Source organism: Paraburkholderia phenazinium, from assembly GCF_900141745.1.
GTDB lineage: Bacteria > Pseudomonadota > Gammaproteobacteria > Burkholderiales > Burkholderiaceae > Paraburkholderia > Paraburkholderia phenazinium_B.
The window spans coordinates 1,203,994-1,316,155 of sequence record NZ_FSRM01000001.1; the positions used below are offsets into that span (position 1 = coordinate 1,203,994).

Annotated in this window: 101 protein-coding genes, 1 tRNA gene, 2 pseudogenes and 1 riboswitch; of the genes and pseudogenes, 52 read left to right on the top strand and 52 right to left on the bottom strand. The window is 62.7% G+C overall.

Annotated features, from left to right (window positions below):
- The first annotated feature begins 28 nt into the window (after positions 1-28).
- Genes BUS06_RS05655 through rsmA form a run of 4 tightly spaced genes read left to right on the top strand, consistent with a single transcriptional unit; the run spans position 29 to position 5,770 of the window.
- Entirely contained in the window at positions 29-2,395 is a 2,367-nt protein-coding gene (locus tag BUS06_RS05655; protein ID WP_074263385.1) for an LPS-assembly protein LptD, read from the top strand.
- Positions 2,396-2,417: 22 nt separating this feature from the next.
- A complete protein-coding gene (locus BUS06_RS05660; RefSeq protein ID WP_143787575.1) occupies positions 2,418-3,860 on the top strand; it encodes a peptidylprolyl isomerase in 1,443 nt (480 codons plus the stop codon).
- A 5-nt stretch (positions 3,861-3,865) separates the two neighbouring features.
- Complete coding sequence (gene pdxA / locus BUS06_RS05665; protein WP_074263386.1) at positions 3,866-4,900, top strand: 4-hydroxythreonine-4-phosphate dehydrogenase PdxA; 1,035 nt, start codon at positions 3,866-3,868, stop codon at positions 4,898-4,900.
- A 33-nt stretch (positions 4,901-4,933) separates the two neighbouring features.
- Positions 4,934-5,770 (top strand): 16S rRNA (adenine(1518)-N(6)/adenine(1519)-N(6))-dimethyltransferase RsmA, encoded by an 837-nt coding sequence (rsmA, locus tag BUS06_RS05670; RefSeq protein ID WP_074263387.1) that lies wholly within the window; start codon positions 4,934-4,936, stop codon positions 5,768-5,770.
- A gap of 72 nt (positions 5,771-5,842) precedes the next feature.
- Here rsmA and BUS06_RS05675 read toward each other — a convergent pair whose 3' ends face one another.
- Both BUS06_RS05675 and BUS06_RS05680 read right to left on the bottom strand, forming a co-directional pair.
- Entirely contained in the window at positions 5,843-8,824 is a 2,982-nt protein-coding gene (locus tag BUS06_RS05675) for an autotransporter family protein (protein ID WP_074263388.1), read from the bottom strand.
- Between the two features lie 213 nt (positions 8,825-9,037).
- Positions 9,038-10,351 carry an MFS transporter gene (locus BUS06_RS05680; RefSeq protein WP_083611349.1) on the bottom strand — a complete coding sequence of 438 codons (1,314 nt, stop codon included), beginning with the start codon at positions 10,349-10,351 and terminating at the stop codon, positions 9,038-9,040.
- Positions 10,352-10,580: 229 nt separating this feature from the next.
- Between BUS06_RS05680 and BUS06_RS05685 the strand changes: the two genes are divergently transcribed.
- The 6 genes from BUS06_RS05685 to BUS06_RS05710 all read left to right on the top strand — a co-directional run bounded on the left by BUS06_RS05685 (position 10,581) and on the right by BUS06_RS05710 (position 16,992).
- Positions 10,581-11,555 (top strand): LysR family transcriptional regulator, encoded by a 975-nt coding sequence (locus BUS06_RS05685; protein ID WP_254368763.1) that lies wholly within the window; start codon positions 10,581-10,583, stop codon positions 11,553-11,555.
- A 143-nt stretch (positions 11,556-11,698) separates the two neighbouring features.
- Positions 11,699-12,379 carry a TetR/AcrR family transcriptional regulator gene (locus BUS06_RS05690; protein ID WP_083611350.1) on the top strand — a complete coding sequence of 227 codons (681 nt, stop codon included), beginning with the start codon at positions 11,699-11,701 and terminating at the stop codon, positions 12,377-12,379.
- A gap of 95 nt (positions 12,380-12,474) precedes the next feature.
- Positions 12,475-14,295 carry an alkyl sulfatase dimerization domain-containing protein gene (locus BUS06_RS05695; protein WP_083611351.1) on the top strand — a complete coding sequence of 607 codons (1,821 nt, stop codon included), beginning with the start codon at positions 12,475-12,477 and terminating at the stop codon, positions 14,293-14,295.
- 41 nt (positions 14,296-14,336) lie between these two features.
- A complete protein-coding gene (locus BUS06_RS05700; protein ID WP_074263390.1) occupies positions 14,337-16,019 on the top strand; it encodes a long-chain-fatty-acid--CoA ligase in 1,683 nt (560 codons plus the stop codon).
- A 122-nt stretch (positions 16,020-16,141) separates the two neighbouring features.
- On the top strand, positions 16,142-16,528 hold the full coding sequence (gene gloA / locus BUS06_RS05705) for a lactoylglutathione lyase (protein WP_074263391.1): 387 nt from the start codon (positions 16,142-16,144) through the stop codon (positions 16,526-16,528).
- A gap of 65 nt (positions 16,529-16,593) precedes the next feature.
- Positions 16,594-16,992, top strand: coding sequence for a hypothetical protein (locus BUS06_RS05710; RefSeq protein ID WP_074263392.1), 399 nt, complete (start codon positions 16,594-16,596; stop codon positions 16,990-16,992).
- A 35-nt stretch (positions 16,993-17,027) separates the two neighbouring features.
- On the opposite strand, the gene BUS06_RS05715 is transcribed toward BUS06_RS05710, so the two are convergent.
- From BUS06_RS05715 to BUS06_RS05780, 14 genes and pseudogenes are all read right to left on the bottom strand, one after another.
- Positions 17,028-17,891 (bottom strand): M48 family metallopeptidase, encoded by an 864-nt coding sequence (locus BUS06_RS05715; RefSeq protein ID WP_074263393.1) that lies wholly within the window; start codon positions 17,889-17,891, stop codon positions 17,028-17,030.
- A gap of 59 nt (positions 17,892-17,950) precedes the next feature.
- The gene (locus BUS06_RS05720) at positions 17,951-18,709 is read right to left on the bottom strand and encodes a lysophospholipid acyltransferase family protein (protein ID WP_074263394.1); all 759 of its coding nucleotides are present in this window, start codon (positions 18,707-18,709) and stop codon (positions 17,951-17,953) included.
- Between the two features lie 39 nt (positions 18,710-18,748).
- The gene (gene gmhB / locus BUS06_RS05725) at positions 18,749-19,309 is read right to left on the bottom strand and encodes a D-glycero-beta-D-manno-heptose 1,7-bisphosphate 7-phosphatase (RefSeq protein ID WP_074263395.1); all 561 of its coding nucleotides are present in this window, start codon (positions 19,307-19,309) and stop codon (positions 18,749-18,751) included.
- A gap of 57 nt (positions 19,310-19,366) precedes the next feature.
- Positions 19,367-21,472 (bottom strand): glycine--tRNA ligase subunit beta, encoded by a 2,106-nt coding sequence (gene glyS / locus BUS06_RS05730; protein ID WP_074263396.1) that lies wholly within the window; start codon positions 21,470-21,472, stop codon positions 19,367-19,369.
- A 15-nt stretch (positions 21,473-21,487) separates the two neighbouring features.
- Positions 21,488-22,495 (bottom strand): glycine--tRNA ligase subunit alpha, encoded by a 1,008-nt coding sequence (gene glyQ / locus BUS06_RS05735; RefSeq protein WP_074263397.1) that lies wholly within the window; start codon positions 22,493-22,495, stop codon positions 21,488-21,490.
- 207 nt (positions 22,496-22,702) lie between these two features.
- Positions 22,703-23,024 (bottom strand): annotated as a pseudogene (locus tag BUS06_RS05740) (helix-turn-helix domain-containing protein).
- A pseudogene (locus BUS06_RS05745) lies at positions 23,017-23,262 on the bottom strand (type II toxin-antitoxin system RelE/ParE family toxin); the annotation flags it as partial. The pseudogenes BUS06_RS05745 and BUS06_RS05740, both read right to left, overlap by 8 nt.
- Before the next feature lie 103 nt (positions 23,263-23,365).
- Positions 23,366-25,036, bottom strand: a complete 1,671-nt coding sequence (lnt, locus tag BUS06_RS05750) for an apolipoprotein N-acyltransferase (protein ID WP_074263398.1) — start codon at positions 25,034-25,036, stop codon at positions 23,366-23,368.
- 31 nt (positions 25,037-25,067) lie between these two features.
- Entirely contained in the window at positions 25,068-25,964 is an 897-nt protein-coding gene (locus BUS06_RS05755; protein WP_074263399.1) for an HlyC/CorC family transporter, read from the bottom strand.
- A gap of 294 nt (positions 25,965-26,258) precedes the next feature.
- Positions 26,259-26,930: a gamma-glutamylcyclotransferase gene (locus BUS06_RS05760; RefSeq protein WP_074263400.1), complete on the bottom strand. Its 672-nt coding sequence runs from the start codon at positions 26,928-26,930 to the stop codon at positions 26,259-26,261.
- Positions 26,931-26,964: 34 nt separating this feature from the next.
- On the bottom strand, positions 26,965-27,426 hold the full coding sequence (gene ybeY / locus BUS06_RS05765; protein WP_074263401.1) for an rRNA maturation RNase YbeY: 462 nt from the start codon (positions 27,424-27,426) through the stop codon (positions 26,965-26,967).
- 66 nt (positions 27,427-27,492) lie between these two features.
- Positions 27,493-28,563, bottom strand: a complete 1,071-nt coding sequence (locus tag BUS06_RS05770; RefSeq protein ID WP_074263402.1) for a PhoH family protein — start codon at positions 28,561-28,563, stop codon at positions 27,493-27,495.
- 34 nt (positions 28,564-28,597) lie between these two features.
- Positions 28,598-29,971, bottom strand: coding sequence for a tRNA (N6-isopentenyl adenosine(37)-C2)-methylthiotransferase MiaB (miaB, locus tag BUS06_RS05775; protein ID WP_074263403.1), 1,374 nt, complete (start codon positions 29,969-29,971; stop codon positions 28,598-28,600).
- A gap of 310 nt (positions 29,972-30,281) precedes the next feature.
- Positions 30,282-30,482: a hypothetical protein gene (locus tag BUS06_RS05780; protein ID WP_074263404.1), complete on the bottom strand. Its 201-nt coding sequence runs from the start codon at positions 30,480-30,482 to the stop codon at positions 30,282-30,284.
- Between the two features lie 37 nt (positions 30,483-30,519).
- Between BUS06_RS05780 and BUS06_RS05785 the strand changes: the two genes are divergently transcribed.
- From BUS06_RS05785 to ribB, 3 genes are all read left to right on the top strand, one after another.
- A complete protein-coding gene (locus BUS06_RS05785) occupies positions 30,520-31,695 on the top strand; it encodes an MFS transporter (protein ID WP_074265929.1) in 1,176 nt (391 codons plus the stop codon).
- Between the two features lie 146 nt (positions 31,696-31,841).
- Positions 31,842-32,525: a helix-turn-helix domain-containing protein gene (locus BUS06_RS05790; protein WP_074263405.1), complete on the top strand. Its 684-nt coding sequence runs from the start codon at positions 31,842-31,844 to the stop codon at positions 32,523-32,525.
- Between the two features lie 100 nt (positions 32,526-32,625).
- Positions 32,626-32,807, top strand: a riboswitch (FMN riboswitch).
- A gap of 143 nt (positions 32,808-32,950) precedes the next feature.
- A complete protein-coding gene (ribB, locus tag BUS06_RS05795) occupies positions 32,951-33,670 on the top strand; it encodes a 3,4-dihydroxy-2-butanone-4-phosphate synthase (protein WP_074263406.1) in 720 nt (239 codons plus the stop codon).
- A gap of 107 nt (positions 33,671-33,777) precedes the next feature.
- Here the strand turns inward: ribB and BUS06_RS05800 are convergent, their stop codons facing one another.
- The 4 genes from BUS06_RS05800 to glpD all read right to left on the bottom strand — a co-directional run bounded on the left by BUS06_RS05800 (position 33,778) and on the right by glpD (position 38,675).
- On the bottom strand, positions 33,778-34,464 hold the full coding sequence (locus tag BUS06_RS05800; protein ID WP_074263407.1) for an HAD family hydrolase: 687 nt from the start codon (positions 34,462-34,464) through the stop codon (positions 33,778-33,780).
- Between the two features lie 117 nt (positions 34,465-34,581).
- The gene (locus tag BUS06_RS05805) at positions 34,582-35,289 is read right to left on the bottom strand and encodes an MIP/aquaporin family protein (protein ID WP_074263408.1); all 708 of its coding nucleotides are present in this window, start codon (positions 35,287-35,289) and stop codon (positions 34,582-34,584) included.
- Between the two features lie 70 nt (positions 35,290-35,359).
- Entirely contained in the window at positions 35,360-36,859 is a 1,500-nt protein-coding gene (gene glpK, locus BUS06_RS05810; protein WP_074263409.1) for a glycerol kinase GlpK, read from the bottom strand.
- Between the two features lie 250 nt (positions 36,860-37,109).
- Entirely contained in the window at positions 37,110-38,675 is a 1,566-nt protein-coding gene (glpD, locus tag BUS06_RS05815; protein ID WP_074265930.1) for a glycerol-3-phosphate dehydrogenase, read from the bottom strand.
- A gap of 183 nt (positions 38,676-38,858) precedes the next feature.
- On the opposite strand from glpD, the gene BUS06_RS05820 reads away from it, so the two are divergent.
- Positions 38,859-39,233, top strand: a complete 375-nt coding sequence (locus BUS06_RS05820; protein WP_074263410.1) for a hypothetical protein — start codon at positions 38,859-38,861, stop codon at positions 39,231-39,233.
- Between the two features lie 231 nt (positions 39,234-39,464).
- Here the strand turns inward: BUS06_RS05820 and BUS06_RS05825 are convergent, their stop codons facing one another.
- Entirely contained in the window at positions 39,465-39,662 is a 198-nt protein-coding gene (locus BUS06_RS05825) for a hypothetical protein (protein ID WP_074263411.1), read from the bottom strand.
- Positions 39,663-40,019: 357 nt separating this feature from the next.
- Complete coding sequence (locus BUS06_RS05835) at positions 40,020-40,799, bottom strand: DeoR/GlpR family DNA-binding transcription regulator (protein ID WP_074263413.1); 780 nt, start codon at positions 40,797-40,799, stop codon at positions 40,020-40,022.
- A gap of 293 nt (positions 40,800-41,092) precedes the next feature.
- Here BUS06_RS05835 and BUS06_RS05840 point away from each other — a divergent pair, with 293 nt between their 5' ends.
- The 4 genes from BUS06_RS05840 to BUS06_RS05855 all read left to right on the top strand — a co-directional run bounded on the left by BUS06_RS05840 (position 41,093) and on the right by BUS06_RS05855 (position 46,041).
- Positions 41,093-42,730, top strand: coding sequence for a gamma-glutamyltransferase family protein (locus BUS06_RS05840; RefSeq protein WP_074263414.1), 1,638 nt, complete (start codon positions 41,093-41,095; stop codon positions 42,728-42,730).
- Positions 42,731-42,826: 96 nt separating this feature from the next.
- A complete protein-coding gene (locus BUS06_RS05845; protein ID WP_074263415.1) occupies positions 42,827-44,191 on the top strand; it encodes an MFS transporter in 1,365 nt (454 codons plus the stop codon).
- Between the two features lie 340 nt (positions 44,192-44,531).
- Positions 44,532-45,359 (top strand): ferritin-like domain-containing protein, encoded by an 828-nt coding sequence (locus BUS06_RS05850; RefSeq protein ID WP_074263416.1) that lies wholly within the window; start codon positions 44,532-44,534, stop codon positions 45,357-45,359.
- A gap of 160 nt (positions 45,360-45,519) precedes the next feature.
- The gene (locus BUS06_RS05855) at positions 45,520-46,041 is read left to right on the top strand and encodes a hypothetical protein (RefSeq protein WP_074263417.1); all 522 of its coding nucleotides are present in this window, start codon (positions 45,520-45,522) and stop codon (positions 46,039-46,041) included.
- 16 nt (positions 46,042-46,057) lie between these two features.
- On the opposite strand, the gene BUS06_RS05860 is transcribed toward BUS06_RS05855, so the two are convergent.
- The 4 genes from BUS06_RS05860 to BUS06_RS05875 form a co-directional block, all read right to left on the bottom strand.
- Positions 46,058-47,668 (bottom strand): DEAD/DEAH box helicase, encoded by a 1,611-nt coding sequence (locus BUS06_RS05860; protein ID WP_074263418.1) that lies wholly within the window; start codon positions 47,666-47,668, stop codon positions 46,058-46,060.
- Positions 47,669-47,850: 182 nt separating this feature from the next.
- A complete protein-coding gene (trhA, locus tag BUS06_RS05865; RefSeq protein WP_074263419.1) occupies positions 47,851-48,471 on the bottom strand; it encodes a PAQR family membrane homeostasis protein TrhA in 621 nt (206 codons plus the stop codon).
- A 122-nt stretch (positions 48,472-48,593) separates the two neighbouring features.
- Entirely contained in the window at positions 48,594-49,892 is a 1,299-nt protein-coding gene (locus BUS06_RS05870) for a c-type cytochrome (RefSeq protein ID WP_074263420.1), read from the bottom strand.
- 21 nt (positions 49,893-49,913) lie between these two features.
- Positions 49,914-50,645, bottom strand: coding sequence for a c-type cytochrome (locus tag BUS06_RS05875; protein WP_074263421.1), 732 nt, complete (start codon positions 50,643-50,645; stop codon positions 49,914-49,916).
- 427 nt (positions 50,646-51,072) lie between these two features.
- Between BUS06_RS05875 and BUS06_RS05880 the strand changes: the two genes are divergently transcribed.
- Entirely contained in the window at positions 51,073-52,002 is a 930-nt protein-coding gene (locus BUS06_RS05880; protein ID WP_074263422.1) for a CopD family protein, read from the top strand.
- Between the two features lie 129 nt (positions 52,003-52,131).
- Here BUS06_RS05880 and BUS06_RS05885 read toward each other — a convergent pair whose 3' ends face one another.
- From BUS06_RS05885 to dgoD, 4 genes are all read right to left on the bottom strand, one after another.
- Complete coding sequence (locus BUS06_RS05885; protein ID WP_074265931.1) at positions 52,132-52,344, bottom strand: YodC family protein; 213 nt, start codon at positions 52,342-52,344, stop codon at positions 52,132-52,134.
- A 111-nt stretch (positions 52,345-52,455) separates the two neighbouring features.
- Complete coding sequence (locus tag BUS06_RS05890) at positions 52,456-52,758, bottom strand: hypothetical protein (protein ID WP_074263423.1); 303 nt, start codon at positions 52,756-52,758, stop codon at positions 52,456-52,458.
- A 233-nt stretch (positions 52,759-52,991) separates the two neighbouring features.
- The gene (locus tag BUS06_RS05895) at positions 52,992-54,224 is read right to left on the bottom strand and encodes an MFS transporter (protein WP_083611495.1); all 1,233 of its coding nucleotides are present in this window, start codon (positions 54,222-54,224) and stop codon (positions 52,992-52,994) included.
- A 156-nt stretch (positions 54,225-54,380) separates the two neighbouring features.
- Entirely contained in the window at positions 54,381-55,529 is a 1,149-nt protein-coding gene (gene dgoD / locus BUS06_RS05900) for a galactonate dehydratase (protein ID WP_074263425.1), read from the bottom strand.
- A 221-nt stretch (positions 55,530-55,750) separates the two neighbouring features.
- Here dgoD and BUS06_RS05905 point away from each other — a divergent pair, with 221 nt between their 5' ends.
- On the top strand, positions 55,751-56,491 hold the full coding sequence (locus BUS06_RS05905) for a FadR/GntR family transcriptional regulator (RefSeq protein WP_083611352.1): 741 nt from the start codon (positions 55,751-55,753) through the stop codon (positions 56,489-56,491).
- A gap of 45 nt (positions 56,492-56,536) precedes the next feature.
- On the opposite strand, the gene BUS06_RS05910 is transcribed toward BUS06_RS05905, so the two are convergent.
- Positions 56,537-58,024 (bottom strand): DHA2 family efflux MFS transporter permease subunit, encoded by a 1,488-nt coding sequence (locus BUS06_RS05910; RefSeq protein WP_438803535.1) that lies wholly within the window; start codon positions 58,022-58,024, stop codon positions 56,537-56,539.
- A gap of 213 nt (positions 58,025-58,237) precedes the next feature.
- Here BUS06_RS05910 and BUS06_RS05915 point away from each other — a divergent pair, with 213 nt between their 5' ends.
- Positions 58,238-58,684 (top strand): MarR family winged helix-turn-helix transcriptional regulator, encoded by a 447-nt coding sequence (locus tag BUS06_RS05915; RefSeq protein WP_074263427.1) that lies wholly within the window; start codon positions 58,238-58,240, stop codon positions 58,682-58,684.
- Positions 58,685-58,752: 68 nt separating this feature from the next.
- Here the strand turns inward: BUS06_RS05915 and BUS06_RS05920 are convergent, their stop codons facing one another.
- The 4 genes from BUS06_RS05920 to BUS06_RS05935 form a co-directional block, all read right to left on the bottom strand.
- Entirely contained in the window at positions 58,753-59,190 is a 438-nt protein-coding gene (locus tag BUS06_RS05920) for a response regulator (RefSeq protein ID WP_074263428.1), read from the bottom strand.
- A 60-nt stretch (positions 59,191-59,250) separates the two neighbouring features.
- The gene (locus BUS06_RS05925; RefSeq protein WP_074263429.1) at positions 59,251-59,637 is read right to left on the bottom strand and encodes a response regulator; all 387 of its coding nucleotides are present in this window, start codon (positions 59,635-59,637) and stop codon (positions 59,251-59,253) included.
- Between the two features lie 29 nt (positions 59,638-59,666).
- Entirely contained in the window at positions 59,667-60,023 is a 357-nt protein-coding gene (locus BUS06_RS05930) for a response regulator (RefSeq protein WP_429439272.1), read from the bottom strand.
- Between the two features lie 126 nt (positions 60,024-60,149).
- Complete coding sequence (locus tag BUS06_RS05935; RefSeq protein ID WP_074265933.1) at positions 60,150-60,512, bottom strand: response regulator; 363 nt, start codon at positions 60,510-60,512, stop codon at positions 60,150-60,152.
- Positions 60,513-60,789: 277 nt separating this feature from the next.
- Between BUS06_RS05935 and BUS06_RS05940 the strand changes: the two genes are divergently transcribed.
- The 4 genes from BUS06_RS05940 to BUS06_RS05955 all read left to right on the top strand — a co-directional run bounded on the left by BUS06_RS05940 (position 60,790) and on the right by BUS06_RS05955 (position 63,455).
- Positions 60,790-62,007 carry a sensor histidine kinase gene (locus tag BUS06_RS05940; protein ID WP_074263431.1) on the top strand — a complete coding sequence of 406 codons (1,218 nt, stop codon included), beginning with the start codon at positions 60,790-60,792 and terminating at the stop codon, positions 62,005-62,007.
- A 189-nt stretch (positions 62,008-62,196) separates the two neighbouring features.
- Positions 62,197-62,376 carry a hypothetical protein gene (locus BUS06_RS05945; protein ID WP_074263432.1) on the top strand — a complete coding sequence of 60 codons (180 nt, stop codon included), beginning with the start codon at positions 62,197-62,199 and terminating at the stop codon, positions 62,374-62,376.
- Between the two features lie 349 nt (positions 62,377-62,725).
- Positions 62,726-63,115: a DUF2917 domain-containing protein gene (locus tag BUS06_RS05950; RefSeq protein WP_074263433.1), complete on the top strand. Its 390-nt coding sequence runs from the start codon at positions 62,726-62,728 to the stop codon at positions 63,113-63,115.
- Positions 63,116-63,170: 55 nt separating this feature from the next.
- Positions 63,171-63,455, top strand: coding sequence for a hypothetical protein (locus BUS06_RS05955; RefSeq protein ID WP_074263434.1), 285 nt, complete (start codon positions 63,171-63,173; stop codon positions 63,453-63,455).
- 187 nt (positions 63,456-63,642) lie between these two features.
- Here BUS06_RS05955 and BUS06_RS05960 read toward each other — a convergent pair.
- The 4 genes from BUS06_RS05960 to BUS06_RS05975 all read right to left on the bottom strand — a co-directional run bounded on the left by BUS06_RS05960 (position 63,643) and on the right by BUS06_RS05975 (position 68,043).
- Positions 63,643-63,719 (bottom strand) — tRNA-Met (locus tag BUS06_RS05960).
- A gap of 128 nt (positions 63,720-63,847) precedes the next feature.
- Positions 63,848-65,506: an MFS transporter gene (locus BUS06_RS05965; RefSeq protein ID WP_074263435.1), complete on the bottom strand. Its 1,659-nt coding sequence runs from the start codon at positions 65,504-65,506 to the stop codon at positions 63,848-63,850.
- A gap of 230 nt (positions 65,507-65,736) precedes the next feature.
- Positions 65,737-67,278 carry a sensor histidine kinase gene (locus BUS06_RS05970; RefSeq protein WP_074263436.1) on the bottom strand — a complete coding sequence of 514 codons (1,542 nt, stop codon included), beginning with the start codon at positions 67,276-67,278 and terminating at the stop codon, positions 65,737-65,739.
- 9 nt (positions 67,279-67,287) lie between these two features.
- The gene (locus BUS06_RS05975) at positions 67,288-68,043 is read right to left on the bottom strand and encodes a response regulator transcription factor (protein ID WP_074263437.1); all 756 of its coding nucleotides are present in this window, start codon (positions 68,041-68,043) and stop codon (positions 67,288-67,290) included.
- 230 nt (positions 68,044-68,273) lie between these two features.
- On the opposite strand from BUS06_RS05975, the gene recA reads away from it, so the two are divergent.
- The 8 genes from recA to BUS06_RS06015 all read left to right on the top strand — a co-directional run bounded on the left by recA (position 68,274) and on the right by BUS06_RS06015 (position 76,773).
- The gene (gene recA, locus BUS06_RS05980; RefSeq protein WP_074263438.1) at positions 68,274-69,350 is read left to right on the top strand and encodes a recombinase RecA; all 1,077 of its coding nucleotides are present in this window, start codon (positions 68,274-68,276) and stop codon (positions 69,348-69,350) included.
- On the top strand, positions 69,304-70,140 hold the full coding sequence (gene recX / locus BUS06_RS05985) for a recombination regulator RecX (protein WP_143787463.1): 837 nt from the start codon (positions 69,304-69,306) through the stop codon (positions 70,138-70,140). Before recA ends, recX begins: the two co-directional genes overlap by 47 nt.
- A 97-nt stretch (positions 70,141-70,237) precedes the next feature.
- Positions 70,238-70,975, top strand: a complete 738-nt coding sequence (locus BUS06_RS05990) for a DUF2889 domain-containing protein (RefSeq protein ID WP_074263439.1) — start codon at positions 70,238-70,240, stop codon at positions 70,973-70,975.
- Positions 70,972-72,141 (top strand): ADP-forming succinate--CoA ligase subunit beta, encoded by a 1,170-nt coding sequence (gene sucC / locus BUS06_RS05995; protein ID WP_074263440.1) that lies wholly within the window; start codon positions 70,972-70,974, stop codon positions 72,139-72,141. Before BUS06_RS05990 ends, sucC begins: the two co-directional genes overlap by 4 nt.
- Before the next feature lie 122 nt (positions 72,142-72,263).
- Positions 72,264-73,145 (top strand): succinate--CoA ligase subunit alpha, encoded by an 882-nt coding sequence (gene sucD, locus BUS06_RS06000; protein ID WP_074263441.1) that lies wholly within the window; start codon positions 72,264-72,266, stop codon positions 73,143-73,145.
- 205 nt (positions 73,146-73,350) lie between these two features.
- Positions 73,351-74,088 carry a TerC family protein gene (locus BUS06_RS06005; protein ID WP_074263442.1) on the top strand — a complete coding sequence of 246 codons (738 nt, stop codon included), beginning with the start codon at positions 73,351-73,353 and terminating at the stop codon, positions 74,086-74,088.
- Positions 74,089-74,238: 150 nt separating this feature from the next.
- Positions 74,239-74,877 carry a pilin gene (locus BUS06_RS06010; protein ID WP_074263443.1) on the top strand — a complete coding sequence of 213 codons (639 nt, stop codon included), beginning with the start codon at positions 74,239-74,241 and terminating at the stop codon, positions 74,875-74,877.
- 111 nt (positions 74,878-74,988) lie between these two features.
- A complete protein-coding gene (locus tag BUS06_RS06015; RefSeq protein WP_074263444.1) occupies positions 74,989-76,773 on the top strand; it encodes a PglL family O-oligosaccharyltransferase in 1,785 nt (594 codons plus the stop codon).
- Between the two features lie 77 nt (positions 76,774-76,850).
- Here BUS06_RS06015 and moaC read toward each other — a convergent pair whose 3' ends face one another.
- From moaC to BUS06_RS06050, 7 genes are all read right to left on the bottom strand, one after another.
- The gene (moaC, locus tag BUS06_RS06020) at positions 76,851-77,333 is read right to left on the bottom strand and encodes a cyclic pyranopterin monophosphate synthase MoaC (RefSeq protein WP_074263445.1); all 483 of its coding nucleotides are present in this window, start codon (positions 77,331-77,333) and stop codon (positions 76,851-76,853) included.
- A gap of 69 nt (positions 77,334-77,402) precedes the next feature.
- Positions 77,403-78,008, bottom strand: a complete 606-nt coding sequence (locus BUS06_RS06025; protein ID WP_074263446.1) for a DUF2946 family protein — start codon at positions 78,006-78,008, stop codon at positions 77,403-77,405.
- Positions 78,001-79,071, bottom strand: coding sequence for a hydrolase (locus BUS06_RS06030; RefSeq protein WP_074265935.1), 1,071 nt, complete (start codon positions 79,069-79,071; stop codon positions 78,001-78,003). Before BUS06_RS06030 ends, BUS06_RS06025 begins: the two co-directional genes overlap by 8 nt.
- A gap of 34 nt (positions 79,072-79,105) precedes the next feature.
- Complete coding sequence (locus tag BUS06_RS06035) at positions 79,106-79,552, bottom strand: nuclear transport factor 2 family protein (RefSeq protein WP_074263447.1); 447 nt, start codon at positions 79,550-79,552, stop codon at positions 79,106-79,108.
- 164 nt (positions 79,553-79,716) lie between these two features.
- On the bottom strand, positions 79,717-80,742 hold the full coding sequence (gene waaF, locus BUS06_RS06040) for a lipopolysaccharide heptosyltransferase II (protein ID WP_074263448.1): 1,026 nt from the start codon (positions 80,740-80,742) through the stop codon (positions 79,717-79,719).
- Positions 80,743-80,908: 166 nt separating this feature from the next.
- Positions 80,909-81,103 (bottom strand): zinc-finger domain-containing protein, encoded by a 195-nt coding sequence (locus BUS06_RS06045; protein ID WP_074263449.1) that lies wholly within the window; start codon positions 81,101-81,103, stop codon positions 80,909-80,911.
- A gap of 69 nt (positions 81,104-81,172) precedes the next feature.
- Positions 81,173-82,093, bottom strand: a complete 921-nt coding sequence (locus BUS06_RS06050; RefSeq protein WP_074263450.1) for a branched-chain amino acid transaminase — start codon at positions 82,091-82,093, stop codon at positions 81,173-81,175.
- A 233-nt stretch (positions 82,094-82,326) separates the two neighbouring features.
- Here BUS06_RS06050 and BUS06_RS06055 point away from each other — a divergent pair, with 233 nt between their 5' ends.
- The 3 genes from BUS06_RS06055 (at position 82,327) to BUS06_RS06065 (ending at position 84,843) form a co-directional block, all read left to right on the top strand.
- A complete protein-coding gene (locus BUS06_RS06055; RefSeq protein ID WP_074263451.1) occupies positions 82,327-83,085 on the top strand; it encodes an AzlC family ABC transporter permease in 759 nt (252 codons plus the stop codon).
- On the top strand, positions 83,082-83,408 hold the full coding sequence (locus BUS06_RS06060; protein ID WP_074263452.1) for an AzlD domain-containing protein: 327 nt from the start codon (positions 83,082-83,084) through the stop codon (positions 83,406-83,408). Before BUS06_RS06055 ends, BUS06_RS06060 begins: the two co-directional genes overlap by 4 nt.
- Positions 83,409-83,649: 241 nt before the next feature.
- The gene (locus tag BUS06_RS06065; RefSeq protein ID WP_074263453.1) at positions 83,650-84,843 is read left to right on the top strand and encodes a phosphoglycerate kinase; all 1,194 of its coding nucleotides are present in this window, start codon (positions 83,650-83,652) and stop codon (positions 84,841-84,843) included.
- A gap of 223 nt (positions 84,844-85,066) precedes the next feature.
- On the opposite strand, the gene BUS06_RS37335 is transcribed toward BUS06_RS06065, so the two are convergent.
- Positions 85,067-85,258, bottom strand: coding sequence for a hypothetical protein (locus BUS06_RS37335; protein ID WP_143787464.1), 192 nt, complete (start codon positions 85,256-85,258; stop codon positions 85,067-85,069).
- Here BUS06_RS37335 and pyk point away from each other — a divergent pair.
- The 7 genes from pyk to BUS06_RS06100 all read left to right on the top strand — a co-directional run bounded on the left by pyk (position 85,257) and on the right by BUS06_RS06100 (position 92,788).
- The gene (gene pyk / locus BUS06_RS06070; protein WP_074263454.1) at positions 85,257-86,693 is read left to right on the top strand and encodes a pyruvate kinase; all 1,437 of its coding nucleotides are present in this window, start codon (positions 85,257-85,259) and stop codon (positions 86,691-86,693) included. The two genes, BUS06_RS37335 and pyk, sit on opposite strands and share 2 nt — an antisense overlap.
- Positions 86,694-86,888: 195 nt before the next feature.
- Entirely contained in the window at positions 86,889-87,953 is a 1,065-nt protein-coding gene (gene fba, locus BUS06_RS06075) for a class II fructose-bisphosphate aldolase (protein ID WP_074263455.1), read from the top strand.
- Positions 87,954-88,085: 132 nt separating this feature from the next.
- Positions 88,086-88,976, top strand: a complete 891-nt coding sequence (locus BUS06_RS06080; RefSeq protein ID WP_074263456.1) for a phosphoribosylaminoimidazolesuccinocarboxamide synthase — start codon at positions 88,086-88,088, stop codon at positions 88,974-88,976.
- A gap of 40 nt (positions 88,977-89,016) precedes the next feature.
- Complete coding sequence (gene purE, locus BUS06_RS06085) at positions 89,017-89,553, top strand: 5-(carboxyamino)imidazole ribonucleotide mutase (RefSeq protein ID WP_074263457.1); 537 nt, start codon at positions 89,017-89,019, stop codon at positions 89,551-89,553.
- Between the two features lie 159 nt (positions 89,554-89,712).
- Positions 89,713-90,909, top strand: a complete 1,197-nt coding sequence (locus BUS06_RS06090) for a 5-(carboxyamino)imidazole ribonucleotide synthase (RefSeq protein WP_074263458.1) — start codon at positions 89,713-89,715, stop codon at positions 90,907-90,909.
- Between the two features lie 12 nt (positions 90,910-90,921).
- Positions 90,922-92,079: an L-threonylcarbamoyladenylate synthase gene (locus tag BUS06_RS06095; protein ID WP_254368768.1), complete on the top strand. Its 1,158-nt coding sequence runs from the start codon at positions 90,922-90,924 to the stop codon at positions 92,077-92,079.
- A 127-nt stretch (positions 92,080-92,206) separates the two neighbouring features.
- On the top strand, positions 92,207-92,788 hold the full coding sequence (locus BUS06_RS06100; protein ID WP_074263459.1) for a nucleotidyltransferase domain-containing protein: 582 nt from the start codon (positions 92,207-92,209) through the stop codon (positions 92,786-92,788).
- Between the two features lie 172 nt (positions 92,789-92,960).
- Here BUS06_RS06100 and BUS06_RS06105 read toward each other — a convergent pair whose 3' ends face one another.
- The 3 genes from BUS06_RS06105 to dacB form a co-directional block, all read right to left on the bottom strand.
- A complete protein-coding gene (locus BUS06_RS06105) occupies positions 92,961-94,199 on the bottom strand; it encodes an SGNH/GDSL hydrolase family protein (RefSeq protein ID WP_074263460.1) in 1,239 nt (412 codons plus the stop codon).
- Between the two features lie 85 nt (positions 94,200-94,284).
- Positions 94,285-95,241 carry a sterol desaturase family protein gene (locus tag BUS06_RS06110; RefSeq protein WP_074263461.1) on the bottom strand — a complete coding sequence of 319 codons (957 nt, stop codon included), beginning with the start codon at positions 95,239-95,241 and terminating at the stop codon, positions 94,285-94,287.
- A 197-nt stretch (positions 95,242-95,438) separates the two neighbouring features.
- On the bottom strand, positions 95,439-97,145 hold the full coding sequence (dacB, locus tag BUS06_RS06115; RefSeq protein WP_074265937.1) for a D-alanyl-D-alanine carboxypeptidase/D-alanyl-D-alanine endopeptidase: 1,707 nt from the start codon (positions 97,143-97,145) through the stop codon (positions 95,439-95,441).
- A 324-nt stretch (positions 97,146-97,469) separates the two neighbouring features.
- Here dacB and BUS06_RS06120 point away from each other — a divergent pair, with 324 nt between their 5' ends.
- The 6 genes from BUS06_RS06120 to BUS06_RS06145 all read left to right on the top strand — a co-directional run bounded on the left by BUS06_RS06120 (position 97,470) and on the right by BUS06_RS06145 (position 103,235).
- Positions 97,470-98,132, top strand: coding sequence for a response regulator (locus BUS06_RS06120; protein WP_074263462.1), 663 nt, complete (start codon positions 97,470-97,472; stop codon positions 98,130-98,132).
- Positions 98,133-98,136: 4 nt separating this feature from the next.
- Positions 98,137-99,444, top strand: a complete 1,308-nt coding sequence (locus BUS06_RS06125; protein WP_074263463.1) for an ATP-binding protein — start codon at positions 98,137-98,139, stop codon at positions 99,442-99,444.
- A gap of 129 nt (positions 99,445-99,573) precedes the next feature.
- Entirely contained in the window at positions 99,574-101,100 is a 1,527-nt protein-coding gene (locus tag BUS06_RS06130; RefSeq protein WP_074263464.1) for a DegQ family serine endoprotease, read from the top strand.
- Between the two features lie 209 nt (positions 101,101-101,309).
- Positions 101,310-101,807: a hypothetical protein gene (locus BUS06_RS06135; protein ID WP_074263465.1), complete on the top strand. Its 498-nt coding sequence runs from the start codon at positions 101,310-101,312 to the stop codon at positions 101,805-101,807.
- A gap of 217 nt (positions 101,808-102,024) precedes the next feature.
- Positions 102,025-102,447, top strand: coding sequence for a DUF427 domain-containing protein (locus BUS06_RS06140; RefSeq protein WP_074263466.1), 423 nt, complete (start codon positions 102,025-102,027; stop codon positions 102,445-102,447).
- Positions 102,448-102,482: 35 nt separating this feature from the next.
- The gene (locus BUS06_RS06145) at positions 102,483-103,235 is read left to right on the top strand and encodes an SRPBCC family protein (RefSeq protein WP_074263467.1); all 753 of its coding nucleotides are present in this window, start codon (positions 102,483-102,485) and stop codon (positions 103,233-103,235) included.
- A 7-nt stretch (positions 103,236-103,242) separates the two neighbouring features.
- On the opposite strand, the gene BUS06_RS06150 is transcribed toward BUS06_RS06145, so the two are convergent.
- Positions 103,243-103,902, bottom strand: coding sequence for a TetR family transcriptional regulator (locus tag BUS06_RS06150; RefSeq protein WP_074263468.1), 660 nt, complete (start codon positions 103,900-103,902; stop codon positions 103,243-103,245).
- Between the two features lie 422 nt (positions 103,903-104,324).
- On the opposite strand from BUS06_RS06150, the gene BUS06_RS06155 reads away from it, so the two are divergent.
- From BUS06_RS06155 to BUS06_RS06165, 3 genes are read left to right on the top strand one after another with little or no spacing between them, the layout of a single operon-like run.
- Positions 104,325-105,551 (top strand): efflux RND transporter periplasmic adaptor subunit, encoded by a 1,227-nt coding sequence (locus BUS06_RS06155; RefSeq protein ID WP_074263469.1) that lies wholly within the window; start codon positions 104,325-104,327, stop codon positions 105,549-105,551.
- Between the two features lie 15 nt (positions 105,552-105,566).
- A complete protein-coding gene (locus BUS06_RS06160; protein ID WP_074263470.1) occupies positions 105,567-108,776 on the top strand; it encodes an efflux RND transporter permease subunit in 3,210 nt (1,069 codons plus the stop codon).
- Position 108,777: 1 nt separating this feature from the next.
- The gene (locus BUS06_RS06165; protein WP_074263471.1) at positions 108,778-110,301 is read left to right on the top strand and encodes an efflux transporter outer membrane subunit; all 1,524 of its coding nucleotides are present in this window, start codon (positions 108,778-108,780) and stop codon (positions 110,299-110,301) included.
- Positions 110,302-110,535: 234 nt separating this feature from the next.
- Here BUS06_RS06165 and BUS06_RS06170 read toward each other — a convergent pair whose 3' ends face one another.
- Complete coding sequence (locus tag BUS06_RS06170) at positions 110,536-111,951, bottom strand: nucleobase:cation symporter-2 family protein (protein WP_074263472.1); 1,416 nt, start codon at positions 111,949-111,951, stop codon at positions 110,536-110,538.
- Positions 111,952-112,162 lie beyond the last annotated feature (211 nt).

A 112,162-nucleotide genomic window follows, 5' to 3' on the forward strand; every position in this document is an offset into this window, starting at 1 on the left:
GCGGTCGGGCCAATTCGCCAAACGATACATGCCGCCAAGACAGCTTTCCCAAACGACCCCCTCTCGTGGCGGCGTGCCCCGCAGAAGGCGGCTCGTCGCGGCGTTGATTGCCGTGCCGGGCCTGATGCCCGCGCTCTCGCACGCCCAGTTGTCGGGCGACGCCGCGCAGCCGCAGCCTATCGACGCGCCCTGGGGCATGAGGCTAGCCCCCCAGCTCGAAGAGCATCCGTTGAAGCCGGACCAGAGAGCGGCCACCTTCGTGCTCGGCGACTACACGAGCGGCACGACGGATCAGGACCTGGCGGCCAAGGGTTCCGCCGAAGTGCGCCGTCCCACCTTCACGATCAAGGGCGACGCGCTGCACTACGATCAGGACACCGACATGGCCGACGGCTATGGCAAGGTGGTCGTGATCAACAACGGCGCCACCTTCGTGGGGCCGGAAGCGCATATGCAGGTTGATTCGAGCGAAGGCTACATGCCCTCGCCGAAGTATCACTTCAACATGACGGGCGGCTCGGGCAGCGCGGCGCGTGTCGACATGCTCGACAACGAGCGTTCGGTGTTCACCCAGGGCACCTACACGGCGTGTCAGTGCGAGAGCAATCCGGCCTGGTACATCCGCGGCAGCGAGTTCGACTTCGACACCGGCGCCGACGAAGGCGTGGCGCACAACGGCGTGCTGTTCTTCCAGGGCATTCCGATCTTCGGCTCGCCGTGGCTGTCGTTCCCGCTCTCGGGCGACCGGCGCAGCGGCCTGTTGCCGCCCACTTTTTCGCTCAGTTCGAGTAACGGCTTCGAGCTGAACATACCGTATTACTTCAATATCGCGCCGAACCGCGATCTGCTGATTTCGCCGAACTACATCTCGAAGCGCGGTCTGGAGCAGAATGCGACCTTCCGCTATCTTTCGCCGGATTACTCGGGCTCGATCACCGGCACGTATCTGCCCGACGACAACATCACGAGGACGAACCGTTGGGCGCTGTTCCTCCAGCATAACCAGAACTTCGGTAACGGCTTCGGCGGCTACGTTTATTACAACAAGGTTTCGGATAATTCCTTTCCGGAAGACCTTGGCTCGACCTCCAGCAATATTCTCAACGGCACGCAGCTGCTCTACCAGCAGGAAGCGGGGCTGACGTACAACAACGGCCCGTGGTCGGTGCTGGCGCGCGAGCAAAACTGGCAGACGATCACGCCTTCGGTGGCGCCATACGGACGTGAGCCGGAACTGAACGTCAAGTACAACCAGTACAACGTCGGCGGTTTCGATTACGGCGCGACCGGCGATTTCTCGCGGTTTCGCATCACCACGGCGGATTCGACCGAAGGCGACCGGGTCACCTTCGATCCGTACATGTCGTACTCGGTCGTGGGCCCAGGCTACTTCGTTACACCGAAGGTGCAGTACCACTTCGCGTCGTACAACCTGAGCAACATCGGATCGGGATCGCCGGTCGGACAACCGAAGGATTTCACCGAGTCGGTTCCGACCTTCTCGTTCGACACCGGGCTGATTTTCGAGCGTTCGGTGCGGCTGTTCGGCCAGGACTATATCCAGACCCTCGAGCCGCGCCTGTACTACGTGTACACGCCGTATCACAATCAGACCTTCGCGCCGCTGTTCGACACGGCCGACGCGGATTTCGGGCTCGCGGAAATCTTCACGCCGAATACGTTCGTCGGCGACGACCGGATCGCCGACGCGAACCGGCTGACCGCAGCCCTTACCACGCGTTTCATCGACGCGGCGACGGGTGACGAGCGTGCGCGCTTCGTGCTCGCACAACAGTATTATTTCCAGGACCAGCGCGTCACGCTGCTGCCTACGCAGACACCGGCAGAGGCAACCCATTCGGACCTGATTGCCGGCATGTCATTGAAGGTAGGGGGCGGTTTCGCGTCGGAAACCGCGGTCCAATATAATGCCGACAATAACCAGCTGACGCAGGCCAGTGTCGGCTTCGGATTCAGTCCGGAATCGGGCAAGGTGCTTAACGTCGCCTATCGTTACACGCGTGCCGATACGACGCTGGATTTCACGCCGGTCAGCCAGATCACCATTTCGGCACAGTGGCCGCTCACGCACCACGTGTATAGTGTGGCGCGCCTGAACTACGATCTGCAGGGACGGGCGATCGTGGATAGCCTGGTTGGCCTGCAGTACGATGCGGACTGCTGGGTGCTAGGCGTCGGGATTCAGCGTTATGCAGACGGGGTCAACACCCTTGGGCTACCGGAGCAAGGAACGCGTTTCCTTGCGCAAATCACGTTCAAGGGTCTGTCGAGTGTGGACAACGGCTTGATTGCCGCGTTCCGCGGGGCCGTGCCGGGCTATACGCCGCTGCCGCCGCCTCCGGCGCCGGAGGCGCGTTTTACCAACTACGACTGACGGTCGTTTGATCGTCTATAAAATGCGCAAAGACGGGCGGGGCGCGCCCGACATCATTGGAGTATCTGTGGGAATCATGAAAAAGCTTCGCTTGCCATCGCTTGCGGCCAGTCTGGCCCTTGTGGCCTCTTTCCTGTCGGTTGCGCCAGCACAGGCGCAGGATCTACCCAACGCCGGCGGGCAGCCGACGCAGGCGGCCTCCAGCAATGGCCAAACGGTCGATACGATCGCCGCGGTGGTCAATGACGGCGTCATCACGCAGCGCGAGCTCGATGAGCGCCTTGGCCTGATCGCACGGCGCCTGCAGCAGCAAAACGCGCCGGTTCCGCCGATCGACCAGTTGCGCCAGCAGGTGTTGAACCAGATGGTGCTGGAGCGTATCCAGTTGCAGCGCGCCAAGGAAGACGGCATCACCGTCGACGACGCAGCGGTGCAGAAGACGCTCGAACGGCTCGCGGCGGCCAACAATCTGCCGCTCGACGTGTACCGCTCGAAGATCGAGGCGCAAGGCGTGCCCTGGGCCACCTTCACGAACGACGCCCGCACGGAACTGACCCTGTCGCGTCTGCGCGAAAAGGAAGTGGACAGCAAGGTGACGGTGTCGGACGCCGAAGTGGCGAACTACATTGCCAGCCAGCGTGGACCGAACGTCGGGCTGACGAGCGATCTGCACCTCGAACATATTCTGATCAAGGTGCCGGCCAATGCGACGGAGGCCGACATCGTTGCCGCCGAGCAGAAGGCCCAGGGGATCCTGCAGCAGGCGACCAGCGGCGACTCGAAGTTCGAGAGGCTCGCCAAGTCGAATTCGCAGGCAGCGGATGCTTCGAAGGGCGGTGACATGGGCTTCCAGTCCACCTCGCAACTGCCGCCTGAGTTCGTGAAGGCGGCGGCGACGCTGCGTCCGGGCCAGGTGAACCCCGATCTGATCCGCACCGCGGATGGTTTCGAGGTGATGCGCCTCGTTGAGCGCCGCGCAAGCCAGGGTGCGGCGAGCGCCGATTCGACCCACCTCACGCAGACGCATGTGCGCCACATCCTGCTGCGCGTCGGCGACGGCATGTCGGAGCCGCAGGCCCGTCAAAAGCTGCTCGAAATCAAGCGTGAGATCTCGGAAGGCGGCGACTTCGCCAAGTTTGCCCGCACCTATTCGCAGGACGGTTCGGCAGCGCAAGGCGGCGACCTCGGCTGGATCAGTCCGGGCGAAACCGTGCCGGAATTCGAGCGTGCCATGAACAGCTTGCAGGACGGCCAGGTCAGCGATCCGGTGCGCAGCGAATACGGCTATCACCTGATTCAGGTGATGGGCCGCCGCGACGCCGAAGGCTCGGTTGCTCAGCAGATGGATCTGGCGCGCCAGGCCATCGGTCAGCGCAAGGCGGAGCAAGCCTATGCGGACTGGCTGCGTGAATTGCGCGATACGGCGTATGTCGATGTGAAGATCGGCAAGCCGAACCTGCAGTAAGCATCATGACGAGCGCTGCCCAACCGTCTCACGTCCCGCTGCAGATCGCGATCACAACCGGCGAACCCGCCGGCGTTGGTCCCGAGCTGACTGCGCAGGCGCTGGCGGGGGCGGCAGCCCATTGGCCCGATGCACAGTTCACCGTGCTTGGAGACGCGGATCTGCTCGCGGCGCGCGCCAAGGCAGTTGGCGTGGATTGGGCAGCGTTATTGGGACCCAGTCATGGGCAGGGTCACGCTGGTCACCATCGGGTCCGCGTGCAGCATCAGCCGCTCGGCGTGCCGTCGCAGGCGGGCAAGCTTAACGCCGCGAATGGCCGTTACGTGCTGAACCTGCTGGATAGTGCGATCGACGGCGCGGTGAGCGGCCAGTTCGACGCGATCGTCACCGCACCGCTTCAAAAGAGCACCATCAACGACGCCTGTGTGCCGTTCACCGGCCACACCGAATATCTGGCCGAGCGCACCCACACGCCGCATGTGGTGATGATGCTGGCCGGCACCGGCCCGCGGCCGCTGCGCGTTGCGCTGGCTACGACTCATCTGCCGCTGAAAGATGTCTCGGCGGCACTGACGGTCGACAGTATCCTTGGCACGCTGCGGATCATCGACCACGACCTGCGTCACCATTTCGGCCTGCCGGCGCCACGTATTCTCGTGACCGGCCTGAACCCGCATGCGGGCGAAAACGGTTATCTGGGGCACGAGGAAATCGATCTAATCGCGCCGGCCCTGAAGCTGGCGAACGACGAAGGCATCGATGCCCGCGGCCCCTATCCGGCCGATACGCTATTCCAGCCGCGTTATCTGACCGAAGCCGATTGCGTGCTCGCGATGTTCCACGATCAGGGTCTGCCAGTTCTGAAATACGCGACCTTCGGCGAAGGCATCAATGTCACGCTCGGGCTGCCGATCATCCGTACGTCCGTCGATCACGGCACGGCGCTCGACCTCGCAGGCACCGGCCGCGCGGATGCGGGCAGTCTGATTGCCGCCATCGACACTGCAGTCTCGATGGCGCGCCACCGTCGCGCCGCCTGATTTTTTTCCCGTACCTTTTTGTAGCGTCATTCGATGTCCACCAGCAGACAGCACCAGGGCCATTTCGCGCGCAAGCGTTTCGGACAGAACTTTCTGGTCGACACGGGTGTGATCGATTCGATCGTCGACGTGATCCGGCCGCAACGCGGCGAGCGCATGGTCGAAATCGGACCGGGTCTGGGCGCGCTCACCGAGCCGCTGATCGAACGCCTCGCCACGCCGGAGGCGCCGTTGCATGCGGTCGAACTCGATCGCGATCTGATCGTGCGGCTAAAGAAGAAGTTTGGCGATCTGCTCGAACTGCACTCGGGCGATGCGCTCGACTTCGACTTCGGTTCGCTGGCGTTGCCCGTGGGGCCGGGCGTGCCCGAGAGCAAACCGACGCTGCGCATCGTCGGCAACCTGCCGTACAACATTTCGAGCCCGCTGCTGTTCCACCTGACTTCGTTCGCGCATTGCGTGATCGATCAGCACTTCATGTTGCAGAACGAAGTGGTCGAGCGGATGGTGGCGGAGCCGGGTAACAAGGCATTCAGCCGCCTCTCGGTGATGCTGCAGTACCGCTACGTGATCGACAAACAGCTCGATGTGCCACCCGAAGCTTTCCAGCCGCCGCCCAAGGTCGATTCGGCGATCGTGCGGATGATTCCGTTCGAGCCGCATGAATTGCCGAAGGTCGACGAACGCGTGCTCGGCGAGGTCGTAACCGCCGCGTTCTCGCAGCGTCGCAAGATGCTGCGCAATACGCTGGGCGCGTATCGCGACACGGTGGATTTCGAGGCGCTCGGCTTCGATCTGCAGCGGCGTGCCGAAGACGTGTCGGTCGCCGAGTATGTGCAGGTTGCGCAGATCGTGGCGGCGTCCCGTTGACGCTTTGACGAGCGCGATGCCTGCGAGAACCAGCAGCGTTGCGATATCCGGGCGCAATAGTCCTATCAAGCTTCACCAGCTCCAGCGCACCCCCACATTGCCCTCCACGATGCTCCGATGCGCACCGTTCACGTTCGTCGTATAGCCTGCCGCGGCATACGCGCTGCCACGCGCGCTCAAATGCGCGGCGATGCCGAGGCCGAACTCGGCTGCGGTCGCCGGCACGCTGGTCGGGATCACGGTGCTGCCCGCGAAGCTCACCTCGTCGGTGCCGTTGAAGTAGCGCCACAGATTGGCGCGCAAGTACGGCTCCCAGATTGCCCCACCGCCTTCAAACTTGCCTTCGAGCCGAAGCCCCAGCCGGCCGATCAGACCGTTCGCGGAATGAAACGATACGCTCGAGATGCCGTCGTTGAGATCGTCTATTGAGGTGTGCTGCCAGATCAGCTGGGCTTGTGGCTCGATGCTCAGATGGGCTGGCAGCGGAATCGGCAGTCCGGCCTCGAACGATGCGTCCTCGGCATAGCCATGCGTGGTGGCGCCGATATTGTCGTAGGACATAGGGCTGATGGTTAGCGAACTGCCCATCAGGACCGCGTCGGTGTACCAGCCGCCAGGGCCGATGTGGGTCCAGTAGCCGCCGGCGCTGTAGGCGTCGATCGACAGGCGTCCCGCAGCCAGATTCGGAAAGCCGAGGGCGAGGCCGCTCACGTCGCCTTCTGCGCGTGCAAAACCGAGGATCAGGCCATAGTGGTCGCGCTGACCGCCGGGCGTCGCGCTGGCGTAGAGATCCTGGCCGACCTGGATGCCGCCTATCGTGCCGCTGAATTCCGGATTGACCGCGCCGCCGTTGCTCAGCGTGGCATGTTCGCCCCAGACGCGTATCCATGAGGCGGGCACGGCGCCGGTTTCGGTCAACAGCGATTGCGCGCCCTCGCGGTCGTGGAACGTGCCGACCTGATCGATGCCGAGTTCGCGCGCAAGTTCGGGGACCTCTGCGTAGACCGGCACCTCCATCCGGTAGAGCGGTGTGGCCGCTGAGCCCGCTGGTGGAGGAGCGGGTAGGGAAGGCGTGCCGGAGGCCGCCTGGGGACCCTGTAGGGTCTGCGATGGGGTGGGCGTAGGTGTCGGTGTGGGCGTTGGTGTAGGGGTGGGCGTAGGCGTCGGAGCCGCCGCGAGACTCGAACGCAGATACCAGTTGTCGGCTGTCCCGGCGCTTACCCCGCCTTTGAACAGGTAATAGGTATAAGCGCCAGCCAGCAGCGGCTTTGGCAAGGTGAATGCGCCTGCTGCGGTCGTCGCGCCGTTCGTCGCCTGCACGACCAGAATGCCATTCGTGAGCGTCGCCGCGCCGACACCGCCGACGTTCGTAATCCCCAGCGTCGTCTTTCCCGACCCGGTGCCTTGCACGATCACCAGCTTGTCGCTGGGAGAGCCGTCGCCGTTGAGCACGCTCTGCAACAGAAGCTTGCCGTTGAGCCCCGCGTAGTTGCCGTTGACCACCAGCGCATCGCTCGTGCTGGTGCCGCCGTTTGTGAGGTCGATCGTGCCAGCGTTGTTGACGGTGACGAGCTGCCCGCTCACCGCAGGCGTAATCGCAGGGTCTCCCAGCCCGCCCGCGAACAGGGTGCTGGTCGAATCGATGGCGAGCGTGCCTGTCTGCGTGCCGCTGTTGCCGAGCGTCAGTCCGTTGTTGTCGAGCGTGAGCTGGCTGCCGTTCGTCGCGTTGATGGTCGACCAGTTCGTGAAGCGGCTCAATCCGCTCGCCTGAGTGTCGTCGAAGTTGAGAACACTCGAGACGTTGCCGCCTGCAAGCAGTGGCACACCGTTGAGATTGGTGTCGGTCAGGCCCGTGAGCGTCGCGGTATCGTGACCCGTGCCGAGCCGGATAAATCCTGTGATCGTGCCCGCGCTCCAGTTGAGCGTGTCGTTGCCGGTATCGGTGTAGATCGCGCGGCCGTTGCCGCCCGCGATGGTGCCGGTATTGTTGATCGTCATGTCGATCGCGCCAGTGGCCGCGATGACCTCGGTAGTGGCGGAATCGAGCGTGCCGGTGTTGTTGATGGTCGCGCCCGCGCCGACAAACGAGAGCGTGACGAACTGCGCGGAGATGGTGCCAGCGTTGTTGAACGTGCCGCCGCCATTCGCATCGATGCCGTTGCCCTGCTTGCTGACGATGCTTGCGTTGGCTTCATTATTGAACGTGACGCTGCCTGAGATGAAGGCGCCGAGGCTGTTTGAGCCGCTTACGGTTATCGAACCCTTGTTGGTGATGACGCCCGGCGAACTGTCGTTCGAGACGATGCCGTCCGAGTCCACACCCGATGCGCTGATCGTGCCGGCGTTCGTGATGATGTTGTTGCCTGGCCCGCTGACCGCGTTGCCGTTGGTGTACATGCCAGGCGCGCCGTCCCCTGTTGTCGTGATCGTGCCGTTGTTGACGAGTGTGTCGTTGTTCGTTTCCGCGGCCATACCAGCGGAGCCGCTCCCGCTGGTGGAAAGCTGGCCGTTATTGGTCAGGGTGCCGCCGCCGGGGCTGGCGTAATCGTGCATCGCGTCCGCGTCGCCGCCGCTCGTCTGGATGACCCCGCCCGTGTCGTTGAGCATCGTCACGGCGGCTACGCTGTTGAACATGCCTTCCGATTCGGTGCCGGTTGTCACGATCAAGCCGCGGTTGGTCAGCACGTTTTGACCGGCGCCCGTACCTTGTGCCGAGATGCCGTCGAAGGTATCGCCTGTCACCCGGATAGTGCCGAGGTTCGTGACCGTGCTGTGGCTGTACACAAGGATGCCGTTGTCCCCGCTTACGTCGAGTTCCGCGCCCGCTGCGACGTTGACTGTTACGTCCGTGCTACCGCTTGTCGCCGCGACCGGCGTGGTGGTGGGATTGGGCGAGGTCGTACCGCTGCACGTGACGGTTTGCCCGGTTGCTGGCGTGGAGTTGTCGCAGGCCGCGAGCGCTGGCTGCAGCCTTAGCAGGACCAGCACCCCCAGCGCTGAAGAGATTGCCTCAAAAGTCCGGCTCGGCACCAACGGCGGATACGCTCGACGCATAGATCCTCCTCCCAGGGCGGACAGCGTCGATGCCCATGGGGATTGCTTCGTCGCTCGATCACCTCGTTGGGCGCCGAGCTTTCGATAGGATTCCGCACGTTGTGTGTCACAGAATAGTCAACGCGCCGCTGCGACGCAATGTGCGAGTGCGGCGAATGGTGTGGCCTGAAGGTAAGGTGAAAGGCAGGCGTGAGCGCCACCCGCCGTACGCCATCAGGACTGGATCTGCAGGCGGCGACGCGAACGCTGCGGATCGAGCAGCGCGAAGCCGGCTGCGCCAACGGCCAGCAACAGCGCACCGTTGATGACGAAACCGATCTCATAGCCATGCGCATCGCCGGCTGCGCCCAGCAGTCTGCCCATTGCGACCGGGCCGATCAGCCCGGCGGTAGTGGTGATCGAGGTGGTGATCGCGAGCAAGCCACCACGCTGAGCGCCTGGAGCGACCTCGGCGATCAGCATCGGGCCGAACGTGAAATTCTGGATAGCGAGCGCACTGGCCAGCCCCATCACTGCAACCTTGACGAACGGCGGCACGTCCAGGAAGAGTACGCCGTACGCGATACCGCTTATCACGCAGGCTGAGCTGATCAGCGTGCCACGTGCACGCCGCGTTGGCACGCCGCGCCTGAGCAGGCGATGCGAGTAAATCGCCAGCGCGATCCCGACCGGAATCTGCACCGCCACTTGCGCTGCGAACAGCCATCCCGCCTGGGTGGCCGGGAAGCCCAACCCGAGGCGCAGATACGCCGGCACCCACGTGAAGCCGATCGCGACCACCGCGTAGGCAACGAAGCATTGCAGCATCACGCCAATCACCGTGTGATCTGAAAGCAGCGTCCGCCAAGGGACGCGCGTCTGCACATTCTTTGCCGTTGCGATGGGCCGCGCGCGGCGCGAATGCTGATTGCCCGTCTTGCCGACACAAAGCCAAAGCACAGTCCACGCGGCACCTACTATCCCGAGCGTGAGAAACGTGGCGTGCCAGTGCCAGCGTTGCGAGATATAGGTGAGAAGCGGTCCCGCAACAATCACGCCGGCCGTTGCACCTTGTTGAACAATCGTGGTGGGCAGGCTGCGTTCGCGATCGTCGAACCACGTATAGACGACGTGCAGCGCGAGCGGCGATGCCGGGCCTTCACCCGCGCCCAGCAGGACACGGCACAGCAGCAGGACTGCGAAACTACTTGGCCAGGCAAGCGGCAACTGCGCGCAAGCCCACGTCAGTGCGAGCGCAGCCAGCAGCCATTTCATGCTGACACGATCGGCGATGAGGCCAATCGCGATGCCTGAGAGCGAAAACAGCAAAAAGAACGCGCTGCCGACGAGGCCGAACTGCTCGTGCGACAGTCCCATGTCGTGCATCATCGGGATCGCCACCAGACCGAGCACAGCCTTGTCGGCGAAGTTGATCAGCATGAACAGGAACAGCGACCCGACGATGACCCAGCGCCGGCCCGTGGCGCGATCAACCGGTGCCGCGACCGCAGGCGCGTCGGTCAAGGTGGAACTATGTGCTTCGAGCATTCAATACTCCTGAGGGTGTGCCGTCGACCGGCCGCCGCTGACGGACAACGCGGGGCGCGGCGAGATGGGCAAACCCTGTCTCCAATGATGTTTTGTACGACGTGTATGACCTGAGCGGTCCTATTGCCGTCCGGATGACCAGTCTGCTGGCAGCCGCGGAATTTTGCCCATTTGAGGTGGTATAAGAGAATTATTCAAGTGCAATCTGCTTATCGGAAACTTGCAAAACATGCATGAGATTAACTCCCGCCGGCTGACTCACCTGATCGCACTCGCCGAAGAAGGCAGTTTCGCGCGCGCGGCGGAGCGCGTGCATCTGAGCCAGCCCGCATTGAGCCGCAGCATTCAGGCGCTCGAAGATGAGCTGGGCATGAAACTGTTCGACCGGGCCGCACGCGGTGTCGCGATGACGGCGGCTGGACGGTTGCTCGTCGAGCGTGCGCGCCGCGTGCTGTTCGAGACGCGCTGTCTCTTTCGCGACGTCGAGTTACTCAAGGCTCATGAACTGGGCGAGGTGCATATCGGTCTCGGCCCTTACGCAGCTGTCGTGCTGCTGCCCGATCTGCTGGTCGAATTCTCGCGGCGCTTTCCGAAGATCAAGGTTTCGATTGAATTGGGCGATGGTGACGGCGAAGCGCTGCTCGCCAAACTGCGCGCCGAGCAGGTCGACTTTCTCGTCATGGATCGCCGCGTGCTGCCCGCGACGCCGGACATCGCCCTGCATCGCTTGCCGCGTCACGAAGGTGGCTGGTTTGTGCGGCCAGGACATCCGCTGCTGCAAGGCGGACCCGTACCGATGGTTGCGTTGCGCGAGTTTCCACTGGTGTCGGTGACCGTGCCCGCGTTTATGAAGGACGCGCTGCACCGGCTGCTGAAGTATCGGGCGCATGAGCATATTCCTCTGCAGGTGGAATGCAACGACGTTGCCGTGCTCAAGAACGTCGTCGCGCAGACGGATGCGGTGTTGTTCGCCACTGGGGCGGCGGTGCGACGCGATCTCGAAGCAGGGCGGCTCGCGCGCATCGCGCTGACTAGCCCACCGCGCCTGAGTCTCGAGTTCGCGCTTGTTTCCCTTGCGGAACGCACGCCGTCGCCTGCTGCAAGCTCGGCGCTGGTGCTGACCGAACAGATCATGGTCGAGGCCAATCGAGCCGCGCATGAGCTGCTGCATCCTGCACAGCCGCTGGCTCAGGATTTACCCTGAGGCTGGTTGACAAAGCCTGGTCCATCCACCACGATTCGGAATCCGGATTCCGGTTTATCGAGCCGGTCGGTTTGCCGGCGTCTTTCTGACGCCGCTTGCCGGGCATCTCGCGTTCCACGCCTCAATACGAAGTTGAAAGCCGCATGACAAGCACGCCTGCGCACAAGCGCAAATCTTCCTCCGCTATCGCGGCGCCGCGCCAGAGCCGCAGCCAGCTCGGCCTCGTGAAAATGCTGCAAGCCGGGCGCGAGTTGATCGAGGCGAGCGGCAACCTCGACAATCTGTCCATCAACGATATCGTCGATCGTGCAGGTACGTCGATCGGCGCGTTCTATCGCCGTTTCGACAACAAGGATGCCTTCTTCGAAGTGGTGCAGGACCAGGTGATGGCCGAAGGTCTCGCCTACGTGCGCGACATGCTCGAGCGCGAGCCCGTATGGCGCTCCAGCGACGCGAGCGCGATTGCCGATGCCGTGGTGGCGTTTTACGTCATGGTGTTCCGACGCAATCGTGGCCTGTACCACGCTTCGCTGTTGCGCTCCTCGCAGCTCAAGCCCAGTTGGGATGCGGCCAAGGAGGCCAATCGCGAAGTGCTGGCGTTGCTCGTGCCGCACCTCGTCGATGCGCTGCTCGCGGCACGCGGCGCGCCGGTGGCCGATGCGGCCGAGCTCGACTTCGAGGTGCGCGCGTCGCTGCAGATGATCAATGGTCTGCTGGTCAACAGCATCCTGAACGATCCAGGACCGCTCTCGCTCGCGAGCCGGCGGCTGCGTCCGTATCTGCAGACGGCGTTTCGCCGCTGTCTCACGCTGCCGGACAGCTGATTTTTTTACCCTAAAAACGGAACAAGAATTCCGGTTCTGATTGATGAGGCTGGCAATTGCCTCGCGTAGCCAGCTTTTATCCAAGGAGACACTGTATGACCCAATGTTGCCCCGAGATGGTTCGCAATCCTGCCTTTGATGCGCCGCATGTCGGCGATCCGCTCGACGTTGCTTTCGATGCGGGCGTCAACCTGGCCTTCGCAATTGCAGCGCCCACCGTACCGCCCCGCCTCACCGAACACTCGCGCCGCATGGCCCAGCGTATTTATCGGGTGGCCGAACGGGTGTATTGCGCGGTCGGTTACGCGATTGCCAATATCATCTTCGTGGTCGGCGACGATGGGATCGTAGTGGTCGATGCAACCGAAGCGGTATCGGCGGCGAAGCGCATCTACGAAGACTTTTGCGCAATCGATCCGCGGCACGCTACGCTGCCCGTGAAGGCCGTTGTCTACACCCACAACCACACGGACCATACCGGCGGCGTTCGCGCGTTTGTCGACGAAGCGGCACTCGAAGCGGGGCAAGTGGAAATCATCGCGCATCGCACGCTGATGGACACGGTGATCAACAACGCGAATCTGGTGGCGCCGATTCTCGCCACGCGTTCAGCCTACAGCTTTGGCACGCTGCTGCCCGCTGGCGCGACCGGCAAGGTCAACGCGGGGATCGGTCCGGTGCTGATCGCCGAACCGGCAAGCTTCTTCGCACCGACGCGCGTCTTCGACGAGCGGCTCGACATCGTGCTGGCCGGTGTGCGTTTCGAGTTCCGCTATGCGCCGTCGGAAGCGGACGATGAAATCGTGATGTGGCTGCCCGACCTCGGCGTGCTGCTCTCGGCGGAAGTGATCCAGGGCGAGTGTCTGGCAAACGTGCATACGTTGCGCGGCACGCGCTACCGTGACCCCGTGCGCTGGTATCAGACCATCGACATGATGCGCAGCTTCGGCGCTGCGCACATGGTGCCGGCGCATGGTCGTCCGGTTTCGGGCACGGCAGCCGTCGCCGATGTATTGACCGTGTATCGCGACGCGATCCAGTTCATCCACGATCAGACGATTCGTCACATGAACTTCGGCATGACGCCGGATGAACTTGCCGAAGCGATTCCTGCGTTGCCACCGCATCTTGCGCGGCATGCATGGCTCGGCGAGTACTACGGCACGGTCAAACATTCGGTGCGCCAGGTTTACTCGGGGCAACTAGGCTGGTTCGACGGCGATCCGGCGTCCCTCGACCCGTTGCCGCGCAGCGAGCGCACGCGCCGCATGATCGCCATGATGGGCGGTGCAGAGCAGGTGCGCGCCGCCGCGCGAATCGCGCTCGGCGACAGAGACTGGCGCTGGGCCGCGGAACTGGCGACGCTGCTGGTCCGGCTCGATGTCGAAGACGCCGACGCCCGCAGCATCAAGGCTACGGCGTTGCGTGAACTGGGCTACCTCACGGTGAACACCAACTGGCGCAACTGGTATCTGAGCGCAGCGCGTGAACTCGAGCGTGCGTATGAGGCGTTGCCATTTGCCGGCAGCGCGAGCCTCGCCTCGAGCGACGTGTTGCGGGCGCAACCGCTACGCAATGTATTCCAGCGTTTGAGTGTCTGCATCGATCCCGCCCGCTGTGCCGACCTGCACGTCACGCTCGTATTCCGAATGACCGATCGCAAGGAGAGCTACGCGCTGGAGTTGCGGCGCGGCATCTTGCAGGTGCATGAGCAGGCACCTGCAGCGGTCCAGTTGCAGCTCGCGCTCGATACGAAGACCTTGTATGACCTGCTTCGCGATATCGCCACACGCTTGCCGGCTGGACTGGAAAGCGGAACGGTTGCGCTCGAGCATGGCACGCGCGAGCAATTGAGCGCATTCTTCAATAGCTTCGATCAGCCGGCGCGGCGTATGCCGGCGCTCGCCGGCCGCTAGCCGCCAGCGCCGCGAAGCGGGCACAAGGAGGAATCTGGGAGATGGAAAAGATCTGGCTGAAGTCATATCCGCCTGGCGTGCCGGCGGAGATCGACGCCACACAATACGGTTCCGTGGCGGATCTGCTCGAACGCAGCTTTCGCGAGTATGCGGATGCCTGCGCGTTTATCTGCATGGGCCGCAAGCTGACCTACGCGGAACTGGACCGGCAATCGCGCCACCTTGCCGCCTGGTTTCAGGCGCAGGGGCTTGCGCGAGGCACACGGATTGCCGTGATGTTGCCGAACCTGTTGCAGTATCCCGTGACGATGGCGGCGATCTTGCGCGCCGGCTGTGTCGTTGTTAACGTGAATCCGCTTTATACGGCGCGTGAACTCGAATATCAGTTGAACGATAGTGGTGCGGAAGCGATCGTGATTCTCGATACGTTCGCCGCCACGTTGCAGGCCGTGCAGGCACACACTGCGGTGCGGCACGTAGTCGTGACCTCGGTTGCGGAGATGATGGGAGCATCGCTGTCTGTCGCAGGCGAACCAGGTGCCGATGACGACGCGACGCGCTTGCATTCTCAGTCGCACTCCCGAGTCAGCCTGAGCGACGCAATCGCTCACGGCACGGAGTCGGGTTTCACACCCGTGCAGATCGCGGCGGACGAGGTGGCGGTCCTGCAATACACCGGCGGCACGACGGGCGTGTCGAAGGGCGCAACGCTGCTGCACCGCAATCTGGTGGCGAACGTGGTGCAGTCCGAGGTGTGGCGTGAACCGATCTACCGTGATCGCACCGACATCGGCCAGTACATCACCGTTGTCGCGTTGCCGCTGTATCACATCTTCGGCCTGACGATATGCGCGTTGCTGACGATGCGCTGCGGCGGCATGGGCATTCTGATACCGAATCCACGCGACATCTCCGGCATGATCGAGACGTTGCGCGGTTACGCGATCAATTCGTTTCCCGGCGTCAACACGATGTATAACGCGCTGCTCAACGACCCGGCATTCTCAACGCTCGATTTCTCGAAGCTCGTGCAGTCCACAGGCGGTGGTATGGCCGTCCAGCAAGCAGTCGCGCAACGCTGGCAGGCAGCGACGGGCGTGCCTATCGTAGAAGGATATGGCTTGTCCGAAACCTCGCCGTGCGCAACCACCAACCCGCCCACCGCGACCGCGTTTAACGGCACGGTCGGCTTGCCGCTGCCGTCGACCGAAGTGTCGATCCGCGACGACGCCGGCAACGAAGTGCCGCTCGGCCAGCCCGGTGAAATCTGCATTCGCGGTCCGCAGGTGATGGCCGGTTACTGGAATCGGCCTGACGAAACCGCGCGCGCGATGACGGCGGATGGCTTCTTCAAATCGGGTGACGTCGGGCTGATGAACGAAGCCGGTTTCGTGAAGATCGTCGATCGCAAGAAGGACATGATTCTGGTGTCGGGGTTCAATGTCTATCCGAACGAGATCGAGGACGTCGTGGCGAAGCACCCGGGTGTGTTCGAAGTCGTCGCGGTAGGTGTGCCGGACGAGCACACCGGCGAGGCGGTCAAGCTGTTTGTCGTCAAGCGCGATCCCTCGCTCAGCGAAACGGACATTTTCAGTTTCTGCAAGGAGCAGCTAACCGGCTACAAGCGGCCCAAGATCATCGAGTTTCGGTCCGAACTGCCGAAGACAAATGTCGGCAAGATCCTGCGCCGGGCCTTGCGTGATGAGGCTCAAAAGAAGGGGTAAACGCACTGCGGCCGGGTCGTGGCGAAGCTGGATAGCGACGCCGCCACCCTGCGCCGCTCTCAGCAGCATCGCGCGATTCCGGGTACATTTACGTCCTCGACATCAAGCAACAGGAGTACACGATGCGCCTTCTTCACACCATGCTCCGCGTGGGCAATCTGGACCGTTCGATCAAGTTCTACACCGAATTGCTCGGCATGAAATTGCTGCGCCGCCACGATTATCCGGAGGGCAAGTTCACGCTGGCATTCGTCGGCTATGAGGATGAGAGCGTTGCCACCGCCATCGAACTCACCCACAACTGGGACACGGAATCGTATGACCTGGGCGACGCGTTCGGTCACCTCGCAGTCGAGGTCGATGACGCATACGCAGCCTGCGACAAGATCAAGGCACAAGGCGGCACGGTGGTGCGCGAAGCGGGTCCGATGAAACACGGCACGACCGTGATCGCGTTTGTGACCGATCCGGACGGCTACAAGATCGAGTTCATTCAGAAGAAGAAATGAGCTTTGCGTGAGCTGCGCGCGGCGGAGTGAATTGCGCGAACCGGTGGCTACCACGGATACGAACGATGAGCGACTCGAATCCCTTCTTTGACGAGATCCAGGCTGTGAACGCCGAGGTTCAGGCCTGGTACGCCGGCACAGCAGGGCCCGGTGCGCTGGACCAATTGATGGCGCACTTCTCTCCGCAATTTTCGATGATTTTGCCGAACGGTGCGACGCTGGACTGGCCGACGCTGCGCGAGATTTTCGAGGAGCATGGCGGACAGCGGCCGAACTTCGCAATCGAGATTACGGGCAGTGCGTTCATCGCCCGGTATCCATCCGGCGCAGTGGTGACGTACATCGAACGGCAGTCCGACGGCGAGCACAACCGCAATGTGCGGCGCTCGACGGCGGTGCTGGAAATCGACGCGCACGGCAAGGTGCAGTGGCGGCATCTGCAGGAAACGTTCTGCGCGGAGTGAGTGAGCGCCTCGTGGACAGCGAGGTCGCATCACCTTTAAAGCGTCGGCAACAGCTCGGGTGGATGATGCTTGAGCGTCTGCCGCGCTTCGCGGAACTCCGGGAAAATCGATTCCACGGTCTCCCAGAAGCGCGGGCTGTGGTTCATCTCGCGCAAATGGGCGAGTTCGTGTGCCACCACGTAGTCGATGATCGACAACGGGAAGTGAATCAGCCGCCAGTTGAGGCGGATCTTGCCGTCGCTCGAACAGCTACCCCAACGAGTCGCCGCTGACGAAAGCGCGTAGGCGCGATAATTTACCCCCAGCTTTTCTGCGTAGATCGCGAGCCGCTCGCCGAACAGGCGCTTGGCTTCGCCTTGCAGCCAGCCTTGCACGCGGTCCTTGATCTGCTGCGGGTCGGCCTGCAACGGCAGTGGCAGCGCAAGCGCCGCCTGTGTCGCATCGAAGGCGAGCGTGCCCTGCGGCGCACCGAGCATCACGCGCACCGGCTGACCCAGATACGGCACCTGGGCGCCGTCTTTCCAGTCGACCTGCGGCAGCGCGCGCTGCTCGACACGGGTTTGCCATTCGATCAGCTTCGAGAAAATCCAGCGCTGCTTTTCGGTGATGGCGGTTTCGATGTCGGCCAGCGTGACCCAACGTGGTGCGGTGATCATCAGACCGCTGCTGTCGATTGCAAAACCGATCGAGCGTCGCGATGAGCGTTTGAGCTGGTAATGAAGCGTCTGCGCGCCCAGTGTCAGGCTGCGCAGTTTCGTGCCGTCGGGCGCGCGCGGCGTGTCCGGCTTCTGCGCTGAAGGCGGCGTGGACGGCGGGAGGGCCGGCTCTGCAAAGAGCGGCAGATCGAGTTGCCGGCTATCGAGCGCCGCAGCGGGCTGCGGCGTAGGAGACTTCTGCATCGGTTTCGGCTTCGGGCAATACGCCCCGGCGCAAATACGCCTTCGAGGGCGTGGGCGCGTCAGAATTGTGCGGCGGCGGAAGTGCTGTCCGCAGCACCGTACGCGGCGGGATCGATGCGACGCATCTCAGCTTCGATCCACGTTTCGACGCGCGTGTTCACTTCATCGGGCGTGAGCCCCTTCGTGTCGATCGGTTTGCCGATCGACACTGTGACTATACCCGCATATTTGAGAAACGAGTTGCGTGGCCACACACGTCCGGCGTTGTGAGCAATCGGCACGACCGGCGCACCGGTCGCCACCGCGAAACGCGCACCGCCGGTTTTGTATTTGCCTTGCGTTCCGGTGCGCGTGCGTGTGCCCTCCGGAAACATGATGACCCACGCACCTTCGTCCATGCGCGCCTTGCCCTGCTTGATGACCGACTCGAACGCATATTTTCCGTCCTTGCGGTTGATATGCACCATCTTCAGCAGGCCGAGCGCCCACCCAAAAAACGGCACATAGAGAAGCTCGCGTTTGAAGACGTAGCACAGCGGGCGCGGCATCAATGCCGGGAACGCCACGGTCTCCCATGCAGACTGATGCTTCGATAGCAGCACGGCCGGACCGTCAGGCAGATTCTCGAAGCCTTCGATGCGGTAGTCGATGCCGTTCAGGCTGCGCACCACGGCGAGCGTCGAGCTGCACCAGCCGGCCGCCATCCAGTAGCGGCGCTCGGCGCGCAAGAACGGGAACGCGATGAAGCAGGCGATCGCGTACGGGATCGTGTAGACCACGAGGAAGATCAGCAGCAGCAGAGAACGGAGGAAGCGCATCGGCGGGGGAGTCAGTATTAGGGACGCGCTCGGTTCGCGTCAGGCTTGTTCTGTGGCAAGAAAGTCTAGCGCGAAGGCGCGCAGATCGTCATGAACCTTGGTGCCTTCGGGAAGGCCGCCCGCGTCGAGCGTCTGGCGTCCCTTGCCGGTCAGCACCAGATGCGTCTGGAAACCGAGTGCGGCGCCCGCCTGCAGGTCGCGCAACGAATCGCCGACGACTGGCGTTACCTTGGGATCGGCTTCGAACCGTTCGGCGATCGTCTTCAGCATGCCGGGCTTCGGCTTACGGCACTCGCAGTGGTCCCCTGCCGTGTGCGGGCAGAAGAATACTGCGTCGATGCGTCCGCCGACCGCTGCTGCCATGCGGTGCATTTTCAGATGCATCGCGTTGAGCGCGTTCATGTCGAACAGCCCGCGCCCGATGCCTGACTGGTTCGTTGCGATCGCGACGCGATAACCGGCCTGGTTGAGCCGGGCAATCGCTTCGAGACTGCCGGGTAGCGCGACCCACTCGTCCGGCGACTTGATGAACGCGTCCGAATCGACGTTGATCACGCCATCGCGGTCGAGGACAACGACTTTTTTAGGGTTGGTCGGCATAGCGCGGGCGCCTGGTTGCGCAGCTTGTTTGTCGGTTGTTCAGCGATTGTCCGGCGATCAGGCTGCGAGTCTGGAAATGTCGGCGACGCAATTCATCTGCTGATGCAGTGCGCCGAGCAAGGCCAGACGGTTAGCCCGCAACGCTGGGTCTTCAGCGTTGACCATCACGTCGTTGAAGAAAGTGTCGACCGGTTCGCGCAACGCAGCAAGCGCTGTCAGCGCACCCGTGTAATCATGTGCCGCCAGTTGCGACTGGACGCGCGGCGCCACCTGTTCGAGCTGCGCGTACAAGGCTTTTTCCGCCGCTTCCTGCAGCAGATTAACTTGCACACCGGCCGCCGGCGCGCCGTCCGACTTCTTCAGGATATTCGAAATGCGCTTGTTTGCCGCGGCGAGCGAGGCTGCTTCGTTGAGAGCAGAGAACTCGCGCACTGCATCGAGACGCGCGACGATGTCATCGAGTCGCGTCGGGTTCAGCGCCAGCACTGCGTCGATTTCACCGGCGGAGTAGCCACGCTCGCGCAGCAGGCCGCGCAGACGGTCCATGCAGAAATCGTAGATGGCCTGGGTCGAATCGGCGACGTTCGGCACGGCGGCGAACTGCGCGTAGGTGGTGCGCAGCAGTTCGACGAGGTCGACCGGCAACTGCTTCTCGACGAGGATCCGCAGCACGCCGAGCGCATGACGGCGCAGCGCGAACGGGTCTTTCTCGCCGGTCGGTTGCAGACCGATGCCCCAGATGCCCACCAGCGTTTCGAGCTTGTCTGCCAGCGCGACGACCGTGCCGGTTGCCGTGGCCGGCAACGCGTCGCCGGAGAAGCGCGGCTGATAGTGTTCCGAGCAGGCCAGCGCGACTTCTTCCGGCTCGCCGTCGTGGCGCGCGTAGTACGTGCCCATCGTGCCTTGCAGCTCGGGGAATTCGCCGACCATGTCGGTGATCAGGTCGGCCTTGGCGAGCAGGGCGGCACGCCTGGCGAGCGCGACATCCGCACCGATCAATGTGGCGATTGCACCCGCCAGCGCTTCGACGCGTTCGACGCGTTGCAGCGCCGAGCCGAGCTTGTTGTGATACACGACGTTGGCGAGCAGCGGCACACGGTCGGCGAGCGGTTTCTTCTTGTCCTGCTCGAAGAAGAACTTCGCATCGGCCAGACGCGGACGTACCACGCGCTCATTGCCTTCGATGATGTCGCCCGGCGTCGCGGTTTCGATGTTCGAAACAATCAGGAAGCGCGAGCGCAGCTTGCCGTTGGCATCGGTCAGCGCGAAGTATTTCTGGTTTGTCTGCATGGTCAGGATCAGACATTCCTGCGGCACTTGCAGGAACTCGTCCTCGAAACGGCAGGTGTACACCACCGGCCATTCGACCAGCGAGGTCACTTCGTCGAGCAACGCTTCAGGCATCACGACCTGGTCACCCTCGGCTTGTGCGAGCAGGTGCGTGCGGATGGTTTCCTTGCGATCCGCGAAGCTCGCGACCACGTGGCCCTTGTGACGCAGCGTCTCTGCGTACGTGTCGGCGTGCTGGATCTGCACGAAGCCTTCGGACAGGAAGCGGTGGCCGAGCGTGGTGTCGTCGGAGTCGATACCGAGTGCTGTAACCGGCACGACCTGTTCACCGTGCAGGGCGGTGAGCCGCTGCGCGGGGCGCACGAACTGGATGTTGGTACCGTCCGGACGCTGGTATGTCATCACCTTGGGAATCGGCAGCTTCGAGACGGTCAGCGTTTCATCCAATGCAGCTTGCAGACCTTCGGCGAGCGTCGCGCCGGGGGCGGTATAGCGCAGGAAAAACGCTTCGGCCTTGCCGTCCGATGCACGCTCGAGATCGCTCACCGAGAAATCGGCGAAGCCTAGCGCGGCGAGTTTCTTGGCGAGCGGCGCGGTCGGCTGGCCGTCTTTATCGAGCGCAACAGACACCGGCAGCACTTTTTCCCGCACTTGCTTTTCCGGCGCAACGTCGCGAACATTCCTGATCGTGACGGCGAGACGGCGCGGCGTGGCATAGCGTTCGAACGACAGTTCGCCTTCGATCAGGTCGCGCGCGGCGAGGCGCTGGGCGATCCCTTCGGCGAAGGCGTCACCGAGACGCGCGAGCGCCTTGGGCGGCAATTCCTCAGTCAGCAGTTCGACGAGGAGGGTGGCGTGTTGGGGATGAGTCATCTGTTGGTATTCTCGTCAGTCCGCGTCGATCTTGCGTTCGACTTTGAGCGGCGGCGCCCAGGCGGGCATCGCGGCGTCCTGTTCGTCAGTCGTGAGGCCGGGCACACCGTGCACCGGATTGCCGAGCATCGGGAAGCCGAGCTTCTCGCGCGATTCGTAATAAGCCTGCGCCACCTGGCGCGACAGGTTACGAATGCGGCCGATATACGCCGCCCGCTCGGTCACCGAGATCGCGCCGCGCGCGTCGAGCAGGTTGAACGTGTGGCCGGCCTTCAGCACGAGTTCGTACGCCGGCAGTGCGAGCGGCACTTCCATCATGCGCTTCGCTTCCGCTTCGTAGCTGTTGAAGAACGTGAACAGGAGATCGGTGTTCGCGTACTCGAAGTTGTAAGTGGACTGCTCAACTTCGTTCTGGTGATACACGTCGCCGTATGAGAGGCGCCGCATTTCAGGACCGTTCGGGCCTTGCTCTTCCCACTCGGTCCACACCAGGTCGTAGACGTTCTCGACCTTCTGCAGATACATGGCAAGGCGTTCGAGCCCATAGGTGATTTCGCCGAGCACCGGCTTGCAGTCCAGACCGCCCACTTGCTGGAAGTAGGTGAACTGGGTGACTTCCATGCCGTTCAGCCAGACTTCCCAGCCGAGACCCCACGCGCCGAGCGTCGGGTTTTCCCAGTCGTCTTCCACGAAGCGCACGTCGTTCTGCTTCAGATCGAAACCGAGCGCTTCGAGCGAGCCGAGGTACAGATCGAGGATGTTTTCCGGCGCCGGCTTCAACACCACCTGGTACTGGTAATAGTGCTGCAGACGGTTCGGGTTCTCGCCGTAGCGGCCGTCCTTCGGGCGGCGCGACGGCTGCACGTAGGCCGCGCGCCACGGTTCCGGGCCGACCGCGCGCAGGAACGTGTGGACGTGGGAGGTGCCCGCGCCGACTTCCATATCGATCGGCTGGAGCAGCGCGCAACCCTGCTTGTCCCAGTAGGATTGCAGCGTCAGGATGATTTGCTGAAACGTGAGCATGAAGTGCCTTTCGGGCATGGAGGCCGCGCCGCTGGCGCCGGGGCGCGCGAGGCGGCCGTGGAGCAAAGTGCTAAACGGTAGATTTTAACGGAAAGGGCGGGGGGTGAGGGTTTTTGGGGGTGGGGTGGGAGGTTGGCTGTGCGGGGCGGTCATAGGAACACAAAGAGCCGAGATTTGCGGCCCTTTGTTACTTAAGCTCCCAAGAGATCAATCGAAAATCTCAAGACCGTTCTTTTGCACGAGCTGGAGCATACGCGCAGCGATTCCGCTCGGCTTCTTGTCGCCCTGCTCCCATTGCCGCACCGTGGACACGGTCGTGTTGAGATACATCGCGAACACGCTCTGACTGACAATCACCCCCTTGCGGATATGCACAATATCCTTCGGATTGAACGCGGGTGCTTCCTCGATGCACAGGTCGTCATACTCACGCATCGTTTTTCTTATCGATGACTTCCGCTCGATACAGACCGGAAGCCGCGCTGTGAATCGCCTCCGAAGCATCACTTCTGAATCGGGTCTTAGCCATTGCAGATCTCCACTAATTCCTTCGATCTCAACATTTCATCAACATCGGCACCATTCGCATTGCCGTAGTCCCGAGCAAGCCTCTTGAAGTCGCGCAATTCCCGGTCGTCAATGTTTTCCCGATCGCTCTTCGCGAACAGATAGACGAAAACCCAGAAATCGCCCAGTTTATTGACAACAACGCCACGCCTCGTGTTTTTATCGAGACGCTTCTTCCAGACATGCCCACCGAGGTCGTCGCCCCGACCGGCGTCACGAGAATTGAGCTGAAAGGAGGGCTGAAATTTCCGCTACATCCAGGCAAAAAAAATGGCGCTCTTTTCAACCAGAGCGCCACTTTGTTTAGCCCCCTCCGCTCCTTTTCCGTATCCCCGGCCCAAACGCAAACCCAAACGCCAGCAAAAAGAGCGAAACCGCCAGCACGGTATTATTCCCACTCGTCACATACGGCGTATTCCCCGACGTCCCTTGCACGGTCACATCAATCGACCCAACTGTAAAAGGTGTCAGCCGCGCGACCACGTTCCCGTGCGCATCGATCGCAGCGGTCATTCCAGTGTTAGTAGCCCGCAACATCGGCCGCCCCGTCTCCAGCGAGCGCATCCGTGCAATCTGCAGATGCTGATCCAGCGCGATCGTGTCACCAAACCAGGCAAGGTTAGTAGAGTTAACCAACACTCCAGCCGGCGTATCGCTCTCCCGAATCGACCTCGCGATCTCCTCGCCAAAAATATCCTCGTAACAGATATCAACCGAAACCGGCTGGTTATGCACCATGAACGGCTTCTGCACCGGCGCCCCGCGCGAGAAATCGCCAAGCGGAATATTCATCAGGTTCACAAACCAGCGGAAACCCCACGGCACGAATTCGCCGAACGGCACGAGATGATGTTTATCGTAGCGGTACAACTCGCGCGAGCCCGGCGTGATGCCGAACGTACTGTTCGTGTAGTCGACAAGTCGTCCTTCCGGCGTGATGGTGCCGCCAATCGCCCCGAACAGGATCGACGTGCCGGTCGAATCGACGAAGTTGCGAACCGCGGTAGCAAACGGCACCGGCAATTCCTGGATCAGCACCGGAATCGCCGTTTCCGGCGTCACGACCAGGTCCGCCGGCTTTGCGGTAATCATCTGCTGATATTCGTTGATGGCGGCAACCATGCCGGCCTGCTCGAATTTCATCTCCTGCTTCACGTTGCCTTGCAGCAGCCTCACTTTAAGCGGTGCGTTAGCCGGCACCGTCCACGTGGCCAACGGCAGCAGCATGCCCGCCGCGAGCAATGCCACTGCGACAACAGCGGCAGGCGCAACCCGGGCCACGCGCGTCGCGCCCTTACGCAGCTCTGCAGGCTCACGCACCCGCACCACCGCCTGCACGATCAGCGCAGCAACCAGCGCCAACATCCAGCCCACGCCGTACACACCCGCCACTGGTGCAAATCCTGCAAGCGGCCCGTCGACCTGCGGATAGCCGCTCGCAAGCCAAGGAAACCCCGTGAACACATAGCCGCGCAACCACTCGCTGACCGCCCACGCACTGGCGAATGCAAACGCGCCATGCCAAGTAGGAGAAAACGGTTTGTCGTCGAGCGCGCCGTTTTGCGCATGCCCAGCGCAAAACGACCACACCCCCGCAGCCAGAGCCGGATACACCGCGAGATACAGCGAAAACAGCACCAGCGCCGCTGCGGCCAGCGGCGGCGACATCCCGCCGTAGTCATGCATGCTGACGTACAGCCACCACACGCCCGTGACGAAGTTGCCGAAGCCAAACGCTCCGCCTGTCAACGCGGCGCTTTTCCATCCCGTGGTCCGCGTGAGCCACGCGAAGAAAAACGCGAAGATCGCCACTTCGAGCCAGCCGCCGTGCGGCGTCGGCGCGAACGAGAGCGTGTTCGCGGCACCGGCGACCAGTGCGACGAGGTAGTGCCACCGCGGCAACGTCCGGCCCGGCGCTTGCGCCGCTGTGGACGTCACGCCACGGCGCAGACGGGAAGTAATCGGGTCGGCCATTATTGCGCGGTCGTTTTGAGGAAGAAAGAGATCAGGTCTGCACGTGCTGCGCGTCGCGCTCGCGCTGGCCGGCGAGCGGATCGCGGCGTACCAGCAGCATGTGAATCTGCCGCGCGTCGCCGCGCAGGATCTCGAAGATCAGGTCGTCGATGCGCACCTTCTCGCCGCGATGCGGCACGCGCCCGAAGTGATGCGTGACGAGCCCGCCGATCGTGTCGACTTCGTCGTCGGAGTAGTGCGTGTTGAACGCTTCGTTGAACTGCTCGATTTCTGTCAGCGCACGCACGCGGTAGCGGCCATCCGGTGAGGCGATGATGTTGCCGCTTTCCTCGTCGAAATCGTATTCGTCCTCGATGTCGCCGACGATCTGCTCCAGCACGTCTTCAATCGTGATGAGGCCCGCGACGCCGCCGTATTCATCCACGACGATCGCAATGTGATTATGGTTCACGCGGAAGTCATGCAGCAGCACGTTCAGGCGCTTGGACTCCGGAATGAACACGGCGGGGCGCAGCATGCCGCGCACGTCGAACTCTTCTTCTGCGTAGTAGCGCAGCAGGTCTTTGGCGAGCAGCACGCCGATGATGTTGTCGCGGTTGCCTTCGAAGACCGGATAGCGCGAGTGCGCTTTTTCCAGCAGGAAAGGGATGAATTCCGCCGGTGTTTCCGCAATGTTGATCGCGTCCATCTGGGCGCGAGGAATCATGATGTCGCGTGCGCAGAGTTCGGAGACCTGGAAAACGCCCTCGATCATCGACAGCGAATCTGCGTCGATCAGGTTGCGCTCGTGCGCGTCCTGCAGGATTTCCAGAAGTTCGCCGCGGGATTCGGGCTCGGGCGAGATGAAGTCGGTCAGACGCTCAAGCAGGGAGCGTTTTTCCTGTGGTTTGTCGCTAGTTCGGTGTCGACTGGGATACGTGTCGTTCATGGTGGTGCGCCCGGCAAGACTGGGCGCGCTGTTGCAGAGCGTTAAGGATACACCACGCACATGGCAGGACCGTGTCCCGGCGGCCTCGCCAGGGGACAACGGGGCGCACCGCATGCGCAGGGCCTGGTTCAATGCTAACGGATAACGCTGGCCAAAGGGCAATGGAGCAAAAATCCGTGACGCAAGCTCAGTGTAAGGCCAATTGGAGGTTCAGACGTTCCGGGCCACGAACCCAGGGCTCGCGGTGAGGTGCACGCGTCCCGGGCGAACGGCCGTTCGCGGCCGTTCGGCCATTCAGCCGCCGTCGCTCTGCGCTTCGCGGCAACGGGCCAGCAGCGCTTCCAGTGCGCGGTCCGGCATGCCGCTCTCGCGCAGCGCGGTGACCGTGCGGCTGACGTAGTCGAGCGTTGTGCCGTAGCGCCCGCAGGCGCAGCCGAACACGGTCTGCACGATCTCGTCGGCCAGTTTGCCGGTGTAGGACGGCACGTCGCGGCGCATCACGAAGGCGAGCGCCTCGACGCGCCGGCCGTTGGCGAGATTGCACGGCAACCAGGCGGGCCGGTACGAACCCATCGCCATTTCCCGCCGCCAGAGCGCTTCCAGATGCGGCATCGCGCCCTCGGCGGCCAGCCGGAAGGCAATGCCGGTGCACGAGCCGCCACGGTCGAGTGCCAGCACGAGGCCCGGTTGTTCCGGCGTACCGCGGTTCACCCGTGACCACAGATACAGGCCGCGGTGATAGCCGTGCACCTTGGAGCGCGTCGCTTCGACCGTCGGCATGCCCGGATTCCAGATCAGCGAGCCATAGCCGAACAGCCACAGATCGCTTTTCCGGTCCCAGTCGCGCAGCGTGCAGTCGAGTGAGGCGCGCAACTCCTCGTCCGTCAGCAGACGCGATTCGCCCAGCTCGGGCGGATAGCCGGGGCAGGGCGGTCGGTCGTCGGGTACGGGGTAGGGGGCGCTCACGGGAATGGCCTACGGGCCTGGTGCGGTTACGGGTCTATTGATAGGGATCGCGGAAGCCGAGCGCGGCGAGGATCTCGGTCTCGATCGCCTCCATTTCCTGCGCTTCTTCCTCGACCTCGTGATCGTAGCCCTGCGCGTGCAGTGTGCCGTGCACCAAAAGGTGCGCATAGTGCTCGGTCAGCGTCTTGCCCTGTTCGGCGGCTTCCTTCTCGACCACCGGACAGCACAGGATCAGATCGCCTGTCACCGGATCGTCTTCCGATTCGGCGTAAGCGAAGGTAAGCACATTGGTCGAGTAGTCCTTGCCGCGATAGGTGCGGTTCAGCGTGCGGCCCTCTTCGGCATCGACGAAGCGCACGGTCAGTTCCGCGTCGGCGAAGAGAGCTGCCTTCACCCAGCCGGCGACCGTCGCACGCGGCAGAATCGCCTTGTGCTCCGGCCAGGCCTTGGCGGCGGGGAATTGCACGTTCAACGTCAGTTTCGGGGTGCGGCTCATGCGTCTGGGCTTTATTGCGTGCTTAACGGGTGAAGGCGGCGTTCAATACGTGACGGCATGGCCGGTTCAACGTGCGTCGGCGGGATTGGCGTTTTTCTGCGAGTGCGCGTCGTAAGCCTCCACGATGCGCGCCACCAGCGGATGCCGCACCACGTCGGCACTGGTAAACCGCGTCATGGCAATTCCGCGCACGTCCGACAACACCTGCTGTGCCTCGATCAAACCGCTCTTGTGGCCGCGCGGCAAGTCGACCTGGGTCGTGTCGCCCGTGACCACAGCCTTCGAGCCGAAGCCGATCCGCGTCAGGAACATTTTCATCTGTTCGGGCGTGGTGTTCTGCGCCTCGTCGAGGATGATAAATGCGTGATTCAGCGTGCGGCCGCGCATGTAGGCGAGCGGCGCGATTTCGATCATCTGCCGCTCGAACATCTTGGCGGTTTTGTCGAAGCCGAGCAGATCGTACAGCGCGTCGTAAAGCGGACGCAGATACGGGTCGACCTTCTGCGCCAGATCGCCCGGCAGGAAGCCCAGGCGCTCGCCCGCTTCCACTGCCGGACGCGTCAGCACAATGCGTTTGACCTGGTCACGTTCCAGCGCATCCACCGCGCAGGCCACCGCCAGATACGTCTTGCCCGTGCCGGCCGGCCCGATGCCGAAGGTCACGTCGTGCGCGATGATCTGCTTCAGATATTCACGTTGCGCCGGGGTACGGCCGCGCAGATCGGCACGCCGCGTGTACAGCTTCGGGCCGAGCGCTTCGAGGTCTTCTTCGCCGGTATCGGCCGGTTCGTCGAACGGATGATCCGGGTCGTGGCGAAAGCGCGCGTCCGGACCTTCGCCGCCGTTGGCGCCGTTGCTGCTTTTGCGCGGCGGATGACGTGCTTCGACCAGCGCAAGCTGGATATCGTCCACGGACAGCGGATCGCGCGCGTTGTTGTAGAAATTTTCGAGGGCGGTGAGCGCGAGCTTCGCGCCCCGGCCGCGGATCGAGATACGGTGACCGCGGCGTTGCAGCGTGACGTCGAGCGCCTGCTCGATCTGCCGCAGATTTTCGTCGAGCGGTCCGCAGAGGTTGGCGAGCCGCGCGTTGTCTTCGCGCGGTGCGGTGAATTCCAGATGCTGCTGAGAGGTCTTCAAGGCGTTGGATCGATCCTGTCGGTAGTCAGTACGCTTAATGGGTGGTTGCGGGCGCGTCGTCGTGAACCAATACGAGCTCGCCACGTAGCGAATGTGGGTACGCTTGTACGATTTTCACGTCCACCATCTGGCCAGTCAGCCGCGCGTGCGATGCCAACGGCGCCGGGAAATTCACCACGCGGTTGTTTTCGGTGCGGCCGGCGAGTTCGTTCGGGTCTTTGCGCGCCGGGCGTTCGACCAGAATACGCTCGACCTTGCCCACCATCGACTCGCTGATGCGCGCGACGTTTTCCTCGATCGTGGCCTGCAAATGTTGCAGCCGTTTGAGCTTCACTTCGCGCGGCGTCTCGTCGTGCAGGTTCGCCGCCGGCGTGCCGGGGCGCGGGCTGTAGATAAACGAGAAGCTGGTGTCGTACTTCATCTCGTGAATCAGTGTCATCATCTTGTCGAAATCTTCCTCGGTCTCGCCGGGGAAGCCGACGATCATATCCGTGGAGAGCGACAGGTCCGGGCGGATCGCACGCAGCTTGCGGATCACCGATTTGTATTCGAGCACGGTGTAGCCGCGCTTCATGGCCATCAGGATGCGGTCCGAGCCGTGCTGCACCGGCAGATGCAGATGGCTCACCAGCTTCGGCACCTTGGCGTACGTATCGATCAGGCGCTGCGTGAATTCCTTCGGATGCGACGTGGTGTAACGGATGCGCTCGATGCCGGGGATATCCGCGACGTATTCGATCAGCGTCGCGAAGTCTGCAATCTCCGATGAGCCGATGGTCAGTGCGCCTCGATAGGCGTTCACGTTCTGGCCGAGCAGCGTCACCTCGCGCACCCCCTGATCGGCGAGACCGGCGATTTCGGTGAGCACGTCGTCGAGCGGACGCGACACTTCTTCACCGCGCGTGTACGGCACGACGCAGTAGCTGCAGTACTTGCTGCAGCCTTCCATGATCGAGACGAAGGCGCTCGGGCCGTCGACACGGGCCGGCGGCAGATGGTCGAACTTTTCGATTTCCGGGAACGAGATATCAACCTGGGCACGGCCGCTTTCGCGGCGCTTGTCGATCATCTGCGGCAGGCGGTGCAGGGTCTGCGGACCGAACACCAGATCCACATATGGAGCGCGGGTAATGATCGACGCGCCTTCCTGACTCGCCACGCAGCCGCCCACGCCGATGATCAGGTTCGGATTCGCTTCCTTCAGTTCGCGCGCGCGGCCGAGCTCGGAGAAGACCTTTTCCTGCGCTTTTTCGCGCACCGAGCAGGTGTTGAAGAGAATGATGTCCGCGTCTTCCGGGGTGTCGGTCTTGACGAGGCCTTCAGCCGCACCGAGTACGTCGACCATTTTGTCGGAGTCGTACTCGTTCATCTGGCAGCCGTGGGTCTTTACATAAACTTTCTTGGTCATCGAATTTCGCCGGTCGCAGTGGTTTATCTGGGGGCGTCGTTAAAAAGTGAAGAGAGGCGAAAACGTGCGCGGCTCGGGGCGTGGCGCGAGGCCGGACGCAGTCTTAGGGAGACCTGGCAGCACGTCGACAGCGTAATCCAGCATTATAGCCCGTCACTGCGGGCGGGTTTCCGGCGGTGACGGCTGAACAACAGGTACCTGGACGGGCCGAGGCGTAGCGTGATTTTCAACATTAATTTGAGAATTATTCAAAGGCTAGACCAATTATCAAAGCGGTGCTGGCCAGAGAGAATGCGTCTGTCGAAATCCCTTATCCGGCTCGAAACCGACCCTGGTCATGCATCTCGGTGACGCCACGATTGTCACCGCCGAGTGACAGGTGCTGCTCGGCCGGTTGCTCACGGCCGAAGCGCGCTACTAGCTCGCCGAAGTACCGCTCGCCGGCGAATGCCGGCTGTATGTCGCGCTCGCGCCGGGCGTCGTCGTCGAATGTGTGACGGCCTTGCTTCATGTTCGTCACGCTCATTACTGAAATCTGGAGTCTTGCGATGCCCATCCCCCTTCTCGCGCTAGCGATTAGCGCCTTTGCCATCGGCACGACCGAGTTCGTGATCATGGGATTGCTGCCCGAGGTGGCGCGCGATCTGTCCGTTTCGATCCCGTCGGCCGGTCTGCTGGTGAGCGGTTATGCGCTTGGCGTCGCAGTCGGCGCGCCGCTGCTCGCGGTGGTCACCAGCAAAATGCCGCGCAAGCTCGCGCTGCAACTGCTGATGGGCGTGTTTATCGTCGGCAACGTGCTGTGCGCGGTGGCGTCGGGCTATTCGGTGCTGATGATTGCGCGCGTCGTGACGTCGTTTGCGCACGGCTCATTCTTCGGCATTGGCGCGGTGGTCGCCGCGTCGCTCGTGCCGCAGGAAAAGCGCGCCAGTGCGATTGCGCTGATGTTCACCGGCCTCACGCTGGCCAATGTGCTCGGCGTGCCGCTCGGCACCTTCATCGGCCAGGAGTTTGGCTGGCGCATGGCCTTCTGGGTCGTCGCCGCACTCGGCGTAGCCTCGCTGGCAGGCATCGCGGCGCTGGTGCCGAATAAGCACGACACCGGGCCCGTAGGCCTCATGCACGAAGTGCGCGTCCTGAAGGACCCCCAAGTGTGGATGGCGCTGGCGATGACGGTTGTCGGGTTCGGAGGCGTGTTCGTCGTGTTCACCTACATCGCGCCGATTCTCGAACAGGTAAGTGGTTTCTCGCCTCGTGGCGTGACGCTGATTCTGGTCCTGTTCGGCGCCGGCTTGACGCTCGGCAACACGATGGGCGGCAAGCTCGCGGACCGCGCGCTGATGCCTTCACTGATGGGGATTCTGCTGGCGCTCGCCGTGGTCATGGCCGTCTTCACGCGCACCAGTCACTCACAAGTGGCCGCCGCGGTGACGATATTCGTCTGGGGGATCGCTGCCTTCGCGACGGTGCCGCCACTGCAGATGCGGGTGGTCGAAAAGGCGAGCGCCGCGCCGAATCTGGCCTCGACGCTGAACATCGGCGCGTTCAACGTGGGAAACGCCGGCGGCGCGTGGCTTGGCGGGCTGGCCATCGGCCATGGCCTCGGCCTGGATGCGCTGCCCTGGGTGGCCGCGACGGTGTCGATCGCGGCGCTGCTGTTGACATGGATCGCGGCTCGCATGGATGTCCCGGCGGCCCGGCGCGTCGCCTGTGGCGAAGCCATATGACAATTTCGCACAAGCTTTGCGGGAACCGTCCTCCGCAATACTGATAACAGTGTGAAGATAACTTCGTTGGGCGTAGCGAATCGCAATGCTATCTTGCCTCCACTAACCCTTTGCTCCGCCATCTGGCGGCGCTACTGGAGGCACTCATGAATTCACCGCTTGCGCTGGTTCGCGATGACGCGCTGGATGCACACGATGGGCCGCGCGCCGCGGAGCCGTTGGATGCGCTGGAACATCTGGTCGGTGTCAATCTGGCCCGTTTGCGGGCCGAGCGGCAACTGTCGCTTGACGCGCTGGCCCGTGCTTCGGGGGTATCGCGCGCCATGCTGGCGCAGATCGAGTCGGCCCGCAGCGTGCCGTCGATTAAAGTGCTGTGCAAGGTCGCGGCAGCATTGAAAGTCTCGGTCGCCGCGTTCTTGCGGCGCCATGCGACCAACGGCTTCGAGCATCTGCCGGCTGACAAGGCGACCCGCCTCGTCAGCTCGAACGGGCGCTATTCCGCGCGGCCGCTGTATCCCGATGCGGAACCGGCCACCGCCGAATTCCACGAATTGCGTATCGCGCCGCTGCATACCGAACCGGGTGTGCGTCGCGCGCCCGGGACGACGGTCAATCTGGTAGTGAGCGAGGGCACGCTGGAGGTGAGCGTTCACGATCAGCGGCAGTTGCTCGCTACCGGCGACGCGATCGTCTTCGACGCCGATCAGCCGCACACGCTGCGCAACCCCGGCGACACCGAGGCGCGCGCATTTCGCGTCACGCTGAATGCGGAAACGCCGCCGCGCTGGGACGTGCCGCACGATGCGGCGCGGCATGCGGCACCGGTTTGATGCAGTGACGCCTCCGCGGCGTCGTTCTGGCTCATAGCCGCTGCGCTGCAGATCGCGTGCGGCTGTTGTATGCTTCACCTGCCGGATTTTCCGGCAATCAGTGCGTCTTCAGGGCGGGGTGAAATTCCCCACCGGCGGTATGCAGGCAGCGCAATCGCGCTTCCAGCGAGCCCGCGAGCGCCCGCTAGTGACCTTTCGGGAGAATCGACAGGTACAGCGGGGTCAGCAGATCTGGTGCGATGCCAGAGCCGACGGTCACAGTCCGGATGGAAGAAGATGTGCAGATAGTCATGTCAGTTCCCGTTGCGCTGCCCGATGGTCTGGGCAGGGTGTGGGCGTTCTGTGCGAACGTCCGGCGGGGCGAGTGCTGCCTGTTTGCAATGCCCTGAAACGTTTTTCGCCCAACTTTTGCGAGAGCGTTTCAAATGTCCTTGACTACTTTTCCTGCCCCTTCGACGTTCGCGGAAGATGCGTTCGCCGATCTCCCCCTGCTTGCCGCCGAACCGGTTCCGCCGCGCATCGCCGCTGCGTTGCAAGCCATGCGCGATGGCCGCGCCGTTGTCCTGCAGGATGACCACGACCGCGAGAACGAAGCCGACCTGATCGTCTCTGCCGAGCGTCTTACCAACGAAACGATGGCGCTGCTGATCCGCGAGTGCAGCGGGATCGTGTGCCTGTGCCTGCCCGATGACAAGATCCGTGCACTTGAGCTGCCGCCCATGGCTGTGAACAACGAGAGCCGTCACGGCACTGCGTTTACGGTCTCGATCGAAGCGCGTGAAGGCGTGACGACGGGCGTCTCCGCCGCCGATCGCGTCACGACGATTCGTGCGGCGATTGCCGATACGGCGAAGCCGGCCGACATTGTCCGCCCCGGCCATGTGTTTCCGCTGCGCGCGACGCCCGGCGGCGTGCTCGCGCGGCGCGGTCATACGGAAGGCACGGTGGATCTGGCGATTCTCGCCGGCCTCAAGCCCGCCGGCGTGCTATGCGAATTGATGAACGCCGACGGCACGATGACGCGCGGCGCGGAGGTGGAGCGCTTCGCGGCGCAACACAATCTGCCGTTGCTGACGATTGCCGAACTGGTGGAATTCCGTGAAGCGCTGGCTGCGGCGCGTGAGTGCTGCGCGGACGAGGTGTGAGTTCGGCGTAATTGAAGGATGAGCGGGACGTGCCGGGCGTGCGTGTGTTGAGCGCGGGTCCGGCACAGATAGTTGATCAGCCGTCCGCTTCACTACCCGCATTGCTCTTACGACTGCACGTCCCCAAACTCGCCGCGCACGCCTGCTTCAACGAGCGCTGGCAGTTCATCCATATGCTCCATGATGCGCGTGATGCCCATCTTGCGTAGCGCATCGGCATAGCCATCGGGAATATGACTCGCGCCGACGAAGGCGATCGTTTTCATGCCCGCTGCGCGCGCCGCATTCAACCCGGCGACGCTGTCTTCGACCACCAGGCACCTCGCCGGCTCCACGCCCAACTGCTGCGCCGCGAACAGATACACATCGGGGTAGGGCTTGGGTCTCGCCACCTGTTCGGCGCTGAAAACACGCTCGCCGAACACCTGCTGCAACCCGGCGCGCTTCACCGAAGCCTGCACCCGCTTCATGCGGCTATTCGATACGACCGCCGCCGGCAGCGTCACGCGTTGTAGCGCATCGCGCACGCCGCCCACGGCAGTGAGCTTTGAACTCAACGCCAGCTCGACGTTATGGTCGATCGTCTCGAGAAAATCGTTCGGCATGGTGATGCCGAACGACGCCTCGATGCCTTGGAGAAAGCGCGAGGTCTGCTGGCCGAACGCCGTTTGCATGACGCTGGCGAAGTCGAGGCCGGGGAAAGTGGCGGACAGCGTTTCGAGGATGACGTGGTCAGCGATAACTTCGCTGTCGACGAGAACGCCGTCGCAATCGCAAATAAGATGATCGAGCATGCCGGAACAGGGAGCGAGGGGCGCGTGGACGTTTCGGGCCGTGCGCAAACCGAAAGCATCATGATACGTGCTTTGGCGCCGTCTGCGCGCCCCGGCCGCTTCTGTCCGGTACGGAGATCAATGCACGTGCAGGTAGATCCAGGCGGCAGCCGCACCGCCCGCGAGCGGGCCTAGCACTGGCACCCATGCATAGCGCCAGTCGCTATCGCGCTTGTTAGGGATCGGCAGCAATGCGTGCATCAGACGCGGCGACAGATCGCGCGCCGGGCTCATCGCATACCCTGTCGGGCCGCCGAGCGAAATGCCGATACCGAGAACCAGCAGGCCGACCGGCAACGCATCCAGCGCACCGAGGCCCACTTGCGGCGACGCCAGGTACAGCACGCCAAGAATCAGCACAAACGTGCAGATCATTTCGGTCAGGAAGTTATGCGGGGCGCTGCGGATAGCCGGCGCCGTGCAGAACACACCCAGCTTGATGTCGGCATCCTCTTCCTTTTCGAAGTGCTGCCGGTAGGCCATCCACACGAGTCCCGCACCTGCCATCCCGCCCAGCATCTGTGCGGCGATATAACCGGCTACCTTGCTCCAGGCGAACTTGCCGGCCAGCGCGAGGCTGATCGTCACGACCGGATTCAGGTGGGCGCCGCTGAACGATGCTGTCATGAAGACGGCGATGAAGACCGCCATCGCCCAGCCCATAACGATGACGATCAGGTCCGCGCCCTTGCCCTTGGTGCGTGCCAGCAACACGTTCGCGACCGCCCCGTTGCCAAGCAGGACGAGCATCGCTGTGCCGATAAATTCGGCAATGTAAGGTGACATGATATGTTCTCCATAATATATTTGTTAGTTGCCGAGGCCGCCTCGGATACGGCCTCGTAGCGCTAGTGAATCAAGGCGTATCGGCCCAGGCTTTGGCGGCGCGGACCGCGCGTTGCCAGCCGGCCAGATTGTCCGTGACCTCGCGCGGCTCCATATCCGGCGTGAAGCGGCGATCCAGTGCCCACTGGCTTTGCAGCTCGTTCACGTCCTTCCAGTAGCCAACCGCGAGACCCGCCAGATACGCCGCACCCAGCGCCGTGGTCTCGCTGACCTTCGGGCGTACGGTGTCGACGCCGAGAATGTCTGCCTGGAACTGCATCAGCAGATTGTTCGCGCAGGCGCCGCCGTCGACGCGCAGTTCGTCGATGCGGATGCCCGAATCGGCTTCCATCGCCTTCAGCACGTCGAGCGATTGATAGGCGATCGAATCGAGCGCAGCGCGCGCGATATGCGCCGAGGTCGTGCCGCGCGTCACGCCGAACAGCGTGCCGCGTGCGCGTGCGTTCCAGTGCGGAGCGCCGAGGCCCGCGAAGGCCGGTACGAGATACACACCGTCGCCATGCGGCACCGTGCGGGCGAGCGTTTCGATGTCTGCGGCACTCCTGATGATGCCGAGCCCGTCACGCAGCCACTGCACCACCGCGCCCGCAATAAAGATGCTGCCTTCGAGCGCGTAGTTGACCTGATCGCCGATCTGCCAGGCAATCGTCGTGACCAGGTTGTTCTTCGATTCGATCGGCTTGTCGCCGGTGTTCATCACGAGGAAGCAGCCTGTGCCGTAGGTGTTTTTCACCATGCCCGAGCGCGTGCACATCTGGCCGAACAGCGCGGCGTGCTGGTCGCCCGCAATGCCGGCGAGCGGGATCTTCGAGGCGAACACCGTGGTCTTGGTCGGACCGTACACTTCCGATGACGCACGCACTTCCGGCAGCATGCTGCGCGGAATATCGAGCGCCTGAAGCAGCTCGTCGTCCCATTGCAGCGTGTGGATGTTGAAGAGCATCGTGCGCGATGCGTTAGTGACGTCGGTGACGTGCAGGCCGTGCTTGGTGAAATTCCACACCAGCCAACTGTCGACGGTGCCGAATGCGAGACGCCCTTGCTTGGCTTTTTCGCGAGCACCTTCGACGTTGTCGAGAATCCAGCGGATTTTCGTCGCCGAGAAATACGAGTCGATCGGCAGACCAGTCTTCGCACGGACTTTCTCTTCGAGCCCCTGCGCTTTCAGTTCGTCGCAGAAGTCGGCGGTGCGGCGGTCTTGCCAGACGATCGCGTTGTAGATCGGATGGCCGGTTTCGCGGTCCCAGACAATCGTCGTCTCGCGCTGGTTGGTGATGCCGATAGCGGCGATCGACGTGCCATTCATCCCCGCACGCGTGACAGCCTCGGCCGCAACGCCTGCCTGGGTCGACCAGATTTCCTGCGGGTCATGTTCGACCCAGCCCGGACGCGGATAGATCTGCTGGAATTCCTTCTGAGCCGTCGAGACGACGTTGCCCTGATGGTCGAAAAGCATCGCGCGCGAGCTGGTTGTGCCCTGGTCGAGCGCAAGTATGTACTGATCCTGCATTGTCTCTTCTCCATGTTATGAGTCGCCGGAACGGTGATCCGGCGATGGGAACGGCTTGTTGTTCTGGGCTGCTGCAACTGCCGTGGCTTCGTGCACTCCGGTGTGCCGATCTCGATCCGCATGCCGGAATACGGTGTTATGGGTGGCTTGTACTGATCACGCCTGCGTTGGGCGTGATGGGCTTGTCGGTGCCTGGTTGTGCTTACTGGTTCTGGTGCGTGCTGACGCGCTTGACCATGCCTGTCCGTGTCTATGCGTGCTGACTCGCCGGAGCTTGCCCGAGTGCCGCGCGCTCGAGCGGCGCGGGAGCGCTGGCAAACCAGCCGTCGATGTCCTTTGTGACGCTTTCCAGTGTGCCCGGCTCGACATGCAGGCCGAGCTTCGAGCGGCGCCACAACACGTCTTGCGCGCTGCGAGCCCATTCGACGTCGCGCAGATAGCGCAGCTCGGCTTCGAACAGACCTGGAGCGAAGGCGCGGCCGAGGTCTTCAAGCGAGCGTGCCTGACCGATCACGTGCCTCGCGCGCGTGCCGTATGCGCGGCCGTAGCGGTACGCGAGGTCGGCGGGCAGCCAGGCGTTCTGCTGCTTGAACTGCGTGACGAAGCGCTCGAAATTCGCTTGCGGGATATCGCCGCCCGGCAGCGCTGCGCCGGCCGTCCAGGCCGGAGCCGGATTCCGCAGCGCGCGACCGAGTTCGTCGACGGCTTCTTCCGCGAGCTTGCGGAACGTCGTGATCTTTCCGCCGAACACCGACAGCAACGGCGCTTCACCTGCGGGTGCATCGAGTTCGAGCCGGTAGTCGCGCGTGACGGCGGACGGATTGTCCGCACCTTCTTCCTCGAGCAGCGGACGCACGCCCGAGTAGGTCCAGCGCACGTCCTTCGGCGAAATCTGCTGTTTGAAATAGCGGTTGATCGAATCGCAAAGGTACTGCGTCTCGTCGGCGTTGATCGCTACCTTCGCCGGGTCGTCGTGGTATTCGATGTCCGTGGTGCCGATCAGCGTGTAGTCGTGCTCGTACGGAATCGCGAAGATGATCCGCTTGTCCGGGTTCTGGAAGATGTACGCGTGATCGTGTTCGAACAGGCGCGGCGTGACGATGTGGCTGCCCTTGACGAGGCGCACGCTATGGTTCGCTTCGCGGCCGAGCGCGCCGTGCAGCAGTTCGCCTACCCACGGGCCGGCGGCATTTGCAATTGCACAGGCGCGCACGTCCAGTTGCGTGCCGTCGTCGCGACGCAGTTGCGCGTGCCATTCGCCGCCCGCGCGCACGGCACTGATCAGCTTGGTGCGCGTGAGGATGGCGGCGCCATGTTCCTGCGCGTCGAGCGCATTCAGCACGACGAGGCGCGCGTCGTTGACCCAGCCGTCCGAGTACACGAAACCGCGCTTGATCGATTCGATCAGAGGTGCGCCGGCCGGATGGCGGCGCATGTCGATGCCGCGCGAGGGCGGCAGCAGTTCGCGCCGGGCGAGATGATCGTAAAGGAACAGGCCCGCGCGGATCATCCATGCAGGCCGCAGGTTCGGCATGTGCGGCATCACGAAGCGCAGCGGCCACATGATGTGCGGGGCGGCGCGCAGCAGGGTCTCGCGTTCCTGCAGCGCCTTGCGCACGAGGCCGAATTCGCGGTACTCGAGATAGCGCAGACCGCCATGGATCAGTTTGGTACTCGCCGACGACGTATGCGCCGCCAGGTCGTCCTGTTCGCAGAGCAAGACAGACAGGCCGCGCCCCGCGGCGTCGCGTGCGATGCCGGCGCCGTTGATCCCGCCGCCCACCACGAGCAAATCGTATCTAGAGCCTTGCGTCACCTGCTGTGTCCCCTGCGTCATGGATGAAATGCTATCGAACCGATAGTGTTCGTTTTCGAACTTTAATGAACAAAATCGAAAAAGTAAAGTTCGAGTTTCGTGATCCGGTTTCCTGGGTAGTAGCGTAACGCGGCGGCACCGACGATACTCATAGCCATAGCAATAGCCATATCGAGGTGAGACATGCGGAGACTTTGGGTAGCGGGAGCGGCGGCGTTGCTGGCCGGATGTGTGGGTACGCCGAGCCTGAGTGGCAGCATGGGCGCGCCGTCGTTCGCGGCGCTGCAGCAGATGTGCAGTGCGGCGCCGGTCAACTACGGCAACGACGCGCAGTCGGTTTATACGACTTTCTATGATGCGTATGTTGCTAATCGGCGCGGCAAAGTGTCGACGGCGGATTACTGCTCGTTCCAGACCGCGATCGCGCAGAACTACACGACGCTCGGCTCGAGCAGCGACCCGCAAGCGCGCAATCAGTGGGTGGCATTCTTTCTGGACCAGCGCGCAAAGGCGGTTAGCTGGCGTGCAGCGGTCGACCCGACGCTGCGCAGCGGTTGAAAGGAGTTTGTGCGGCTAAGCTTGGAGGCACTCAATCAGACGCGCCTCAGCCTCTATCTCCAAGGTGGGACACGCACTGTGAGTGGTCACTTCGCAGCCGTATGAGGCGAGGTGGTGAGACGCGCATGATGATTCGAATGCTCGAATTCGAACATCAGACGATATCCGTCGGATTCACCTTGCTGGGAGATCACGCGCCGGGGCAACTCGGCGCATGGCCATGGTGGGGCATTAGGACAGACGCTTGATGACCCGGATTGCCGTGTCGCCGATGTCGGTGACGCGCCATTGCTTGAGGCCGGAGGCGAGCTTCTCGAGTTGCACGAGCTGTCGTTCGAACAGCGCATCCAGCTCCTCCCGATCCATGTCAACCTGGTGGGGAGCATCCTTGACGAGCAACAACGTGGCGAATTCATGCGGACTCAGCATCGTTCTCTCCATGTCAAGCGTAATGCGGACTGCCTTTGAGGCGACTGGCTGGCCGGCCGGGGCGGCGGGGCGCAGCGCGATCCGCTACAGGATCGGGCGGGAGTAACAGCGTTTCACCGCCGACGCGGCACGAAAATAGCGTCGGGGAACTGGAGTGTAGTCAACCGCACGCTGAACGCCAAATCGTCCCCTGAAAATTTTCCATTTGACAATTCGAGACCGAAGAAGCGGTCTGGATCGGCGGGCAAATCCTTGATTTCACGCGAGGTTTTGCGTGCGCTGCAGCAAAACGCCATGGCGTCGCGCGCCTGGCGGATTCGGTCATACGGCGTTCGGAGGATTGCCGTCCTCAGCGCGTCACTCCGCGATATAGACCTGAGTGCCCGCGTTGGCCAGCGTCTCCGTCATGTCGGCCGGCGGCGCCTTGTCGGTGAAGAGCGCGTCGATCTGGTTCAGATGACCCTGGCGGACCAGCGCCGGGCGGCCGAACTTGGAGTGGTCGGAGGCGAGAAACACCGTGCGCGCGTGCTCGATGATCGCCTCGGCCACCCGCACTTCACGCGTATCGAAATCGCGCAGCGTGCCGTCGCTTTCAATGCTCGAGGTGCCGATGATCGCGAAATCTACCTTGAACTGGCGAATGAAGTCGATCGCCAGTTCGCCGACGATCCCCTTGTCCCAAGGTCGCACAATGCCGCCGGTCACCAGCACCTCGGATTCCGGATAGCCGCTCATCATGCTGGCAACGTTGAGGTTGTTGGTGATCACGCGCAGCCCGCGATGGCGGTTCAGCGCCCGCGCCACCTCTTCCGTGGTCGTGCCGAGGTTGATAAAGAGGGATGCCTGATCGGGAATATGCGTGGCGACGAGCGCTGCGATGCGCCGCTTCTCGTCGTGGAACATCCGTTGCCTCGCGGTGTACGAGACGTTTTCGGAACTGGTCGGCAGGCTCGCACCGCCGTGGTAGCGACGCAGCAGGTTCATATCGGCCAGCCAGTTCACGTCGCGCCGGATAGTTTGCGGAGTGACGTCGAAATGGGCAGCCAGGTCATCCACGGTCACGAAGCCGTCGCGTTGCACCCACTCGAGCAGTTCCTGTTGACGTGCGTTGAGGGTCAGGCGGGGGTCTCGGGTCATGTGTCTCGGGTCAAGTGTTGGCGTTGGCGCCGGGTGAGGCAGCCAGCGCCTGGAGCGAGCAATGGTGGAAACGGTGAGCTATTGTAAGACCAAGTGCCGGGTTGTCCGCCAACCTACGCAACATGCATAAGATCGCGGCCGACATATTCAGCATATTTCTGCATTTATTCATTTGATAAATGAATTTGTTTTTTCAGCCGGTTCGCGCTGCAATCGTCGATTCCTTTGTGACGCGTTTCTAGTGGTTCCGGCGGATCTTCTGCGCTGGGCCGCGCTTTCCGAGAGTCTCCTACATGACCCGCTTCAACTGGCAAAACCCCTATCCGACGCCGCGTCTGCCCGTATTCGCGCGCAACATCGTTTCGACTTCGCATCCGCTCGCAGCCCAAGCCGGACTGCGCATGTTGTGGAAGGGCGGCAATGCCGTCGACGCGGCGATCGCGGCTGCGGCGGCCATCACGGTCGTGGAGCCCGTCTCCTGCGGCCTGGGCAGCGACGCGTTCGCGCTGGTGTGGGATGGCGCGAAGCTGCACGGGCTGAACGCGTCGGGCGTGTCGCCGGCGGCGTGGAACGTGGACTACTTCAAGCGCAAGTACGGTGAAGAAAACGGTCTCGCGAAGCAACCCAAGCGCGGCTGGGATGCGGTGACGGTCCCGGGGGTGATTGCCGGCTGGGAAGCCTTGCACGAGAAATTCGGTACGCTGCCGTTCGCCGATCTGATGGAACCCGCCATCGAGATCGCCGAGCGCGGCCATGCGGTGGCGAGCATCGTGGCCTACAAGTGGGCCGCGGCTATCCCGGAGCTGAAGGATCTGCCGGGCTTTGCGCAGACCTTCATGCCGCGCGGCCGGGCGCCGGAAGTGAGCGAGCTGGTGCGCTTCCCCGGCCATGCGAAGACGTTGCGCAAGCTGGCCGAACAGGGTCCGCGCGCCTACTACGAAGGCGAAATCGCCGAGCGGATCGCCGCGTTCTCGCGCGAGTGCGGCGGCGCCATGACCGCGAACGACCTGCGCAATTACCGCGCGGATTGGGTCGAGCCGATCGGCAAGGACTATCGCGGCTACACGGTGCATGAGATTCCGCCGAACGGCCAGGGCATCGCTGCGCTGATCGCGCTCGGCATCCTCGAGAAGTTCGATGTGGCTTCGCTCGCGCTCGACAACGTCGAATCGCAGCACCTGCAGATCGAAGCAATGAAGCTGGCGTTTGCGGACGTCTACCGCTATGTTGCGGACCCGCGTTCCATGGACGTGACGCCCGAGCAGATGCTCGACGACGCGTATCTCACCGAGCGGGCCAGGCTGATCGATCCGAAGCGCGCCACGCAGTTCGACTTCGGCATGCCGAAAGCGGGCGGCACGATCTACATGTCCGCCGCTGACGAGAACGGCATGATGGTGAGCTTCATCCAGTCGAACTACATGGGCTTCGGCTCGGGCATCGTCGTGCCGGATAGCGGCATTTCGATGCAGAACCGCGGCTGCGGTTTCTCGATGGATCCGAAGTCGCCGAACGTCGTCGAAGGCGGCAAGCGGCCGTTCCATACGATCATCCCGGCCTTCCTCACGCAACAGGTCGACGGCAAGCAGGAAGCGGTGATGAGCTTCGGCGTGATGGGCGGCGATATGCAGCCGCAGGGCCATCTGCAATCCATCGTACGGATGCTCGACTACGGCCAGCAACCGCAGGCTGCTTGCGATGCGCCGCGCTGGAAGGTGAACCGCGACTTCACCATCGACATCGAAGCGACGCTCGACGCGAACACCGCGCGCGCACTCGAAAACCTCGGCCATACGATCAAGTCGGTCGATGATCCGTACATGGACTTCGGCTCCGGCCAGTACATCTGGAAACTCGATCGCAACGATCCGGACCGCGGCTATGTGGCGGCGAGCGACAGCCGTCGCGACGGCCTCGCAGCCGGCTTCTGAGCGTAGCTTCGTCAGTCTTCAAGCGTGTCGTTGCACGCGAGGTGCCTTGGGTAACGATCCAGCCTGGGCGGCCTCGCGCTTCCTGTAGAGCCGATCATGAACGATATCGCTTCGCCCGTTGCCGCCGCGGCGGTTTCCCCGGACTCCGCTGCCCCGCCGATGTCGAAAGGGATGATCAGGCGCATTATCTTTTCGTCGTCGGTCGGCAATGCGCTCGAATGGTTTGACTTTTCGGTCTATGGCTACTTCGCCGGCATCATCGCGAAGCAGTTCTTTCCAATGCACGACGAGTGGCTGTCGACGCTGCTCGCCATCGCCACGTTCGGCATCTCTTTTTTGATGCGCCCGATCGGCGCGGTGGTGCTCGGCATCTACGGGGACCGCAAAGGCCGCAAGGCGGCGCTGACGCTGGCCATTACGCTGATGATGGTCGGCACCCTGACGATGGCCGTGATGCCGCCGTACGCCATGATCGGGCTTGCGGCGCCGGTATTGATCCTGGTCGCTCGGCTCGTGCAAGGTTTTGCCGTGGGCGGCGAGTTCGGCAGCGCTACGGCCTTCATGGTTGAGCATAGCCCCACGAAGCGCGGCTACTACGCGAGCTGGCAGTTCGCGAGTCAGGGGCTTGCGGCGATTCTCGCGGCCGCGTTCGGCTCGATGCTTACCGCGTGGATGTCGCCCGAGCATCTGGGCAACTGGGGTTGGCGTATTCCGTTCCTGTTCGGTGTGCTAATTGGGCCGATTGGCTATTACATCCGCTCGCATCTGGATGAGACGCCCGAGTTTCTGGCGATGCGCCGGCAGCGCGATACGGCCGCTGCGGCAGCAGTTGACCCAACCGCGTCGTTCGGCAGCCAATGGGTGAACCTGCTTCTCGCGATCGGCATCGTCGCTCAATCGACGGTAGGCGTGTACGTGCTGCAACTCTACATGCCCATGTACGCCGTGAAACAGTTGCACATGCCGGCGGCTGTATCGTTCGGCGCTGTGGTGCTCAATGGCGGGCTGCAGCTGATCCTTTCGCCGGTGATGGGCGCGTGGTCCGATCGCATCGGCCGGATCCGCATCATGCTGGGCACATCGATCCTGATGGGCCTGCTGATCTATCCAATGTTCGCACTGCTTCAGAGCTACCCCACGGTCGGCTGGCTGTTGCTGCTGCAGGGCACATCCGGCATCCTCAAGGCGGCTTACTCCGGTCCGATGCCGGCTCTGATGTCCGAGATCTTCCCAACCCATGTGCGCTCGACCGGCCTTTCGATCGCTTACAGCATCGGCGTGACCGTCTTCGGCGGCTTCTCACCGACGATCGTCGAAACCTTCATTCATTTGACCGGCGACAAGCTCGCGCCAAGTTATTACGTGCTGATTGCGGCGCTGCTTTCCGGGTTGTCGCTGGTGATCGTCGCGTGGCGCAGGCGCCATGCCGGGCGCGACAAAGCCCTGCTGTATCCCTCCTAAGGCCTGCCGGGCGGCGCCTCCGCGTGCTCTGAGGCATTGCCACCCTCGCTTGCCGACCGTTGATTCAAGCTCAGGCAGCCCCCAGTGGGCTGCCTTTTTTGTGCGCTGCGCCCGCCTTGTTTTGCTTTGGAACAATTCGCCTATCGTGCCTCCGGAACTGCTGGACATGGGCATGGTCTGTGCTGTGTTGTCTGCAGAGTTGCGGAACACCAGCTAAGATGCAAGACATAAGGGGTTAACTCTAATTCAAGGCGCTGTATCGGAACGAGAGCGGCCTGGCAAACGCGAGTGCTTCCAGGCACGCTCCCGAAGTCGATACAGCTTTCGGAGTAAGGAACAAATGCACACCGAGCTTAACCACGTGATGCCTTGGCGGATTGAGGACATCGACCTCAGCCGGATTGACCGGCAGCGGGCCGTGGCCAACGAAGATCTGCTGCTTCTGTTGTGCGCGTCTTCGTTTATCGAAAGTGGTACAGATCTCTATACAAGTAACCTGAGTACCTTCTTCAACGGCGACCCTGAAGTGTCGGCGTGGCTCAATAACGAGTGGGAGCCGGAAGAAATGCAGCACGGCCGCGCACTGAAGACCTATATCGCATACGTGTGGCCGGAATTCGACTGGGACACGGCCTTCCGCAATTTCTTCGAGGAGTACTCGAAAACCTGTTCCGTCGAAGACTTCGAGAAGACGCGCGCGCTCGAAATGGTTGCACGCTGCGTGGTTGAAACCGGTACGGCGACGCTGTATCGCGCGATTGGCGAATGCTCGGATGAACCAGTGCTCAAGGAGATCACCGACCTTATTCGTACTGACGAAGTCCGTCACTACAAGCACTTCTTCAAGTTTTTCAAGAAGTACAACAAGATTGAAGGCAACGGTCGTCTCGCTGTGCTCGGTGCGCTGATGCGCCGTGTGCTGGAGATCAAGAACGAAGACTCGGAGATCGCGCTACGCCACGTGTTTGCGGTCCGCTATCCGGAGCGCGTGAACGATTCGGGCTATAACCGCGAACGTGCGGCACGCATCAATGCGCTGGTGCGCCGCAATCTGTCGGCCGACATGTGCGTGAAGATGCTGCTGAAGCCGCTCGATCTGCCCGCGCGGATTCAACCCGGCGTTCACTATCCGCTCGCGAAGATCACCCAGCATGTATTCTTCCGTTGAGGATCGAGGCTGGGAAGGTGGCGCGGCTCGCTCGTCGAGGCCTGCGTAACCATCTGAAGTAATAAACGAGAGTAGAACGAAATGGCCCGCCTGCGCGGGCCATTCGTCTTTGCAGGGCGGCCATTTCGATTCACGACGAATGATCAACCGGAGTCCGGCGATGACCGATTCTGTATCCAGACACCCACTCGAACAAACCGCGTTCGACGAATGGCCGGCGGCGGTGCGGGCGTTGTTCGATGGCACTTCGCTCGCGGGCAAGATTGGTTTTACAGCGTCGTTGTTGACCACCAATACGAACGGCCACGTACGGACCTCACTGCTGGGGGTGGGCGAGCTGTACGCACCCGACGCCCGTACCTTGTGCCTCGCGTTATGGCCGCAATCGCGGGCCGCGGGCGTGCTGGCGCACGGCGGCCGCGCGGCGCTGACGTTTGTCTGCGAGGCGGTGTTTTATCAGGTGCAGTTGCGGTTCGAGGCATTGCAGCCGGTGGCCGGCGATGCGAGCGGCCTCGCGTACTTCATCGGCTCGATCGATACCGGCGAAACGCAACGGGTGCCGTATGCACGCCTGACGGGCGGCATTACGTTCGAACTGGAAGAGGGGGGAGCGGCGGTGCTCGATCGCTGGGAACAGCAGATCGAGCACCTGAAGCAGGCTGCCGCGGTGCGCGGGCCTTGAACAGCGTCAGAGCGGCTTAACGCCCGCGCTGGCCGCCGTTACGCGGCGGTTGCGAGCCACTGCGCGGCGCGCTGCCGCGCGGCTTGGCGCCGCCCAGCAATGCGCCAGGATTGCCACCTTGCGGCTTGGCTTGCGCCTGCGGCTTGCTGCGCGGCGCATGTGTCGCACCGGCGCCGTCATGCGTAGCAGCTGCCGGCTTACCGTGATGACGCGTGGTTTCGTGGCGCGGGTTGTCCTTGCGCACCTGCGGTTGCGTGGGCGAGCCAGCCGGCTTGGCGGCTTGCGGTTTCGCTCCCTGCGGCTTCGCCTGTTGCTGTCCACCGGCCGCGCGCTGTCCCGAGCGTTGCGCCGCCGGCTTGGCCGCCCCGCCATCGCGCCGGGCACCGTCGCCGCGAGGCGCGCCCTGGCCCTGACGCGGTTGACGTCCACCGCCACCGCCGCCGCCCTGACCACGACGCAGGATCGGCTCCGGCTTTGCCGTCGGATCTGGCTCGAACCCGGCGATCACTTCTTGCGGCACGGCGCGCTTGATCAGCTTCTCGATGTCCTTGAGCAGTTGCAGTTCATCGACGCACACCAGCGACACCGCTTCGCCCGATGCCCCAGCCCGGCCCGTACGGCCGATGCGGTGCACATAGTCTTCCGGCACGTTCGGCAGATCGTAGTTGACCACGTGCGGCAACTGGTCGATGTCGATGCCACGTGCGGCGATATCGGTCGCCACCAGCACCTGCAGCGTGTTGGTCTTGAACTCGGCAAGCGCGCGGGTACGAGCCGACTGGCTCTTGTTGCCGTGAATCGCAAGCGCGCTGATACCGTCCTTGGTCAGCTGCTCGGCCAGGCGATTGGCACCGTGCTTGGTACGTGTGAACACCAGCACCTGAAACCAGTTGTGTTCCTTGATCAGGTGCGTGAGCAACTCGCGCTTCTTGTCGCGATCCACCGGGTGAATCTTCTGCGCCACGAGCTCAGCCGTCGTGTTGCGGCGTGCGACTTCGATCAGTGCCGGCGAATTCAGCAGGTTGTCGGCGAGCGTCTTGATCTCGTCCGAAAAGGTCGCGGAGAACAGCAGGTTCTGGCGCTTCGGCGGCAGCTTGGCGAGCACACGCTTGATGTCGTGGATGAAGCCCATGTCGAGCATGCGGTCGGCTTCGTCGAGGACGAGGATCTCGAGATGCGACAGATCGATGGTCTTCTGCTGCATATGATCGAGCAGACGTCCAGGCGTGGCCACCACGATATCGATACCGCGACGCAGCGCGTCGATCTGCGGATTGATGCCGACGCCGCCGAACATCACCGTCGACTTCAGCTTCAGGTACTTGCCATACGCACGCACGCTTTCTTCGACCTGCGCGGCGAGCTCACGCGTCGGCGTGAGGATCAGTGCACGAATCACGCGCTTGCCTGCAGCCGTGGTGACCGGCGGCATGGTGTTCAGACGTTGCAGGATCGGCAGCGTGAAGCCGGCCGTCTTGCCGGTGCCGGTCTGCGCGCCGGCAAGCAGGTCGCCGCCGTTGAGCACGGCCGGGATGGCCTGCAACTGGATCGGAGTAGGAATGGTGTAGCCGAGTTCGTGAACAGCACGGACCAGCGGTTCGGACAAGCCGAGGGAATCAAAAGACATAAAAGCTCTTTGCAATGCAGTATCGCGAACGGCGAATGCGCGGCCAAAAGGCGCGCTTCGAGGCCAAAGCCCAGATCCAGTCGCAGGGAAATCGGCGGCACACGCCAGCGTGTGCCGAATGCTTCAACGCGCTATCAAGACACGTTGACTGGCTTTAAGTTGCACTTCGCCGCCGTGGGGTGTCACGCGACGTAGCGCGCAACACTGACGAATTGACACAGACTGCCCGCCAGTACGAACAGGTGCCAGATACCATGTCCGTGCCGGATGCGCTCGTCGTTGATGAAGAAGTAGATGCCGACGCTGTAGATGATCCCGCCGGCCACGAGCCATGCGGTGCCCGCAGCCGGTAATGCTTCGACCAGCGGACGAATGGCAACGAGCGCGAGCCATCCCATCAAGACATACAGCACCATCGATACGCTACGGGTGCGTCGCCCGAGCGTGAGTTCCTGCACGATACCGAGGGCCGCAAGGCCCCAGCTCACCCCGAACAGGGACCAGCCCCACGGTCCACGCAGCGTAACCAGCGTGAACGGCGTGTAGCTGCCGGCGATCAGCAGGTAGATCGCCGAATGATCGCATTTCTGCAGGACCGCCTTGAAGCGCGGATTGCGCACGCTGTGGTACAGGGTGGAGATAGCATACAGCACCAGCAGCATGGCGCCATAAACGCTGAAACTGACGACCTTGTACGCGTCGCCCTGCAGCGCGCCCATCGTGACGAGCGTAGCCAGTCCCGCCACCGACAATACAGCGCCGACGAGGTGGGTAATGCTGTTGAAACGCTCACCGACATGCACGACATCTTCTCCTGCTGGGTTCAATACGCCATTGTGCACGTACTGGCTAACCCTGGTCCTAAAAAACGAAGGGCGCGGCCGCGGTTTCCCGCCAGCCGCGCCCTCCTTGTCTCGTGCGCCGCCTAGTCGAGCGGCGCTGAGCGCAGATCCGACACCTGTTGCGGCGACACCGCCGTACCGTGGTTACCCCACGACATACGGATATAGGTGACCACAGCAGCGACTTCCTGGTTCGACAGCGACTGCGCGAACGGCGGCATGCCATACGGCTTCGGATTGCCCTCCGTGCTCGGCGGGAAGCCGCCGTTCAACACCATGCGGATCGGGTTCACAGCCGACGGCATCTGGATCGACTGGTTGTTGGCAAGCGGCGGGAAATTCGGCGGTTGGCCGAGACCGTTTGCCTCGTGGCACTTCGCGCAGTTGTCGGTATATACCTTCTGACCTTGCTGCAGCAGTTGTGTGCCGAACTGAGCCGAAGTTTCCAGCTGCAGGTTTTCCGGCGCTTCGCTCTTCTGCGGGATGGTCTTCAGATACGTCGACATCGCCTGGATGTCTTCGTCCGACATGTATTGCAAGCTGTTGTGAACCACTTCAGCCATCGGGCCGAACACCGCGCCGCGTTGCGACACGCCGTTCTTCAGCAGCGCCTGGATGTCCTTGATGTCCCAGTCGCCCAGACCCGCTTCCTTGTTCGACGTCAGCGACGGTGCGTACCAGTTCTGCAGCGGAATCAGGCCGCCCGCAAAGGCCGCCGAATTGACCGGGCCGCCCATGGCGTTGATCGAGGTGTGGCACATGCCACAGTGGCCGAGGCCTTCGATCAGGTAAGCGCCGCGGTTCCATTCGACTGATTTGGTCGGATCCGGCTTGTACTCGCCTTCACGGAAGAACAGCGTGCGCCAGCCAATCAGCAGGTTGCGGTTGTTGAACGGGAATTTCAGTTCGTGCGGACGGCTCGGCACGTTGACCGGCGGAACCGAGCGCAGGAAGGCGTAGATCGCGTCCGAGTCGGCGCGCGACACCTTCGTGTAGCTCGTGAACGGGAAGCCCGGGTACAGCAGGCTGCCGTCCTTCGAACGGCCCGTGTGCATGGCGCGGTAGAAGTCGTCCTGGCTCCACTTGCCGATGCCGTACTGGTCGTCAGGCGTGATGTTCGGCGTGAACATCGTGCCGAACGGCGTGGCCATGGGCAGGCCACCGGCGAATTCCTTGCCGCCGCGCACCGTGTGGCAGGCAATACAGTCGCCGGCGCGGGCGAGGTACTCGCCCTTCTTGATCAGTTCCGCCTGGTCGGCCGGTGTGGCGGCCATGGCGGTGCCGTTGTGCAGGTTGTCGCCGCCCGACCACAGGACGGGAACGAGGGCAGCGGCCGCAGCCACGACAACTGCCGAAAGGGCGAACAAAGACTTGCGTTTCATTTGATTGTCTCTCCCGGTGCCTTATTGCGGTTCGCTGCCGCAGGCAAGCGGAGTCTTCATCGAGCGGGCCGGAGCCGGCACGGGGTTTTGCGGAGCCGTCTGCGTGGACAACCATGAAGCGACGGCATTCACGTCATCATCGGTCAAGCGGGTAGCAATCTCGTGCATGCAGTCAGGCGCAATGGCATGACGCGAACCGGAACGCCAGCCGCCCAGCTGCGCGCTGATGTAATCAGCATGCAGACCGACCAGACCCGGGATAGCCGGCTGCATACCGGTCAGCGCCTTGCCATGACAGGCGGCGCAGGCCGGAATCTGCCGCGATGCGTCGCCGTGCAGCACGATGTCCTGGCCGCGCGCCAGCGTATCCGACGACACCGTGGGCTTGCCCGGCGGCGGGTACGGCGGCCGTTGCTGCGAGAAGTACGTCGCGATCTGATGAAGGTAGTCGTCCGAGAGGTACGTGACGAGGTAGTTCATGGGCGGATACTTGCGGCGCCCTTCGCGGAAATTCTGCAGCTGGTTGAACAGATAGTCAGCCGGCTTGCCCGCGAGGCGTGGGAAGTAGTCGTTGTCCGTGCCCTGACCGTGTGTGCCGTGGCATGCCGCGCAGGCCTGCACGCGCGCTTCCATCGTGTCCGGGGTCGTCGGTTGAGTCTGCGCTTTCGCAGCGCTATAGACGCCTGCAGCGCCGATCAGCAGAAGGGCAAGCAGCGGGCGGAAAATGCGTCTTGAAGACACGCGTAACTCCATCAGATTCGGGGACCCGACCGGGCTTCGGACGGCTCGGCTTGGGGGCAGTGGGGCTGCGGCGACGCAGCATTCTATCATCGATGGGTAATGGTGACTATTTGGCACGGGCGAGCCCCGTTCCTCCTCGTAAAAGCTGTTAAGACAGTTTGACATAGTGTGCGTTTGGCTATATCTAACCTGCTTTTCTGGATCGGTTGCCGCGTCCTTCACTGATGCTTTCGCTGCGCGAGCGTGTAACCAGGTTGAACCCACACGCATGCAGACCATCGAAGCGTACACTCCCGGGGCGCCGGTGTCTTGCTGCGGCGCGTGCAACCCTTCCCTCTGTATTTTCCACAAGCCATTCGCCTTTCATGAAGCTATCCGATTTCTCCCGCCCTGCCCTCGACGGCCTCCCCACCCACGACACTGACGCGTTTACGGCCAAATGAGAGTAGACGGATTGTGGATCGGGCAGGTCGCCATGGCCGCGCTCATGAACGTCGCGTTTGCATTTGCAGTCGGTTCAGCGTTGCTCGGCGCGTGGCTTGCGAAGGATGCCCAGGTCAAAGTTTCGCCGGCGCGGCCGGCCTGGTTGCGTGCGCAGCGCTCGATGCTGACGGCGTGCGTCGTGCTGGTCCTCGCCGACCTCGGCTGGTTGTTGTACCAGTCCGCGGCGATGAGCGGCAGTGCGTTGCCGCAGGCCTTCAGCGTCATCCCAACCGTGCTTTCGCAGACGCACATCGGCTATGCGTGGAGCGTTGCGTTTATCGGCGCGCTGGTGCTGCTGCTGACCGCGATGTCGTCGCACGCGAGCACGCTGCGTAATGCGCTGCTGTGGCTCGCGGTGATTGCGATCGCCGCCGGCAAGGCGTCGCTCGGGCATGCGGCCGATGCCGGTCCGGCGTCCGCGGCCATCGGCGTGCATACGTTGCATGTGCTTGCCACCAGCGTATGGGGCGGACTGGTCGTGACGGCTGGCCTCGCGGTGTTGCCGGCGTTGGGCACTTCGACCGCGCGCGGTATGTTGATCCGTACCGCTATGCAGATCTCGAACGTGTCGCTGGTTGCGGTCGCGTTCGTGCTGCTGACGGGGATCTTCAATACCGTGCGGGTCTCGGGCGGATCGTTCGAGGCAATCGAGATCAGCACATGGGGACACGTACTGACGCTCAAGCTGGCGCTGGTTGCTCTGGCGCTCGTGCTCGGCGGCCTGAATCGCTTCCTGGCCCTGCCGCGGCTGCGCCGCACCGCGTCGACGATGGACGCTCACACCTTCACCAACGTGCTTTACCTCGAAGCGCTGGCAATGATCGGCGTGTTCATTGCGGCCGCTGCGTTGTCGAACAGCGTGCCGGCCTTCGTCCCGCTCGGCTGAGCGGTCGCTGGGAGGGCGCGAAGTACCCGTCCACGGTGGGCGCCACGTAAAAAAACGCCGCACAGCAAGCCTGTGCGGCGTGAACACACGCGGTCGCCCGGCAGGAGCCGGTTGCCCCGGTACTGCCCGTTAAGCGGCGAGCGCTTTCGGCACTCGCTCCAGCATGGTTTCAGGGAACATCTCCTGACGCAGTTCGCCGTCGTCGTCGAACCACTGGCAGATCAGCCACGTGCCCGGTGCAAATACGACCGGCCCCACCCACGTGGCGGTCATCGGACGGCCACCCGATTTGAGCGTCAGCACATCGCCGCCGCGGTACGTCGTTCGTTTTGGTAGAAACATCGCTTTCATCACTTCGGTCTTCCAATCAGTTCGTCGCGTCGGCTGCTTCGGGCGGTGCGGGCGCTTAGTCGTCCGCGGACTTGGCCCGTTTCATTTTTGAATCGGCGCGACTTATTCGTAGCCCAGCTTGTGACCGAGGATCGGCGCGCAGAACAGCGCGATCGCGCAGCCACTCGCCTTGCCTTCGAGCTCGGCGCCGGCGGCATGCGAGCCATAGAGTTGGGTCAGCAAATCGAACAGTTGCGGCGCGCAGTAAATGACCGCTGCAGCGATGAAACACTTCTCCACCGTCGAGATGCGCCAGCCGCGTTGGAATGCCATGACCGCACCGATTACCCGCAGTACGCCGAACACCACCAGCGCGCCCACAGCTGCTTGTTCGCGGATCAAATAGTCAGGAAGAAATTCGCCCATGATTGCCCTCTCGCATCGTCTTTGACTGCTAAAAAGCAAGGAGTGGGCCAAGCGGGAAATGCGGTTGTGGCGGGAGAGCTGAAAGCCTATACCAGAAAGGCTTTCAGGCGAGTCGGTGGGATGCGCGGAGGTGCGTGGAAGGCGCTTTTAAAGCGATTCGGTCCGGGATGTTACGTAACTGAGACTCTTGCGTTCGCTAGCGCACGTAACGTCGCCGGAGGTGTCTCATCCGCCTAGCGGATCCGTTCGATGCGGCCGACCAGAAACAAATACGACAGCGCGCCCACCACGCCGACCGCGCTCATGAAAACGAGCGCCGGCGCGAAGTCGTTGCCCTTGACGAGCAGGCCGATCACGATCGGCACGCAGATCGACGACAGGTTGCCCATCAGGTTGAACATGCCGCCGGTGAGTCCGAGCAGTTCTTTTTTCGCCATGGATGAGACAAGCACCCAGGTGATCGACGAAAAGCCGCTGCCGAAAAAAGCGATGGCCATGAAGAGGATGACCATCGAGGGACTGTCGACAAAGTTCGCGCCGACAATCGCCGTGGACAGCAGCAAGCCCGTGACGATGGGCACCTTGCGCGCGACCGTAGCCGACACACCGCGGCGGATCATGGCGTCGGAGATCAGGCCGGAGGCCAGAATGCCGACGAAAGCGGCGAGAAACGGCACGGCGGCCATGAAGCCGGCTTTCAGAAAGTCCATGTGACGGTATTTGACGAGGTAGGTGGGAAACCACGTCAGAAAGAACCACAGCGTCGAAGTCACGGCGATCTGGCCGATATAGATGCCCCAGAGTTTGCGGTTACCGAGCACGGCACGCCAGTCGGCCGAGTTGTATCGTGCGCGAGACACGCTGGCGCTGCTGAGTTCGACGAGGCCGCCGCCCCGGCGGATCGTGTCGAGTTCCGCCTCGTTGATCCCGGCTGCTTCGGACGGCTCGCGATACAGCGCGTACCAGATGAGCGCCCACACCACGCCGATGAGTCCCGTCAGGATGAACATGCCGTGCCAGCCGAAGTGCTGCTGGGTGAGGACGAGCGCGGGCGTCAGGAAGGCGAGGCCAACGTACTGGCCGGAGGTGTAGACGGCAATGGCGCGCGCCCGCTCGCTGTCGGGGAACCAGGTGGTGACGATGCGGTTGAGCGTCGGATAGGCCGGCGCCTCGAGCACGCCGAGCAGCACGCGCAGCGACAGTAGCAGCGCAAAGGCGCTGGCAAAGCCCTGCAGGACGGTGGCAATCGACCACAGTCCGATGATCAGCGCCATCATCAGCCGGGGCCGCGCGCGGTCCACCAGCATGCCGCCGGGAATCTGCAGCAAGGCGTACGACCAGCCGAAGGCCGAGAACACCAGCCCCATGTGGGCCGGGTCGAGCTGCAGATCTTGCGCGATGGCGGTGGCCGCGATCGACAGGTTGCTGCGGTCCAGATAGGTAATGACGACGGTGATGAACAGCATGACCAGCAGGCGGTGGCGTTTGCCGGTCGCCTGGGTTTCGAATGTGGATGTCTCCACCACGACTCCTTTTTACAATGGCCGGTTTATGGCTCGTGCTTCAGATCTCGCCTGAAGCAAAAACGCCGCCCGCAGGCGGCGTTTCATCGGATCAGCGGCTTACCATTCGGCGACGCTGCCGTCCGTATGACGCCACACCGGATTGCGCCAGCGGTGACCGACCTTCGCCATCTCGCGGACCTTCTCCTCATTGACCTCGATACCGAGTCCCGGGCCTTGCGGAATCGACACGAAGCCGTCTTCGTATTTGAAGACCTCGGGATTCTTGATGTAGTCGAGCAGGTCGTTGCCCTGGTTGTAGTGGATGCCCAGGCTCTGTTCCTGGATGAACGCGTTATAGCTAACCGCGTCGATCTGCAGGCAGGTGGCAAGGGCGATCGGGCCAAGCGGGCAGTGCAGCGCGAGCGCGACGTCATACGCTTCGGCCATCGACGCAATCTTGCGGCACTCGGTAATGCCGCCCGCGTGCGAGGCGTCCGGCTGGATGATGTCGACGTAGCCGCCCGCCAGAATGTGCTTGAAATCCCAACGCGAGTAGAGACGCTCGCCGAGTGCGATGGGCGTGTTGGTCTGGTTGACGATGTCGCGCAATGCCTCGGCATTCTCCGACAGCACCGGCTCTTCGATGAACAGCAGCTTGTACGGGTCGAGCTCTTTGGCGAGCACCTTCGCCATTGGCTTATGCACCCGGCCATGGAAGTCCACGCCGATGCCGATGTTCGGCCCCACGGCTTCGCGCACGGCTGCTACGTTATTGATGACGCCCTGCACCTTGTCGAAGGTGTCGATGATCTGCAGCTCTTCCGAACCGTTCATCTTCACGGCCTTGAAGCCGCGTTCGACTACGGCGCGCGCGTTGTTGGCGACGTCGCTCGGACGGTCGCCGCCGATCCACGAGTACACCTTGATCCTGTCGCGCACCTGTCCGCCGAGCAGCGCATGCACCGGTACGCCGTGGTGCTTGCCCTTGATGTCCCACAGCGCCTGGTCCACGCCGGCGATCGCGCTCATCGTGATCGGGCCGCCGCGGTAGAAGCCCGCGCGGTACATCACTTGCCAGTGGTCTTCGATCAGCAGCGGGTCTTTGCCGATCAGATAGTCCGACAGTTCTTCGACCGCAGCCGCGACGGTATGCGCGCGGCCTTCGACGACCGGTTCGCCCCAGCCGACGATGCCCTCATCCGTTTCGATCTTGAGGAAGCACCAGCGCGGCGGGACGATGAAGGTTTCGAGCTTGGTGATTTTCATGGTGAGCGTCTCCTGGTGGCGGCCTGGCTGCACGGGTTGTCTGCAAACGAGGCCCGTCATGGGCTGGCGAATACCGGTGGGCGCTGCTTGCTGAGGCGCACGCGTCCATCGGCGCGATATCTGAGGAGTCACATCCTACAACAAAATCGCCTTTAAGTACTATTAATAGTACTATTGACGCCAAGCATACGGTCGCCGGGCGCGCTGGATTTACCGTTGGGATGCCGGATAATCGCGTTCGTTCCAAACATAAAGAGCGCCGGAAGACGGCGGGGAGAGCACCTATCCAACACGATCTGCACGGGCGTGTCGCCCAACAACTGGCCACCGCCATTCTGCGCGGCGACTATGCGCCGGAAACCATCCTGCCGCGCGAAGCCGAGTTGATGGAGACATTCGGCGTGAGCCGCACGGTGCTGCGCGAAGCGCTGCGCACGCTGACGTCCAAAGGGCTGATCGAGTCGCGTCCGCGGGTCGGCACGCGGGTGCGGCCGCGGCATGCGTGGAATCTGCTCGATGTCGACGTGCTCGACTGGTATTCGCGCGTCGCGGAGCCGATGACGTTCGCGCTCAAGTTGCAGGAAATGCGCGAGATGATCGAGCCTTATGCCGCAGCGTTAGCTGCCGCTTCGCACAGTCCGGAGACTTTCGATGCACTCGAAACGGCGCACGCGGCGATGGTGGCCGCGCGTAACGTCGACGAATGGGTGCGGGCCGATCTGCGCTTTCACATCAGCGTGCTGGCCGCGTGCAGCAACGAATTGCTGATTCCGCTGGGCACGCTGATCGAGCGCACGCTGGAAGCGCAGTTGCGACTGAATGCGAAGCGGGCGGAGGTCTATAACGCCTCGTTGGCTGAACATACTGCCGTGTTCGAAGCGATCCGCGCGCGTGATGCGATAGCAGCGCAGCTGGCCATGGCGGGTTTGCTCGGCGTTACGCGGCGGCGGATCGAAGGCTGAGCGGTGAGTCGCTAATCTTCGGGGCCGCGCAGCCAGGCCGTCGCGTCAATCCATCGCCGCGTGCGCCACCGTCGCATCCGGCACCTTGCGCGCCGGCCGAATCAGCAGCAACAGCGGAACGACCAGCAGCGTCGCCACGAACATCAGCTTGAAATCGTTCAGATACGCGATCATCGCCGCTTGCTGCGTGATTGAAACGTTCATCGCCGCGAGGTCGTACGCCGATCCGCTTTCGAGCATCGGTCGCATGAGTGGATTGAAGAGGTTGACGTTCGCGGCGAGATCCGAATGCGCGACTTGCGTGCCGCGCGTCATTAACGTCTGCACGATCGAAATGCCGATACTGCTGCCGATATTGCGCATCAGGCTATACGTGGCTGTGCCATCTGCGCGCAGCTGTGGCGTGAGAGTGGAAAACGTCAGCGCGCTCAGCGGCACGAAGACGAGGCCGAGCCCGAATCCCTGAATGACGCCCGGCCATACGATATCCGACGCGGAGAGCACGATCGTGTAGTGCATCATCTGCCACAGCGCGAACGCAGAAATGAGGAATCCTGAGAGCAGCAGCAGGCGCGCGTCGATCCGTTTGAGCAGACGTCCCGCAAACAGCATGGCGATCATCGTGCCAGCGCCGCTTGGCGCCGTGACCAGGCCGGTCGTCGCGACCGGATAGTTCATGAGCGTCTGCAACATCGGCGGCAGCAGCGCGCGCGTGGCGTACATCACCGCGCCTATCACGAAGATAAAGAACGTGCCGGTGGCGAAGTTGCGGTCTTTCAGTAACTCGGACTTGAAGAACGATGTCTTGCCGACTGTCGCCGTGTGCACCAGAAAGAACGCAAAACTGATGGACGCAAGCAATGCCTCAGTGACGATTTCATTCGAGCCGAACCAGTCGAGTTGCTCGCCCCGATCGAGCATCGCCTGCAGTGCACCGATCGCAAGCGCGAGTGTCGCGAAGCCGAAGGCGTCGAACTTCACGTCGTGGCGGGGTTCCTTGCTCGGCAGAAACGTCAGGACGCCGAACAGCGCGAAAGCGCCGATCGGCAGGTTGATGAAGAAAACCCAGCGCCAGTTATAGCTGTCGGTCAGCCAACCGCCGAGCGTCGGCCCGAGAATCGGACCGACCATCACGCCCATGCCCCACACCGCCATCGCCTGACCTTGCTTCTCGCGCGGATTGATGTCGAGCAGGATCGACTGCGACAGCGGCACCAGCGACGCGCCGAAAATACCTTGTAGCAGGCGCGAGGCGACGATCTCGGTCAGCGTTTCCGACATGCCGCACAACGCCGAGGCTATTGTGAAGCCCGCGATGGAAAAGGCCAGCAGCCGTTTGACGCTGAACCGGTCGGACAGCCAGCCGGTCAGCGGCGTGGCAATGGCGGCGGCGACGATGTACGAGGTCAGCACCCACGTGATTTCGTCCTGCGAGGCGGACAGCGTGCCCTGCATGTGCGGCAGCGCCACGTTGGCAATGGTGCTGTCGAGCGTCTGCATCAGGGTGGCGAGCATGATCGAGACGGTGATCATGGGCCGGTTAAGCGCGGCGGTACTGCTCCCTGACGAGGTTTCTGCAGACATGGACGGACGATTGGGCTACGCGGAGAAAGATAGTAAGCATGCTTAGTATAATGGAGCACACACTACGCGACTACTAGGAACAGTACGAGGACGGCCGTCTATAGGCAGGTACCGGACTGCTGTTCGCCGCCCGTTTAGCTCCTGCTTTCGTATAATCGCGCGATGGAAAAAGCCCAATTCGAAGAGCGTTTCGGCTTCTTGATTTCGGACGTTGGCCGCCTGTGCGGCAAGCGCTTCGACGACCTCGCCAAGTCGACTGTCGATCTGACCCGCGCGCAAGCCCGCGCCCTCGCGTATCTCGCGCACTATGGCGACGTCAACCAGGCGCGCCTCGCGGATCTGCTCGAAGTCGCGCCGATCTCAGCCGGACGCCTGCTGGACCGCATGGAAGAGGGTGGCTGGATCCAGCGTTGGAGCAATCCCGAGGATCGCCGCGAGCGTCAGGTACGGATGACGCCCAAGGCGGAGCGGGCGCTCGGCAAGGCCCGCAAGGTGGGCGACGAAGTGGCGGCGGAGGGCCTGAGCGGCTTCAGCGATGAGGAGGCCAGACAGTTCATCGCGCTGCTGCAGCGGGTGCGTGGCAATCTCAGCCGGATTGTGGACCGGTAGGCGGCCATTGAAAGACGCCCTTGATCCCGTCAGGCGCTCGCGATCCGGTTCAGACCGGAGTCGCCGCGTCAATTCCAGAGTTTCCTTGGCGCCGGCTGCCAGCGCGAAGGTGCCGGCGCTGCGATTGTCGTGGCGTGGTGAGGGCTCGCCAGACGCTTCGCCAATAACGTATCGATGGTTGACTCAAGCGTATTCAGTTCAACTGGCTTTGGAAGAAACACAGTCCATAACGCCGATTTTTCCGCGGGCGGAGTCTGCCCCGACGACATCACAACCGGAATCTGGGCGAGCGCCGGATAAAACTTTAGCCGTCGGCACAGTTCGACGCCATCCGTGCCCGGCATGTTCCAGTCTGTCACGATCAAATCGGGGAGGCATCGGCTCGCCTTGTCCAGCGCCGCTTTGCCGTCCTCCGCGAGGATCACGTGGTGGCCGTGTCCCTCGAGCGCCAGTTGAAGCAGCCAGAGCGAATCGACGTCATCGTCGACGAGGAGAATGGTAGACATAGGTCGAAAAAGTCAGGAGTCTTCTGCTTTTCCGCAACAACCATGCCGCCCGGGCGGCGCCTAGGTTGCCGGGCGATCCCCGCCTGCTTCTGCGACGAGGCGCGTCAGCTGGTCCATCGACACGGGCTTGGTCACGTGTGCGTCAAAGCCCGCTTCGGCGGCTTTTTTCTTGTCCGCGTCGCCGGCGTATCCGGTGAGCGCGATCAGCCGCGTGTTCGCCAACGCCGGGTTGCTGCGCAGCAGCTGCACGAGATGCATGCCGCTCATGTCCGGCATGGAGACGTCGATCAAAGCCACGTCGGGGATAAACGTTTCAACCACGGCCAATGCGTCCGCGCCGCTGTACGCAGTGCGGACGCCGTGCCCGTCCAGCTCGAGCAGCATGGCCAGGGCGTCGATTGCGTCTGCCTGGTCGTCAACGAGAAGGATCTGTTTTGTTTGCGCCATGTATTAAGGTCTGGTTCTCATGAAATGGCTTAGCGCCAAAGCTTTTGCATCAATGCGAGGAGTGCCACCGGGGCCGTACCTTTGCGGCAGTAGCCATCGAAGTTGTGGCGCGCTTTTCCCGTTTCGCGGACATGGTCGTCGTCAAGCGAGGTAAAAGCCACGATCCCGAGGTTGGTCGTCGGCAGATACGTGCGTAACGCCTCGGCGGTTTCAAAACCGTCGCGCTCCGGCATCATGATGTCGAGCACGACTACGTCGGGAACCCAGTCCTTTACGCAGCGCAACGCTTCTCCACAACCATTGGCAGTACGTGTTTCCACACCTTCGTACGACAGATAGACGGCTAGGGCCTCGGCCGCTTCAGGGTTATCGTCGACCACCAGCACGCGTGGTACGGCGTTCAGGAGACGAAGCTTGCGAGCGCTCCAGGTTTGGCACGGAGAGTGGAGTTGGGACAATTTCGACCGCCTTTAAAACGTTGACTGTCGACGAGCAGCAAGCCGCATGCCACATCAAGATCGGTCACCCTTACATAGCCCCTCGACAGTAGTCAGAAACATTTGCATAGGAGCGGGCTTTTGCAGGCAGGCATTCCAGGTCTGTACTTCTTCGGCACGCGGCGGCGCGGCCGAATGGACGAGAATAGGCAGATGCCCCAGCTCAGGGTGGGCTTTCAATTGACGGCACAACTCCGCACCGCCCATCAGCGGCATCATCCAGTCGGTGATCACGAGATCGGGGATGCGGACTTTCAGGTGATCGAGGGCTTCCAGACCGTTGCGCGCACAACATACCGCGTATCCTTCGTGGACCAGAATAGCCTGCCATGCGGCGAGCATGTCCGGGTCGTCATCCACAAGCAAGATTGAGTGCATTCGCGACTGCCGGTTTGTGAGCATGGGTTGGGCCGTATTAGCGCATGCAAAAGTCGTTCCATTGTTTGCGGTGCGTCATAATGGGCGAGCGATCAGTTGGCGCAAGGCTGCGAGGTCGACGGTCAACGCCCGCGCCGTAACCGGTTGCGCGATGACGGCCACGGGCGCGAAGCCGCGCGGAAGTCGTACGGATGAGCCACAGCGCTTACCGCCTAAACTGTTTGACCCGGTAGAAGCAGATTCCTGTTGTAGAAACGATCTTCACTGAGTGGCCGTTATGACCGATACACCTACCGGGCCCCTGCGCGGGTTCGCAAATTATCTTCGCCGCGAGCGGCTTCGCCTGACCAACCAATGGATGAAGGCGGTCTTCGGCGACGCCGATCTGGTCGAAGCCGACAAGCTGACGTATGAACAGCTTGCCGACCACCTTCCGGAAATTCTCGACGCGCTGTGTCTAGCCCTCGAAGCCGAAGATCTCGAGAAAGTGGAGCCGGCAATCGAGCGTGACGCGCGAATGCACGGCATGGTGCGCTGGCGCCAGGGATACCGGATCGAAGAACTGGTGCGCGAACTCGACCTGTTTCACCAGACGCTGATCGACGCTCTCGATGCGTTCGCGGAGACCGAAAGCGCCTTCACGCGCCGCCATGAGAAACGAGCGGGTCGCCTGATTGCAGAGGCATTGAGTCTCGTCACCTTGATGTCGATACGCGAGGTGGTCAACGAACGCGACCGGAAAATCGACGAGTACACCGGCAAGCTTGAACGCGCGAATCACGAATTGAAGTTCAATCAGCGGCTGGTTAGTGATCTGCATGAATCGCGGATGCAAATCACCCGCAGCGTTGTGCATGACCTGCGTAATTTTCTGAACGCGTTTTCGGTTGCTCTGGCGCTGATCGAACGGGCACCTGCGAAGGCGGAAGCTGCGTTGACGTTGGCCAATCGCCAGGCGGCGGATATGAAGCAACTGGTCGACCAGATGGTGGAGTACTCGGTCGTGCTGGGGGATAGCAGTCCGCTCGCCGTCGAGCCATTCGACTTGAGAGGGCTGTTCGATGAGCTGGTGATATCGTCGAGACCCGCTATCGAGGCAAAGCGCCTGCGTCTGCTTACCGCGTTCGACGCGTCGCTGGCGCCGGTGATTTCGAATCGCCTGAAGCTGAAACAGGTTGCACTCAACCTGCTGTCGAATGCGACCAAGTACACGGCGGCCGGTGAGATAGAACTCGCCATGACCCGCGTGGGAGACGGGCATTGGTCCATTCGTGTCTCCGATACGGGTATCGGGATTGCGCCTTCGGATGCGGACCGGGTGTTCGATGAATTTGAGCGCGCCGCCGGCGACGATATTCCTGGCACAGGACTGGGACTCGCAATCGTCAAGGAGCTTTGCCGCGTGTTGCATGGACAAATCCATTTCGAGTCGCGCGAAGGGCGCGGGACGACGTTTGAGATCCGATTTCCATTTGAACTCGAGGTGGTGAGCTAAGCCGTCGTAACGTCGCTATTTTCGCGGAACATTCTGCTCCCTCGTCAGGGTTCGACAAGGGACAACTGTGAAGCGATGGGTTATCCGTATTGCATCGGCGTTTGCCGTGCTGATCGCATTCATCGTTGTGACGGGGAGCGCCTATGAGTTTCGGCGGCGACATCAAGCTCGCCAGGAGTTTCCTCCGCCATGCAGCCGTTCTCCGAAGAGGAACTTCAGCAGATGAAGATAAGTGCGGCGCAGGGTGCCAAGGACAGGGCGATCTGGAAGCAGATGCAGGATGATGAAGCGACGTGGCGTCCAGAAGCCAGCATCAACTGGTCTACGACTCCAGCCACTACATCCAGTTTCACAGGCCCGATCTGGTGATCAATGCAGTGCTGTCGGTTGTCGATAAGGTGCGTGCGGATACCGCTCACTTGACTGACGATGCGCTTCGCTTAAACGGCAGGAATACGTGTCGCGCTAACGTCAACATTGTCAAAATTTTTGATTGACAAGCTATTCCATGCAATAGAAACTTCATGACATGAACACGCCAGCCCTTATCGCCATCGCGATTAAACACCGAATGATCACCGTATGGGGTAGATCATCGGGGGCGTGTGCGCGTTAGCCAGTAAGCAGTAACGCAAGTCACAAGGCCTCGCCGGAAACGGATGGGGCCTTTTTCTTTTGGTGGCTTCTCCGTCAGTCGGCTCAATCGACGGAGATGACCATGCAACACGCTAACCCGCAGTTCGATTGCTCCCAGTTATCCGGTGATCATGATGCCGTGCGTGAGACGTACGCGCCGCGGATGGTGATTCACCTGAGTCTCGTGCCACGGCAGACCGTGTCATGGCGGGTCGTCGCGGACTGCGAGGTCCGCGCACACGGCTCGCGTGTGTGGCTCACGCGCATTTTTTCCCCGCACGACTATTGGATGCAGGTTGGCGACGTGATTCGGATCGCGCGCGGGGAGCGCATCTGGCTGAGCGCCGATGGTGACCGGCCGGTGGAAGTCACTTTGACGAGCGAGTATGTCGAGCGAAGGCGATTGTTAAGGCGAAGACCTTTGCGGTGGTTGCGGCGGCTTTTGGATATTTTGTTGCCGCTGGCCAGGTAGGGGTGCTGACGTCAAATTGTGGAAGCGGTCGCGACATACTAAATAGGAATGCGAAATGAATAAGAGTGTTCAGAAACAAGTGATGGATCAGGCTGCGCCCCTGAAGGCGCGGCTCATTTCCGAGGTGGGATGGCAATGGATGGTGGGGATCGCCAACATGCTGTTGATACTTGCGTTGTTCGTGTTGGCAGTTGTTAAGGCGCCGTCGAGCGTTAGGTCAAACAACACACGATGTCTGCAGCAAGTCTCCAACGAGGAGCATGTGAGTCTCGAGGCGTTTTTTCAGAATCCGATGGAGCAGGATGCGATGGTGCAGGCTATGGAGGTTTGTGCTCGATGAGGGGGTACCGGAAGCCGGTACGATGTTACCGATATTCGGTACGCAGGGCTGGTGTCCGGCTGCGATGAAGGCAGGATAACGGAGATGGGTGATTGCCATGGCGAAAGCTTGATGAGAATTCGAGCTTTCGAGTTGCTTCGCCACGCGGAAAACGAAAAGCCCCGACGAGTCGGGGCTTTAGTAAAACTGGTGGCGAATCAGGGATTCGAACCCCGGACCTGCGGATTATGATTCCGTCGCTCTAACCGGCTGAGCTAATTCGCCAAAGAAGAAGCGAGATTATGAAGATGGTCGCGGCGCCTGTCAACCCCCGCCGCGGCACGGCGTCAAACCCCGCGACCCGGCCCGAACCAGCCTGAATAAGGCTGGCCCAGCCCCAGAAAACCCCAGCCTCAATCCTGCGCGTAAATATCCGAGTCCTTGGTCTCCTTGACGAACAGCAGACCGATCACCAGGGTAATGAGCGCGATCACGATCGGATACCACAGCCCGGAGTAAATATTTCCCTTCGCCGCGACGATCGCGAACGCCGTCGCCGGCAGGAAGCCACCGAACCAGCCATTGCCGATGTGATACGGCAGCGACATCGACGTGTAACGAATGCGCGTCGGGAACATCTCCACCAGCATCGCCGCAATCGGCCCGTACACCATCGTCACGTAGATCATCATGATCGTCAGGATCACCACGCTCATCGGCCAGTTGATCTGTGAAGGGTCCGCCTTGGCCGGGTAGCCGGCGGCCTTCAGCGTCGAGCCGAGCGTCTCGTCGAACGCTTTGCCTTGCTCCTTCGCATCCGGCGCCTTGCCGTCGAACGTGTTGACCACCGTGTCGCCCACCTTGATCTGCGCGACGGTGCCCGCCGGTGCCGCAACGTTCTCGTAGTTCAAGCCCGCCTTCGACAGCGCGCTCTTCGCGATGTCGCATGAGGACGTGAACTTCGACGTGCCCACCGGATTGAACTGGAACGAGCACTCATCCGGGTTGGCGATCACCACAATCGGCGACTTCTGCGTGGCGGCTTCGAGCGCCGGATTGGTGAAGTGCGTCAACGCCTTGAACAGCGGGAAGTAGGTCAGCGCGGCGATCAGCAGGCCGGCCATGATGATCGGCTTGCGCCCAATCCTGTCCGATAGCGAGCCGAAGAACAGGAAGAACGGCGTGCCGATCAGGAGTGCCAGCGCGATCAGGATGTTGGCGGTCGGACCGGCAACCTTGAGCGTCTGCGTCAGGAAGAACAGCGTGTAGAACTGTCCCGTGTACCAGACAACGGCCTGGCCGGCGGTCAGCCCGATGAGCGCGAGAATCACGATCTTCAGGTTCTTCCATTGGCCGAACGCTTCTGTCAGCGGCGCCTTGGACGTCTTGCCTTCGGCCTTGATACGCGCGAACACCGGCGATTCGTGCAGTTGCAACCGGATCCACACCGACACGCCCAGCAGGATGATCGACGCGATGAACGGCACGCGCCATCCCCAGACGCCGAACGAGTCTTCGCCGATCGAGGTGCGCACGCCGAGAATCACGAGCAGGGAGAGGAACAGGCCCAATGTGGCTGTCGTCTGGATCCATGCGGTGTAGAAGCCGCGACGGCCGGCCGGAGCATGTTCCGCGACATAGGTCGCAGCACCGCCGTACTCGCCACCGAGCGCCAACCCTTGCAGCAACCGCATAGCGATAAAAATCACCGGTGAAGCCATGCCGATCGCCGCATATCCCGGCAGCAGACCAACGAGGAAGGTCGACAGACCCATGATCACGATCGTGATCAGGAAAGTGTATTTACGTCCGACCAGGTCGCCCAGTCGGCCGAACACGATTGCACCGAACGGCCGCACGGCGAAGCCTGCCGCGAAGCTAAGCAGCGTGAAGATGAAGCCGGCTGTGGGATTGACCCCGGAGAAAAAGCTCTTGCTGATGAAGACTGCCAGCGAACCGGCAAGGTAGAAGTCGTACCACTCGAAAACAGTGCCTAGCGACGATGCGAAGATCACCCGCTTCTCTTCGTGCGTCATCGGCACGTGGGAGATTTGCCCGCCAACGGTAGCCATATGTCGTCTCCAATATTGATATGTGTACTCGGTCCGCCCGCAAGGCGTACCCGTGTCTCGGATTATTGGAGTGGAAACTTACGGCCTACTGACGTGGCATCTCAAAATCGTGGTAGGGGAGATGTGGCGTCGGATGTTGGTATTTGTCGTTAAGTTAAAGCTAATTATCAGCCATCGTTGATTAAAATGGCGCTATGTCGCAAATTTGCGGCGGTCCAGTCTGGCCCCCGTTAGGGTAAGTCCCGGGCCGTTTCTCGCGCCCTCAAGCTGACGCGTACAAGTGTTCCGGCGAGACGCGGCGTGCTTTGATAGACGTTATCGTCGATCGTTAGCGTGCCGCCGTGCATGGTGACGATCTCGCGGACGATCGCCAGCCCGAGTCCGCTGCCGTCGCCCTCGCGGCCCAGGATCCGGTAGAAGCGTTCGACCACCCGCGCCCGTTCGGCAGCTGGAATGCCAAGCCCGGTGTCCTCTACCTCAAGGTGTACCTGGCTGGATGCCGGGTCTGGACGCACCCGCACTGTGATTCGGCCGCCGGCTGGCGTGTAACGGATCGCGTTGTCGATCAGGTTCGACAGCATCTCGCGCAGCATCAGCAGGCTGCCGTCTATTTCAACCGCTTCGTCCGGTCCCTCGTAGCCCAGATCCATCTGTTTGGCGAGTGCCGCCTGCACCCAGTCGCGCACCGCATTGCGCGCGACTTCGGTGATCTCGACCGGCGCAAAAATCTGTCCCGACAGCCGGTTTTCCGCGCGCGCGAGCGCCAGCAATTGGGTGACGAGCCGCGCGGCCTGCTCGGAACTGGTGGCGATCTGCTCGAGGGAACGGTGAACCTCCGCAGACACGTCCTGGCGCAGCGCCAGTTCGGCCTGAGTGCGTAGACCGGCGAGCGGCGTTTTCATCTGATGGGCGGCGTCGGCGATAAAACGCTTTTGCAACTCCATATTCTGTTCGAGGCGCGTTAGCAGATCGTTGAACGACGTTACTAGCGGCTCGATCTCTGGCGGAGCGCGGCGCGCTTCGAGCGGCGACAGGTCGTCGGGACGCCGCGCGCGGATATGCGCCTGCAGCGCATGCAACGGAGCGAGCCCGCGCGAGAGTCCGAACCACACGAGCACGATCGCGAGCGGCAGGATCACGAACTGCGGCAGGATCACGCCTTTGATGATGTCGTTGGCGAGCTGACTGCGTTTGTCAAGCGTCTCGCCCACCTGTACGAGCACCGGCAACGCACCCGGCGTGTGCGGGAACTCGACCGTCGTGTAAGCGACGCGGATGTCGTTGCCGTGCAGCACGTCGTCGCGGAATTCAACGAGGCCCGGCGGCGGCCGGTCTTCCTCGTGCGGCAGCGGCATATCACGATCGCCGCTCACCAGCTCGCCGCGCGTGCCCAGCACCTGATAGAAGACCTTATCGACGTTATCCGCGCTCAAGAAGTCGCGCGTCGCAGCGGGCAGGGACAGCTCCGCCACGCCGTTCACCGGATGGATCTGGCGGGCCAGCACGTACGCATCGGTTTCGAGCGCGCGGTCGAACGGGCCGTTGGCGATCGATTTGGCGACCAGGTAAGTGACCGCAATGCTCATCGGCCACAACAGCAGCAGCGGCGCCAGCATCCAGTCGAGGATCTCGCCGAACAGCGAGCGCGGGCGTGCCCCGGCGGCGGCTTCGGTTTCGTCGGGTGGCGCGAACGGGTTCGCGTAGCGGGCGTCGCGCGCCTCGTCGTCGAGGTCCACCGCTGGCGCCGCGGCGCGCTCTGCGCGTGCGGACATGAGCGCTCTCTATTTGAAGGGGTGGCTCGCGGGCATCTGGGCGGATGCGGGTGAGGAGGGCGTATTGGATTCGGGAGTTCCTGTTGTCCCCACTGCCGCGGTGGCCTTCTCCAGGCAGTAGCCAAGGCCGCGCACGGTGAGGATGCGCACGCCGCTTGGCTCTATTTTTTTGCGCAGCCGGTGCACGTAGACTTCGATCGCGTTATTGCTGACCTCTTCGCCCCATTCGCACAGATGATCGACCAGTTGCTCCTTCGATACCAGCCGGCCGATCCGCTGCAGCAGCACTTCGAGCAGGCCCAGTTCGCGTGCCGACAGCTCGATGATCTGCTCGTTGATATAGGCGATACGCCCGACCTGGTCGAATGACAGCGAACCGTGCCTTACCACCGTCGGGCCGCCGCCCGCGCCGCGGCGGGTCAGCGCGCGCACGCGGGCCTCGAGTTCATTGAGCGCGAACGGCTTGGCCATGTAGTCGTCGGCGCCGAGATCGAGGCCTTTGACGCGTTCGTCGACGCTGTCGGCGGCGGTCAAAATCAGCACCGGCAGGTTCGAATTGCGTGCCCGCAGACGGCGCAGCACCTCGAGTCCGGACATGCGTGGCAGGCCCAGATCGAGTATCAGGAGGTCGAAAGTTTGCATCGACAAGGCGGTATCCGCCTCGACGCCGTTCTTCACATGATCAACGGCGTATGCCGATTGGCGGAGTGATCGAATCAGACCGTCCGCGAGTATGCTGTCATCTTCGGCAATGAGAATTCGCATGATGCGCCAGCCTAGCCTTGCCGGCACCGTAGAAATCCCGGCGCACAGCGGTCTCCAAAGATTTTGTGGGTAGTTTGGTGCAGTTTGACCACACATAAATGCATCGATGTGCGAATCGTGCTTGCCAAAACTACTGTTTTTTTATACAGTGTCTGCGTTTAGTGTGCTGTCTGTGATGAATGGGCCGCACACCTGCCTCAGACGCCGTTCATCATAGCAAAGGACGATTCATGGAAGAAAGCAAGAAAGGCCCGGCTGGACTGACTGCTGAAAAGAGCAAGGCATTGGCTGCCGCGCTCGCGCAGATCGAAAAGCAGTTCGGCAAAGGGTCGGTCATGCGGCTCGGCGCAGGCGAGGCAGTCGAAGATATCCAGGTGGTCTCAACGGGATCGCTCGGGCTCGACATCGCATTGGGCGTCGGCGGTTTGCCGCGTGGCCGGGTGGTCGAAATCTACGGGCCGGAATCGTCGGGTAAAACCACGCTGACGCTGCAAGTGGTCGCTGAAATGCAGAAGCTCGGCGGCACGGCAGCATTTATCGACGCGGAACACGCGCTGGACATCCAGTACGCGGGCAAGCTCGGCGTGAACGTGAACGATCTGCTGGTCTCGCAACCGGATACGGGCGAACAGGCGCTGGAAATCGCGGACGCGCTGGTGCGCTCGGGTTCGATCGACATGATCGTGATCGACTCGGTCGCGGCACTCGTGCCGAAGGCCGAAATCGAAGGCGAAATGGGCGACTCGCTGCCGGGTCTGCAGGCGCGTCTGATGTCGCAGGCGCTGCGTAAGCTCACCGGCACGATCAAGCGCACGAACTGCCTCGTCATCTTCATTAACCAGATCCGTATGAAGATCGGCGTGATGTTCGGCAATCCGGAAACCACCACGGGCGGCAACGCGCTCAAGTTCTATGCATCCGTGCGTCTGGACATCCGTCGTATCGGCTCGATCAAGAAGAACGACGAAGTGATCGGCAACGAAACGCGCGTGAAGGTCGTCAAGAACAAGGTGGCGCCGCCGTTCCGCGAAGCGATTTTCGACATCCTGTACGGCGAAGGCATTTCGCGTCAGGGTGAAGTGATCGACCTGGGTGTGTCCGCGAAGATCGTCGACAAGGCCGGTGCCTGGTATAGCTACAACGGCGAGCGTATTGGTCAGGGTAAAGACAATGCACGCGAATTCCTGCGCGAAAATCCCGAGATCGCACGCGAAATCGAGAACCGCATCCGTGAATCGCTGGGCGTGAATGCGATGGCGGATGTTGCTGCCGGCGCAGGCGCTGAACTCGCAGGCGAAGAGGAGTAATCGCCGCGTGATACGCAAGGGCCGACCTGTATCCAATGCAGGGCGTGATGCGGACGGCCCGCGCGACGGTGACCCAAGTGACTTGACCGGGTCACTGGGTTCACCCGAATCGTCATTCGATCCGTTCGAGTCTTTCGACGCGCACGATCAAGCTTCTGGCCGCGCATCCTCCGCGCGGCGGGGTTCAGCACTGGCGGGGCCAAGCGGCAACACTGACACCGCCGGTTCGCCCGCAGAAACCACCTACACCCGCTCACGCCGCACACCGGGCGAGGCTCGAGGCGGAAACCACGATAAGTCTGGTCCCGATCAAGACCGCGCCGCCAAATCAAAAGGCCCTGGCCGCTCCCTGAAGGGTCGCGCACTCGGCTATCTATCTCGCCGCGAATACAGCCGTGCCGAACTCTCGCGCAAGTTGATGCCCTTCGTCGAAGAGGCCGATTCTCTCGATACCTTGCTCGATTCACTCGAGAAAGAGGGCTGGCTGTCCGATTCGCGCTTTGCCGAAAGCCTGATCCATCGCCGCGCATCGCGTCTTGGCGCCAGCCGGATCGTCGGTGAATTGAAGCGCCATGCGGTTGGCCAGACACTCATCGAGGAAGCCAGCGCACAGTTGCGCGAAACCGAGCTCACACGTGCCCAGGCCGTCTGGAGCAAAAAATACGGTCAGCTTCCGGAAACGCCCGCGGAACGCGCGCGGCAAGCGCGTTTCCTCGCCGCACGGGGGTTTTCCGGCGCGACGATCGGCAAGATTCTCAAGGGTCTGGACGACGAGTGGTCAGGCGATTAGCCCTGCCCCCGGATTGGTGCTGTGCACAATCCAACCTGTCTCAAATACCCGGTATGCTAAAATCAGGTGGTTTTCCAATTCGGCCTTTTCCTTCCGCATGTCGCTTTCCCCGCCCGTCTCCCGTCAGTTGCGCCATCGCCGCGCAATTCGTGCGGAAGCTTACGAGCGCGAGGACGGCCTGTGGGACATAGAGGCGTGCCTAACCGACCAAAAGCCACGTGACGTGGCGCTTGCGTCGGGCGTCCGGCCCAACGGTCAGCCGATCCATGAACTCTGGCTCCGCATTACGATCGATCGCAAGCTCAACGTTGTCGACGCGCAAGCGTCGTCCGACTGGGTGCCCTATCCCGGTCTGTGCGAAGCCACCAATCCCGCCTATCGTGCCCTCATCGGGCTCAATCTGTTCCACAATTTCCGTCGCGAAGCCGCCCGTTTGCTCGGTGGCACGGCAGGTTGCACGCATCTCACCGAGTTGTGCGCTTTCCTTCCTACGGCCGCCATTCAGGCGTTCGCCGGCGACGTGTGGAATACCAATGATGGCAAGCCGCCACACGAAGCGGATTCAGGGGACGCTTCACCTCAAGCCTCAGACGAGCACTCAAACGACAAGCCGCCATTCCAGCTGGGTCGCTGCCACGCGCTGCGATTCGATGGTGAGGCGGTGCGACAGTTTTATCCGCGCTGGTATGGTCGTGCGCCGCGTTCAGCGGAACGCGCGGATGCAGCAAGCGAGCAAAGCCAGTCCGCCGGCAACGGCAGCGGCACGTCCCGTTTGAACGACAGCAGCGGAAACGAAGTTCAATCCAACTCTCAGACTGAAGGGAATCACGCATGAAGATTCACGAGTACCAGGGTAAGGAAATCCTGCGGAAATTCGGCGTCGCGGTACCGCGCGGCAAGCCGGTCTTCTCGGTGGATGACGCGGTCAAGGCCGCTGAAGAGCTCGGCGGCCCGGTATGGGTCGTGAAGGCTCAGATCCACGCGGGTGGCCGTGGCAAGGGTGGCGGCGTGAAGGTCGCAAAGTCGCTGGAGCAGGTTCGCGAGTACTCGAACCAGATCCTCGGCATGCAACTCGTCACGCACCAGACTGGCCCGGAAGGCCAGAAGGTGAACCGCCTGCTGATCGAAGAAGGCGCTGACATCAAGAAGGAACTGTATGTCGGCCTCGTGATCGATCGCGTCTCGCAGAAGGTCGTCGTGATGGCTTCGAGCGAAGGCGGCATGGACGTCGAAGAAGTCGCGGAAAAGACGCCTGAGCTGATCCACAAGATCGCCGTCGACCCGTCGACCGGTCTGAAGGATGCGGAAGCGGATGAACTGGCAACGAAGATCGGCGTTCCCGCCGCTTCGCTGCCGCAAGCTCGTGCAATCCTGCAAGGCCTGTACAAGGCATTCTGGGAAACGGACGCGTCGCTCGCAGAAATCAACCCGCTGATCCTGACCGGCGACGGCAAGGTCATCGCGTTGGACGCCAAGTTCAACTTCGATTCGAACGCCCTGTTCCGTCATCCGGAAATCGTCGCTTACCGCGATCTGGACGAAGAAGATCCGGCTGAAGTCGAAGCCTCGAAGTTCGACCTCGCGTACATCTCGCTCGACGGCAACATCGGCTGCCTCGTGAACGGCGCTGGCCTCGCAATGGCAACGATGGACACCATCAAGCTGTTCGGCGGCGAACCGGCGAACTTCCTCGACGTGGGCGGTGGCGCCACGACCGAGAAGGTCACGGAAGCGTTCAAGATCATGCTGAAGAACCCGAATCTGACGGCCATTCTGGTCAATATTTTCGGTGGCATCATGCGCTGCGACGTGATCGCGGAAGGCGTGATTGCAGCTTCGAAGGCTGTCTCGCTGAAGGTGCCGCTCGTGGTCCGCATGAAGGGCACGAACGAAGACCTGGGCAAGAAGATGCTGGCTGAATCCGGCCTGCCGATCATTGCGGCAGACAGCATGGAAGAAGCGGCTCAGAAGGTCGTCGCGGCCGCTGCGGGCAAGGCGTAAGCCTGCCGGGCGTTTACCAGGATTAGCCAGATTACGAATGGCGGCGCGCACGGCGACGCGGGCGGAGAACATTCCGCCGCGCAGTCGGCCAGAGCGCCCGCCAAACGAACAGAGGTCAATACATGTCGATTCTGATCAATAAAGACACGAAGGTCATCACGCAGGGCATCACCGGCAAGACCGGTCAGTTCCACACGCGTGCCTGCCGTGAATATGCAAACGGCCGCGAAGCGTATGTCGCGGGCGTGAACCCGAAGAAGGCCGGCGAAGATTTCGAAGGCATTCCTATCTACGCAAGCGTGAAGGAAGCGAAGGCTGAAACGGGCGCAACCGTCTCGGTCATCTACGTTCCGCCCGCAGGCGCAGCGGCAGCGATCTGGGAAGCCGTCGAGGCGGATCTGGATCTCGCAATCTGTATCACGGAAGGCATTCCTGTCCGTGACATGATCGAGCTCAAGGCACGCATGCGCGCAAAGAACAGCAAGACGCTGCTGCTCGGACCGAACTGCCCGGGCACGATCACGCCGGACGAACTGAAGATCGGCATCATGCCGGGTCACATCCACCGCAAGGGCCGCATCGGCGTCGTGTCGCGTTCGGGCACGCTGACGTATGAAGCAGTCGGCCAGTTGACGGCAATCGGCCTCGGCCAATCGTCGGCAGTCGGTATTGGCGGCGACCCGATCAACGGTCTGAAGCACATCGACGTCATGAAGATGTTCAACGACGATCCGGAAACGGACGCCGTCATCATGATCGGCGAAATCGGTGGTCCGGACGAAGCGAATGCGGCTGAGTGGATCAAGGGCAACATGAAGAAGCCGGTGGTTGGCTTCATCGCTGGTGTCACGGCTCCGGCCGGCAAGCGCATGGGTCACGCAGGCGCGCTGATCTCAGGCGGTGCGGATACGGCTGAAGCCAAGCTGGAAATCATGGACGCATGCGGTATCAAGGTCACGAAGAACCCGTCGGAAATGGCGCGTCTTCTGAAGGCGATGCTGTAAATCGAAATAGGCCAGCCAGTCCGGCCCGTTTTTTGATACTCTTACGAAGTCCTTTCGTAAGAGCGAAGTCCTAAAAAGCGAGGGAGCGAGCAATTGCTCCCTCGCTTTTTTATGTCGACCGGCGTTAGCGCTTTAGCGCTTACTCCGGTCCCACGCAGTTTCATCGCGCTTTGCCCGGTTCCAATCGCCGTCTATCCTGCATTCAATGCTCGAATTCTTCGCCACGCTCCACTGGGGGGCCGTTATCCAGATCATCGTGATCGACATCCTGCTGGGTGGCGATAACGCGGTGGTGATCGCGCTCGCCTGCCGCAATCTGCCGCCGGCGCAGCGCGTCAAGGGCGTGTTGTGGGGGACGGCGGGGGCAATCCTGCTGCGCGTCGCGCTGATCGCGTTTGCGGTAGTGCTGCTCGACGTGCCGCTGCTGAAGTTTGCTGGAGGCCTGTTGTTGCTGTGGATCGGCGTCCGTCTCATGGCGCCTGCACACGACGCTCACGAGCACGTGAAGCCCGCTGACAAGCTAATGACTGCCGTCAAGACCATCATCGTCGCCGACGCGGTCATGAGCCTCGACAACGTGATCGCGATTGCCGGCGCGGCGGAAGCGGCGGACCCGGAGCATCGGCTGGCGCTGGTGATCTTCGGGCTGTTGGTCAGCATTCCGCTGATCGTATGGGGCAGTCAGCTCGTGCTGAAGTTGCTGGACCGCTTCCCGATCGTAATTACGCTCGGTGCCGCACTGCTTGGCTGGATTGCGGGCGGCCTGATCATCAACGATCCGGCCGGCGACCGCTGGCCGATTCTCGACTCGCCCGTGGCCGAGTACGGTATGAGCATCGCGGGAGCGCTGTTCGTTGTGATCCTTGGTTACGTGCTTAAACGGCGTAATGCCGAGCGGGCTGCGGCTCAATTGCCGCCCAATGCGCCCCCGGGTTCGCATTGACAACAGGGCACGGCTTCACGCTTTCACAGGCCCATCATCAGGTCCAACGTTAGCCATCTGGCTGACTGTTTAGAATCACCGTGGCTGGCTACGATCAATGCGCCTGTTCCGATTCACGGGGCAGGCGTTTTTCGTTTCTGGAGCCTGCCGATGACCGTTTCTCTCCCCAACTCTTCATTCCGTTGCGTGCTCTTGCGGCGCGACGACCCTGCTGCAGGCGCACCGATCTCCGACCCTGGCGTGCAATGGCCCACGCGGATCGCCCGGGTCAGCCGCAAGCTCGGCTTCACGTTGATCGAACTGATGATCGTGCTCGCGATTGTCGGGGTGATTGCGGCCTATGCCATCCCCGCGTATCAGGACTATCTGGCGCGCAGCCGGGTAGGCGAGGGCCTGTCGCTCGCCACGTCGGCGCGGCTCGCGGTGGCGGAAAACGCCGCCAGCGGCGCGGCGTTCGGGGGCGGTTATGCGCCGCCAACCGCCACGAAGAATGTGGAATCGGTCCATGTGGATGACGACACAGGTCAGATCACCGTGGTCTTCACCACGCGCGTCGCGCCGTCCGGCAGCAATACGCTGGTGCTGGTGCCGTCGGTGCCCGACAACGCCGATACGCCGACCGCCCGGATCGCGCTAGTCAAAGGCTCGGCCCAACCGGGGACGCTGACATGGGAGTGCTTTGCGGGTGGCAAGTTGGCTTCGTCACTGCCCGCGCCGGGCGCAGGCCCGAGCCCAGCGGATCCGCCGACGTTGCCGTCCAATCTGGCGCCGCCCGAATGCCGCAGTTGATGGTTCGGTAAGGAAACGGACTTGCCGATTTCGGGATATTTGAGGCCGTCCGGCGCACAGGGGGAGGATTTTTTTGTATAGTGCGCCGGTTGCTGACGCCCCCGGTTCCTCATGCCCACCCCATTTGCGCGCTTTTTATCTCTGGCCATACTGGCTTGTGCGTTGATTCTGCCTTACGCAGTGGTCAACCATACCTATCCGATTCCGACCTTTTACGCGGAATTTACCGCGCTGACGCTGTATGTGTTGACCAGCGCGGCCGTGGTGCTGCTGGCCTGGACGGAGCGTCGCCGCTTCGAGTTTGAATCGCCCACGGTCGCGCTTGTGCCACTGCTGTTCGGCCTGTTGCTGGTGGTGCAGACGTTTGTGCTGCAGGTCGAGCAGCCGTCGATGAACTGGCTCGGTGCCGGTTATCTGCTGGCGGCCTTCATGGCGACCCACACCGGCTACACCTTCAGCCGGGTCAGGATGAGCGAGGAGGTGCTGCGCTGGGCCGCCTACGCGTTGATTATCGGCGGACTGTTTGCAGTGTTTTGCCAGGTGATCCAGGTGTTCCATCTGGAGACCAAGGTCACGCCGCTCGTGGTTGCGTACAACATCACGGTCGATCGCCGGCCGTTCGGCAACATGGCGCAGGCCAACCACCTCGCCACCTACATCGCCTTCGCGATGACCGGCGCCTTGTTCCTGGTACAGACGCGGCGGCTTCCGCTCATCCTGTGGGCGCTGCTGTCGGTGGTTTTTGCGGGCGGCCTTGCGTTGACCGTCTCACGTGGGCCGTGGTTGCAGATGGGCGTGATCGTCGTGGCTGGGTTCTGGATGGCCTTTGCCGAAGTCCGGCGCAATCCGGTTCTGCGGCGCAGTAACCGCGAATGGTTGACGCCAGTAGCGCTCGGCGTGTTGTTCTTCGTCGTGAACGCGCTGGTTCGTTGGGCCAATGTGCACTATCAGCTCGGTCTGGCCGAATCCGCTGCCGATCGTTTCAAGGATGCCGGTCAGATCGCGCCACGCCTTGCGCTATGGAAATACGGTTGGACGATGTTCAAGGCGCATCCGTTGCTCGGCGTTGGCTGGGGCGAGTTTCCGCGCTACCAGTTCGACTATGTGCGGTCGCTGGGCGCCGTCGAGATCGCTAACAACTCGCACGACATCTTCCTCGATCTGCTAGGTAAAACCGGCCTGATCGGCCTTGCGATCGTGCTGCTCGGCCTGCTGGCGTGGCTCGTGCGCGTGGTGCGTGCTCCGCACACGGCCGCTCGCGTGTTCGGCGTAGCGCTGATCGGCGTGCTGGTGATGCACGCGCTGGTCGAGTATCCGCAGCAGTACATGTTCTTCCTGCTGCCGGCGATGTTCGTGTTTGGCCTGCTGGAGACGCGCTCGTTGCGGCTGGTGCCGAGCCGCGTGTCGTTCGGCGTCTACGCGGTGGTCGTGCTCGTTGGATTGGCCGCGCTGTATCCGGTCTATCGCGACTACAACCGCTCGGAGGTGTTGTACTACGGCTCGAGTCCGGCGCAGCAATACGCCAGCGATCCATCGTTCCTGTTCGGTGCATGGGGCGAGTACGGGATGGCGACGCTGCTGCCGATGAACGCCCAGGATCTCGCTCGCAAGCTCGCCATGCACAGGCAGGCGCTCGCGTTGCTGCCGGGCGAAACGGTGTTGCGACGTTATGCGGTGCTGCAGGCGCTGAGCGGCGACACGAACGGCGCTTTCGACACCGTCGTGCGGTTGAAGATCTTCGCGGAAGAATTGAAGGATTGGCCGTCGCAACAGGCCTATCTGTATCAGCTGTGCGATGAGCAGAAGAGTCTCGCTGGCTTCAAGGCGGAACTGATCAAGCTGTACGGTATGCCGCCGAAAGACGTCAATCAGGATGACGACGATAGCGACGATTGAGTCCGAGCTTCGCGCGTGAGCGCGACGCGGGATGAACGAAAACGCACCGGAAGGGCGGGTAAGCGCAGAAGCAGCGTTTACCCAGCCGCTGCCACCCAGTCCCCAGACTTCCCGCCGTGCTTCTCCAGCACTTTCACATCGGTGATCGTCATGCCGCGGTCCACCGCCTTGCACATGTCGTAGACCGTCAGCAGTCCCACCTGTACAGCGGTCAGTGCTTCCATCTCCACGCCTGTGCGCCCCAACGTTTCCACCTGCACCGTGCAATGCACGCCGGGCAGCGTCTCGTCGAGTTCGAAATCCACTTTGACGCGGGTAAGGGCTAGCGGATGACACAGCGGAATCAGATCGGCGGTGCGCTTGGCTCCTTGGATCGCAGCGATGCGAGCGATGCCGATCACATCGCCTTTCCTGGCGTTGCCGTCGCGGATGAGCGCAAATGTCTCCGGCAGCATACGGATCGAGCCGCGCGCGATAGCGATGCGTTTGGTTTCCTGCTTGGCGCCGACATCCACCATGTGCGCCTGGCCGGCGGCGTCGAAGTGGGTGAGTTCAGGCATGGTGGGGCTCCTTCTGAGAGCGCCAATCATACCAGCGCGATGCGGATGGCAACCCGGACGGAGCGTCGACTATGACGCCGCGTTTTTCGGAGCCGCAGCCTGAGCGGGACTTGCAACAAACCCAAACTGTTCGGCTACCTCCGCGCGTGCGACCGGCTGCAACGGTAGTGTCATCCCGTCACGCCAATGGAACCGCCCAGCGTCGCCATTCGCGGCCAGTTCGGCGTGCTCGGAAAACAGATCAAGATCGTGGTCATGCAAAACGGCGATTCGCGGCGGCGTTGACGTGTCCGTGAACAGCACACCGCCCTCGTCATCCAGATAAGCCGCGGCAGGCTCAAACGCATTCCCGGCCTGATCAGTCAGCGTCAATGTCGCCTTGGCGCCATCTCCATCATTGAGGCCAAGCCTCACCACCCACGGCGTATAACCCAGTTCCACATACACCCGCTGTGGTCCGTTCTGAAAGAACCACTGCCCGCCCGCATCCGCTTCGTAGTTCCGGTTGATAAAGGCAAGCAACGCCGCATGCCGTATCGGTTCTCCCGGCGCGCCGCGCGCCTGAGCCTCATCGTCACGCATGCGCCAGTTGCCGCGCCGGTCGAGCAGCAGCCAGCCAGTGCAATGCGGCACGTTGGGCCATTTGGCGAGCGCCTGGCGAACGATGTCATCCATGGTCGACGAATGGGGCGAGGTAGTTGAAAACGCGCCGTGACAGCCAGTCGCTGCGCCCCGGAAACGGACCCGTCATGAAGCCGACGTGGCCGCCGTGCCGAGGCTGGTCCAGTTCGATCGCAGCCGACACTTCATGCCGTCCCGGCAACACGGCGCCGGGCAGGAACGGATCGTTCCGCGCGTTGAGCACGAGCGTAGGCACCGTGATCTGCGGCAGCAATGGCCGTGTGGTCGCCTGAGTCCAATAGTCGTCGGTATTGCGAAAGCCGTGCAGCGGGGCCGTGACGATGTTGTCGAACTCGTACATGTTGCGGCTTGCGAGCATCGCGTTGGCGTCGTACAGGCCCGGATACTGTTCGAGCTTCTGCAGCGCCTTCACTTTTAGCGTTTTCAGAAAGTTGCGCGTGTACACCTTGCCGAAACCCTGTGATAGCGCCTGGCCGCCAGCATGCACATCGAGCGGCGCGGAGATTGCCGCGGCGGCAGTGAGAAACGAGGCATCTTCGCGCCGTTCGCCTAGCCAGCGTAGCAACACATTGCCGCCCAGCGAAACACCTGCCGCGACGATCGGCCCGCGATGCACGTCCCGAAGGCGCCGCAGGACCCAGTCCACTTCGGCGCTATCGGCGAGGTGATAAAAGCGCGGCAACAGGTTCAGCGGTCCGCTGCAGCTGCGAAAGTGCGGGACAACCCCGTGCCATCCGCGTTCACGCGCCGCGGCCATCAACGCGCGGGCATAGTGGGAGTTCGAACTGCCCTCGAGGCCGTGAAACAGCACGAAGAGCGGGACGTCGGACGAGGCTTCTTCGTTGTCCCAGGCGCCCGAGGCATCTGCCTCATGCACCAGCCAGTCGAGTTCGATGAAATCGCCATCCGGCGTGTCCCAGCGCTCGCGTCGATAGGTCACCGCGGGAAGTCGTGCAAAGAGGGCCGGGACAATGGTCTGAACGTGGCTGTTCGGCAGCCAGAGCGGAGCGCGGTAGAACATTTCGACGACGCTCGTCTCGACGGCCGCTGCGCGAGCGGTTGCGGGAGAAACGGTCTTGTTGTGCGTCGTACTCATGCCAGCGACCGGAAAAAACAGAAAACGTGAGTCGTCAGTGCAAAGACCCCTGACCATGACGCATTTTCGCAGCAAACTGATTCGCCGCTTCGTTCGGCATCGCACTCGCGTGGATATGTGCGATCTTCCATTCGCCGCGCTCGTGGACCATTACGTAGGTGCTGAAGACCATGGTGGGCGCGACCTTCGGATCCGCCGGGCGGTGCGCTTCCGCAATCGCATACACGACGGTGCCGAGGCTGTCGTACACGCGGATATCCACCGGTTCGATCGACACGGGATTGAGTTCGAGCTGGACGGCGAGGCCGGCGCGGATGGTGTCCAGACCGTGCAGGTGCGAGCCGTCGGCGCTGATGTAGCTGGCAAACTCCTCGTCGATCCACAGGCCCATCAAACTCTCGAGATTGACCTCTGCTACCGCCTGGTAATAGGCGTTGAGAGTATCCGCAGCGGCTTCGAAGATGTGGGCAAAACGTGGCATGGCTCGTCAGTCTCTTGTGCGCGGCGCGCGCGGTTGCGGGCAGCAGTAAAAACAGGACAACCAGGAACAACCCGGCGGGACAACCGCGAGGATGCCCGCGCTCCAGGGCGCAGGGATGACGCCGCGTGGCGTGCTTGCAACGCGGCGTACGGCTGCCGGACGGTTCAGCGTTGCGCGAGGAGCATGCCGCGCAGGTCGCCGAATACCTGTTCGGCGCTCAGTTGCCGCAGGCAGTTCAGATGACCGAGCGGACACTCGCGCTCAAAACAGGGACTGCATTCGAGATGCAGCCATTGTACCTTCGCAAGCTCGGACAATGGCGGCGTGTGGCGCGGATCGGTCGAGCCGTAGACAGCCACGAGCGGCCGTCGCAGCGCCGCTGCCACGTGCATCAAACCGGAATCGTTGGTGACCACGGCGTTGGCGCGTGAGATCAGCGCGCACGCTTCGCCCAGCGCGGTTTGTCCGCACAGGTTGCGCACGTTGGGCGAGCGTTCCGCGATCGCCTGGGCGAGCGGCGCGTCTTTCGGCGAACCGAGCGCGATGATTTGCGTGTACGGGAAAGACTGGCCGACGATTTGCGCCAGTGCCGCGAAGTGTTCCGGCGGCCAGCGCTTGGCCGGACCGTATTCCGCGCCAGGGCAAAACACCAGCAGCGGCACCCGCGTATCCAGATTGAAGCGGGCCGACACGCGTGACGCCTCGTTCAGATCGGCGTCGAGCCGCGGCATCGGCAGGTCGTCTGGTACTTTGGCGTCCGGCTTATAGGCTAACGCCGCGTAGTGGCCGACCATCGGCGGACGCGCGTCCTTGCGCGGATTCGAATGGCGCACGTTGAGCAGGCCGTAGCGGCTCTCGCCGGTATAGCCGATGCGCAGCGGAATGCCCGCCATCCACGGAATCAACGCCGATTTGAGCGAATTCGGCAGCACGTAAGCCGCGTCATAACCGACATCGCGCAGATCGCTGGACAGCTGCCAGCGCCGCAACATCTGCAGCTTGCCGTGCGCGAGATCGGTTGCATGGACGTCGCGGATCTCCGGCATGCGTTCGAGCACGGGCGCCACCCACGAGGGCGCAACCGCGTCGATCGCGAGGCGGGGATGCAGCTTCATGAGGCGCGAGAACAACGGCTGCGCCATCAATGCGTCACCGATCCAGTTCGGTGCGATAACCAACGCGCGACGCATCAGGGTGAGTTTCCGGTGTCGAAAGAACGCGCCGCACGCATCGGCGCGCAGCGTTCTGGTTTTAGCAGGGAGGCGGCCGCATGCCTGCGCGCGGCGCCAGGATAAGTGGCTCCGCGCGCAGCATGCGGCCTGAGTGTGGTGGGCGCGCCCAGCCGGTGAGCGGCTTTCAGTGGCCTTTGACCACTTCGCCGTCACGCAGCTTGTAGCGCGTGCCGCAGTATGGGCAGCGCGCTTCGCCGTGCGTCACGTCGATAAACACGCGCGGATGGGCGCTCCAGCGTGCCATCGACGGGTTCGGACAGTAGGCGGGCAGGTCTTTTGCCGTCAGTTCGACCAGCGGCATTTCCTTGATTTCGCTCATGGGGGCTTTCTCGATAGAGACAGGGCGCAGGCGCGCCGCAATGGCGGCCTGCGTTAATTTCATTCGGACTTAGACCTTGCTCAGCCAGTGCGCGTACTTCTCGCTCTTGCCGTTGACAATGTCGAAGAAGCCGCTTTGCAGCTTTTCCGTGATCGGGCCGCGTGCGCCGGAGCCGATCGTGCGGTTGTCGAGTTCGCGGATCGGCGTGACTTCAGCGGCGGTGCCGGTGAAGAACGCTTCGTCGCAGGTATAGACCTCGTCGCGCGTGATGCGCTTTTCGATCACTTCGATGCCGGCATCTTTCGCCAGCGTGATGACCGTGTCGCGCGTGATGCCGTCCAGGCACGACGAGAGGTCCGGCGTGTACAGCTTGCCGTTGTTCACGAGGAAGAAGTTTTCGCCGGAGCCTTCCGACACATAGCCGTCCACGTCGAGCAGGAGCGCTTCGTCGTAGCCGTCGGCGGTGGCTTCCTGGTTGGCGAGGATCGAGTTCACATACCACCCCGAGGCCTTGGCGCGGACCATGGAAACGTTCACATGGTGACGCGTGAACGACGAAGTCTTCACGCGGATGCCCTTCGCCAGGCCGTCTTCGCCAAGATAGGCACCCCACGGCCAGGCGGCGATGGCCACGTGGATCGTGTTGCCCTTGGCCGACACACCTAGCTTTTCCGAGCCGACCCAGATGATCGGGCGCAGATAGCAGGATTCGAGCTTGTTCTCGCGCACCACTTCGCGTTGCGCTGCGGCGAGCGTTTCGTGGTCGAACGGCACGTCCATCTGGAAGATCTTGGCCGAATTCAGCAGACGCTTGGTGTGTTCCTGGAGACGGAAAATGGCTGTGCCGTTAGCGGTCTTGTAGGCGCGCACGCCTTCGAAAACCCCCATGCCGTAGTGCAGTGTATGGGTGAGGACGTGGATCTTGGCGTCGCGCCAGTCGATGAGTTTGCCATCCATCCAGATCTTGCCGTCGCGGTCGGCCATTGACATACGATTCTCCAGCAGTGCGTTGTGAGGGGCGCGCCAGGCCGTACAGCGGTTCGGCAAGCGGCGAAGACCGTCATTTTAACGTCTTTTGCACACGGAACGGGCATTTGGCCGCACCCAGGACGCTATAATCCGGCCTCACATATTACAAATCCGATTGCGCCAGCGGGTGCTGGTCGGCCCGGCGCCGACTCCATGCCGCCGCGGCGTCGTCCCGCGCCGAGGCGCCCCGTCCGATGCTCGCCAGCCTGACCGATTTCCAGCGTCGTAGCTTTCGCGAAGGCGTGCGAGATTACTCACCCACGCTGATGGCGATCTTCTCGTGGGGGCTCGTCACGGGCATCGCGATGAGCAAATCGGCGCTCACGCTGCCGCAGTCGCTCACCATGTCGCTGCTCTGCTATGCTGGTTCGTCGCAACTGGCCGTGCTGCCGTTGCTCGCCGCCAAATTGCCGGTCTGGACCGTGCTGCTGACCGCCGCCATGGTGAATACGCGTTTTGTGATTTTCAGCGCAGGACTCGCACCGCATTTCTCCTATCTGCCCATGTGGCGCCGGATCGTCCTCGGTTATTTCAACGGCGACGTCATCTATCTGCTGTTCCAGAAGAAAAGCTTTCAGACCGGTTACGTGCCGGGCAAGGAGCCGTACTATTGGGGCATGGCGAGCGCGAGCTGGTTGTCCTGGCAGGTCTCGTCGATCATCGGCATTCTGCTCGCCAGCCTGATTCCGGATAACTGGGGTCTCGCGCTCGCGGGCACGCTGGCGCTGATTCCCGTGATGGTGTCGGCCATCAACAGCCGTGCAACACTGGTTGCCGTGAGCGTGGCCGGCGTCGTGGCGCTGCTGGGCTTCGATCTGCCGTACCGGCTGGCCTTGCCGCTTGCGGTGATTGCGGCGATTGTCGCCGGCAGCGCGGCGGATCTGATGGTCGAGCGCGCCGACCTGCGCCGCATCCGCAACCGCGCCGGGGATTCCCCGGAGGGTTCGCCATGACCAGCACGCAAATCTGGATCGCCATCTTCGGCATGATGTTCGTCACGACATTGACGCGCGCGCTGTTCCTGATCGGCGGCGAGCGCACGGTTTTGCCGGAGCGCCTGCGGCGTATGTTGCGCTACGCGCCGGCTGCGGCGCTCGCTGCGGTTGTGCTTCCCGACGTGCTGGTCACTCCTGACGGACTGTCATTCGGGCTCTCCAACCACGAGTTTTACGCGACGCTCGCCGGGCTCGGCTGGTTCCTGTGGCGGCGCACGATGCTCGGCACGATTGTCGTCGGCATGCTGACTTTCACGATCCTCCGTCTTGTATTTCACTGACCTTGGTCTTGTTGTTGCGTTGCAGCATCCGGGCCTATCTCCCAAATACGGGACATTCGCTTCGGCACGGGGCATCGCGGGGTGGGGATCGGTTAAAATGGTCGACTCCCGGATCACCGCGCGACGCTGCGGCAGATGCCGCCAGTGCCTGTTCGCAGAGCCACCCCTGCGGGGCTCGTGAGCGGAGGCTGTTCGCGCGCTGTCCGTCTCCGCCTTCCAATCAACTCGCAATCCAACGCTCATGAACCAGGTACTGCGTCTCTCCGATCTGATCTCCGAAGGCAAGCTGTCCGGCAAACGCGTGTTTATCCGTGCCGATCTGAACGTTCCGCAGGACGATCAAGGCAACATCACCGAAGACACCCGCATCCGCGCCTCCGCGCCGGCCATCAAGGCCGCGCTCGACGCCGGCGCCGCCGTGATGGTGACCTCGCATCTGGGCCGTCCTGTCGAGGGCGATTTCAAGCCGGAAGACTCGCTCGCGCCGGTCGCGAAGCGTCTGGCCGAATTGCTCGGCCGCGACGTGCCGGTGGTGGCGAACTGGGTCGAAAACGGCGTGAACGTCGCGCCAGGCCAGGTCGTGCTGCTGGAAAACTGCCGCGTCAACAAGGGCGAAAAGAAGGATTCCGACGAGCTCTCGCAAAAGATGGCGAAGCTCTGCGACATCTACGTCAACGACGCGTTCGGCACTGCGCACCGCGCCGAAGCGACTACGCACGGCATCGCGAAGTACGCGCCTGTGGCTTGCGCAGGTCCGCTGCTCGCGGCTGAACTCGAAGCGCTCGGCAAGGCGCTCGGCGCGCCGAAGCGTCCGCTGGTGGCGATTGTCGCCGGCTCGAAGGTGTCCACCAAGCTGACCATTCTGAAGTCGCTGGCCGAGAAGGTCGATCAGTTGATCGTGGGCGGCGGCATCGCCAATACATTCATGCTGGCCGCCGGCCTGAAGATCGGCAAGTCGCTCGCCGAAGCGGATCTGGTGAACGAAGCCAAAGCCATCATCGACGCTGCGAAAGCACGCGGTGCCTCGGTGCCGATCCCGACTGACGTCGTCACGGCCAAGGAGTTCTCGCCAACCGCCAAGGCGGAAGTGAAGGCTGTAGCCGACGTGCAGGACGACGACCTGATTCTCGACATCGGACCGGAAACTGCCAAGGCGCTCGCCGCGCAACTGGAAAAAGCCGGCACGATTGTCTGGAACGGCCCGGTCGGTGTGTTCGAATTCGACCAGTTCGGCAACGGCACGAAGACGCTGGCGGATGCGATTGCCAAGTCGCCGGCGTTCTCGATTGCCGGTGGCGGCGACACGCTCGCGGCCATCGCCAAGTACGGCATCCACGACAAGGTCAGTTATATCTCGACGGGCGGCGGCGCGTTCCTCGAATTCCTCGAGGGCAAGAAGCTGCCGGCGGTCGAAGTCCTGGAATCGCGGGCTTAATCAACGTGACGACACGTTCCCCATCGGCGAAAACTGCAAAGACGCGTGTGAAGTCGTCGGCCAGCAAGAACACAGGCTCCGTGGCCTCCACCAAGGTGAAGGCGGCAACGAAATCAGCAGCCACACAGGGCGCGGGGGCCGCACAGTCAATCGCAGCAGGGGAGCGTGCTCCAGCTTCCACCGCGACACCGCGGCACACTGTTTCCACAGTTTCACCCGCCGGTCATGCCGGCGGCGCAGTATCCGCCGTACCGCTGGCGTCCCGCACGCTGGTCTCGAACACCGCTTCATTCCACAAGAAAGCGACGCCGGTTTCAACCGGCGCGCAGCCCCAGGCAGCTTCCATCGGTGCGCAGCCTCCGCACCCAACTCGCAGCGCTCTTTCCAGCGATCCCATCCAGACGAGGAGACTCATGCATCGCGCCACCAAGATTGTCGCCACCATCGGCCCGGCTTCCAGTACGCCCGAAATCCTGTCGCAAATGATTAAGGCAGGGCTCGATGTGGTACGCCTCAACTTCTCGCACGGCACGGCCGACGACCACCGCCAGCGCGCCGAATACGTGCGCGAAGCGGCTCGTCAGGCGGGCCGCGAAGTTGCCATCATGGCCGACCTGCAAGGCCCGAAGATCCGGGTCGGCAGGTTTGAAAACGGCAAGACCACGCTCGTCCCCGGCAACGCCTTTGTCCTCGATTCCGAATGCGAACTCGGTAACGACGACCGCGTCGGCCTCGACTACAAAGACCTGCCGCGCGACCTGAAACCGGGCGACGTACTGTTGCTCAACGACGGCCTGATCGTGCTCGACGTTGTACGCGTGCTCGGCAGCGAGATTCACACCACCGTGAAGATCGGCGGTGAACTGTCGAACAACAAGGGTATCAATCGCCAGGGCGGCGGCCTCACGGCGCCGGCGCTGACGGCCAAAGACATGGAAGACATCCGCACGGCGATGTCGCTCGGCGTGGATTACGTCGCGGTCTCGTTCCCGAAGAACGCTACCGACATGGAAATGGCCCGCCAGCTCGCGAACATCGCGGGCGCGCCCTACGGCATCAAGCCGAAGATGATCGCCAAGATCGAGCGCGCGGAAGCGATTCCGGCGCTGCAAGGCATCCTCGACGCTTCGGACGGCATCATGGTCGCGCGTGGAGACCTCGCCGTGGAAGTGGGCAATGCCGCGGTCCCGGCGCTGCAAAAGCGCATGATCCGCATGGCGCGCGAATCGAATAAGTTCGTGATCACCGCCACGCAGATGATGGAGTCGATGATCTACGCGCCGGTGCCGACCCGCGCCGAAGTATCGGACGTCGCCAATGCGGTGCTTGACGGCACGGACGCGGTGATGCTGTCGGCCGAATCCGCTGCCGGCAAGTACCCGGTGCAGACCATCGAAACGATGGCCGCGATCTGCGTCGAAGCGGAGAAGTCCGAACAGTCCGAGCTGGACAAGGATTTCCTCGACCGCACCTTCACCCGCATCGACCAGTCCATCGCCATGGGCGCGCTGTTCACGGCGTTTCACCTCGGCGCCAAGGCGATTGTCGCGTTGACGGAGTCGGGCTCGACCGCACTGTGGATGTCGCGTCACTGGACGCACGTGCCGATTTTCGCGCTCACGCCGCGAGTGGGCAGCGAGCGCGCCATGGCGATCTACCGCAACGTCACCTCGCTGCATCTCGACACCAGCAGCGATCGCGACACCGCGCTGCAGCAGGCGCTGGAGACGGTGGTAAGCAAGGGCTACGCATCGCGCGGCGACATGGTCGTACTGACCGTGGGTGAGCCGATGGGTCAGGCCGGCGGAACGAACACACTGAAGATCGTGCGGGTGGGCGAACCGTACTGATCGGCTTCAAACTGCTCGAATCGGCACGGCGAAGCAGTCGCAGTACCCGCTAGAGGCGGCGCGCAGGTTTTTGGGGCAAGCCCTTTGGGCGAGCCCCGAGCCTTGCTGCGCAAGGGTGTGCGATTTGCTTCGCGATAAAATTGGTAAAAATTAGATGCCGACGGCACAGGATTCGTTTCAACTTAGGAGTAGTGCATGCCTCTCGTATCAATGCGTCAACTGCTGGACCATGCCGCCGAAAACGGCTATGGACTGCCGGCATTCAACGTAAACAATCTGGAGCAGGTGCAGGCCATCATGGCGGCGGCGGATCAGATCAACGCCCCGGTGATCATGCAGGCCTCGGCTGGCGCGCGGAAGTATGCCGGCGAACCGTTTCTGCGCCATCTGATCGAAGCGGCCATCGAGTCGTATCCGCATATTCCGGTCGTGATGCACCAGGATCACGGGCAGTCGCCGGCAGTGTGCATGGCAGCAATTCGCAGCGGCTTTACCAGCGTGATGATGGACGGCTCGCTCGAAGCTGACGGCAAGACAGTCGCTTCGTATGAGTACAACGTGGATGTGTCGCGCAAGGTGGTGGAAGCGGCACACTCGATCGGCGTGACGGTGGAAGCGGAGCTCGGCGTGCTGGGTTCGCTGGAAACCATGAAGGGCGACAAGGAAGACGGTCACGGCGCGGAAGGCACGATGACGCGCGAGCAACTGCTGACGGACCCGGAGCAGGCCGCTGACTTCGTCAAGCTCACGCAATGCGACGCGCTGGCAATTGCCATCGGCACATCGCACGGTGCGTACAAGTTCAGCAAGAAGCCCACGGGCGACATTCTGTCCATTCAACGCATCAAGGAAATTCACCGGCGTGTTCCGAACACCCACCTGGTGATGCATGGTTCGTCGTCGGTGCCGCAGGAATTGCTCGCGGAAATCCGCGAATTCGGCGGCGACATGAAGGAAACCTACGGCGTGCCGGTCGAAGAAATTCAGGAAGGTATCAAGCACGGCGTGCGCAAGGTTAATATCGATACTGACCTGCGTCTGGCAATCACCGGTGCGATCCGTCGCTACATGGCGGAGAATCCGGGCAAGTTCGACCCGCGCGATTACCTGAAGCCGGCGCGCGAAGCGGCGAAGAAGGTTTGCCTCGACCGTTTCGTCGCCTTTGGCGCCGAAGGGCAGGCTGGCAAGATCAAGCCGGTTTCGCTTGATAAAATTGCGGAGAAGTACAAGTCGGGCGGCCTCGCACAGGTCGTCCACTAAGCTGGCAGTACAGCATGGGCCTGGCCATCCGGCCAGGTTGCGGTCCGCCTCGCCGTTCCCGCATCATAGGGGGAACGGCGTTTCCCTTTTGTTCCGGTCTCATTTTTGCCTCACTTTTAGCGAACTACGACGATGTCTACCCTCTACGAATCCACGCTCCGCTCGCTGCCGCTGCTCGGCCGCGGCAAGGTCCGCGACAACTATGCGGTGGGCAACGACCAGTTGCTGATCGTGACCACCGACCGTCTGTCGGCGTTTGACGTCATCATGGGCGAGCCGATTCCGAACAAGGGTCGCGTGCTGAACCAGATGGCCAACTTCTGGTTCGACAAGCTCAAGCACATCGTGCCGAATCACCTCAGCGGCGTGGCGCCGGAGTCGGTGGTCGCGGCGGACGAAGCCGAACAGGTGAAGGGCCGCGCCGTGGTGGTGAAGCGCCTCGAGCCGATCCTCGTCGAAGCAGTGGTACGCGGCTATCTGGCCGGCAGCGGCTGGAAGGACTACCAGGCCACGGGTGCGGTATGCGGCGTCGAACTGCCGCCGGGTCTGCAAAATGCGGAAAAGCTGCCTGAGCCGATCTTCACGCCGGCAGCCAAGGCCGAAATGGGCCACCACGACGAGAACATCACGTACAACGAGATGGAACGCCGCATCGGCACCGAACTGTCGGCCACGATCCGCGACATCTCGATCAAGCTATACAAGGAAGCGGCGGATTACGCGGCGACCCGCGGCATCATCATTGCCGACACGAAGTTCGAATTCGGTCTGGACAATCACGGCAAGCTGTATCTGATGGACGAAGCGCTGACCGCCGATTCGTCGCGCTTCTGGCCGGCGGACGAATACCAGGTGGGCACCAATCCGCCGTCGTTCGACAAGCAGTTCGTGCGCGACTGGCTGGAAACGCAGTCGTGGAAGAAAGAGCCGCCGGCGCCGAAGCTGCCGGACGAGGTCGTCGCGAAGACCGCCGCGAAGTACCAAGAAGCGCTCGAGCGCCTGACCGGGCAGACGCTCGCTTAACGCCGCGCCTGCAGCCAAGGAAGATGAGGAAGTTTTACAGATGAGCCAAGTCCAGACTGCCCAGGCAACACAAACTGCCCATACGCATGCTGCGCCGCTCGTCGGCGTGCTGATGGGGTCCAGTTCCGACTGGGAAATCATGAAGCACGCCGTTGCGATCCTGCAGGAATTCGGCGTACCGTACGAAGCAAAGGTCGTGTCTGCGCACCGCATGCCCGACGAGATGTTCGACTATGCAGAAAAGGCGCGCGAGCGCGGCCTGCGCGCAATCATCGCGGGCGCTGGCGGCGCCGCGCATCTGCCCGGCATGCTGGCCGCCAAGACGACGGTGCCGGTGCTTGGCGTGCCGGTGGCGAGCAAGTACCTGAAGGGCGTCGATTCGCTGCATTCGATCGTGCAGATGCCTAAGGGCGTGCCGGTTGCGACGTTTGCGATTGGCGAAGCAGGCGCGGCGAATGCTGCGTTGTTCGCGGTGTCGATTCTGAGCGGCACGTCGACCGAATACGCGAACGCGCTGGCCGCGTTCCGTGTGCGCCAGAACGAAGCCGCGCACGCGATGGTGTTGCCCGCGCTGTAAGCGCGGTTTGATGCGCCGAAGTTTGCCCGCGAAGTCCGCCTGTTAAGTTTGCACAATGAACTGGCCCGATTGATTCGACTGATCCGATCGGCCTGATGTCCATTGCCTGACCCCGGTGCGGCGCACATTCATGTGCGCCAGCCGTGACCGACCACTGAGATGAACCCAGACAACACACCGGTTTCACCGATCATGCCCGGCGCCTGGCTTGGCATGGTAGGTGGCGGCCAGCTCGGCCGCATGTTCTGCTTTGCCGCCCAGGCGATGGGCTATCGCGTCGCCGTGCTCGATCCGGACGAAGCCAGTCCGGCAGGCGCTGTGGCGGACCGCCATCTGCGTGCCGCATACGACGACGAAGCCTCGCTCACCGAACTCGCGCGCCTGTGCGCAGCGGTTTCGACGGAGTTCGAGAACGTGCCTTCAGCGAGCCTCGATTTTCTCGCGCGCACCACCTTTGTCAGCCCGGCTGGCCGATGTGTAGCAGTGGCGCAGGACCGTATCGCCGAGAAGCGCTTTATTGCCGAGTCGGGCGTTGCTGTGGCGCCGCACGTGGTGATCGAATCGTCGCAGGCGCTCGCCGCGCTCAAGGACGTCGCGCTCGATGCGGTGCTGCCCGGCATTCTGAAAACTGCCCGCCTCGGCTATGACGGCAAGGGGCAGGTGAGTGTGCGCAACGCCGAGGAAGTGCGCGAGGCGCATGCGTCGCTCGGCGGCGTACCGTGTGTGCTGGAGAAGCGCCTGCCGTTGAAGTTCGAAGTGTCGGCGCTGATCGCGCGCGGCGCCCAGGGCACCTCGGTGGTTTATCCGCTCGCACAGAACACCCACCGCGACGGCGTGCTGTCGCACACCGTCGTGCCCGCGCCGGATGCCAGTTCGGCGCTCGTCAGCCAGGCACAACAGGCCGCGTTGCAGATCGCCGACAGGCTTGGATATATCGGTGTGCTGTGTGTCGAGTTCTTCATTCTGGAAGACGGCTCGATGGTGGCCAACGAAATGGCGCCGCGTCCTCACAATTCCGGCCACTACACCGTCGATGCCTGCGCGACCAGCCAGTTCGAACAACAGGTGCGCGCCATGACCGGCATGCCGCTCGGCGACACGCGCCAGCACTCGCCGGCGGTGATGCTGAATATCCTCGGCGATATCTGGTTTCCGGACGGCGGCAAGCGTGCTGCCGTCACGCCGCCGTGGCACGAAGTGGCTGCGATGCCGGCCGCGCGTCTGCATCTGTACGGCAAGGAGGAGGCACGTCCTGGCCGCAAGATGGGTCACGTGAACTTCACCGCCGCGACGCTCGACGAAGCCCGCACAGCGGCGCGCGATTGTGCGCGGCTGCTGCACATCCTGAAAGGCTGACGCGCTCGGATCATGCCGGATCAAGATAAACCTGCTGAGGGTGCCGCCAAGGCTGCTGCTGGCAGGACTGGCGAGGCGGCGAAAGCCGCTGAAGCGGCAAGTGCTGCGGGCGCTGTCGAAGGCGCTGAAGCTGTTCAGCCAGCTGGCGGTACCCCGACTGGCCCGGTTGTGAGTCCCGCGGAAATCACACACGCTGCGGCGCTGCTCGACGCAGGCGAGCTCGTCGCGTTTCCCACTGAGACCGTCTATGGCCTCGGCGGCGATGCCCAGAGTTCTGATGCCGTTGCGCGCATCTACGCGGCGAAAGGGCGGCCGGCGAATCATCCGGTGATCGTGCATCTCGCGCCGCATGGTGACCCGGGATATTGGGTCGAGCAACTGCCGCCGGAAGCGCTGCGCCTCATCGACGCTTTCTGGCCCGGCCCACTCACCCTGATTCTCAAGCGCGCCGCGCACATCCCCGCTGCCGTGAGCGGCGGACAGGACTCGGTGGGTTTGCGTTGTCCCTCGCATCCGGTGGCGCAGGCGCTTCTCGAAGCGTTCAGCGCGCTACGTGGCGGTCACGGCGGCGTGGCTGCGCCGTCGGCTAACCGCTTCGGTCATGTGAGCCCGACTACCGCGCAGCACGTGCGCGACGAGTTTGGCGGCAACATCCATGTGCTAGATGGAGGCTCGTCGGATGTCGGCATCGAGTCGACCATTCTCGATTTGTCGCGTGGGTTCCCCGCACTGCTGCGCCCGGGACGCGTGACGCCGCAGGATATCGCCGAAGTGCTCGGCGAAGCGCCGCGTCTGCCCGATGGCTCGGATGCGACGGCGCCGCGTGCCTCAGGCACGCTCAAGGCGCACTACGCGCCGCGCACGCCGCTTGCGCTGCTGCCGTTTGAAGCGCTGGAACCTCTGCTGGCCGCACGTGAGGCGAACGAACGCGTGGCTCTCGTGGCTCGCGTGTCGCGCGCCAGCCGCTGGGCCGAGGCTGAAGGCGTCCACTTCATCGCGGCGCCCGAGGATCCCCACGTGTACGCCCGTGAACTCTACGGCTTGCTGCGTGCACTCGATCGCGCGAACGTCACGCGCATCCTGATCGAAAAGCTCCCCGATACGATCGAATGGATCGCGGTGAACGACCGGCTCGGCCGAGCCGCTGCGGCGTTCGAAGCGCAGGGATAAGCGACAAAACAGGAGTAGGAACTGGGAGTCGTACCGCCCAGAAGTCTCCGCAGTGAAGCTGCGGTCAGATGCCAGATGCTGGCATACTCATGCCAAGAATTGGTATTGACCACACCAAGGGAGACGCATGAGCATCGCCGATTTCATGTTCACGCCGCGCGAGCAGCGAGTATTGTCGTTAGTCCTTTCGGCCCCCGAGCGGACCTTTAATCTCGCCGAACTGATGTCCCGTTCAGGCGCCGGCAGCGGCGCCGGTCAACATACGGTGCGCCGTCTCTGGGAGGCGGGCGTGCTGCGCGAATCGCGACTGGGCAACCAGCGTCTGTTCCAGGCGAACACGGAGTTTCCGCTTTACCCGGAGTTGCGCAGCATCTGCGCGAAGTCGTTCGGTCTGGCCGGCATGCTGCGTGAGGCCCTGGCGCCGCTCACGGAGGAGATCGACGAAGCCTTCGTGTTCGGAGCGGTGGCGCGGGGGACGGATACGGCGGGGAGCGTTATCGATCTGATGGTTGTCGGGCGAGTGAGTCTGGACGATCTGCTCGATCATCTGGCGCCGCTCGATGCGCAACTCGGGCGTTCGGTGCATGCCAATCTGCACCATCCGGCCGAATGGGCTGTACTGTCGCGGGACGATACGGTGGTTCGCGCAATCCTCGATTCGCCCACCATCCGGATCGTTCCGGACGACACGCCACGACTGGCCGGATAACTGTCGGCAACGCCACGAAACTAAGGCGTTTCGCCTTCAGCCCACGCGCCAGGATCCAGACGCCCTCAAACAATAAAAAAAGCCCGGCTTAACCCAGCCGGGCCCGCCACCATCAAAAAGGTAAAACGGCAGATCAGATCACTTTCGATCCACCGTTACCGTCCGTCCCGCCTTACTTACCCAATCCCGTTGCCGCAATCTGCTGCTCGACGAACTGCGCGAACAGTGCGTGCGAGTGCGTGCTCGGGTGGACCGTATCGGCGAAGACATAAGTCTGGTCGGCCCCCGCTACCGTGTAGGTCGCCGGCGAGCAGAACAGCGACGAGGCGAACTGCGAGCCATACTCGGCCGGAGTCAGACCGTTCAGGACAGCCGGATTCGCCGTGGCGTACTTGGTGGCGTTGGCCGCCATCGCCGTCAGGTTACACGCCGTGCCGGTATTGGTCGTGGTGAAGCCCAGCGACTGGGCGTTCGGCAGCAGGACGGTATCGAGCCACGTGAACGCATCGGCGACGATGACCGTGTGCGCTGCTATCTGCGTCGCGAGCGCCTGCTCGACGATGCCGTTAAAGGCGGCGCTGATGCCGGTCAGCAACGCGGCCGAGCCCGCTGCCTGAGCGTTCGCTGCGACGCCGAGAGGCGTCTGGCCGATGTCGGGCACGGTCATCAGCACGACGTGTGTCGCGCCGTTAGCGATGATGGTCTGGATCTGCGTCGCGAGCGCGACGGCGGCCGCTGCGACCTGGGTGCTGTTCGTCTGCAGGTAGCTGGCGATGAACTCCACCTGACCCGCCTGCGTGTTCGGCAGCAGGCCGGCCGCGACGGCAGCTGGGTACTGCGTCTGCAGCGCGGTGCCGAGCGCCGTCAGATTGGCCGTGGTCGCGAACTGGAAGATGTCGTTCGCGCCGCCGTCCACCAGCACGAGCTGGTTCGAATTGAAGCTCGTATGTGCGCTCAGGTATTGCGACACCTGAGTCGTGACCGGCACGGTCGTCGCGGCCAGGTTGTCCGGCGCCCAGCCTTCGCCTTCGGCGATGACGACGTCCGAACCGCCCTGCGCATAGCCATAGCCGCCGGCTGCCACCAGCGGCTGGCCGAAGCCGCCCAGGTAAGCCGCGGTCAGCGTGCCGCCATAGTATTGGGCGATCAGTTGCGTCCACACCTGACCCGGATTGGTCGTGAAGCGGCCGCCGCCAAAGTCTGCTGCGATGACCGGCGCGTACGTGCCCACGTCCGACAGGCTGTCGCCGAACGACACGACCTGCAATTTGACGCCGCCTGCCGGCGTGCCGCTGCTCGGGCTGCTGCTACTGCCGCCGCCGCAGGCTGCCAGCATGACGAAGGCTGCGCTGGCGATCGCGACTTGCGACAGGCGCAACAGACCGCGATGTTTGGTTCCCTGTTGTTTCATGTTGATTTCATCTCCTCGTATGTGTGTGGCCTTTTTTGCCATGTGATGCAGGCGGCGCCCACCGCGTCGGCGGCGTGGCGACAGCTTACAGAATCTTTCCCGGTCTGCGTGGCGTTTGAAACGCCGCCGGGTTGTTTGCCGATGTATTGACGCATTCGTCCGGATGGCGCCCAGCGGTCTGCGAGTCGCGCAACGCGTGATAAGCCGCGGCCCACGCGGGCGGCGCGAACAGCGCGCTCAGCTTGTTGCGCCAGCCCTGCACCTGCAGGAAATCGGCACCCATCGACGCCCATTCGTGGAACGTCGCCTTTAGCGGGTTATAGGTGTGAAGCGGCTCGACGATGCCGTAGACCGGTGCATCGTGGGCATCTTCTTCCACATAGCTGCCGAACAGCCGGTCCCAGATGACGAGCACGCCGGCGTAATTGCGATCGATGTAGCGCTCGTTGCGCGCGTGGTGTACGCGATGAATCGACGGCGTGTTCAACACGTATTCGAGCCAGCCGAGTTTGCCGATCGCCTGGGTGTGCACGAAAAACTGAAAGCCGAGATTGATCAGGACGATGGCGACGATCTGCTTCGGCGGAAAGCCCAGTACTGCGAGCGGAATCCAGAACACCCACATGCCGGCGATGGGGTACATCAGGCTCTGGCGGAAGGCAGTGGAAAAATTCATTCGCTCCGACGAGTGATGCACGACATGTGCGGCCCACAGCCAGCGCACCCGGTGGCTGCAGCGGTGAAACACGTAGTAGAGCAGGTCCTGTGCAACGAACAGGACGACGAACGATAGCCATCCCGCGCGCCATGTGTAGACGCGAAAGTGGTCGAAGCAATACGCATAAATGGGGATGATCGCGAGCCACGCGAGCTTGTCGGCGGCCTGCTGCAGCAACGCCAGTGCGGCGTTGCAAAGCGTGTCGCGCCAGCTATAGAGGCGTGCTGCGGGGCGCGTGCGATGCAGGTGCCACGCCTCCCAGCCGATGCATGCAAGGAAGACGGGCGCCATGGCGAGCAGCAGCAATTCGGCATCGAATTGCATGGGCGTCTTCCTCCTGGGTCCCTGGCCGCTGCGAATGCCGCAGCAGGCGTTGTCGTTATCGTCTGATTCCGCAACGCCGCCCTGGGTGGCGCGCGGTTGGCGCGCGCCTCTCCATGGATGTCACGCGCGCTTCAAACACTGCCCGCAAGCGTACACGCTCTGGGGCCTGCCGCGCATGGCTTCGCTAGAAGGAATCCTCAATGCTGGTTGCCCTTGTGCGGGTTTTTCCTGGGCTTGCTGCGCGGTTCTTCCGCGACTTCCTGCATCGGTTGCGACGGTCCCTGGTACACCCATTCGAGCAGCGCATCGTGCGCGGCCCGCGCAGCTTCCGAGTGTGGGTCGTTGATGATGCTGACGACGATATAACTGACGCCGTCGGCGGAGGCCACGTAGCCTGCAATGGCGCGCACGTCGCGCAACGTGCCGGTCTTGATGTGCGCGTTGCCGCCGACCGGTTGCGAGGTGAGGCGGTTGCGCATCGTGCCGTCGACGCCGGCCACCGGCAGCGAATCGACGAACACCTGGGCGACCGGGCTCGCGTTGGCCGCCTGCAACAGATCCGCCAGCGAGAGCGCCGTGATGTGCTCGTCGCGCGACAGGCCCGAGCCGTTGTCGAGCGAGAGGTACTCCATGTCGAGGCCGTTTTTCTGCAGGAACGCTTCGATTGCACGTGCGGATTTTTCCGGCGTCGCCGGCGGTTTGCTGGTGACCGCGCCGATCGTCAGGAACAGATTGCGCGCCATCGTGTTGTTGCTGAACTTGTTGATGTCGTGAACGATGTCCGACAGCATCGGCCCCTCGTGAGTGGCGATCAGGCGTGCTTCGACCGGTACAGGGCCTTCGCGCGTCGCGCCGGTGAAGGTGCCGCCGTTCTGTTCCCATAGCGCGAGGAAACCGCCGGCGAAGAACGCCGAGTGGTCGAGCATCGCCACGTTCAGTGTGCGTGGGCCGCAGCGCACGGGGTATTCGCCGATGAACGATGCGCTCACCGTGCCGTTCGGCTGCGGCGTCACCTCGGGCGTGGGCAGTTCGCCGCGGCACGGGCCGCCGGTGGCGTGCAACTGGTTGTCGATCTGCAGTTGCGCGAGCGCGGGTATGACGTCGATGGCCACGCTGCCGTCAGGCGACGGCGTCAGCGTGAACGACAGCGACTTGAAAGCGTACAGCAGAGGATCGGGGCCGACGTTGTACGGAGCCGTGACATCGTCGTCGAACGGTGGCAGGTCGCGCGTCGAAGCGTCGAAAAAACGCTTGTCGAGCACCAGCGCGCCGTCGATCCCGTTGATGCCGGCCTTGCGGATTTTCTGCACGAGGTCGATCAGTTCTTCCGGCACGAGCTTCGGGTCGCCTGTGCCCTGGATGTAGAGATTGCCGTGCAAGATGCCGTTGGTGTCGAGCGTGCCGTCTGCGTAGGCGCTGGTGCGCCAGCGGTAATCGGGACCCAGGATCGACAGGCCGGAGTAGGTCGTGACGAGCTTCATCGTCGAGGCGGGCATCATCGGCTTGCCCGCGTTGAGCGCGACGATGGGCGTGCGATCGCCGACTTTCTCGACCACCACGCTGATATTGGACAACGGCACGTGGGCGCGTGCGAGGTCAGTCATGACGACGGGCGGCAGCACCGTACTGACGCTGACAGTAGGGTGCTTGGCCTTGATGCGGGCTTGCGCCGGCGCGGCGCAGGCGAGCGCCGCACACGCCATCAGCAGGGCGACGGCGCCCATTGGCACACGCCGCGCCGGGTTGTGCCGCGCTGCCAGCCCTGGGGCGACACCTTGCGCGGTAACGGTACCGTGCGGGATCGCGTCAGAGCATGTGGACGGTGCAGCAGTAACGAATGAGACCGACGAAGCAGCGCATGGCGCGAGGCGGCGGACGAGAAAAGACAGGAAGGCGTGCGTCATGAACGGGCGAAAAACCAAAGAGTCACGTGCTGAAGCACGGCGCTCGGCGCGCTGTACTCATGTAGGGCATACAAGGGGTGTAACGGCCGCGCGCAGCAAAACTTCATCGTCATGCGCGCGTTTGTTTTCCCTTGTGCGAGTCGCCATGTGGCCCCTTGTTTTCAGGGCCCGATGGCGCGCTGCGCAAAAGCGCTCATTGTAGAGACATGCCGCGCTGGTGAGGTGAAATTGCGCCATACCTGCAGCAATCCGCGGGGGCGAGGCGCACGAGGCCGGGCCGGGCGCTAGAATGCGGCATCATGAGTGTTTCGGAATCGTAGAGTCATGCGCATATTGCTAGTCGAAGACGACCGGATGATTGCCGAGGGCGTGCGCAAAGCGTTACGTGGCGAAGGCTTTGCTGTCGACTGGGTGGAAGACGGCGAGGCGGCGCTCAGCGCGGCCGGCGGTGAACCTTACGATCTGGTGCTGCTCGATCTCGGACTGCCCAAGCGCGACGGCCTCGACGTGCTGCGTGCTCTGCGCGCACGCGGTCATACGCTGCCGGTGCTGATCGTGACGGCGCGTGACGCCGTGGCCGATCGCGTCAAAGGACTCGACGCGGGTGCCGACGATTACCTCGTCAAACCTTTCGATCTCGACGAACTCGGCGCCCGCATGCGCGCGCTGATTCGGCGTCAGTCGGGCCGCAGCGATTCGACCATTCGCCACGGCACGCTCACGCTCGATCCCGCTTCGCACCAGGTGACGCTGGCCGGCACGCCGGTTGCGCTGTCCGCGCGCGAATTTGCGCTGCTCGAGGCGCTGATTGCACGGCCCGGCGCGGTGCTCTCGAAGAGCCAGCTCGAAGAAAAAATGTATGGGTGGGGTGAGGAAATCGGCAGCAATACCGTCGAGGTGTACATCCACGCGCTGCGCAAGAAGCTTGGCGCCGACCTGATCCGCAACGTGCGAGGCCTCGGCTACATGATCGCGAAGGACGCTTGAGCCGATGCGTTCCATTCGTCGTCAATTGCTGTTCTGGCTGCTTGCCATCGTGTTGCTCGGCGTCGGCATCGCCGGCTGGCTGATCTACCGTCAGGCGCTCGCCGAAGCCAACGAACTGTTCGATTACCAGTTGCAGGAGATTGCCGAAGCGCTGCCGTCCGAGCCCTTCTCGCAGGTGCTCGGCTCGCGCGATACCGGCGACGAAGGCATCGTGCTGCAGATCTGGAATCGCAACGGGGCGTTGATGTACTACTCGCGGCCGCGCGCGCCGCTCGCGCCGCGCGCCGAACTCGGCTTTTCAACCGAGCGCACCGACCGCGGCGACTGGCGTGTGTACGGCGCGATCGTCGGCGATAACGTCGTGCAACTGGCCCAGCCGGTGTCGGTGCGCAACCGCCTTGCTGCGAACGTGGCGTTACGCACGCTATGGCCGTTGATCGTACTGCTGCCGTTGCTGGGGTTGGCGGTGTGGATGGTGGTCGGGCGCGGACTCAGGCCGCTGCGCCGGGTAACCGGGGCGCTCGATACACGTCATCCGGAAGCGCTCGATCCCCTGCCCGACAGCCGTTTGCCGCTCGAAGTGCAGCCGCTGGTGCGCGCGCTCAACGGCCTGCTGCAGCGTCTCGCCACAGCGCTCGACACACAGAAGGCGTTCGTTGCCGATGCCGCGCACGAACTGCGCACACCGCTCGCCGCGGTGCAGATCCAGACACAACTCGTTGCGCGTGCGACCGACGACGCCACGCGCAGTGAAGCGCTCGCCGATCTGCAGGCAGGCGTCACGCGAGCGACGCGTCTCGCCGAACAGTTGCTGGCGTTGGCGCGTTCGGAGCCGGACGGGCACACGCAGGCCCAGACCCAGGTGATCGATCTGCACGCGTTGCTCGAAGACTGCGTGATGGCCTACGCGCCGCTCGCGCAGCAACGTGGTGTCGATCTCGGCATCGAGTCGAGCGAGGCTGCCAGCGTGACTGGCAATGCGGACGCGCTGCGGGTGATGTTCAATAACCTGGTGGACAACGCAACCAAATACACACCGCGCGGCGGCCGGGTGGATGTGAGCCTGACCGTCGAGGCGGGGCATCCGGTCGTGCGCATTGGCGACAGCGGACCGGGCATTCCGCCCGCCGAGCGCGAGCGTGTGTTCGACCGCTTCTATCGTGCCGGGGCGAGCGCCGATCGCGCCCGCACGGATGTCTCCGGCAGCGGGCTGGGGCTGGCGATCGTGCGGCGCATCGCGCTTCAGCATGACGCGAGCGTGACACTGGGCGAAGCACCGGCCGGTGGCCTCGAAGTGAGCGTGCGGTTCTGACGGGCAAAGTGCGTCGCGTAGTGGAAAGCTGGCTGTTTTGCCGAAGTTCCCCTGCTTAAGACTCTTTTAAGCGATAGCACGTACGCTTCATCCCATCCCCAAAGCCTTCCTCCCTGTCAGGAGCTCACGATGAATGCGAAAACCCTGTCCCGCAGTGCTGTTGCCGTGGCCGTTGTCGTCGCGCTGTCCGCCGGTTATGTGGCTGGCCACCGCGATCTGCCCGCGCCGCAGGTCATCGCGCCGGCGCAGGCTGCCGCGATGATGCCTGCCGAAGCTGCGGCAAAAACCGGCATCCCCGATTTCTCCGGCCTCGTCGAGACCTATGGTCCCGCTGTCGTCAACATCAGCGCGAAGCACGTCGTCAAGCAGACCGCGCTGCGCAGCGGCGGCGACAATGGCGAAAACGGCGGCAACGCCCAGCAACTGCCGATCGATCCGAGCGATCCGTTCTACCAGTTCTACAAGCGCTTCTTTGGCGGCATGCCTGGCATGCAGGGCGGAGACGGCGGCGGCGATCAAGGCGACCAGCCGAGTGCGAGTCTCGGTTCAGGCTTTATCGTCAGCAGCGACGGCTACATCCTGACCAATGCGCACGTGGTCGATGGCGCGAACGTCGTGACCGTGAAGCTGACCGACAAGCGCGAGTTCCGCGCCAAGGTGGTGGGTGCCGACAAGCAATCCGACGTGGCCGTGCTGAAGATCGATGCGAGCAATCTGCCGATCGTGAAGATCGGCGACCCGAGCCAGAGCAAGGTCGGCCAGTGGGTGGTGGCAATCGGCTCGCCCTATGGTTTCGACAACACGGTGACCTCGGGCATCATCAGCGCGAAGTCGCGCTCGCTGCCTAACGAAAACTACACTCCGTTCATCCAGACCGACGTGCCGGTGAACCCCGGCAACTCGGGTGGCCCGCTGTTCAACCTGCAAGGCGAGGTCATCGGTATCAATTCGATGATCTACTCCCAGACGGGCGGCTTCCAGGGACTGTCATTCGCGATTCCGATCAACGAAGCGATCAAGGTCAAGGACGATCTCGTCAAGACGGGTCACGTAAGCCGTGGGCGCCTCGGTGTTGCCGTGCAAGGCATGAACCAGACGCTGGCCAACTCGTTCGGCTTGACCAAGCCGAACGGCGCGCTCGTGAGTTCGGTGGACCCGGGCGGCCCGGCCGCCAAAGCCGGCTTGCAACCCGGCGACGTGATCACGGCGGTGAACGGTTCGCCGGTGGCCGATTCGACCGATTTGCCCTCGCAGGTGGCAAGCCTCGCACCTGGCAGTTCGGCGACCATCACCGTGTGGCGCGACAAGACGAGCAAGGACATCAAGGTGACGCTCGGTTCGATGTCGGATACCAAGGTCGCGAAGAACGACAATGCGCCTGAGCAGGTTCAGGGGCGTCTCGGGGTCGCGGTGCGGCCGCTTACGCCCGACGAAAAGAGCAACGCTTCGGTGTCGCACGGCTTGCTGGTGCAGCAGTCGGGTGGCGCGGCCGAGAACGCCGGGATCCAGCCGGGCGACGTGATTCTGGCGGTGAACGGCCGTCCGGTGACGAGCGTCGACCAGTTGAAGCAGATGATCTCGCAGGCGGGCAACAGCATCGCCCTCCTGATCCAGCGCGACAACGCGCAGATTTTTGTGCCGGTGGACCTCGGTTGACGTAAAACTTGCCGGTCCGTTTGCATAAACTGCCCACGGACCGGCGCCTTGTACGGGCAGCGCGCCCGCCTTTTGCCGCGACGGTAGTCTCAACGCGGGCCAGCAGTTTGGATGTTGTTGGGAAAGGTGGTCTGGGACTCAGGCGGGCACGGCAGTTGCAGTTGTCTGTCGGGGGTAGACCCACCAGGACTCTAACAAGGAGCGATGCAATGAAATTTCAAGGCAATCAGCGACGTCTCGTGGCGGCGGCGCTAACCGCGGCGCTGACGCTAGGTCTCGCGGGTGGCGCCTGGGCGCAGCAGTCGAACGACACGACCGGCGGCACCACCAGCGACAGCGATAGCGCTGGCAACGTCAACGGCGGCGGCATGCCGCAGATCCAGCATCAGGGCGGCGTGGCCTACGTATCGGGCGGCGTCGGCAGCGACGAGTCGAAGGCGCTCCAGGGTGCCGAAAGCCACTGGCCGCTGGCGCTGCGCTTTACCGGCCCGGGCTCCGACTTCCTCGCCGACGTGCACGTGCAGATCGTCGACGCACACGGCGCGGATGTGCTGCAGGCCGATTCGCGCGGTCCTTATATGCTCGTGAGGTTGCGTCCGGGCCGTTATACGGTGCACGCGCGCTACAAGAGCGACGATCAGCAAAAGGCAGTGACGGTGCCCGCCCAAGGCGGCACCAAGTCGGCTTTCTACTGGAATACGCAGTAACACGGGCCGAATTCGCCGGCCGCGCGAAGGTTGCGCAATTGGCCGAAGATTGGCCGATAATGAAGCCACGGGTGCTCCCCGTGGCTTTTTTTCATTCTGAAAGCCGCCGCCGGGCGTTCAAGTCCGAGCCATTCCTGGGACGCTTCGTGTGGATGGCTGCCTGATCGCTTTTTGACCGCTGCCTGAACCGCCGTTTTATCGCATACGGAGTCCTGACATGAGCGATCCCACGCCGCCCGCAGGGAGTCCCCCAGGGACCGCCCACGGCGCTTCGGGTTCCGGTGCGGCTGCCGGCGCTCATCGCATCGAGATTAGCGTCAACCATCACCGGGTGCGGGTGATCCATCAGGGCGTCACGATGGCCGACACGCAGGGCGCGCTCACGCTTACGGAGAGCGGCCTGCCCGAGGTATTTTATTTTCCGCGCGGCGATGTCAATATGGCGCGGCTCGAAAGCTCGAACCATACGTCGCGTTGCCCGTTCAAGGGCGAGGCGTCTTATTTCCATCTGCGCACCGAAGACGGCCTGGTTGAGAATGCCGCCTGGTGTTACGAAAACCCGCTCGACGGGGTCCAGCAGATCAAGGGCTATCTGGCGTTTTATGCTTCGCGTGTCGACCGCATCTATCAGACATCCTGATTGTGTAGACGGCGCGTTTCTCGGGGGAGTGGGTCATGGAGCTGAACAACGCGTTACGGATTGCGCTTGCACCGGCCGATGTCTGGGACGCGCTGCAAGACATCGCGTTGTTGCGCGCGAGTCTCGACAACTGCGAGTCGTTCAGCCGCCTTGCGGGCGGCGAGTATGCGTTGACGCTGACGGTGCCGCTCGGACCGTTGCGCGCCCGCTACGAAGTGCGCGCCCATGTCGCCAACAAGAATCCGGTACAGCTCGACGAGCCGCATCGTGCGCTCAACTTCAAGGCGCGCGCCGAAGGTGTCGGATCGCTGCGTGGACAGATCGATGTGACGCTGCGCGCGGACGATTCAGGGTCGAACAAGGCGCCGAGCACGCGGATCGATTATTCGGTGTGGGCCACCTTGACGGGGCCCCTCGCCGAATTGCCGACGCGCCAGATCGAGAATGCGCTGCACGAGCTAGCCGACGATTTCTTCACGGAGTTCTGCGCGGTCGTGCAGGCCAAGCATGGGCAAGGTCCAAACCGCGCGCGCGGCACCCACAGCCGGCGGCAGCATGTGTTCCTGCGGCCGATCAATCTTGGCAGCGTAGCGCGCCGGGTCAGGCCGCACGATCACGGAGGCTCGCTCTCCGGGCGTGCCACCAGCACGCTGTTCGGGGCACGCTCGCATAGCGTGTCGCATCGCGAGCCGACGCCGCATGCCATGCCGAACTGGGCGTGGGCCGCGATGATCTTCGTTGTCGCATTGCTGCTTTATGCCGCGCACTGGTTCAGTACCCAGAGCTGAGCGGACCTCAGGCTTTCTTCGCCTCGCCATTCGCGCCGGTGCGTAACGCCGGACTGAGCCGCAGCGCGTCGAACATGGCTTCCACCATCTGCTGCGCGTGCTCGGCGAAATCGGTGGAGTCGGGCAGAATCAGCATGTCCCTCAGCGAACCGCCAACGAACGCATGCAGCATCGTGGCTGCCAGTTTCGTGTCGAGATCGGGCGGCATCTGGCCTTTGGAGATTGCGTTGCGCAGGCCGATCTCGATCTTGCCGAGCCCCTCACGCATGTTGGTCTGATAACGGACCATCACCGGGCCCATATCTTCTACGAACTCGCATTTCAGAAACAGGATGTCGAATACGCGGCGCCGCCGCGGATCGGCCGCGGTGTCGCGCAGACACAGCGTGCAGATTTCGATTAGCCGTCCGAGCGGATCGGCCTCTTCCGGGTTGATCGACGCGGCCTTCAGTTCGTCGAGCGGCAGCAGCACGCGGTCGAACATCTCGGTGAAGAGGTCACCTTTGTTGGCGAAGTGCCAGTAGATCGCCCCGCGGGTGACGCCCGCGGCCTGGGCGATGTCAGCCAGCGACGTGCGCGACACGCCTTTCTCGAAAAAGACTTTCTCGGCGGCATCGAGAATGCCGGCGCGCGTCTCCAACGCCTCTTCCTTGGTCCTTCTGACCATTTCGTCTGACCTGCGTATTGGTGGGATTACCCGGACACTTTTAAACGTGGCCCGTCACAATCCGCCCGCGCGTTTCGTCTTTAGCGAGCAGGTATTGCCTTGGACTGCCTGAAAGGATAGCGAAAGACACTTTTACATGCATTCGCGAATGTATATATAATAGCACCCCATCGATCGGATAGCCCAAGCCGTGACGACCGGTTAATATCCGTCACTGTTGCCTTTCAGAAAGCTTATGCGCCGTCCCAAAAGGGTCGACGGCGTGCGGCATTTCCCGGTTTGGCGCATATCGCCCGGGGTGCAGAGCGGGTCCGCGCCACTGGGCTTCCGGTTACGCGTCGTAAGACGCATGCGTGCGCTGTCGTCCCCGGGGTAGGGATGCGCGCACTTTTCATTCTCTCAGCCTTGACAGAGGTCGCTCCATGCGCGTCGAACGGGTTCCATTTCGCTTAATCAGTGCCGCGACGGCTGCCGTATTGCTGGCAGCGTGCGGACCAAAACAATCGGCCCCGCCACAACAAACACCCGAAGTCGGCATCGTCACCGTCCAGCCGTCGGCCGTGCCGGTCGTCACCGAATTGCCGGGCCGCACCAATGCTTTCCTCGTGGCGCAAGTGCGCGCGCGGGTGGACGGCATCGTGCTGCGCCGTGAGTTCACCGAAGGCAGCGAAGTGAAGGCCGGTCAGCGTCTTTACAAGATCGACCCGGCGCCTTACATCGCGCAACTGAACAGCGCCAAGGCGACGCTTGCCAAGGCTCAGGCAAACCTCGTGTCCGTCACGGCGCAGGCCAGCCGCTACAAGGTGCTGGTCGCGGCCAACGCAGTCAGCAAGCAGGACTACGACAACGCAGTCGCTTCGGAAGGCCAGGCTGCGGCGGACGTCGCTTCGGGCAAGGCCGCTGTGGATACCGCGCAGATCAATCTCGGCTACACGGACGTCGTCTCGCCGGTGAGCGGCCAGGTCGGCATTTCGCAGGTGACGCCGGGCGCGTATGTGCAGGCGAGCGCGGCTACGTTGATGTCGACGGTCCAGGAACTGGATCCGATGTACGTCGACCTGACGCAATCGAGTCTCGACGGCCTCAAGCTGCGTCGCGATGTGCAGGAAGGTCGTCTGAAGACGAGCGGTCCGGATGCGGCGAAGGTCACGCTGATTCTCGAAGACGGCCGCACCTACTCCGAGAAGGGCAAGCTGCAGTTCAGCGACGTCACGGTCGATCAGAGCACCGGTTCCGTCACCGTGCGCGCGCTGTTCCAGAACAAGGACCGCGTGCTGCTGCCGGGCATGTTCGTGCGCGCGCGCATCGAGGAAGGCGTGAACGATCAGGCGATTCTAGTACCGCAGATCGGCGTGACGCATGACCAGAAGGGCACGCCCACCGCGCTCGTCGTCGGTGCGGACAACAAGGTCGCGTTGCGTCAGCTCGTCACCTCGCGCACGTATGGCTCGAACTGGGTGGTCGACAGCGGCCTGAATCCGGGTGACCGCGTGATCGTGCAGGGGACCGACAAGGTTCGCCCTGGCATGGACGTCAAGACTGTCGCGGCGCAACTGCCTGCTTCCTCCGACGCGGCTGCTGCAGCTGCGCCGGCCGCCAGCGGTGCCCAGACGGCTCAGGCTGCTTCTGCAGCATCGGGCGCGCAATAACAGGGAGCCTGTTTCATGGCAAAGTTTTTTATCGATCGCCCTATTTTTGCATGGGTGATCGCCATCATTTTGATGCTCGCGGGCCTCGCGTCGATCTTTACGCTACCGATCGCGCAATACCCGACCATCGCGCCGCCGGCCGTGCAGATCAGCGCAACGTACCCGGGCGCATCGGCGAAGACGGTGGAAAACACCGTCACGCAGGTGATCGAGCAGCAGATGAGCGGTCTCGACCACTTGCTGTATATCTCGTCCACTTCCGATGACTCGGGTACGGCCACCATCACGTTGACGTTCGCTGCCGGCACCAATCCTGACATCGCACAGGTGCAGGTGCAGAACAAGCTGCAGTTGGCTACGCCGCTGCTTCCGCAGGCCGTGCAGCAGCTCGGTACGAAGGTCACCAAGTCGAGCAGCAGCTTCCTGCTCGTGATGGCCTTCAACTCCGAAGACGGCAGCATGAACAAGTACGACCTGGCGAACTACGTCGCGTCGAACATCGAAGACCCGGTCAGCCGGATCGACGGTGTGGGTACGGTCACGCTGTTCGGCTCGCAGTACGCCATGCGGATCTGGCTCGATGCGAACAAGCTCACCAACTTCGGTCTCACGCCGGTCGATGTGCAGACCGCGTTGACCGCGCAGAACGTGCAGGTCGCCGGCGGCTCGCTCGGCGGCACGCCGGCGGTACCGGGTCAGGCACTGCAGGCCACGATCAGCGAAGCAACACTGCTGCAGACGCCGGAGCAGTTCGGCAACATTCTGCTGAAGGTGAATCAGGACGGCTCGCGCGTGCTGCTGAAGGACGTGGCGCGCATCGATCTGGGCGGCGAAAACTACAACTTCGACACCAAGTACAACGGTGTGCCGACGGCCGGCTTCGGCATTCAGCTGGCCACGGGCGCCAACGCGCTGGCTACGGCCAAGGCGGTGCGCGCGAAGGTCGACCAGTTGTCGAAGTACTTCCCGCACGGTCTTGTCGTGAAGTATCCGTATGACACGACACCATTCGTGCGCCTGTCGATCGAAGAAGTGGTCAAGACGCTGCTCGAAGGGATCGTGCTGGTGTTCCTGGTCATGTACCTGTTCCTGCAAAACCTGCGCGCGACGTTGATTCCGACGATCGCGGTGCCGGTGGTGCTGCTCGGTACGTTCGCGATCATGAGCGCGGTGGGCTTCTCGATCAACGTGCTGTCCATGTTCGGGCTGGTGCTCGCCATCGGTCTGCTGGTGGACGATGCGATCGTGGTGGTGGAGAACGTCGAGCGGGTGATGGCCGAAGAGGGCCTGTCGCCACGCGACGCGACCCGCAAGGCCATGGACCAGATTACCGGTGCGCTGGTCGGTGTGGCGCTCGTGCTGTCGGCGGTGTTCGTGCCGGTGGCGTTCTCGGGCGGCTCGGTGGGCGCCATTTACCGGCAGTTCTCGCTGACCATCGTGTCGGCGATGGTGCTGTCCGTGCTGGTCGCATTGGTGTTGACGCCGGCACTCTGCGCGACGATTCTCAAACCGATTCCGCAGGGTCATCACGAAGAGAAGAAGGGTTTCTTCGGCTGGTTCAACCGGACCTTCGAGAAGAGCCGCGACAAGTACCACAGTGGTGTGCACCACGTGATCAAGCGCTCGGGCCGCTGGCTCATCATCTACCTGGTGGTGATCGTGGCGGTGGGCATGCTGTTCGTGCGTCTGCCGAAGTCGTTCCTGCCGGATGAAGACCAGGGCACGATGTTCGTGCTGGTGCAGACGCCGTCGGGCTCGACCCAGGAGACCACCGCGCATGCACTGAAGGACATTTCCGACTACCTGCTCGACAAAGAGAAGGGCATCGTGGAATCCGTCTTCACAGTGAACGGTTTCAGCTTTGCCGGCCGCGGCCAGAACGCGGGTCTCGTGTTCGTGCGGATGAAGGACTACTCGCAGCGCCAACATGCTGACGAGAAGGTTCAGGCACTCGTAGGCCGCCTGTTCATGCACTTCGCGGGCTATAAGAATGCGCTGGTGTATCCGGTCAACCCACCGTCGATTCCGGAACTGGGTACGGCATCGGGATTCGACTTTGAACTGGAAGACCGTGCAGGGCTTGGCCACGAGAAGCTGATGGAAGCGCGCAACATGCTGCTCGGCATGGCCGCGAAGGATCCGGTGTTGGCGCAGGTGCGTCCGAACGGGCTGAACGACACGCCGCAGTTCAACGTGACGATCGACCATGAGAAGGCTGCCGCGCTCGGCGTGTCGCTCGCCACGATCGATCAGACGTTCTCGATCGCCTGGGCATCGGCCTATGTGAACAACTTCCTCGATACCGACAGCCGGATCAAGAAGGTGTACCTGCAGGCCGACGCACCGTTCCGGATGAACCCGGAAGATCTGAACGACTGGTACGTGCGCAACGGCGCCGGCACGATGGTCCCGTTCTCGGCGTTCACGACCGGCACGTGGGCCTACGGTTCGCCGAAGCTCGAGCGCTACAACGGTATTTCCGCGGTGGAAATCCAGGGTGCGGCTGCGCCTGGCAAGAGTACGGGTCAGGCGAACGCCGCAATCGAGGCGATTGCGGCCAAGCTGCCGGCGGGTATTGGTTACGAGTGGACAGGTCTGTCGTTCCAGGAAATCCAGTCTGGTTCGCAAGCGCCTATCCTCTACGGCATCTCTATCCTCGTGGTGTTCCTGTGTCTCGCGGCGCTGTATGAAAGCTGGTCGATCCCGTTCTCGGTGATCATGGTGGTGCCGCTCGGCGTGTTGGGCGCACTGCTGGCCGCTACGCTGCGCGGCCTCGAGAACGACGTGTTCTTCCAGGTGGGTCTGTTGACCACCGTGGGGTTGTCGGCGAAGAACGCGATTCTGATCGTGGAATTCGCCCGCGAACTGCAGCAGGGTGAAGGCATGGGGCCGGTCGAGGCCGCGCTGGAAGCCGCGCGTCTACGGTTGCGGCCAATCCTGATGACCTCGCTCGCGTTCATTCTCGGTGTGATGCCGCTGGCTATCAGTAACGGTGCTGGGTCTGCGAGCCAGCATGCAATTGGTACCGGCGTGATCGGCGGGATGCTGACGGCGACCTTCCTCGCGATTTTCATGATCCCGATGTTCTTCGTCGTGGTTCGTGCGAAGTTCGGCGGCGAGAAGGAAGATCCGGATGCGGCGCTCGAACACTATAACCAGCACCATCCTCATGATCCGCAGGGCGACGGTCATGATGGAAGCGGCTCGGGCAAGGAAGGACATTGAGATGCAAAAACACTCTTTGATAGCAGTGGCGGTCGCGTTCCTCGCTGCAGCTTGCACGATGGAGCCGAAGTACGACCGGCCGGCCGAACCGGTGTCGGGAACGTTTCCGACGGACGGCGTCTACGCGACGCAGCCGGGCCCGGCGAACGGCGGCGCGCGTAGCGCGAACGCCCAGGCTGCGTCCGATATCGGCTGGCGCGATTTCTTCGTCGATCCGCGCCTGCAACGGTTGATCGAGATTGCGTTGAAGAACAACCGCGATCTGCGCGTGTCGGTGCTGAATATCCAGCAATCGCAGGCGCAGTACCGGGTGGTGCGCGCGGGGCTTCTGCCTTCGGTCAGCGCGGCGGGTTCGGAGACGCGCACGCGTACTCCGGCGGATCTCGCGCTGCCGGGCGAGGAGCTCAGCACCGAATATTCTGTCGGACTGAATGCCTCGTGGGAACTCGACTTCTTCGGCCGGATTCGCAGCCTGAAGGATCAGGCGTTGGATCAATACCTCGCCACGGCGCAGGCGCGTAAGGCGGCGGAGATCTCGCTGGTGTCGCAGGTGGCGGATCAGTATCTGACGGTGCTGTCGTATGACGATCTGCTGAAGGTCACCGAAGGCACGCTGAAGACCGCGCAGGAATCGTATCGGATCAACAAGCTGCAGTTCGACAACGGCACAGGTTCCGAGCTCGATCTGCGCCAGGCGCAAACGGTGGTCGAGCAGGCCAACGCGAACTACCAGGCCGAGGCGCGCTTGCGTGCCCAGGCGGTCAACGCGCTGGTGCTGCTGGTTGGCGAGCCGTTGCCTGACGATCTGCCGCCGGGTCTGACGCTCGACAACCAGAATCTCCTCACGGATGTTCCGGCTGGCTTGCCGTCGGATCTGTTGACGCGGCGTCCGGACATCATGGAAGCCGAGGAGAACCTGCTGGCCGCCAACGCGAATATCGGTGCAGCGCGCGCAGCGTTCTTCCCGAAGATTTCGTTGACGGGCAACTTCGGCACGCTGAGTCCGACGTTGGGTACGCTGTTCAAGCCGGGTTCGGCGGCGTGGGGTTTCACACCGACGATCACCTTGCCGATTTTCGCTGGCGGTGAGAACAAGGCTAACCTCGATCTCGCTCACGTGCAGAAGAACATCCAGGTCGCGACGTACGAAAAGGCGATCCAGACGGCCTTCCGCGAAGTGGCGGACGGACTCGCGGCGCGCGGCACGTACGACGAGCAGATTGCGGCGCTCGAACGCGATACCTTCGCGGAACAGCGGCGTCTGGATCTGTCGGATCTGCGTTATCGCAATGGTGTGGACAGCTATCTGTCGGTGCTGACTGCGCAGACCGATCTGTATTCGGCGCAGCAGGCACTGATTTCGGCGCGGGTCGCGCGGCTGACGAACCTGGTCGATCTGTATCAGTCGCTCGGTGGTGGGTGGATCGAACACAGCGGCGATCAACCGCGTCCGGCCGATGCGCCGGTGGACTACAGCGCGGCGCCGGGTGCAACGGCGGCGGCTTCTGCGCCCGCGGTGAACTAGGCGCGGAGTACGGGGCTGCAGCTAGCTACAGCTACCGCTACAGCGACAGGCACAGGTTGTTATTCGAGGCCTGCTGCTTACGTAGCAAACAGAAACGCCACGGCATGCCGTGGCGTTTCTGTTTCAGCGCTGCCGCGTCTATCGCACGACCTTTTCCGCGCGGCCTGTGCGCTCGGGCTTGCGGGCATCGCACGAGTGTCACCTCGCACCCACCAGCTTTTCCCTCATTCAAACTCAGTGCAGATCCGCAGCCCTCAGCATTTCATCGCCAGGAGCGGCTTCTTCATTGCCGCCACGCCCATCGAAATCATGCCCGGCGCGGCGGATTTCGCGCCTCGCGGTACGCTCTCCTTTGACGCCGTTAAACACGAGATTCAGCACGACCGCAGACACCGATGCCAACAGAATCCCGCTATGCAATAGCGGCGAAAGCGCCGGCGGCAGCCTGGAGAAAAACTGCGGTGATACCACTGGCACGAGACCAAGACCGATACTCACCGCGACGATGAACAGGTTGTGGTGGTTCTTCACGAAGTCGACCTTCGACAGCACCTTGATGCCGTTCGCGGCCACCATCCCGAACATCACGATGCCAGCGCCGCCGAGCACGAACGCCGGCACCGATGCGACCACCTGAGCCATCTTCGGAAACAGACCAAGCAGCACGAGGATCACACCGCCCGTCGCGCAGACGAAGCGGCTTTTCACACCCGTCACGCCGATCAGCCCCACGTTCTGCGAGAACGATGTGTGCGGGAACGAGTTGAAGATGCCGCCGATCAACGTACCCAACCCATCCACACGCAGGCCACGCACGAGCGTCTTCTGATCCACGGGGCGGTCCACCATATCGCCGACCGCGAGGAACATGCCGGTCGATTCGATGAACGTGACGAACATCACGGTGACCATCGTCGCGATGGCGAGCGGATCGAAGTGCGGCAGGCCGAAGTGGAACGGCATCACGATGCCAACCCACGGCGCGGCCGTCACACCTGCCATGTTGACGCGGCCAAGCAGCGCGGCGATCACAAAGCCTGCGACGATGCCGAGCAACACGGAGATGTTGGCCACGAAGCCTTTGCCGAACTTGTTGATCAGCAGGATCAGCGTGAGCACGACGAGCGACAGGCCCAGATACACCGGATTGCCGTAATCAGGATTGCCGACACCGCCGGCCGCCCAGTTGATACCGACCTCCATCAGCGACAAGCCGATCACCGAGATCACCACGCCGATCACCACGGGCGGGAAGAACCGCAACAGCTTGCCGACAGCAGGGGCCAGTAATATGCCCACCACGCCGGCCGCGATCGTCGAACCGAAGATATCGAGAATGCCCAGACTCGGGTTGGTGCCGATCGCCACCATCGGGCCGACGGCCGCAAACGTGCAGCCCATGATGACGGGCAGGCGAATGCCGAAGATCCACAGGCCGAGCGTCTGGATCAGCGTGGCGATGCCGCAGGAGAAGAGATCGGCGCTGATCAGGAACGCAATCTGATCCTTCGGCAGTTTGAGCGCGCTGCCGACGATCAGCGGCACCGCCACTGCGCCGGCATACATGACGAGGACGTGCTGAATGCCGAGCGTGAGCAACTGGCCTGCGGGCAGTCGCTCGTCGCACGGGTGAACCGTGTTCGATTGCATTTTGTCTCTCTCCACCATCTCGTTTTGGGATGACTCCAAGGTATGCGGAGAGAAAAAGCACAACAAGACCACTGGGGCCTATTCCGGGCTTCGCGACGATCATATGGGTGGGGGCAATTTGAAAGCCGATCGAAATGCGTGGGCCGCGCAAACAGCCTGTGAGCCCCGCGCTGCGGTGCGAAGGTCGGACCGCAGCACGGGGCTGATGTAA

What these genes read in the sequence shown, in the direction of transcription:
- BUS06_RS05655 (WP_074263385.1), top strand. Translation starts at nt 29, where the DNA reads ATGCCGCCAAGACAGCTTTCCCAAACGACCCCCTCTCGTGGCGGCGTG.
- BUS06_RS05660 (WP_143787575.1), top strand. Translation starts at nt 2,418, where the DNA reads ATGCGCAAAGACGGGCGGGGCGCGCCCGACATCATTGGAGTATCTGTG.
- pdxA (WP_074263386.1), top strand. Translation starts at nt 3,866, where the DNA reads ATGACGAGCGCTGCCCAACCGTCTCACGTCCCGCTGCAGATCGCGATC.
- rsmA (WP_074263387.1), top strand. Translation starts at nt 4,934, where the DNA reads ATGTCCACCAGCAGACAGCACCAGGGCCATTTCGCGCGCAAGCGTTTC.
- BUS06_RS05675 (WP_074263388.1), bottom strand. Translation starts at nt 8,824, where the DNA reads ATGCGTCGAGCGTATCCGCCGTTGGTGCCGAGCCGGACTTTTGAGGCA.
- BUS06_RS05680 (WP_083611349.1), bottom strand. Translation starts at nt 10,351, where the DNA reads ATGCTCGAAGCACATAGTTCCACCTTGACCGACGCGCCTGCGGTCGCG.
- BUS06_RS05685 (WP_254368763.1), top strand. Translation starts at nt 10,581, where the DNA reads ATGCATGAGATTAACTCCCGCCGGCTGACTCACCTGATCGCACTCGCC.
- BUS06_RS05690 (WP_083611350.1), top strand. Translation starts at nt 11,699, where the DNA reads ATGACAAGCACGCCTGCGCACAAGCGCAAATCTTCCTCCGCTATCGCG.
- BUS06_RS05695 (WP_083611351.1), top strand. Translation starts at nt 12,475, where the DNA reads ATGACCCAATGTTGCCCCGAGATGGTTCGCAATCCTGCCTTTGATGCG.
- BUS06_RS05700 (WP_074263390.1), top strand. Translation starts at nt 14,337, where the DNA reads ATGGAAAAGATCTGGCTGAAGTCATATCCGCCTGGCGTGCCGGCGGAG.
- gloA (WP_074263391.1), top strand. Translation starts at nt 16,142, where the DNA reads ATGCGCCTTCTTCACACCATGCTCCGCGTGGGCAATCTGGACCGTTCG.
- BUS06_RS05710 (WP_074263392.1), top strand. Translation starts at nt 16,594, where the DNA reads ATGAGCGACTCGAATCCCTTCTTTGACGAGATCCAGGCTGTGAACGCC.
- BUS06_RS05715 (WP_074263393.1), bottom strand. Translation starts at nt 17,891, where the DNA reads ATGCAGAAGTCTCCTACGCCGCAGCCCGCTGCGGCGCTCGATAGCCGG.
- BUS06_RS05720 (WP_074263394.1), bottom strand. Translation starts at nt 18,709, where the DNA reads ATGCGCTTCCTCCGTTCTCTGCTGCTGCTGATCTTCCTCGTGGTCTAC.
- gmhB (WP_074263395.1), bottom strand. Translation starts at nt 19,309, where the DNA reads ATGCCGACCAACCCTAAAAAAGTCGTTGTCCTCGACCGCGATGGCGTG.
- glyS (WP_074263396.1), bottom strand. Translation starts at nt 21,472, where the DNA reads ATGACTCATCCCCAACACGCCACCCTCCTCGTCGAACTGCTGACTGAG.
- glyQ (WP_074263397.1), bottom strand. Translation starts at nt 22,495, where the DNA reads ATGCTCACGTTTCAGCAAATCATCCTGACGCTGCAATCCTACTGGGAC.
- lnt (WP_074263398.1), bottom strand. Translation starts at nt 25,036, where the DNA reads ATGGCCGACCCGATTACTTCCCGTCTGCGCCGTGGCGTGACGTCCACA.
- BUS06_RS05755 (WP_074263399.1), bottom strand. Translation starts at nt 25,964, where the DNA reads ATGAACGACACGTATCCCAGTCGACACCGAACTAGCGACAAACCACAG.
- ybeY (WP_074263401.1), bottom strand. Translation starts at nt 27,426, where the DNA reads ATGAGCCGCACCCCGAAACTGACGTTGAACGTGCAATTCCCCGCCGCC.
- miaB (WP_074263403.1), bottom strand. Translation starts at nt 29,971, where the DNA reads ATGACCAAGAAAGTTTATGTAAAGACCCACGGCTGCCAGATGAACGAG.
- BUS06_RS05780 (WP_074263404.1), bottom strand. Translation starts at nt 30,482, where the DNA reads ATGAAGCAAGGCCGTCACACATTCGACGACGACGCCCGGCGCGAGCGC.
- BUS06_RS05785 (WP_074265929.1), top strand. Translation starts at nt 30,520, where the DNA reads ATGCCCATCCCCCTTCTCGCGCTAGCGATTAGCGCCTTTGCCATCGGC.
- BUS06_RS05790 (WP_074263405.1), top strand. Translation starts at nt 31,842, where the DNA reads ATGAATTCACCGCTTGCGCTGGTTCGCGATGACGCGCTGGATGCACAC.
- ribB (WP_074263406.1), top strand. Translation starts at nt 32,951, where the DNA reads ATGTCCTTGACTACTTTTCCTGCCCCTTCGACGTTCGCGGAAGATGCG.
- BUS06_RS05800 (WP_074263407.1), bottom strand. Translation starts at nt 34,464, where the DNA reads ATGCTCGATCATCTTATTTGCGATTGCGACGGCGTTCTCGTCGACAGC.
- BUS06_RS05805 (WP_074263408.1), bottom strand. Translation starts at nt 35,289, where the DNA reads ATGTCACCTTACATTGCCGAATTTATCGGCACAGCGATGCTCGTCCTG.
- glpK (WP_074263409.1), bottom strand. Translation starts at nt 36,859, where the DNA reads ATGCAGGATCAGTACATACTTGCGCTCGACCAGGGCACAACCAGCTCG.
- BUS06_RS05820 (WP_074263410.1), top strand. Translation starts at nt 38,859, where the DNA reads ATGCGGAGACTTTGGGTAGCGGGAGCGGCGGCGTTGCTGGCCGGATGT.
- BUS06_RS05825 (WP_074263411.1), bottom strand. Translation starts at nt 39,662, where the DNA reads ATGCTGAGTCCGCATGAATTCGCCACGTTGTTGCTCGTCAAGGATGCT.
- BUS06_RS05835 (WP_074263413.1), bottom strand. Translation starts at nt 40,799, where the DNA reads ATGACCCGAGACCCCCGCCTGACCCTCAACGCACGTCAACAGGAACTG.
- BUS06_RS05840 (WP_074263414.1), top strand. Translation starts at nt 41,093, where the DNA reads ATGACCCGCTTCAACTGGCAAAACCCCTATCCGACGCCGCGTCTGCCC.
- BUS06_RS05845 (WP_074263415.1), top strand. Translation starts at nt 42,827, where the DNA reads ATGAACGATATCGCTTCGCCCGTTGCCGCCGCGGCGGTTTCCCCGGAC.
- BUS06_RS05850 (WP_074263416.1), top strand. Translation starts at nt 44,532, where the DNA reads ATGCACACCGAGCTTAACCACGTGATGCCTTGGCGGATTGAGGACATC.
- BUS06_RS05855 (WP_074263417.1), top strand. Translation starts at nt 45,520, where the DNA reads ATGACCGATTCTGTATCCAGACACCCACTCGAACAAACCGCGTTCGAC.
- BUS06_RS05860 (WP_074263418.1), bottom strand. Translation starts at nt 47,668, where the DNA reads ATGTCTTTTGATTCCCTCGGCTTGTCCGAACCGCTGGTCCGTGCTGTT.
- BUS06_RS05870 (WP_074263420.1), bottom strand. Translation starts at nt 49,892, where the DNA reads ATGAAACGCAAGTCTTTGTTCGCCCTTTCGGCAGTTGTCGTGGCTGCG.
- BUS06_RS05875 (WP_074263421.1), bottom strand. Translation starts at nt 50,645, where the DNA reads ATGGAGTTACGCGTGTCTTCAAGACGCATTTTCCGCCCGCTGCTTGCC.
- BUS06_RS05880 (WP_074263422.1), top strand. Translation starts at nt 51,073, where the DNA reads ATGAGAGTAGACGGATTGTGGATCGGGCAGGTCGCCATGGCCGCGCTC.
- BUS06_RS05885 (WP_074265931.1), bottom strand. Translation starts at nt 52,344, where the DNA reads ATGTTTCTACCAAAACGAACGACGTACCGCGGCGGCGATGTGCTGACG.
- BUS06_RS05890 (WP_074263423.1), bottom strand. Translation starts at nt 52,758, where the DNA reads ATGGGCGAATTTCTTCCTGACTATTTGATCCGCGAACAAGCAGCTGTG.
- BUS06_RS05895 (WP_083611495.1), bottom strand. Translation starts at nt 54,224, where the DNA reads ATGCTGTTCATCACCGTCGTCATTACCTATCTGGACCGCAGCAACCTG.
- dgoD (WP_074263425.1), bottom strand. Translation starts at nt 55,529, where the DNA reads ATGAAAATCACCAAGCTCGAAACCTTCATCGTCCCGCCGCGCTGGTGC.
- BUS06_RS05905 (WP_083611352.1), top strand. Translation starts at nt 55,751, where the DNA reads ATGCCGGATAATCGCGTTCGTTCCAAACATAAAGAGCGCCGGAAGACG.
- BUS06_RS05910 (WP_438803535.1), bottom strand. Translation starts at nt 58,024, where the DNA reads ATGATCACCGTCTCGATCATGCTCGCCACCCTGATGCAGACGCTCGAC.
- BUS06_RS05915 (WP_074263427.1), top strand. Translation starts at nt 58,238, where the DNA reads ATGGAAAAAGCCCAATTCGAAGAGCGTTTCGGCTTCTTGATTTCGGAC.
- BUS06_RS05920 (WP_074263428.1), bottom strand. Translation starts at nt 59,190, where the DNA reads ATGTCTACCATTCTCCTCGTCGACGATGACGTCGATTCGCTCTGGCTG.
- BUS06_RS05925 (WP_074263429.1), bottom strand. Translation starts at nt 59,637, where the DNA reads ATGGCGCAAACAAAACAGATCCTTCTCGTTGACGACCAGGCAGACGCA.
- BUS06_RS05935 (WP_074265933.1), bottom strand. Translation starts at nt 60,512, where the DNA reads ATGCACTCAATCTTGCTTGTGGATGACGACCCGGACATGCTCGCCGCA.
- BUS06_RS05940 (WP_074263431.1), top strand. Translation starts at nt 60,790, where the DNA reads ATGACCGATACACCTACCGGGCCCCTGCGCGGGTTCGCAAATTATCTT.
- BUS06_RS05945 (WP_074263432.1), top strand. Translation starts at nt 62,197, where the DNA reads ATGCAGCCGTTCTCCGAAGAGGAACTTCAGCAGATGAAGATAAGTGCG.
- BUS06_RS05950 (WP_074263433.1), top strand. Translation starts at nt 62,726, where the DNA reads ATGCAACACGCTAACCCGCAGTTCGATTGCTCCCAGTTATCCGGTGAT.
- BUS06_RS05955 (WP_074263434.1), top strand. Translation starts at nt 63,171, where the DNA reads ATGAATAAGAGTGTTCAGAAACAAGTGATGGATCAGGCTGCGCCCCTG.
- BUS06_RS05965 (WP_074263435.1), bottom strand. Translation starts at nt 65,506, where the DNA reads ATGGCTACCGTTGGCGGGCAAATCTCCCACGTGCCGATGACGCACGAA.
- BUS06_RS05970 (WP_074263436.1), bottom strand. Translation starts at nt 67,278, where the DNA reads ATGTCCGCACGCGCAGAGCGCGCCGCGGCGCCAGCGGTGGACCTCGAC.
- BUS06_RS05975 (WP_074263437.1), bottom strand. Translation starts at nt 68,043, where the DNA reads ATGCGAATTCTCATTGCCGAAGATGACAGCATACTCGCGGACGGTCTG.
- recA (WP_074263438.1), top strand. Translation starts at nt 68,274, where the DNA reads ATGGAAGAAAGCAAGAAAGGCCCGGCTGGACTGACTGCTGAAAAGAGC.
- recX (WP_143787463.1), top strand. Translation starts at nt 69,304, where the DNA reads ATGTTGCTGCCGGCGCAGGCGCTGAACTCGCAGGCGAAGAGGAGTAAT.
- BUS06_RS05990 (WP_074263439.1), top strand. Translation starts at nt 70,238, where the DNA reads ATGTCGCTTTCCCCGCCCGTCTCCCGTCAGTTGCGCCATCGCCGCGCA.
- sucC (WP_074263440.1), top strand. Translation starts at nt 70,972, where the DNA reads ATGAAGATTCACGAGTACCAGGGTAAGGAAATCCTGCGGAAATTCGGC.
- sucD (WP_074263441.1), top strand. Translation starts at nt 72,264, where the DNA reads ATGTCGATTCTGATCAATAAAGACACGAAGGTCATCACGCAGGGCATC.
- BUS06_RS06005 (WP_074263442.1), top strand. Translation starts at nt 73,351, where the DNA reads ATGCTCGAATTCTTCGCCACGCTCCACTGGGGGGCCGTTATCCAGATC.
- BUS06_RS06010 (WP_074263443.1), top strand. Translation starts at nt 74,239, where the DNA reads ATGACCGTTTCTCTCCCCAACTCTTCATTCCGTTGCGTGCTCTTGCGG.
- BUS06_RS06015 (WP_074263444.1), top strand. Translation starts at nt 74,989, where the DNA reads ATGCCCACCCCATTTGCGCGCTTTTTATCTCTGGCCATACTGGCTTGT.
- moaC (WP_074263445.1), bottom strand. Translation starts at nt 77,333, where the DNA reads ATGCCTGAACTCACCCACTTCGACGCCGCCGGCCAGGCGCACATGGTG.
- BUS06_RS06025 (WP_074263446.1), bottom strand. Translation starts at nt 78,008, where the DNA reads ATGGATGACATCGTTCGCCAGGCGCTCGCCAAATGGCCCAACGTGCCG.
- BUS06_RS06030 (WP_074265935.1), bottom strand. Translation starts at nt 79,071, where the DNA reads ATGAGTACGACGCACAACAAGACCGTTTCTCCCGCAACCGCTCGCGCA.
- BUS06_RS06035 (WP_074263447.1), bottom strand. Translation starts at nt 79,552, where the DNA reads ATGCCACGTTTTGCCCACATCTTCGAAGCCGCTGCGGATACTCTCAAC.
- waaF (WP_074263448.1), bottom strand. Translation starts at nt 80,742, where the DNA reads ATGCGTCGCGCGTTGGTTATCGCACCGAACTGGATCGGTGACGCATTG.
- BUS06_RS06045 (WP_074263449.1), bottom strand. Translation starts at nt 81,103, where the DNA reads ATGAGCGAAATCAAGGAAATGCCGCTGGTCGAACTGACGGCAAAAGAC.
- BUS06_RS06050 (WP_074263450.1), bottom strand. Translation starts at nt 82,093, where the DNA reads ATGTCAATGGCCGACCGCGACGGCAAGATCTGGATGGATGGCAAACTC.
- BUS06_RS06055 (WP_074263451.1), top strand. Translation starts at nt 82,327, where the DNA reads ATGCTCGCCAGCCTGACCGATTTCCAGCGTCGTAGCTTTCGCGAAGGC.
- BUS06_RS06060 (WP_074263452.1), top strand. Translation starts at nt 83,082, where the DNA reads ATGACCAGCACGCAAATCTGGATCGCCATCTTCGGCATGATGTTCGTC.
- BUS06_RS06065 (WP_074263453.1), top strand. Translation starts at nt 83,650, where the DNA reads ATGAACCAGGTACTGCGTCTCTCCGATCTGATCTCCGAAGGCAAGCTG.
- pyk (WP_074263454.1), top strand. Translation starts at nt 85,257, where the DNA reads ATGCATCGCGCCACCAAGATTGTCGCCACCATCGGCCCGGCTTCCAGT.
- BUS06_RS37335 (WP_143787464.1), bottom strand. Translation starts at nt 85,258, where the DNA reads ATGAGTCTCCTCGTCTGGATGGGATCGCTGGAAAGAGCGCTGCGAGTT.
- fba (WP_074263455.1), top strand. Translation starts at nt 86,889, where the DNA reads ATGCCTCTCGTATCAATGCGTCAACTGCTGGACCATGCCGCCGAAAAC.
- BUS06_RS06080 (WP_074263456.1), top strand. Translation starts at nt 88,086, where the DNA reads ATGTCTACCCTCTACGAATCCACGCTCCGCTCGCTGCCGCTGCTCGGC.
- purE (WP_074263457.1), top strand. Translation starts at nt 89,017, where the DNA reads ATGAGCCAAGTCCAGACTGCCCAGGCAACACAAACTGCCCATACGCAT.
- BUS06_RS06090 (WP_074263458.1), top strand. Translation starts at nt 89,713, where the DNA reads ATGAACCCAGACAACACACCGGTTTCACCGATCATGCCCGGCGCCTGG.
- BUS06_RS06095 (WP_254368768.1), top strand. Translation starts at nt 90,922, where the DNA reads ATGCCGGATCAAGATAAACCTGCTGAGGGTGCCGCCAAGGCTGCTGCT.
- BUS06_RS06100 (WP_074263459.1), top strand. Translation starts at nt 92,207, where the DNA reads ATGAGCATCGCCGATTTCATGTTCACGCCGCGCGAGCAGCGAGTATTG.
- BUS06_RS06105 (WP_074263460.1), bottom strand. Translation starts at nt 94,199, where the DNA reads ATGAAACAACAGGGAACCAAACATCGCGGTCTGTTGCGCCTGTCGCAA.
- BUS06_RS06110 (WP_074263461.1), bottom strand. Translation starts at nt 95,241, where the DNA reads ATGCAATTCGATGCCGAATTGCTGCTGCTCGCCATGGCGCCCGTCTTC.
- dacB (WP_074265937.1), bottom strand. Translation starts at nt 97,145, where the DNA reads ATGACGCACGCCTTCCTGTCTTTTCTCGTCCGCCGCCTCGCGCCATGC.
- BUS06_RS06120 (WP_074263462.1), top strand. Translation starts at nt 97,470, where the DNA reads ATGCGCATATTGCTAGTCGAAGACGACCGGATGATTGCCGAGGGCGTG.
- BUS06_RS06125 (WP_074263463.1), top strand. Translation starts at nt 98,137, where the DNA reads ATGCGTTCCATTCGTCGTCAATTGCTGTTCTGGCTGCTTGCCATCGTG.
- BUS06_RS06130 (WP_074263464.1), top strand. Translation starts at nt 99,574, where the DNA reads ATGAATGCGAAAACCCTGTCCCGCAGTGCTGTTGCCGTGGCCGTTGTC.
- BUS06_RS06135 (WP_074263465.1), top strand. Translation starts at nt 101,310, where the DNA reads ATGAAATTTCAAGGCAATCAGCGACGTCTCGTGGCGGCGGCGCTAACC.
- BUS06_RS06140 (WP_074263466.1), top strand. Translation starts at nt 102,025, where the DNA reads ATGAGCGATCCCACGCCGCCCGCAGGGAGTCCCCCAGGGACCGCCCAC.
- BUS06_RS06145 (WP_074263467.1), top strand. Translation starts at nt 102,483, where the DNA reads ATGGAGCTGAACAACGCGTTACGGATTGCGCTTGCACCGGCCGATGTC.
- BUS06_RS06150 (WP_074263468.1), bottom strand. Translation starts at nt 103,902, where the DNA reads ATGGTCAGAAGGACCAAGGAAGAGGCGTTGGAGACGCGCGCCGGCATT.
- BUS06_RS06155 (WP_074263469.1), top strand. Translation starts at nt 104,325, where the DNA reads ATGCGCGTCGAACGGGTTCCATTTCGCTTAATCAGTGCCGCGACGGCT.
- BUS06_RS06160 (WP_074263470.1), top strand. Translation starts at nt 105,567, where the DNA reads ATGGCAAAGTTTTTTATCGATCGCCCTATTTTTGCATGGGTGATCGCC.
- BUS06_RS06165 (WP_074263471.1), top strand. Translation starts at nt 108,778, where the DNA reads ATGCAAAAACACTCTTTGATAGCAGTGGCGGTCGCGTTCCTCGCTGCA.
- BUS06_RS06170 (WP_074263472.1), bottom strand. Translation starts at nt 111,951, where the DNA reads ATGCAATCGAACACGGTTCACCCGTGCGACGAGCGACTGCCCGCAGGC.